General features: G+C 72.2%; 47 protein-coding genes and 2 pseudogenes (2 of these 49 only partly in view). 24 read left to right on the top strand and 25 right to left on the bottom strand.

What is annotated here, in order from left to right:
* The 5 genes and pseudogenes from E0L36_RS16820 to E0L36_RS27735 form a co-directional block, all read right to left on the bottom strand.
* Window positions 1-5,535: pseudogene (locus E0L36_RS16820) on the bottom strand (type I polyketide synthase) (its annotated part extends 3,468 nt beyond the left edge of the window); the annotation flags it as partial.
* Between the two features lie 80 nt (window positions 5,536-5,615).
* Window positions 5,616-18,479 carry a type I polyketide synthase gene (locus E0L36_RS27740; RefSeq protein WP_258016190.1) on the bottom strand — a complete coding sequence of 4,288 codons (12,864 nt, stop codon included), beginning with the start codon at window positions 18,477-18,479 and terminating at the stop codon, window positions 5,616-5,618.
* Window positions 18,480-18,532: 53 nt separating this feature from the next.
* A complete protein-coding gene (locus tag E0L36_RS16785; protein WP_180929799.1) occupies window positions 18,533-24,265 on the bottom strand; it encodes a type I polyketide synthase in 5,733 nt (1,910 codons plus the stop codon).
* A 70-nt stretch (window positions 24,266-24,335) separates the two neighbouring features.
* Window positions 24,336-29,339: a type I polyketide synthase gene (locus tag E0L36_RS16780; protein WP_180929798.1), complete on the bottom strand. Its 5,004-nt coding sequence runs from the start codon at window positions 29,337-29,339 to the stop codon at window positions 24,336-24,338.
* 69 nt (window positions 29,340-29,408) lie between these two features.
* Entirely contained in the window at window positions 29,409-65,243 is a 35,835-nt protein-coding gene (locus tag E0L36_RS27735; protein WP_308416782.1) for a type I polyketide synthase, read from the bottom strand.
* Between the two features lie 394 nt (window positions 65,244-65,637).
* Between E0L36_RS27735 and E0L36_RS16660 the strand changes: the two genes are divergently transcribed.
* Both E0L36_RS16660 and E0L36_RS16655 read left to right on the top strand, forming a co-directional pair.
* Window positions 65,638-66,075: a nuclear transport factor 2 family protein gene (locus tag E0L36_RS16660; protein WP_180929797.1), complete on the top strand. Its 438-nt coding sequence runs from the start codon at window positions 65,638-65,640 to the stop codon at window positions 66,073-66,075.
* A 40-nt stretch (window positions 66,076-66,115) separates the two neighbouring features.
* Window positions 66,116-66,508 carry a nuclear transport factor 2 family protein gene (locus E0L36_RS16655; RefSeq protein ID WP_180929796.1) on the top strand — a complete coding sequence of 131 codons (393 nt, stop codon included), beginning with the start codon at window positions 66,116-66,118 and terminating at the stop codon, window positions 66,506-66,508.
* 504 nt (window positions 66,509-67,012) lie between these two features.
* Here E0L36_RS16655 and E0L36_RS16650 read toward each other — a convergent pair.
* Entirely contained in the window at window positions 67,013-68,410 is a 1,398-nt protein-coding gene (locus E0L36_RS16650) for an FAD-dependent oxidoreductase (RefSeq protein ID WP_308416781.1), read from the bottom strand.
* Window positions 68,411-69,302: 892 nt separating this feature from the next.
* Between E0L36_RS16650 and E0L36_RS16645 the strand changes: the two genes are divergently transcribed.
* Window positions 69,303-72,167, top strand: coding sequence for a LuxR family transcriptional regulator (locus E0L36_RS16645; protein ID WP_180929795.1), 2,865 nt, complete (start codon window positions 69,303-69,305; stop codon window positions 72,165-72,167).
* Window positions 72,168-72,427: 260 nt separating this feature from the next.
* On the opposite strand, the gene E0L36_RS16640 is transcribed toward E0L36_RS16645, so the two are convergent.
* A complete protein-coding gene (locus tag E0L36_RS16640) occupies window positions 72,428-73,210 on the bottom strand; it encodes a thioesterase II family protein (RefSeq protein WP_180929794.1) in 783 nt (260 codons plus the stop codon).
* A 479-nt stretch (window positions 73,211-73,689) separates the two neighbouring features.
* Here E0L36_RS16640 and E0L36_RS16635 point away from each other — a divergent pair, with 479 nt between their 5' ends.
* Together E0L36_RS16635 and E0L36_RS16630 are read left to right on the top strand one after the other, a co-directional pair.
* Entirely contained in the window at window positions 73,690-74,199 is a 510-nt protein-coding gene (locus E0L36_RS16635; RefSeq protein WP_180929793.1) for a MarR family winged helix-turn-helix transcriptional regulator, read from the top strand.
* Between the two features lie 140 nt (window positions 74,200-74,339).
* Window positions 74,340-76,136 carry an acyl-CoA dehydrogenase gene (locus E0L36_RS16630; RefSeq protein ID WP_308416780.1) on the top strand — a complete coding sequence of 599 codons (1,797 nt, stop codon included), beginning with the start codon at window positions 74,340-74,342 and terminating at the stop codon, window positions 76,134-76,136.
* Between the two features lie 88 nt (window positions 76,137-76,224).
* Here E0L36_RS16630 and E0L36_RS16625 read toward each other — a convergent pair whose 3' ends face one another.
* A complete protein-coding gene (locus E0L36_RS16625; protein ID WP_180929792.1) occupies window positions 76,225-77,139 on the bottom strand; it encodes an aminoglycoside phosphotransferase family protein in 915 nt (304 codons plus the stop codon).
* A gap of 358 nt (window positions 77,140-77,497) precedes the next feature.
* Here E0L36_RS16625 and E0L36_RS16620 point away from each other — a divergent pair, with 358 nt between their 5' ends.
* From E0L36_RS16620 to E0L36_RS16610, 3 genes are all read left to right on the top strand, one after another.
* Window positions 77,498-78,910 (top strand): family 2B encapsulin nanocompartment shell protein, encoded by a 1,413-nt coding sequence (locus tag E0L36_RS16620; protein ID WP_180929791.1) that lies wholly within the window; start codon window positions 77,498-77,500, stop codon window positions 78,908-78,910.
* A gap of 113 nt (window positions 78,911-79,023) precedes the next feature.
* Entirely contained in the window at window positions 79,024-80,244 is a 1,221-nt protein-coding gene (locus E0L36_RS16615) for a family 2 encapsulin nanocompartment cargo protein terpene cyclase (RefSeq protein ID WP_374705551.1), read from the top strand.
* Window positions 80,245-80,247: 3 nt separating this feature from the next.
* Window positions 80,248-81,144 (top strand): geranyl diphosphate 2-C-methyltransferase, encoded by an 897-nt coding sequence (locus E0L36_RS16610; RefSeq protein ID WP_180929789.1) that lies wholly within the window; start codon window positions 80,248-80,250, stop codon window positions 81,142-81,144.
* Window positions 81,145-81,222: 78 nt separating this feature from the next.
* Here E0L36_RS16610 and E0L36_RS16605 read toward each other — a convergent pair whose 3' ends face one another.
* From E0L36_RS16605 to E0L36_RS16595, 3 genes are all read right to left on the bottom strand, one after another.
* The gene (locus E0L36_RS16605; RefSeq protein WP_180929788.1) at window positions 81,223-82,008 is read right to left on the bottom strand and encodes an SDR family NAD(P)-dependent oxidoreductase; all 786 of its coding nucleotides are present in this window, start codon (window positions 82,006-82,008) and stop codon (window positions 81,223-81,225) included.
* Window positions 82,009-82,347: 339 nt separating this feature from the next.
* Complete coding sequence (locus E0L36_RS16600; RefSeq protein ID WP_180929787.1) at window positions 82,348-82,881, bottom strand: DinB family protein; 534 nt, start codon at window positions 82,879-82,881, stop codon at window positions 82,348-82,350.
* Window positions 82,882-83,221: 340 nt separating this feature from the next.
* Window positions 83,222-84,106, bottom strand: a complete 885-nt coding sequence (locus tag E0L36_RS16595; protein ID WP_180929786.1) for a LysR family transcriptional regulator — start codon at window positions 84,104-84,106, stop codon at window positions 83,222-83,224.
* A gap of 96 nt (window positions 84,107-84,202) precedes the next feature.
* Here E0L36_RS16595 and E0L36_RS16590 point away from each other — a divergent pair, with 96 nt between their 5' ends.
* Window positions 84,203-84,361 (top strand): hypothetical protein, encoded by a 159-nt coding sequence (locus tag E0L36_RS16590; RefSeq protein ID WP_180929785.1) that lies wholly within the window; start codon window positions 84,203-84,205, stop codon window positions 84,359-84,361.
* 87 nt (window positions 84,362-84,448) lie between these two features.
* Window positions 84,449-85,720 carry an MFS transporter gene (locus tag E0L36_RS16585; RefSeq protein WP_180929784.1) on the top strand — a complete coding sequence of 424 codons (1,272 nt, stop codon included), beginning with the start codon at window positions 84,449-84,451 and terminating at the stop codon, window positions 85,718-85,720.
* A gap of 103 nt (window positions 85,721-85,823) precedes the next feature.
* On the opposite strand, the gene E0L36_RS27730 is transcribed toward E0L36_RS16585, so the two are convergent.
* From E0L36_RS27730 to aztA, 5 genes and pseudogenes are all read right to left on the bottom strand, one after another.
* Window positions 85,824-86,330: an ATP-binding cassette domain-containing protein gene (locus E0L36_RS27730; protein WP_308416779.1), complete on the bottom strand. Its 507-nt coding sequence runs from the start codon at window positions 86,328-86,330 to the stop codon at window positions 85,824-85,826.
* A gap of 107 nt (window positions 86,331-86,437) precedes the next feature.
* Window positions 86,438-87,433 (bottom strand): annotated as a pseudogene (locus E0L36_RS27725) (ATP-binding cassette domain-containing protein); the annotation flags it as partial.
* A gap of 14 nt (window positions 87,434-87,447) precedes the next feature.
* Complete coding sequence (locus tag E0L36_RS16575; protein ID WP_258016188.1) at window positions 87,448-87,951, bottom strand: ABC transporter permease subunit; 504 nt, start codon at window positions 87,949-87,951, stop codon at window positions 87,448-87,450.
* A 321-nt stretch (window positions 87,952-88,272) separates the two neighbouring features.
* The gene (locus E0L36_RS16570; RefSeq protein WP_258016187.1) at window positions 88,273-88,728 is read right to left on the bottom strand and encodes an ABC transporter permease subunit; all 456 of its coding nucleotides are present in this window, start codon (window positions 88,726-88,728) and stop codon (window positions 88,273-88,275) included.
* A gap of 518 nt (window positions 88,729-89,246) precedes the next feature.
* Window positions 89,247-90,008 (bottom strand): zinc ABC transporter ATP-binding protein AztA, encoded by a 762-nt coding sequence (aztA, locus tag E0L36_RS16565; RefSeq protein ID WP_180929783.1) that lies wholly within the window; start codon window positions 90,006-90,008, stop codon window positions 89,247-89,249.
* A 57-nt stretch (window positions 90,009-90,065) separates the two neighbouring features.
* Here aztA and aztB point away from each other — a divergent pair, with 57 nt between their 5' ends.
* From aztB to aztD, 4 genes are read left to right on the top strand one after another with little or no spacing between them, the layout of a single operon-like run.
* A complete protein-coding gene (gene aztB, locus E0L36_RS16560; protein ID WP_180930063.1) occupies window positions 90,066-90,956 on the top strand; it encodes a zinc ABC transporter permease AztB in 891 nt (296 codons plus the stop codon).
* Window positions 90,953-92,212, top strand: a complete 1,260-nt coding sequence (locus E0L36_RS16555) for a hypothetical protein (protein WP_258016186.1) — start codon at window positions 90,953-90,955, stop codon at window positions 92,210-92,212. Before aztB ends, E0L36_RS16555 begins: the two co-directional genes overlap by 4 nt.
* A complete protein-coding gene (gene aztC / locus E0L36_RS16550; protein ID WP_180929782.1) occupies window positions 92,209-93,225 on the top strand; it encodes a zinc ABC transporter substrate-binding protein AztC in 1,017 nt (338 codons plus the stop codon). The genes E0L36_RS16555 and aztC overlap by 4 nt, the downstream gene beginning before the upstream one ends.
* Window positions 93,226-93,281: 56 nt before the next feature.
* Window positions 93,282-94,508: a zinc metallochaperone AztD gene (gene aztD, locus E0L36_RS16545; RefSeq protein WP_258016185.1), complete on the top strand. Its 1,227-nt coding sequence runs from the start codon at window positions 93,282-93,284 to the stop codon at window positions 94,506-94,508.
* Window positions 94,509-94,559: 51 nt separating this feature from the next.
* Here the strand turns inward: aztD and E0L36_RS16540 are convergent, their stop codons facing one another.
* Window positions 94,560-94,982 (bottom strand): YjbQ family protein, encoded by a 423-nt coding sequence (locus E0L36_RS16540; RefSeq protein WP_180929781.1) that lies wholly within the window; start codon window positions 94,980-94,982, stop codon window positions 94,560-94,562.
* Window positions 94,983-95,220: 238 nt separating this feature from the next.
* Between E0L36_RS16540 and E0L36_RS16535 the strand changes: the two genes are divergently transcribed.
* From E0L36_RS16535 to E0L36_RS16520, 4 genes are all read left to right on the top strand, one after another.
* Entirely contained in the window at window positions 95,221-96,330 is a 1,110-nt protein-coding gene (locus tag E0L36_RS16535; RefSeq protein WP_180930061.1) for an FAD-dependent oxidoreductase, read from the top strand.
* A 216-nt stretch (window positions 96,331-96,546) separates the two neighbouring features.
* Window positions 96,547-97,320, top strand: coding sequence for a (Fe-S)-binding protein (locus E0L36_RS16530; RefSeq protein WP_180929780.1), 774 nt, complete (start codon window positions 96,547-96,549; stop codon window positions 97,318-97,320).
* Window positions 97,317-98,837: a lactate utilization protein B gene (locus E0L36_RS16525; protein WP_180929779.1), complete on the top strand. Its 1,521-nt coding sequence runs from the start codon at window positions 97,317-97,319 to the stop codon at window positions 98,835-98,837. The genes E0L36_RS16530 and E0L36_RS16525 overlap by 4 nt, the downstream gene beginning before the upstream one ends.
* Complete coding sequence (locus tag E0L36_RS16520; protein WP_180929778.1) at window positions 98,834-99,490, top strand: lactate utilization protein C; 657 nt, start codon at window positions 98,834-98,836, stop codon at window positions 99,488-99,490. The genes E0L36_RS16525 and E0L36_RS16520 overlap by 4 nt, the downstream gene beginning before the upstream one ends.
* An 83-nt stretch (window positions 99,491-99,573) precedes the next feature.
* Here the strand turns inward: E0L36_RS16520 and E0L36_RS16515 are convergent, their stop codons facing one another.
* A complete protein-coding gene (locus E0L36_RS16515) occupies window positions 99,574-100,731 on the bottom strand; it encodes a LysR family transcriptional regulator (RefSeq protein WP_258016184.1) in 1,158 nt (385 codons plus the stop codon).
* Between the two features lie 305 nt (window positions 100,732-101,036).
* On the opposite strand from E0L36_RS16515, the gene E0L36_RS16510 reads away from it, so the two are divergent.
* Window positions 101,037-101,609, top strand: a complete 573-nt coding sequence (locus tag E0L36_RS16510) for a hypothetical protein (protein ID WP_180929777.1) — start codon at window positions 101,037-101,039, stop codon at window positions 101,607-101,609.
* A gap of 367 nt (window positions 101,610-101,976) precedes the next feature.
* Here E0L36_RS16510 and E0L36_RS16505 read toward each other — a convergent pair whose 3' ends face one another.
* Window positions 101,977-102,138, bottom strand: coding sequence for a hypothetical protein (locus tag E0L36_RS16505; RefSeq protein WP_180929776.1), 162 nt, complete (start codon window positions 102,136-102,138; stop codon window positions 101,977-101,979).
* A gap of 149 nt (window positions 102,139-102,287) precedes the next feature.
* On the opposite strand from E0L36_RS16505, the gene E0L36_RS16500 reads away from it, so the two are divergent.
* The 3 genes from E0L36_RS16500 to E0L36_RS16490 all read left to right on the top strand — a co-directional run bounded on the left by E0L36_RS16500 (window position 102,288) and on the right by E0L36_RS16490 (window position 106,954).
* Window positions 102,288-103,268 carry an asparaginase gene (locus tag E0L36_RS16500; protein WP_180929775.1) on the top strand — a complete coding sequence of 327 codons (981 nt, stop codon included), beginning with the start codon at window positions 102,288-102,290 and terminating at the stop codon, window positions 103,266-103,268.
* 42 nt (window positions 103,269-103,310) lie between these two features.
* Window positions 103,311-104,189, top strand: coding sequence for a polysaccharide deacetylase (locus E0L36_RS16495; protein WP_180929774.1), 879 nt, complete (start codon window positions 103,311-103,313; stop codon window positions 104,187-104,189).
* A 125-nt stretch (window positions 104,190-104,314) separates the two neighbouring features.
* Window positions 104,315-106,954, top strand: coding sequence for an NACHT domain-containing NTPase (locus E0L36_RS16490; RefSeq protein ID WP_180929773.1), 2,640 nt, complete (start codon window positions 104,315-104,317; stop codon window positions 106,952-106,954).
* A gap of 47 nt (window positions 106,955-107,001) precedes the next feature.
* Here E0L36_RS16490 and E0L36_RS16485 read toward each other — a convergent pair whose 3' ends face one another.
* The gene (locus E0L36_RS16485; RefSeq protein WP_180929772.1) at window positions 107,002-107,526 is read right to left on the bottom strand and encodes an O-acetyl-ADP-ribose deacetylase; all 525 of its coding nucleotides are present in this window, start codon (window positions 107,524-107,526) and stop codon (window positions 107,002-107,004) included.
* A 204-nt stretch (window positions 107,527-107,730) separates the two neighbouring features.
* On the opposite strand from E0L36_RS16485, the gene E0L36_RS16480 reads away from it, so the two are divergent.
* The gene (locus tag E0L36_RS16480; RefSeq protein WP_180929771.1) at window positions 107,731-109,023 is read left to right on the top strand and encodes an exo-beta-N-acetylmuramidase NamZ domain-containing protein; all 1,293 of its coding nucleotides are present in this window, start codon (window positions 107,731-107,733) and stop codon (window positions 109,021-109,023) included.
* Window positions 109,024-109,153: 130 nt separating this feature from the next.
* On the opposite strand, the gene E0L36_RS16475 is transcribed toward E0L36_RS16480, so the two are convergent.
* Entirely contained in the window at window positions 109,154-110,479 is a 1,326-nt protein-coding gene (locus tag E0L36_RS16475; protein ID WP_308416778.1) for an amidohydrolase, read from the bottom strand.
* 177 nt (window positions 110,480-110,656) lie between these two features.
* On the opposite strand from E0L36_RS16475, the gene E0L36_RS16470 reads away from it, so the two are divergent.
* Window positions 110,657-110,833: a thiazolylpeptide-type bacteriocin gene (locus E0L36_RS16470; protein WP_046505532.1), complete on the top strand. Its 177-nt coding sequence runs from the start codon at window positions 110,657-110,659 to the stop codon at window positions 110,831-110,833.
* A 105-nt stretch (window positions 110,834-110,938) separates the two neighbouring features.
* On the opposite strand, the gene E0L36_RS16465 is transcribed toward E0L36_RS16470, so the two are convergent.
* The 4 genes from E0L36_RS16465 to E0L36_RS16450 form a co-directional block, all read right to left on the bottom strand.
* Window positions 110,939-112,891 carry a TOMM precursor leader peptide-binding protein gene (locus tag E0L36_RS16465; protein ID WP_180929769.1) on the bottom strand — a complete coding sequence of 651 codons (1,953 nt, stop codon included), beginning with the start codon at window positions 112,889-112,891 and terminating at the stop codon, window positions 110,939-110,941.
* A complete protein-coding gene (locus tag E0L36_RS16460) occupies window positions 112,888-113,643 on the bottom strand; it encodes an ABC transporter permease (protein WP_180929768.1) in 756 nt (251 codons plus the stop codon). Before E0L36_RS16460 ends, E0L36_RS16465 begins: the two co-directional genes overlap by 4 nt.
* Window positions 113,640-114,608, bottom strand: a complete 969-nt coding sequence (locus E0L36_RS16455) for an ABC transporter ATP-binding protein (protein ID WP_180929767.1) — start codon at window positions 114,606-114,608, stop codon at window positions 113,640-113,642. Before E0L36_RS16455 ends, E0L36_RS16460 begins: the two co-directional genes overlap by 4 nt.
* 97 nt (window positions 114,609-114,705) lie before the next feature.
* Window positions 114,706-115,343 carry the 3' portion of a M50 family metallopeptidase gene (locus E0L36_RS16450; protein WP_180929766.1) on the bottom strand. It continues 478 nt past the right edge of the window, so only the last 638 of its 1,116 coding nucleotides appear in the window; the start codon falls outside the window, past its right edge — the gene reads right to left on this strand; its stop codon occupies window positions 114,706-114,708.

Here is a 115,343-nt window from a genome sequence, read left to right as displayed (position 1 = left end):
CAGGACGCGGTGGCCGTTGCGCTGGGCGTCGGAGAGCCGTTCCAGGAGCAGCAGACCGACGCCCTCGGCGGGGCCGAAGCCGTTCGCGTCGGAGGAGAAGGCGCGGCACCGGCCGTCGGCGGAGAGCCCGCGCTGCCTGCTGAACTCCATGAAGATGCTGGGCGACGGCAGGACGGTGACGCCTCCGGCGAGAGCCATGGAGCACTCGCCGTTGCGCAGGGCGCGGGCGGCGAGGTGCAGCGCGACCAGGGAGGAGGAGCAGGCGGTGTCGATGGTGAGTGCCTGGCCCTCCAGGCCGAGCGCGTAGGCCACCCGCCCGGAGGCGACGCTGGCCGAGTTGCCGGTGCCGATGAACCCTTCCAGGTCCTCGTGTTCGGGTCCGGCGGAGCCCGCGTAGTCGAAGGAGCTGAGGCCGACGAAGACACCGGTGCGGCTGCCCCGCAGGGACTGCGGGTCGAGCCCGGCGCGTTCGATGACCTCCCAGGAGGTCTCCAGCAGCAGCCGCTGCTGCGGGTCCATCGCCAGCGCCTCACGCGGCGAGATGCCGAAGAAGGCGGCGTCGAAGGTGTCGGCGCCGGTCATGAACCCGCCCGCGCGGCCGTAGGTGCGGCCGGGCGCTTCCGGGTCGGGGTCGAAGTAGTCGTCGATGTCGTAGCCGCGGTCGTCCGGGCAGGGGGTGATGGCGTCCCGGCCGTCGGCCAGGAGCCGCCACAGGTCCTCGGGCGAGGACACGTCACCGGGGAGGCGGCAGCCCATGCTGACGATGACGACCGGGTCGTCGTCGGCCGGTGTGCCGGGGCCGCCGGGAATCCGCACCGCGGCGGCGGAGTCGGCGGGCAGCAGCTCGGTGAGAAGGTGCCGGGCGAGGGCCACGCACGTCGGGTAGTCGAAGACCAGGGTGGTGGGCAGGCTCAGCCCGGTGTTGGCCTTCAGCCGATTGCGGAGGTCGACGGCCGTGAGGGAGTCGAAGCCCTGGTCCTTGAAGGGACGGTCCGGGGCCACCGTCTGCGCGGAGGCGTGCCCCAGCGCCGAGGCGACGTGTCCGCGGACGACCTCGACCATGGTGCGCTCGCGCTCCTGGGCGTCCAACGGGACGAGCTGGGCGGCGAGTTCCGCCGCCGTGCCCACGGTGCCGCCGGTGTCCCCGCCACGCTGGGCGGTGGCTCGCCGGACCTCGGGGAGGTCGGCGAGGAGCGGGCTGGGGCGGCTCGCGGTGAACGCCGGGGCGAACCGCTCCCAGTCGACGTCCGCCAGGGCGAGGTGGGGGGCGGTGGGGCTGGTCAGGGTGTGGTGCAGCGCGGCGAGCGCCAGTTCGGACGACAGGGGGTTGAGGCCGACCCGGCGCGCGCCGGTCTCGACGGTCTGTTCGCCGCTGGTCTGACCGCCCGCCATGCCGCCCCCGGCCCAGGGGCCCCAGGCGACGGAGACGGCGTGCTGGCCCGTGGCGCGCCGCTGGGCGGCGAGGGCGTCGAGGTAGGCGTTGGCGGAGGCGTAGGCGGCCTGGCCGATGCTGCCGAGCGTGCCGGAGACGGAGGAGAAGAGTACGAAGGCCGCGAGGTCGAGGCCGCTGGTCAGCTCGTGCAGGTTGGTCGCGGCGGCGGCCTTGGGGCGCAGCACGGTCCGCAGTGACTCGGTGGTGAGCGAGGCGACGACGCCGTCGTCGACCACGCCCGCGGTGTGCAGGACGGCGGCGAGCGGCTGCTCCTCGGGTATCGCGGCCAGCACCTCGGCGAGCCGCTCCCGGTCGGCCGCGTCGCAGGCGGCGAACGTCACCTCGGCGCCCGCCGCGCGCAGTTCGGCGGCTAGGGCGTCGGCGCCGGGCGCCTCGGGGCCGCGGCGGCTCAGCAGCAGCAGGTGGTCTGCGCCCGCCTGCGCGAGGGACCGGGCCACGCTGGCGCCGAGGGCGCCGGTGCCGCCGGTGACGAGCACGGTGCCGCGGGGTGGCCACTGGCCGTCGCCGGTGGTGGCGGTCGCCGGTGCGGGGGACGTGGTGCGGCTGAGGCGGCGGGCGAGCAGTCCGGACGGGCGGATCGCCAGCTGGTCCTCGCCGTCGACACCGGCCAGCGTGGTGGTGAGCAGCCAGCCGGTGCGCTCGTCCAGGGACTCCGGGAGGTCGACGAGTCCGCCCCACAGGTCCGGCAGTTCGAGAGCGGCTACCCGGCCGAGGCCCCACAGCGCGGAGCCGCCCGCGTCCGGTGCCGGATCGCGGGGGGCCGCCGCGACGGCGCTCCGCGTGGCGCACCACACGGGCGTCTCGGCCCCGGCTTCGGTGAGCGCCTGGAGGAGGGCCACGGTGGCGGTCGTCGCGGCGGAGAGCCCGTCCTCGTCGGTCTCGGTGGCCGTCGGGTCGCAGCCCAGCAGGGAGAGCACTCCGGCGGGGGCGGTCTCGGGGGCGAGGAGTTCCGGGAGCCGGTCGGCGAGGAGCTTGCCGCTCGTCTCCGTGAGCGGCACCGGCAGGGTCAGCACGTCCGCACCGGCCGCTTCGAGCGCGGCACGGACGCCGTCCGCGAGGTCCGGGGTTGCCGGGTCCTCAGGGGTGACGAGGAGCCAGCGCCCGGCGAGGGACGCCCGGGACGCCTCCAGCGGCTTCCAGCTGACGCCGTAGTGCAGGGCTTCCACGGCGCTCTGCTCACGGTGCCGTCGGCGCCAGGAGGCCAGCGCGGGCAGGGCCTCCCGGAGCGCGGCGTCCTCGGACGCCTCCAGGGAGCCGCTCAGCGCGGAGAGGTCGCCGTTCTCGACGGCCGCCCAGAACTGGGCGTCCTCGGTTCCGGTGGCGTCCGTACTCGGGTCCGCCCCCTCCAGCCAGTAGTTCTGGTGCTGGAAGGCGTAGGTCGGCAGCTCCACCCGACGCGCCCCACGCCCCTCGAAGAACACCGACCAATCCACCGACAACCCACTCACCCACAACCGCGACACCGCCTCCATCACACAACCCACCTCACCCCGACCACGCCGCATCACCGGAACAAACAGCGTCCCGTCACCCTCAACACACTCCGCCCCCATACCCGACAACACCGCATCCGGACCCAACTCCACAAACCGCGACACCCCCGCCCCCACCAACCACTCCACACCCTCCGCGAACCGCACCGCCTCCCGCACATGCCGCACCCAATACGAAGCAGTACACAACTCCTCAGCACCCACCACCCCACCCGTCACATTCGAGACCACCGGAATACGCGGCACACCAAACTCCACCCCCTCCAACACCCGACCAAACTCCTCCAACATCGGCTCCATCAACACCGAATGGAACGCGTGCGAAACCCTCAAACGCCGCGCCTTCACCCCCACACCCTCACACCCAGCAACAACCTCCTCCAACACACCCAACTCACCCGAAACCACCACCGAAGCCGGACCATTAACCGCCGCCACCGACACACCCCCACCCACACCAGACAGCAACTCCTCAACCCACCCAACACCAGCAGCGATCGACACCATCCCACCACCCTCCGGCAACGCCTGCATCAACCCACCACGCGCCGCCACCACCCGACACGCATCCTCCAACGAGAACACACCCGACACATACGCCGCCGCCACCTCACCAATCGAATGACCCATCACAAAATCCGCCCGCACACCCCACGACTCCACCAACCGCCACAACGCCACCTCCACCGCGAACAACCCCGCCTGCGTAAACACCGTCTCCCCCAACAACCCCCCCACCTCAGAACCCTCCTCAGCCCACAACACCTCACCCAACGACCCCGGCAACAACCCCTCAAACCCCGAACACACCTCATCCAAAGCCGCCGCGAACACCGGGAACTCATCAGCGAGTTCCACACCCATACGAGCACGCTGCGCACCCTGACCCGTAAACATCACCGCCGTACGACCATCCACCACACCACCCACCACACACCCCACACCCGAACCCTCCACCACAGCACCACTCACACCACCACCAGCAACCAACCCACCCAACCCACCAACCAACCCACCCACATCCGAACCCCACACCACACCACGAGAACCCAACCCCGCACGCCCCGACACCAACGACCACCCCACATCCACCGCACCCACACCACCATCAGCCACCACACCCACCAAACGCTCCGCCTGACCCACCAACGCCGCCGACGACGCACCCGACAACACCCACGGCACCACAGACCCCACACCCGAACCCGACACCGAACCACCGTCCGGCTCCGTCTCGGGCTCACGCTCCGGGACCTGCTCCAGCACCACATGGGCGTTGGTGCCGCTGATTCCGAAGGCGGAGACCGCCGCGCGGCGCGGGCCCTCGCCCGGCTCCCAGGGCCGCGCCTCGGTCAGCACCTCCACCGCACCCGACTCCCAGTCGACGTGCGGGGAGGGCTCATCCACGTGCAGCGTGCGCGGCAGCACACCCGCACGCATCGCCATCACCATCTTGATGACACCGGCGACGCCCGCCGCGTACTGCGTGTGCCCGAAGTTGGACTTGATCGAGCCGAGGCGCAGCGGGCTGTCCCCGGGCCGCTTCTGGCCGTAGGTGGCCAGCAGCGCCTGCGCCTCGATCGGGTCACCCAGCGAGGTACCGGTGCCGTGCGCCTCGACGGCGTCCACGTCGGCGGCGGACAGCCCGGCGTTGGCGAGCGCCTGCCGGATCACGCGCTGCTGGGCGGGACCGCTCGGGGCGGAGAGGCCGTTGGAGGTGCCGTCCTGGTTGATCGCCGAACCCCGCACCACAGCAAGGACGTTGTGCCCGTTGCGCCGCGCGTCCGACAGCCGCTCCAGCAGCACGACGCCGACGCCCTCGCCCCAGCCGGTGCCGTCCGCCGAGGAGGAGAACGCCTTGCAGCGGCCGTCCGCCGCCAGCCCGCGCTGGCGGCTGAACTCCACGAACCCGACGGGGGTGACCAGGATGGCCGACCCACCGGCGACCGCGAGGTCACACTCGCCCTGCCGGAGTGACTGGACGGCCATGTGCAGCGCCACCAGCGAGGACGAACAGGCCGTGTCGACGGTGACGGCCGGGCCCTCGAAACCGAAGGTGTAGGCCACGCGTCCGGAGACGACGCTGGAGGTGTTGCCGGTCAGCATGTAGCCCTCGGCGCTGGCGGGAAGCTTCTCCCCGCTGGAGCCGTAGCCGGAGTGCCCGCTGCCGACGAAGGTTCCCACCGGCTTGCCGCGCAGCGTGTCCGGGTCGATCTCCGCCCGCTCCAGGAGTTCCCAGGAGGTCTCCAGCAGGAGCCGCTGCTGCGGGTCCATGACGAGTGCCTCGCGCGGGGAGATGCCGAACAGCTCCGCGTCGAAGTCACCGGCGTCGTAGACGAATCCGCCCTCCCGTACGTAGGAGGTGCCGGGCCGGTCCGGGTCGGGGTCGTACAGCGCGTCCAGGTCCCAGCCACGGTCGGTGGGGAAGGTGGACATGGCGTCGACGCCCTCGTCCACCAGTCGCCACAGGTCCTCCGGACCGCGGACGCCTCCGGGGTAGCGGCAGGCCATCGAGACGATGGCGATGGGTTCCCGGGCGGCGTCCAGGAGTTGCTGGTTCTGGCGGCGCAGGCGTTCCGTCTCGGTCAGCGAGGCACGCAACGCGGCGACGACCTTGTCGTTTCCGGTGGGGTTGCTCATGGTGCTCTCCGTATCTCGGGTCAGTCGTCTCAGGAGTCGACATCCCCGAGGGCCATGCGCACGAGGTCGTCGACCTCCATGTCCGCGATGGCGTCCGTGGGTCCGTCGTCGGTGGTGGTTTCGGTTTCCGCTTCGGCGCGCGCGAGGCGCATCAGCGTCTCGACGAGCCCGGCGTCACGCAGGCGTTGGGTGGGGATGCTGGCCAGGGCCCGGCTCAGCTCCGCGTCCGCGATGTCCTGGCCGGTCGCCTCCGGGTCGGCGGCGCTCTCCGCGTCGTCCGGGACGACCTGGCCGAGGATGTGGGTACTGAGGGCCCTCGGGGTGGGCTGGTCGAAGACGACCGTGGCGGCGAGCCGCAGTCCCGTCGCGGAGCCGAGCCGGTTCCGCAGCTCGACAGCGGTGAGGCTGTCGAACCCGAGGTCCTTGAACGGGCGGTTCGGCTCGACGGTCTGGCCCGCGGAGCGGCCCAGGACCGCCGCGACGTGGGTGCGCACCAACTCCAGTACCTGGTGCTCACGTTCGGCGGGGTCGAGGTTCGCGAGCCGGGCGGCGAAGCCCGCCCCGCCGTCCGTCGCGCCGCGTTCGGCCACCTGGCCACGGCCGGTGACCCGCACCAGTGCGCGGAACAGCGCCGGAACGGCACCCGGGGTCTGGGCTCCGGCGCGCAGGGCGGCGAGGTCCAGGTGGATCGGGACCGAGAGGGCGTCGTCGACACGGTGGGCCGCGTCGAACAGCGCGAGTCCGGTCTCCGAGGACAGCGGTGAGACGCCGTCCTGGCTGGCCCGTCCGAGGTCCCGCTCGTCGAGGTGGCCCGTCATGGCGCTGGCCTGCTCCCACAGGCCCCAGGCCAGCGAGGTGGCGGGCAGTCCCTGGGCGCGGCGGTGGTGGGCGAGGGCGTCCAGGAAGACGTTGGCCGCCGCGTAGTTGGCCTGCCCCGAGCCGCCGAAGACGCCGGCGGCCGAGGAGTAGAGCGCGAACAGGTCCAGGTCCAGGTCGCGGGTCAGCTCGTGCAGGTTCAGGGCGGCGTCCACCTTCGGCCGCCAGACGTGCTCCAGCGTCTCGACGGTCTGGGAACCGAGCATGCCGTCTGCGAGGACGCCCGCGGTGTGGACGACGCCCGTCAGCGGGCGCTCGGCCGGTATGGAGGCCAGCACCCCCGCCAGCTCGTCCCGGTCGGCCGCGTCACAGGCCACCACCTCGGCGACGGCACCCGCCTCCGCCAGCTCCGCCACCAACTCCCCGGCACCCGGCGCCTCAAGACCACTGCGACTGGTCAACACCAGGCTCCGCACCCCGTGTTCAGCCACCAGATGCCGCGCCAGCAACGACCCCAACGTCCCCGTACCACCGGTCACCAACACCGTCCCGCCCGCGTCCAGCACACGCGGCATCCGCAGCACCACCTTGCCCACATGCCGCGCCTGACTCATGAACCGGAACGCCTCCGGAGCCCGCCGCACATCCCAACCCCGCACCGGCAACGGCTCCAGCGCGCCCCGCGCGAAGAGGTCCACGACGGTGCGCAGCATCTCGCCGATGCGGTCCGAACCGGCTTCGCGGAGGTCGTACGCCTGGTACCGAACCTCGGGAAGCCGCTGGGCGATCTGCTCGGGGTCACGGATGTCGGTCTTGCCCAGCTCCAGGAACTGACCGCCGTGTGGCAGGAGTTCGAGGGAGGCGTCGACGTACTCCCGGGCCAGGGAGTTGAGTACCACGTCCACCCCGGCGCCGCCGGTCGCCTCCTTGAAGGCGTCCCGGAAGTCCAGGTCCCGCGACGAGGCGATCTCCTCATCCGACAGGCCCAGGCCCCGCAGCACATCCCACTTGCCGGGGCTGGCCGTCGCCAGCACCCGCGCGCCGAAGTGCCGCGCCAGCTGCACCGCGGCCATGCCCACACCACCGGCGCCCGCGTGCACCAGTACCGTCTGCCCCGCGCGCACTCCCGCCAGGTCCACCAGGCCGTAGTACGCGGTCAGGAACACCACCGGCACCGACGCCGCCTGGTCGAAGGACCAGCCCTCCGGTATCCGGGCGATCTCCCGGCGGTCCGCGACGGCCAGCGGGCCGAAGCAGCCACCCATGAGGCCGAAAACCCGGTCGCCCGGCGCGAAGTCCTCGACGTCCGGGCCGACTTCGAGCACCACACCGGCACCCTCACTACCCATGATCGTCTGGCCGGGGACCATGCCCAGCCCGATGAGGACGTCGCGGAAGTTCACGCCCGTCGCCCGCACCCCGATACGCACCGTGCCCGGCGCGAGGGGCTCGCTCGCCTGCGGTACCGGGAGAAGCGTCAGCCCGTCGAACGTGCCGCTGCCCTCGGTGTCCAGCCGCCAGACGTCCGTCCCGGCGGGCGGCACCAGCGCCCCCGTCGTACCGGCGCGCACCAGGCGGGGAGTCAGCACCTCGGCGCCGCGCAGGGCGAGTTGGGTCTCCCCGGAGTCCAACGCGGCCTGGATCGCGGCCGCGACCGGGACACCGTCGGCGGTAGGCGCGCTGTCCAGGTCGAGCAGCAGGAAGCGGTCGGGGTTCTCCGACTGCGCCGAGCGGATCAGACCCCACAGCGGTGCCCCGGCCAGGTCGGCCTCGGCCCCGTTGCCCGCCGGAACGGCACCCCGGGTGACGACGACGAGACGGCTGTCCGCCAGCCGCTCGTCCGCCAGCCAACTCCGCACCAGGTCAAGCAGTTCGGTGGTACGGCGCAGCGCCGAGTCCGCGAGACCGTCGGCCGGGGTCACCGCCGGCGGAGTGTGGAGCACCACCTCGGGTGCGGTGGCACCGCCGTCCAGCGCCTCGGTCAGGTTCGCCAACTCCGCGTAGCGCGGGGCCTCGACGACCTGGTCGTCATCGCCCAGCGCGGCCCAGCCGGTGCTGTCGCGCGTCGCCTCGGGAACGGCGAACGGCATCCACGCCACGGTGAACAGCGCGTCGTTGCCAGGTGCGTTGGCGGCCGCCAGCTGTTCGGCGGAGACAGCGCGCAGGACGAGCGAGCCGATCGTCCCGACGGGGGCTCCCCCGGCGTCCGCGACACGCACCGTCAGCGCGTCGTCTCCGGCACGCGTGATGTGCACCCGGAGCCGGTCCGCTCCCCCGGCGAAGAGGGACACCCCGGTCCAGGCGAACGGGAGTCGTACGGCGTCCGCCGGACCGCCGAAGTCACCGAAACCGATCGCGTGCAGCGCGGCGTCGAGCAGCGCGGGATGCAGACCGAACCCGGCCGCCTCCTTCTGCCCGCCCTCGGGCAGCGCGACCTCGGCGAACACCTCACCATCGCGCCGCCACACGGCCCGCAACCCCTGGAACGTGGGCCCGTAGCCATACCCCGCGGCCTCCGCCTGTGCGTAGAAACCGGAGACGTCGATCGCCTCGGCCGCCGGGGGCGGCCAGGCGGCGAGATCCGTCCCGGCCGTCTCGCCCGCCGGTTCCGGAGCGAGCAGCCCCTCGGCGTGCAGCGTCCAGGGCCGGTCCTGCTCCACGCCCTCCGGCCGCGCGTACACCAGCAGTTCACGCTGTCCGGCGGGGTCGGAGGCGCCCACCACGATCTGCAACTGGACGGCGCCCTGCTCCGGCAGGATCAGCGGCGCCTGCAACGTCAACTCCCGTACGTGGCCACAGCCGACCTCGTCGCCCGCCCGAACGGCCAACTCCACAAAGCCCGTTCCCGGCAGCAGGACCGTCCCGCCCACCGCGTGCTCGGCCAGCCACGGATGCGTACGCAACGACAGCCGGCCCGTCAGCATCACACCATCACCGGAGGCGAGGCTCACCGCCGCACCCAGCAGCGGGTGTTCGGCGGCGGTCAGTCCGGCGCCGCTCACGTCCCCGCTACCGGCCGACTCCTCCAGCCAGTACCGCTCGCGCTGGAAGGCGTAGGTGGGCAGCTCGACCCGGTTGGCCGCGCGGCCCGCGTACACCGCGGTCCAGTCGATCTCGACGCCGTGCACCCACAACTCGGCCGCGTTCGCGATCAGTCGGGCGTTCTCCTCCTCATCACGCCGCAACGTCCCAACCACGGTGGCCTCGATACCGGCCTCCTCGGCGATGGCCTCCACACCCATCGTCAGCACCGGGTGGGCACTCACCTCGATAGCGCGTGAACAGCCCATGCCCAGCGCCACGTTGACCGCCTCACTGAAGCGCACACGCTGACGCAGGTTCGTGTACCAGTACTCCCCATCCATCCCCGTGCCATCGATCACCTCACCGGTGACCGCCGACACCACCGGGACGCGCGCCTCACGCGGGGCAACCCCGGCCAGCACCTCCCGCAACCGCTCCTCAATCGCCTCCACCTGGATGCTGTGCGAGGCGTAGTCCACCGGCACCCAACGCGCCCGCACACCCTCACCCTCCGCCCGAGCCACCAACGCCTCCAGACCAGCCACCGTGCCCGCCACCACCGTCGCCGAAGGACCGTTCACGGCCGCCACCGAGACGCCCTCCACGCTCTCGACGGCAGCCTCGGCCCACTCCAAACCCTCCGCGACCGACACCATCCCGCCACCACCAGCCAGCACCTCACCGATCAACCGCGAACGCAACGCCACCACACGAGCGCCGTCCTCCACGCTCAACGCACCCGCCACCACAGCAGCCGCGATCTCACCCTGCGAATGACCCACCACAGCCGACGGAGTAACACCCAGCGACTCCCACACAGACGCCAGGGAGACCATCACACCCCACAGAACCGGCTGGACCACATCCACCCGCTCCATCCACCCCTCATCCACACCACACAACACCTCACGCAACGACCACCCCACATACGCCGCCAACGCCGCCTCACACTCAGCCAACCGCTCCGCGAACACCGGCGAGGACTCCAACAACCCACGACCCATCCCCACCCACTGCGAACCCTGACCCGGGAACACAAACACCACACCCGAACCCGCACCGGCGTCGACCGTGCCGGAAACCACGTTCCCGGCCACCCCGCCCGAGCCCAACGCGCCCAGACCAGCGCTCAGTTCAGCCGACTGCGCACCCCACACCACCGCACGGTGCTCCAGCACCGAACGCGAGGAGAGCAGACTCCAGCCCACATCCACCGGATCGCCCGCGCCCACAGCCGCCGACAGCCGAGCGGCCTGCGCCGCCAACGCATCCGCCGAACGCGCGGACACCAACCACGGCAACACCCGCGAACCCGACAGACCCTCGCCGCCGGACACCACCACCGCACCACGCTCAGTCTCCGCCGGAGCCGACTCCACGATCACGTGCGCGTTCGTGCCACTGATACCGAACGAGGACACACCCGCCCGACGCGGCTGGCCCTCCGGGCTGGCCCACTCGCGCTCTTCCGTCAGCAGTTCGATCCGGCCCGTGGCCCACTCGATGTGCGGGGACGGCTCGTCCACGTGCAGGGTGCGCGGAAGAACGCCCTCGCGCATGGCCATCACCATCTTGATGACGCCCGCCACACCCGCCGCCGCCTGCGTGTGCCCGATGTTGGACTTGATGGAGCCCAGCCACAGCGGACGGTCCTCGGGACGGTCCTTGCCGTAGGTGGCCAGCAGCGCCTGCGCCTCGATGGGGTCACCCAGGGTGGTGCCGGTGCCGTGCGCCTCGATGGCGTCCACGTCGCCCGCGGAGAGCCCGGCGTTGGCGAGCGCCTGCTTGATGACGCGCTGCTGCGACGGGCCGTTGGGCGCGGTCAGACCGTTGGACGCACCATCCTGGTTGATCGCCGAACCCCGCACCACAGCAAGGACGTTGTGCCCGTTCCGCACGGCGTCCGACAACCGCTCCACCACCAGGACACCCACGCCCTCCGCCGGACCGAAACCGTCGGCGGCACCCGAGAACGCCTTACACCGGCCGTCCCCGGCGAGGCCACGCTGCTGGCTCATCTCCACGAAACTGTCGGTGCTGCACATGAGGGTGACGCCACCCGTCAGGGCGAGGTCACACTCCCCGTTGCGCAGCGACTGGACGGCCATGTGCAGGGCCACCAGCGAGGAGGAACAGGCGGTGTCCACCGTCACCGCCGGGCCCTCCAGACCGAGCTGGTAGGCGACCCGGCCGGAGATGACACTGAGCATGTTGCCGGTGCCGACGAAGCCGGTCACCGTCTCGGGGACCGCGTTCAGGCGGGACATGTAGCCCGAGGTCAACGCGCCGACGAAGACGCCGGTCTGGCTGCGCCGCAGGGACGCGGGGACGATCCCGGCGTGCTCGACGGCCTCCCAGGAGGTCTCCAGCACGAGCCGGTGCTGGGGGTCCATCGCCAACGCCTCGCGCGGCGAGATGCCGAAGAAGTCCGCGTCGAACTCCGGGGCGTCGTGCAGGAATCCGCCCTCGACGACGTAGCTCTTGCCCGGCGCGTCCGGGTCCGCGTCGTACAGGTCCTCGTCCCAGCCGCGGTCGGTGGGGAACGGCGTGACACCGTCCTGACCCTCGGCCACCAGCCGCCACAGGTCCTCCGGGGAGGCCACTCCACCTGGCAGGCGGCAGGCCATCCCCACGACGGCGATGGGCTCGTCGTCGCCGGTAGCCGTGGTCGTGCCGGTGGGCCGCCGGACGGTGGACTCCGTCTCCACGCCGGACAGTTCACCCGCCACGTACGCGGCGACCGCGCCCGGGGACGGGTGGTCGAAGATGAGCGCGGCGGGCAGGCGCAGCCCGGTGGCCGCGTTTAGCCGGTTCCGCAGTTCGACCGCGGTGAGGGAGTCGAAACCCAGTTCCTTGAAGGGGCGTTCCGTGGGGATGGCCCCGGCGTCGGCGTGCCCCAGCACGGCGGCCACATGGGTGCGCACCAGGTCGAGGAGGAAGCGCTCCCGTTCGTCCGTGGTCATGCTCGCGAGCCGGTCGGCGAGGGTGCTCGACTGCTCGGTTCCGGCCTCGACCGCGCGGCGCGCCGTGCCACCCCGGACGATGCTCCGCAGCAACGGCGCCACGGTGTCGCCCAGCGCGGCGCGCAGGGCGGGCAGGTCGACGTCCAAGGCGACGAAGAGCGCCTCGTCCCGGAGGACCGCGGAGTCGAAGAACCGCATGCCCGCCTCGTTGGTGAGGGGGATGAAGCCGTTCTTGGCGACCCGGTCGATGTCCTCCTCCACCAGGTGGCCGGTCATGGCGCTGGCCTGCTCCCACAGTCCCCACGCCAGGGAGGCGGCGGGAAGGCCCTGGGCCCGGCGGTGGTGGGCCAGCGCGTCCAGGAAGACGTTGGCGGCGGTGTAGTTGCCCTGTCCCAGTCCGCCGAGAACACCGGCGGCGGAGGAGTAGAGCACGAACATACCGAGGTCGGCGTCGCGGGTCAGCTCGTGCAGGTTGACCGCGGCGTCCACCTTCGGCCGCCACACGTAGCTGAGTTGGTCGGATGTGAGGGAGGTGAGGACACCGTCGGCCAGCACCCCGGCCGCGTGCACCACTCCGGTCAGGGGACGGTCCTGGGGGATGGCGTCGAGGACGGCCGCCAGCGCCTCCCGGTCGGCGGCGTCACACGCCACGACCTCCGCCGTCGCGCCGTGTTCCGCCAGCTCCGCGACCAGTTCCCCGGCCCCGGGCGCCGACGTGCCCTGACGGCTGGTGAGCAGCAGGTGGCGCACTCCGTACTCGGTCACCAGGTGGCGTGCCAGCAGCGATCCGAGCGTGCCGGTGCCACCGGTGATGAGGACGGTGCCGCGCGGGTTCAGCGCGGGCGGGGTGGTGAGGACGACCTTGCCGACGTGCTTCGCCTGGCTCATGTGGCGGAACGCCTCGGGGCCCCGGCGCACGTCCCAGGTCGTGACGGGGAGGTGGGTGAGTTCCCCGCTTTCGAGGAGGGAGATGACCTCGTTCAGCATCTCCCCGATCCGGTCGGGACCGGCCTCGCCGAGGTCGTACGCGAGGTACCGGACGCCCTCGTGCTCGCGGGCCACGCGCTCCGCGTCACGCTTGTCGGTCTTGCCCATCTCCAGGAACTGGCCGCCACTCGGGAGGAGTTCGAGGGAGGCGTCGACGTACTCCCGGGCGAGGGAGTTGAGCACCACGTCGACACCGGCACCGCCGGTCACCTCGCGGAAGGCGTCCCGGAAGTCCAGGTCGCGGGACGAGGCGATCTCCTCATCCGACAGGCCCAGGCCCCGCAGCACATCCCACTTGCCGGGGCTGGCCGTCGCCAGCACCCGAGCACCCCAGTGGCGTGCCAGCTGGATCGCCGCCATCCCCACACCACCGGCGCCCGCGTGCACCAGCACCGTCTGCCCGGCGCCGACACCGGCGAGGTCCCGCAACCCGTAGTAGGCGGTGAGGAACACCACCGGCACCGAGGCGGCCCGCTCGAACGACCAGCCATCGGGTATGCGCGCCACCATGCGCGCGTCGGTGACCGCCAACGGGCCGAATCCGCCGTGGAACACACCGACGACCCGGTCTCCGGGAGCCAGCGAAGTGACGCCCGGACCGACCTCCAGCACCACGCCCGCGCACTCGCTGCCCATGACCGTCTGGTCCGGGACCATGCCGAGGCCGATGAGCACATCTCGGAAGTTCACACCGGTCGCCCGGACGGCGATACGCACCGTCCCCGGCGCCAGTTCGGCGGCGGCCTCCGGGGCGGGCAGCAGCCGCACCCCCTCCAGGGTGCCGGAGGCAGTGGTGTCCAGCCGCCAGGCGTCCACGCCGCGCGGGGGCACCAGCGCGCCACCGGTGTCGGCCCGGTTCAGCCGCGGTACCAGCAACTCGCCGCCGCGCACGGCGATCTGCGACTCGTCGGCCGCGAGCGCCGTGGCCACCGCGTCCGCGAGGTCGTCCGCCGCGTCCTCCACCGGGCAGAGGTCGACGAGCAGGAACCGCCCGGGGGCCTCCTGTTGCGCGGTGCGCACCAGGCCCCAGACGGCGGCGGCGGTCAGGTCCGTCACGTCCTCGCCGGTCCGCGTCGCCACCGCGCCCCGGGTGACGACGACGAGTCGGGAGTCGGCCAGCGCGTCGTCGGCCAGCCACTCCTGGACGAGGCCGAGCAGTTCACTCGCCGTTCGCTCGGCCGCCCGCGACAGACCGTCACCGGGGGCGAGTTGGCCCGGGGACGGAGTGGTGACGACGAGGGGCGGGGCCGGAACACCCGCGTCAACGGAGGCGCGCAGCGCGGTGAGTTCGGGGAACGAGCCGAGGGCGATCCCGACGCCACCGATGGCTCCGCCCACTCCCAGTACGTCGTCGCCCACGATCGCCCACGCGGGCTGGCTCTCGGAGGCCGCCACCCGCGACGAGGTGTCCCAGCGGAGCGCGAAGAGCCCCTCGTCGTCCCGCGTGGCCGCTTCGGTGAGCGTCAACTGTTCCGGGCGCACGGGCCGCAGCATGAGCGAGCCGACGTGCGCCACCGGACGGCCGCTGACGTCCGTCAGATCGATCGAGACGGCCTCCGACCCGGCGGGCGCGAGCCGAACCCGGGCCGCCCTGGCGCCGGAAGCCAGCAGCGTCACGTCCGACCAGCCGAACGGCAGCCGCATCGCGCCGTCTTCCGGCTCTCCGAACGAGCCGAGGCCGATGGCCTGGAGAGCGGCGTCGAGCAGCGCCGGGTGGAGCCCGAACCGCCCCGCCTCCGCCTGCTGTTCCTCGGCCAGCGCGAGTTCCGCGAAGACCTCGTCCTGCCGCGTCCACGCCGCCCGCAGCCCCTGGAACACGGGGCCGTAGCCGTACCCCGCCGCTCCAGCGTTCCCGTAGAACTCCGACACGTCCACGGCCTGGGCGCCCTGCGGCGGCCACACCGTCAGGTCGACCTCGGAAACCGACGGCACCGCGACGGAGAGCAGACCCTCGGCATGGCAGACCCAGGGCTGGTTCCCGTCCCCCTCAGGGCGGGAGTGGATGGTCAGCCCCCGGTCGCCCGTGGCGGCGTCCGGTGCCCCCACGGCGACCTGCAACTGCACGGCGCCCTGTTCGGGCAGCACCAGCGGGGCCTGGAGCGTCAGCTCACTCAGCTGACCGCAACCGACTTCGTCGCCGGCCCGAACGGCCAACTCCACAAAGCCCGTTCCCGGGAACAGGACGGTACCGGCGACCGCGTGATCCGCCAGCCACGGATGCGTACGCAACGACAACCGGCCCGTCAGCATCACACCATCACCCGAGGCAAGGCTCACCGCCGCACCCAGCAACGGGTGTTCGGCGGCGGTCAGTCCGGCGCCGCTCACGTCCCCGCTACCGGCCGACTCCTCCAGCCAGTACCGCTGGTGCTGGAAGGCGTAGGTGGGCAGCTCGACCCGGTTGGCCGCGCGGCCCGCGTACACCGCGGTCCAGTCGATCTCGGCGCCGCGTACCCACAACTCGGCCGCGTTCGCGATCAGTCGGGCGTTCTCGTCCTCCTGGCGGCGCAGCGTGCCGACCACGGTGGCCTCGATACCGGCCTCCTCGGCGATGGCCTCCACACCCATCGTCAGCACCGGATGCGCACTCACCTCGATAGCGCGTGAACAGCCCATGCCCAGCGCCACGTTGACCGCCTCACTGAAGCGCACACGCTGACGCAGGTTCGTGTACCAGTACTCCCCATCCATCCCCGTGCCATCGATCACCTCACCGGTGACCGCCGACACCACCGGGACGCGCGCCTCACGCGGGGCAACCCCGGCCAGCACCTCCCGCAACCGCTCCTCAATCGCCTCCACCTGGATGCTGTGCGAGGCGTAGTCCACCGGCACCCAACGCGCCCGCACACCCTCACCCTCCGCCCGGGCCACCAACGCCTCCAGACCAGAGACCGTGCCCGCCACCACCGTCGCCGAAGGACCGTTCACGGCGGCGACGGAGACGCCCTCCACGCTCTCGACGGCAGCCTCGGCCCACTCCAAACCCTCCGCGACCGACACCATCCCGCCACCACCAGCCAGCACCTCACCGATCAACCGCGAACGCAACGCCACCACACGAGCGCCGTCCTCCACGCTCAACGCACCCGCCACCACAGCAGCCGCGATCTCACCCTGCGAATGACCCACCACAGCCGACGGAGTAACACCCAGCGACTCCCACACAGACGCCAGGGAGACCATCACACCCCACAGAACCGGCTGGACCACATCCACCCGCTCCATCCACCCCTCATCCACACCACACAACACCTCACGCAACGACCACCCCACATACGCCGCCAACGCCGCCTCACACTCAGCCAACCGCTCCGCGAACACCGGCGAGGACTCCAACAACCCACGACCCATCCCCACCCACTGCGAACCCTGACCCGGGAACACAAACACCACACCCGAACCCGCACCAGAATCGACGGAGCCGGACACCACGTTGCCCGCCACCCCGTCCGAACCCAGCGCCGCCAGGCCGGAGTTCAGCTCCGTCGACTCCGCACCCCACACCACCGCACGGTGCTCCAGCACCGAACGCGAGGAGAGCAGACTCCAGCCCACGTCGACAGGGTCAACGTCGGCCACAGCCGACGAGAGCCGAGCGGCCTGCGCCGACAGCGCATCCGCCGAACGCGCGGACACCAGCCACGGCAACACCGGCGAACCCGACAGACCCTCGCCGCCGGACACCACCACGGCGTCCGGCTCCGCATCCGCCGGAGCCGACTCCAGGATCACGTGGGAGTTGGTGCCGGACATGCCGAAGGAGGAGACCGCGGCGCGTCGGAGGCCCGCGTCGCCCTGGGGCGTCCACTCCCGCTGTTCGGTGAGCAGTTCGAGTTCGCCCGCGGTCCAGTCGACGTGCGGGGTGGGCTCGTCGGCGTGCAGGGTGCGCGGGAGGACGCCCTCGCGCATGGCCATGATCATCTTGATGACGCCCGCCACACCCGCCGCCGCCTGGGTGTGGCCGATGTTGGACTTGACGGAGCCCAGCCACAGCGGACGGCCCTCGGGACGGTCCTGGCCGTAGGTGGCCAGCAGCGCCTGCGCCTCGATCGGGTCACCCAACGAGGTCCCCGTACCGTGCGCCTCCACCACGTCCACATCGCGCGGGGTGAGCCGGGCGCTCTCCAACGCGCGCTCGATGACCCGCTGTTGGGACGGACCGTTCGGCGCCGTCAGGCCGTTGGACGCACCGTCCTGGTTGACCGCCGAACCCCGCACCACAGCAAGGATCTTGTGCCCGTTCCGCCGCGCGTCCGACAGCCGCTCCACCACCAGCAGGCCGATGCCCTCCGCCCAGCCGGTGCCGTCCGCCCCGGCGCCGAACGCCTTGCAGCGGCCATCGGCTGCCAGGCCGCGCTGCTGGCTGAACTCGGCGAACACGCCCGGGCTGGGCATGATCGTCACGCCACCGGCCAGCGCCATGGCGCACTCGCCGTTCCGCAGCGACTGCACGGCCAGGTGCAGCGCCACCAGCGAGGAGGAACAGGCGGTGTCCACCGTCACCGCCGGGCCCTCCAGCCCGAGGGTGTAGGCGACCCGACCGGTCAGGACGCTGGTGGCGTTGCCCGTCAGGGAGAAGCCGCTCACGCTGTCGGGCGCGTTCAGCATGTCGGTGAGGTAGCCGAAGCTGGCCGCCCCGACGAACACGCCGGTGTTCTGCCCGCGCAGCGAGGTCGGGGCGATGCCCGCCTGCTCGAACGCCTCCCAGGTGGTCTCCAGCAGCAGCCGCTGCTGCGGGTCCATCGCCAGCGCCTCACGCGGCGAGATGCCGAAGAACTCGGCGTCGAACTCCGGGGCGTCGTGCAGGAATCCGCCCTCGACGACGTAGCTCTTGCCCTTCGCGTCCGGGTCCGGGTCGTACAGGTCCTCGTCCCACCCACGGTTGACGGGGAAGGGCGTGATGCCGTCCCCACCCCGCTCCACGAGCCGCCACAACTCCTCGGCGGAGCTGGCCCCACCGGGGTAGCGACAGGCCATACCCACAACGGCGATGGGCTCCCGGCTCTTGGCCTCGTTCCGCTGGAGACGCTGGCGCGTCTCTTGGAGGTCGGCCGTGACCAACTTGAGGTAGTCGCGGAGCTTCGCTTCGTTGTCAGACATCTACTTGTCTCCAGGCAAGGTGTGGTGCGAGGTGGGGCGAGTCGTGCGGCGGGTCAGCCGAGGCCGAGTTCCTTGTTGATGAGGGCGAACATCTCGTCGTCGGTCGCCGTGTCGAGCGACACCGGCCCGGAGTTCGGCTCCTCATTCCCGGCTCGCGCGCTGTCGCCCCCGGAGTCGTCGTTCTCCAGCCGCCAGACCAGCGACTGGAGACGCTTCAGCAGCCCGGAACGGTTCTCCCCGTCGATCGGCGCGGCGTCGAACGCGGCCTCCAGCTTCTCCAACTCGCCGAACACACCGGTGGGTTCGGCTGTCTCCTCGGGCTGGATCTGACCGTGCAGGTAGCCCGCGAGTGCGTCGGGGTTGGGGTAGTCGAAGACCAGGGTGGCGGGCAGCTGGAGTCCGGTCGCACCACTCAGCCGGTTCCGCAGCTCGACCGAGGTCAGCGAGTCGAAGCCCAGGTCGGAGAAGTCCCGGGTGGACTCGACCGCGTGGGCCCCGCCGCGTGCCAGCACCTCCGCCACGTTCTCGCGTACCAACTCCTGGAAGAACGCGAGTCGTTCGTTCGAGTCCAGCCCCGCGATCCGCTGCGTCAGTGAGGTACCGGCCTCCTCGGCCCGTGCCGACACCCTCCGCTCGGGCGTCGGCACGATGCCACGCAGGATGGCGGGCAGCGCCCCGGCCTGGGCGTTCTTCCGGAGGGTCGCCATGTTGACCTCGACGGCGACGAAGTGCGGCTCGCCCGAGGCGGTCGCCGTGTCCAGCAGCGTCAGCGCCGTCTCCGAGGACATCGGGGCGATACCGGTCCGGCTGATGCGCTCCCTGTCCGCCTCGCCCAACTCGGAGGTCATGCCGCTCGCTTCGGCCCACAGACCCCAGGCGACGGACGTGGCCGCCAGCCCCTGGCTGCGCCGGTGGTGGGCGAGCGCGTCCAGGAAGGCGTTGCCCGCCGCGTAGTTGCCCTGTCCGGGCCCCCCGAAGACACCGGCCGTCGACGAGAACAGCACGAAGGCGGAGAGGTCGGCGTCCCGGGTCAGTTCGTGAAGGTTCAGCGCGGCGTCCACCTTGGGCCGCAGGACTGTCGCGAGCTGCTGCGGAGTGAGGGCCGACAGCACCGCGTCGTCGACGACACCCGCGGTGTGGACGACCCCGGTGAGGGGGTGCTCCGTCGGTATCTTCCCCAGGAGTACGGCCAGTTCGTCGCGGTTGGTGAGATCGCAGGCCATCACCTCGGCCTCGGCCCCGAGTTGGGCCAGGTCGGCCACGAGCGCGTCGGCCCCGGGAGCGTCCGGTCCCCGGCGGCTGGTGAGGAGGAGCCTGCGCACCCCGTGCTGTCCGGCGAGCCGCCGGGCGACGAGCCTCCCGAGCGTGCCCGTGCCGCCGGTGACGAGAACGGTGCCGTCGCTCCGCCACGGCGACTCGCCCGGAACACCGGGCTCCGGGGTCCGCACGATCGACGGGGTGTACACCTCGTCCGCACGGATCGCCGCCTGCGGGGAACCCTCCGCCAGCGCCATGGAGACGCCCTCGACGAGGGTCTCGCCGTCCAGCATGTCGTCCGAGTCCACGTCGATGATCAGGAACCGTTCCGGGTTCTCCGTCTGCGCCGTGCGCACCAGGCCCCACACCGGAGCGTGCGCGAGGTCAGCGACGTCCTCCCCCTCGGTGACGGCCACGGCGTTGCGGGTGACGAAGACCAGCCGGGACGTGGACAGCCGCTCATCCGCCAGCCACGCCTGCGCCAAGGCGAGCGCGTCCCGTGTCGCGGCGTGGGCGGCCTCGGCGTCCGGCAGCGCCCCGCCGGAGGCGGGCCCCGGGCTGACGCAGGAGACCAGCACGACCTCCGGGGCCGGTACTCCCCCGTCCAGCACCGCCGTGAAGGCGGCCAGGTCGTCGTAGGTCGAGACGGCCATCCCGGCGTACTGGAGACCGGCCGCCAGCCCCATCGGGTCGGCGCCGAGCAGCGCCCACGCCTCAGCGAAGGTCTCGTCATCGACGTCGTCGGCCGTTCCCGAGCCGTCCGCCAGGGTCCAGGAGACCTGGAAGAGACGGTTGCCCTGCACCGGCGCGGCCGGGAGCTGATCGGTGTTCAGCGGGCGCAGCGTCAGGTTCTCCGCCGTGAGGACCGGCTGCCCGGCGACGTCCGCCACCGCGACGGACAGCCGCTCCGCACTCCCCTCGCGGAGCGTCAACGCGACGCGCAGTGTGGAGGCGCCGGTCGCGTGCAGGGTGACGCCACTCCAGGCGAAGGGCAGCTGGACCGTTTCCGAGTCCTCCCCCGTACGGACACCCAGCGGATGAATCGCGGCGTCCAGCAGGGCCGGGTGCATCCCGAACCGGGCTGCCTCCTCCTGCTGTTCCTCGGGCAGCGCCACCTCAGCGAAGATCTCGTCGCCGCGCCGCCACGCCGCCCGCAGCCCCTGGAACGCCGGGCCGTAGCCGTAGCCCTTGGCCTCGGCGTCGTCGTAGAACGAGGACACCTCAACCGCCTCCGCACCAGCCGGCGGCCACACCCCCGCCAACTCACCCACCTCAGACACCACACCCACCTGCGCCACCAACACACCCTCCGCGTGACACGTCCAGGGCAGGCTCTCACCATCGCTCTCGGGCTGGGAGTGCACGGCCACGGAACGACCGCCGTCCTCGTCCTCCGCGCCCACGGTCACCTGCACCCGCACCGCGCCGCTGTCCGGCACCGCCAGAGCCGACTGGAGCGTCAGCTCCCGCACCTGCCCACAGCCGACCTCATCACCCGCCCGAACGGCCAACTCCACAAAGCCCGTTCCCGGGAACAACACCGTCCCCGCCACCGCGTGATCCGCCAACCACCCATGCGTGCGCAGCGACAGCCGACCCGTCATCACCACCCCACCGTCCGACGCCAACCGCACCGCCGCGCCCAACAACGGATGCTCGGCCGCGTCCAACCCCGCACCACTCACATCCGACACACCAGCAGCCGACTCCAACCAGAAGTGCTCGCGCTGGAAGGCGTAGGTCGGCAGCTCCACCCGACGCGCCCCACGCCCCTCGAAGAACACCGACCAATCCACCGACAACCCACTCACCCACAACCGCGACACCGCCTCCATCACACAACCCACCTCACCCCGACCACGCCGCATCACCGGAACAAACAGCGTCCCGTCACCCTCAACACACTCCGCCCCCATACCCGACAACACCGCATCCGGACCCAACTCCACAAACCGCGACACCCCCGCCCCCACCAACCACTCCACACCCTCCGCGAACCGCACCGCCTCCCGCACATGCCGCACCCAATACGAAGCAGTACACAACTCCTCAGCACCCACCACCCCACCCGTCACATTCGAGACCACCGGAATACGCGGCACACCAAACTCCACCCCCTCCAACACCCGACCAAACTCCTCCAACATCGGCTCCATCAACACCGAATGGAACGCGTGCGAAACCCTCAAACGCCGCGCCTTCACCCCCACACCCTCACACCCAGCAACAACCTCCTCCAACACACCCAACTCACCCGAAACCACCACCGAAGCCGGACCATTAACCGCCGCCACCGACACACCCCCACCCACACCAGACAGCAACTCCTCAACCCACCCAACACCAGCAGCGATCGACACCATCCCACCACCCTCCGGCAACGCCTGCATCAACCCACCACGCGCCGCCACCACCCGACACGCATCCTCCAACGAGAACACACCCGACACATACGCCGCCGCCACCTCACCAATCGAATGACCCATCACAAAATCCGCCCGCACACCCCACGACTCCACCAACCGCCACAACGCCACCTCCACCGCGAACAACCCCGCCTGCGTAAACACCGTCTCCCCCAACAACCCCCCCACCTCAGAACCCTCCTCAGCCCACAACACCTCACCCAACGACCCCGGCAACAACCCCTCAAACCCCGAACACACCTCATCCAAAGCCGCCGCGAACACCGGGAACTCATCAGCGAGTTCCACACCCATACGAGCACGCTGCGCACCCTGACCCGTAAACATCACCGCCGTACGACCATCCACCACACCACCCACCACACACCCCACACCCGAACCCTCCACCACAGCACCACTCACACCACCACCAGCAACCAACCCACCCAACCCACCAACCAACCCACCCACATCCGAACCCCACACCACACCACGCGACCCCAACCCCGCACGCCCCGAGGACAGGGACCACCCCACATCCACCGCAGCGAAGTCACCCTCAGCCACCACACCCACCAAACGCTCCGCCTGACCCACCAACGCCGCCGACGACGCACCCGACAACACCCACGGCACCACAGACCCCACACCCGAACCCGAAACGGCGGCCGACTCCACGTCGGCGGACTCGCCCGGGACTATCCTCACCGACTCCTGGCCCGCCTTCGCGTCGTCCTCCGCGGGCTGCTCCAGCACGACGTGGACGTTGGTGCCGCTGATTCCGAAGGCGGAGACCGCCGCGCGGCGCGGGCCCTCGCTCGGCTCCCAGGGCCGCGCCTCGGTCAGCACCTCCACCGCGCCCGACTCCCAGTCGACGTGCGGGGAGGGCTCATCCACGTGCAGCGTGCGCGGCAGCACACCCGCACGCATCGCCATCACCATCTTGATGACACCGGCCATACCGGCGGCGGCCTGGGCGTGCCCGATGTTCGACTTCACCGAGCCCAGCCAGAGCGGACGCCCCTCCGGGCGGCCCTGGCCGTAGGTGGCCAGCAGCGCCTGCGCCTCGATCGGGTCACCCAGCGAGGTCCCCGTACCGTGCGCCTCCACCACGTCGATGTCGGCCGTGGTGAGGCGGCAGTTGACGAGGGCCTGCTTGATGACGCGCTGCTGGGCGGGGCCGCTCGGGGCCGTCAGGCCGTTGGAGGCACCGTCCTGGTTGAGGGCCGAGCCACGGATCAGCCCGAGCACCTGGTGTCCGTTGCGACGGGCGTCGGACAGGCGCTCCAGCAGCACCACTCCTACCCCCTCGGCAAGGCCCATGCCGTTGGCCGAGGAGGAGAACGCCTTGCACCGGCCATCCGCGGCCAGACCCCGCTGGCGGCTCCAGCCGGTGAACTCGTCCGAGGTCGACATGACCGCGACACCGGCCGCCACGGCCAGGCTGCACTCCTGGCGGCGCAGCGACTGGGAGGCGAGGTGCAGACCGGTAAGGGAGGAGGAGCAGGCGGTGTCGAAGGTGAGCGCGGGCCCCTCCAGACCGAAGGTGTAGGAGATGCGGCCGGAGACGACGCTGCTCGCGCTGCCGGTGAGGAGGTGCCCCTCGAAGCCCAGGGGGATGTCGTGGATACCGGAGCGGTAGTCGAGCGGGTTGCAGCCGACGAAGACGCCAGTAGCCGTGCCCCGCAAGGAGGTTGGGGGCATCCCCGCCCGCTCGAACGCCTCCCAGACCACCTCCAGCAGGATCCGCTGCTGCGGGTCCATCGCCAGCGCCTCTCGCGGGGAGATGCCGAACAGGTCCGCGTCGAACTCGTTCGCCTGGTGGAGGAAGCCGCCCTCGCGGACGTACGTCTTGCCGTGCTGGTCCGGGTCGGGGTCGTAGAGGTTCTCCAGGTCCCACCCGCGGTTGTCCGGGAAGGCCCCCACCCCGTCGCCACCCTCGTCGACCAGCCGCCACAGGTCCTCCGGCGAACGGACGTCGCCGGGGTAGCGGCAGGCCATGCTGACGATGGCGATGGGCTCGTGGTCCCGCTCCTCCGCCACCGCGAGACGGTTCTGGGTCTGGGTCAGGTCCGCGGTGACGCGCTTGAGGTACTCAAGGAGCTTTGCTTCGTTCTGGGCCATCGTCGACGTTCTCCACAAGGCTGGGGTGTGAAGGGCGGGGCACCGCCCGGTGCTGTCTGGGGGGCGCGGGTCAGGAGGTGCCAAACCTGCGGTCGATGAGGGCGAACATGTCGTCGGCGGAGGCCTCCGCGAAGTCCTCCTCACTCGTCGGCTGGTCGTCCGCCGTCGTGGAGCCGCCCGATCCGTCGCTGGCGAGCCGCACGAGCAGTGCCTCCAACTGCTGGGTGATCCTCATGCGCGTGTCACCGTCGGGTGTGGAGGCGGCCAACGCGGCGTCGAACCGCTGGAGTTCGTCCAGCGCCGATCCGATGGCGCCGGGCCCGTCGCTCTCCAGCGCCATCTCGGAGCGGAGCAGCGCGACCACGTCGGTGGCGGTCGGTTGGTCGAACACCAGCGTCGCGGGCAGCTTGAGGCCCGCGGCCCGTCCGATGCGGTTCCGCAGCTCGATGGCGGTGAGGGAGTCGAAGCCGATCTCGCGGAAGGCCCGATTCGGCTCGATCGTCTCCGGGCCACTGTGGCCCAGGACCGCCGCCGCCTGTGCGCGCACGAAGTCCATCAGCTCGTGGTCCCGTTCGCTCTCCGGCAGTTCACGCAACCGTCGGTGCAGCTCGGGCTCGCCGCCCTTGCTGTCCACCACCTGCTCGGCGGTGTTGGCCTCCAGGAAGTGGCGTGCCTTCGGTATCTCGTTGAGGAAGTTCGTCTCGCGGGCGGACGTGAACAGCTGGACGAAGCGCTCCCAGTCCACGTCGGCGACGGCGACACACACCTCGTCGTGGTCCAGCACCTGCTGGAACGCCTGGAACGCCAGATCCGGGTCGATCAACGGCAGCCCCTGACGCTGGGCGCGCTGGTTCATGATGGGGCGCTCCGCCGCGTCCCGGCTGTCGCGCTCGTTGACGGCGTCCCAGATGCCCCAGGCCACCGCGGTGACCGGAACCCCGGCCGCACGCTGTTGCAGGGCCCACGCGTCCAGGTGGGCGTTGGCCGCCGAGTACGCACCGTGATCGCCACTGCCCCACAGCGCGGCCACCGACGAGTAGACGACGAAGGCGTCCAGCTCCCGGTGCCCCAGGAACTCCGCGAGCGTCTGAGCGCCGACGATCTTGGCGTCGATGACGTTCGCGTACTGCTCCAGGCTCGTCTCACTCAGCAGACCCAGCTCGTAGAAGACCGCGGTGTGCATGACCGAGCGGATGTCCTCACCCGCCTCGTCCAACCGGCCCACCAGAGCGGCCAGTTCGTCCCGATCGGTCACATCACACGCCTCGATCGACACCCGAGCACCCAACGCGGCGAGTTCGTCGCGCAGTTGCTCGGCACCGGGGGCGTCCATCCCGCGACGGCTGGTCAGCACCAGGTGCTCGGCACCGTTCCGCGCCATCCAGTCGGCCAACCGGCCACCCAGCAGACCCGTACCACCCGTGATGATCGTCGTCCCTCGCGGCTTCCACTCCCGCGCCGGACGCTCCTCACCCAACGGCGCCGGAGCCATCCGCCGCGCGAACACCCCACCGGACCGCACCGCCACCTGATCCTCCAGCAACCCACCACGCTGGCCCAGCACCTCAGCGACCCGGCGCAGCGCCCGGTCATCCACCTCGACCGGAACATCCACCATCCCACCCCACTGCTGCGGCAACTCCAAAGCCGCGACCCGGCCCATACCCCACACCTCAGCCTGCACCGCGCTGGTCACCACATCGCCCAGACCCGTCGCGACCGCGCCACGCGTCACACACCACAGCCTGGTCGGCCAGGCCAGGTCCTCCACCGCCTGGACCAGGGCCAGCGTCCCCGCCACCCCCTGGGTTACGGGCAGCCCCGTCACCCAGGTGTCATCCGCGAAGGCCAACAGCGAGAGCACACCCGCCACCGGCGTCTCACCAGCCGCCTCGGTCAGCAGCCGCGCGACACACTCCCGGTCCACACCATCCAACGGCACCTCAACCGGAACCACATCACCACCGCACTCCGCCACCAGACCACTCAGCGCCTCGAACCAACCGCCCTCGAACCCCTCAGACACCACCATCAGCCAACGGCCCGAGAGCTTCGGTTCGCCCAGCTCCGAGAGACCGCGCCACACCGCCCGGTAGCGCCAGCTCTCGACGGTCGACAACTCCCGACCCCGCCGACGCCACGCCGCCAGACCCGGCAGCACCGACCGCCACGCCTCACGCTCCTCACCCACCAACTCCCCAGCCAGCGCCTCCACATCACCGCTCTCCACAGCACCCCAGAACTCCGCGTCCACCGGGTCCTCAACACCAGCGGAGCCGGAAACCCCACCGGACGCCGCCACCTCCAGCCAGTACCGCTCCCGCTGGAACGCGTACGTCGGCAGCTCAACTCGGTTGACCGCGCGTCCGGCGAAGACCGCCGACCAGTCCACCTCGGCGCCGCGCACCCACAACTCGGCCGCGTTAGCGATCAGTCGGGCGTTCTCCTCCTCATCACGCCGCAACGTCCCAACCACGGTGGCCTCGATGCCGGCCTCCTCGGCGATGGCCTCCACACCCATCGTCAGCACCGGGTGGGCGCTGACCTCGATAGCGCGTGAACAGCCCATGCCCAGCGCCACGTTGACCGCCTCACTGAAGCGCACACGCTGACGCAGGTTCGTGTACCAGTACTCCCCATCCATCCCCGTGCCATCGATCACCTCACCGGTGACCGCCGACACCACCGGGACGCGCGCCTCACGCGGGGCAACCCCGGCCAGCACCTCCCGCAACCGCTCCTCAATCGCCTCCACCTGGATGCTGTGCGAGGCGTAGTCCACCGGCACCCAACGCGCCCGCACACCCTCACCCTCCGCCCGAGCCACCAACGCCTCCAGACCAGAGACCGTGCCCGCGACGACGGTTGCCGAAGGACCGTTCACGGCGGCGACGGAGACGCCCTCCACGCTCTCGACGGCAGCCTCGGCCCACTCCAAACCCTCCGCGACCGACACCATCCCGCCACCACCAGCCAGCACCTCACCAATCAACCGCGAACGCAACGCCACCACACGAGCGCCGTCCTCCACGCTCAACGCACCCGCCACCACAGCAGCCGCGATCTCACCCTGCGAATGACCCACCACAGCCGACGGAGTAACACCCAGCGACTCCCACACCGCAGCAAGGGAGACCATCACACCCCACAGAACCGGCTGGACCACATCCACCCGCTCCATCCACCCCTCATCCACACCACACAACACCTCACGCAACGACCACTCCACATACGCCGCCAACGCCGCCTCACACTCAGCCAACCGCTGGGCGAACACCGGCGAGGACTCCAACAACCCACGACCCATCCCCACCCACTGCGAACCCTGACCCGGGAACACAAACACCACACCCGAACCCGAACCGGAACCGGCCGGGCCGCCGTCCACGGCGCCCGTCACCACGTTTCCGGCGACCCCGTCCGAACTCAGCGCCTCCAGGCCGGAGTTCAACTCATCGGCCTTGACCCCCCACGCCACCGCGCGGTGTTCCAGCATCGAACGCGAGGACAGCAGACTCCAGCCCACGTCCACGGGTTCCGCGCCCACACCGGCCACCTCGGCGAGCCGTCCCGCCTGTGCCTTCAGCCCCTCGGCAGAGCGCGCCGACACCAGCCAGGGCACCACCGGCGAACCGGTGAGGCCACCTTGGGTGCCGGGTACCACCTCGGGCCCCGGGACCTCGGCTGGAACCTCCTCGACGATCACGTGCGCGTTCGTGCCCGACATACCGAAGGCCGAGACACCGGCGCGACGCGGCTGGTCGGCCACCGGATCCCAGGCGATGGGCTCGGCCAGCAGCGAGACCGCGCCAGCCGACCAGTCCACGCGGCTGCTCGGCTCCTCCACGTGCAGGGTGCGCGGCAGTACGCCCGCACGCATCGCCATCACGGTCTTGATGACGCCCGCCATACCGGCGGCGGCCTGGGCGTGGCCGATGTTCGACTTCACCGAGCCGAGCCACAACGGACGGCCCTCGGGACGGTCCTGGCCGTAGGTGGCCAGCAGCGCCTGCGCCTCGATCGGGTCACCCAACGAGGTCCCCGTACCGTGCGCCTCCACCGCGTCCACATCGGCCGCCGACAGCCCGGCGTTGGCGAGCGCCTGCCGGACCACGCGCTGCTGGGCCGGGCCGCTCGGGGCCGTCAGGCCGTTCGACGCTCCGTCCTGGTTGATCGCGGAGCCACGCACCACGGCCAGCACCTGGTGGCCGTTGCGCCGCGCGTCCGACAGGCGCTCCAGCAGCAGGACGCCCGCGCCCTCGGCCAGGCCCATCCCGTCGGCGGACTCGGCGAACGCCTTGCAGCGGCCGTCTGCGGCCAGCGCGCGCTGGCGGCTCCAGCTGGTGAACTCGTCGGATGTCGACATGACCGCGAGTCCCGCGGCGATGGCCAGGGCGCTGTCGCCACGGGTCAGGGACTGGCAGGCGAGGTGGAGGGCGGTGAGGGAGGAGGAGCAGGCGGTGTCGAAGGTGAGCGCGGGCCCCTCCAGGCCGAAGGTGTAGGCCACCCGGCCGGAGACGACGCTGCTGGCGCTGCCCGTGAGGAGGTGCCCCTCGAAGCCCTCGGGTATCTCCGGGATGCCGGAGCGGTAGTCGAGCGGGTTGCAGCCGACGAAGACGCCGGTGGAGGTGCCACGCATCCCGGTCGGCGGCAAACCGGCGCGCTCGAACGCCTCCCAGACCAGTTCGAGCAGCACCCGCTGCTGCGGGTCCATCGCCAGCGCCTCACGCGGGGAGATGCCGAACAGCTCCGGGTCGAAGTCCGCGACGTCGTGGAGGAATCCGCCCTCCCGGACGTAGCTCTTGCCGTGCGCGTCCGGGTCGGGGTCGTAGAGGTTGTCCAGGTCCCAGCCACGGTTCGCGGGCAGCCCCGAGACGGCGTCACCGCCCTCCTCCACCAGCCGCCACAGGTCCTCCGGCGAGCTGACGTCGCCGGGGTAGCGGCAGGCCATGCTGACGATGGCGATGGGCTCGCTGTTCTTCTCCTCCGCCATCGCCAGCTGGTGCTTGGCCTGGCGCAGGTCGGCGGTGACGCGCTTGAGGTAATCGAGGAGCTTTGCTTCGTTCTGTTCCATCGTCGACGTTCTCCACGGGAGCGTAGGGCGTGCCGGGTGAGGGGCGGAGGATCGCCCGGGTGGTCTGGGTCAGGAAGTGCCGAACTCCCGGTCGATGAGGTCGAACATGTCGTCTGCGGAGGCCGTCTCCAGGTCCTCCTCCGGCTGGTCGCCGGCGTCGGAGCCCGTGGCCCCCTCACCCGTGAACTGGTCCAGGAGCGCCTGGAGTTGCTGGGTGATCTTCATGCGGGTGCCGCCGTCGGGCGTGGTGGCCGCCAGTGCCGTCTGGAGCCGTTCCAGCTCCTCCAGCGCCGTTCCGATACCACGGGTGGTGTCGCTCTCCAGCGCCATCTCGGAGCGGAGCAGCGCGACCACGTCGGTGGCGGTCGGGTGGTCGAACACCAGCGTCGCGGGCAGCTTGAGGCCCGCGGCCCGTCCGATGCGGTTCCGCAGCTCGACAGCGGTGAGGGAGTCGAAGCCGATCTCGCGGAAGGCCCGATTCGGCTCGATCGTCTCCGGGCCGCTGTAGCCCAGAACCGCCGCCGCCTGCGCCCGTACGAAGTCCATCAGCTCGTTGTCCCGGTCGGCGTCCGGCAGTTCGCGAAGCCGCCTGAGCAGCTCCGACTCGCCACTGTCCGCGTCCGCCGTCCTCTCCGGTTCGTTCGCTCCCTCCAGGAACTGGCGTGCCTGCGGTATCTCGTTGAGGAAGTGGGTCTCCCGGGCGGACGTGAAGAGCTGCGCGAAGCGCTCCCACTCCACGTCGGCGACGGCGACACACACCTCGTCATGGTCCAGCACCTGCTGGAACGCCTGGAACGCCAGATCCGGGTCGATCAACGGCAGCCCCTGACGCTGGGCGCGCTGGTTGATGATCGGCCGCTCCGCCGCGTCCTGGCTGTCGCGCTCGTTGACGGCGTCCCAGATGCCCCAGGCCACCGCCGTGACCGGAACCCCGGCCGCACGCTGTTGCAGGGCCCACGCGTCCAGGTGGGCGTTGGCCGCCGAGTACGCACCGTGGTCGCCACTGCCCCACAGCGCGGAGACCGACGAGTAGACGACGAAGGCGTCCAGCTCCCGGTGCCCCAGAAGCTCCGCGAGCCGCTGAGCGCCGACGATCTTGGCGTCGATGACGTTCGCGTACTGCTCCAGGCTCGTCTCACTCAGGGAGCCCAGCTCGTACAGGACCGCGGTGTGCATGACCGAGCGGATGTCCTCACCCGCCTCGTCCAACCGGCCCACCAGAGCGGCCAGTTCGTCCCGATCGGTCACATCACACGCCTCGATCGACACCCGAGCACCCAGCTCCGTCAGCTCGGAACGCAGTTGCTCGGCACCGGGGGCGTCCATCCCGCGACGGCTGGTCAGCACCAGGTGCTCGGCACCGTTCCGCGCCATCCAGTCGGCCAACCGGCCACCCAGCAGACCCGTACCACCCGTGATGATCGTCGTCCCTCGCGGCTTCCACTCCCGCGCCGGACGCTCCTCACCCAACGGCGCCGGAGCCATCCGCCGCGCGAACACCCCGCCGGACCGCACCGCCACCTGGTCCTCCAGTACGCCGTCACGCTGGCCCAGCACCTCAGCGATCCGGCGCAGCACCCGGTCATCCACCTCGACCGGAACATCCACCATCCCACCCCACTGCTGCGGCAACTCCAGCGCCGCGACCCGGCCCATGCCCCAGACCTCAGCCTGTGCGGGATGGCTCACCACGTCGCCCTGGCCGGTGGACACCGCGCCGCGCGTCACACACCACAGCCGGGTCGGCCAGGCCAGGTCCTCCATCGCCTGGACCAGGGCCAAGGTGCCGGAGACCCCCTGGGTTACGGGCAGCCCCGTCACCCAGGTGTCATCCGCGAAGGCCAACAGCGAGAGCACACCCGCCACCGGCGTCTCACCAGCCGCCTCGGTCAGCAGCCGCGCGACACACTCCCGGTCCACACCATCCAACGGCACCTCAACCGGAACCACATCACCACCGCACTCCGCCACCAGACCACTCAGCGCCTCGAACCAACCGCCCTCGAACCCCTCAGACACCACCATCAGCCAACGGCCCGAGAGCTTCGGCTCGCCCAGGTCGGACAGTCCGCGCCACACCACGCGGTAGCGCCAGCTCTCGACGGTCGACAACTCCCGACCCCGCCGACGCCACGCCGCCAGACCCGGCAGCACCGACCGCCACGCCTCACGCTCCTCACCCACCAACTCCCCAGCCAGCGCCTCCACATCACCGCTCTCCACAGCACCCCAGAACTCCGCGTCCACCGGGTCCTCAACACCAGCGGAGCCGGAAGCCCCACCGGACGCCGCCACCTCCAGCCAGTACCGCTCCCGCTGGAACGCGTAGGTGGGCAGGTCGACCTGGCGGACGGCGCGGCCCGCGTACACCGCGGTCCAGTCGATCTCGACGCCGCACACCCACAACTCGGCCGCGTTAGCGATCAGTCGGGCGTTCTCGTCCTCCTGGCGGCGCAGCGTGCCGACGACAGCTGCCTCGATACCGGCCTCTTCCGCGATGGCCTCGACGCCCATCGTCAGCACCGGGTGGGCGCTGACCTCGATGGCGCGTGAACAGCCCATGCCCAGCGCCACGTTGACCGCCTCACTGAAGCGCACACACTGACGCAGGTTCGTGTACCAGTACTCCCCATCCATCCCCGTGCCATCGATCACCTCACCGGTGACCGCCGACACCACCGGGACGCGCGCCTCACGCGGGGCAACCTCGGACAGCGCCTCGATCAACTGCTGCTCGATCGCCTCTACTTGGACGGAGTGCGAGGCGTAGTCCACCGGCACCCAACGCGCCCGCACACCCTCACCCTCCGCCCGGGCCACCAACGCCTCCAGACCAGCCACCGTGCCCGCCACCACCGTCGCCGAAGGACCGTTCACGGCGGCGACGGAGACGCCCTCCACGCTCTCGACGGCAGCCTCGGTCCACTCCAAACCCTCCGCGACCGACACCATCCCGCCACCACCAGCCAGCACCTCACCGATCAACCGCGAACGCAACGCCACCACACGAGCGCCGTCCTCCACGCTCAACGCACCCGCCACCACAGCAGCCGCGATCTCACCCTGCGAATGACCCACCACAGCCGACGGAGTAACACCCAGCGACTCCCACACAGACGCCAGGGAGACCATCACACCCCACAGAACCGGCTGAACCACATCCACCCGCTCCATCCACCCCTCATCCACACCACACAACACCTCACGCAACGACCACCCCACATACGCCGCCAACGCCGCCTCACACTCAGCCAACCGCTGAGCGAACACCGGCGAGGACTCCAACAACCCACGCCCCATCCCCACCCACTGCGAACCCTGACCCGGGAACACAAACACCACACCCGAACCCGCACCGGAACCCGAACTCACCGCGCCCGAGACCACGTTGGCCGCGACGCCGGCCGAGGCGAGGGCGTCCAGGCCGGTGCTGAGTTCGTCGGCCTTGACTCCCCAGGCCACCGCGCGGTGTTCCAGCACGGAGCGGGAGGAGAGCAGGCTCCAGCCCACGTCGGCCGGGTCGCCGTCGGCCACGGCGGCCGACAGCTGCCTTGCCTGCGCGGCCAGCGCGTCGGCCGAGCGGGCCGAGACCAGCCACGGCAGCACCGGCGAGCCGGAGAGGCCGTCGGGGCCGGACACCACGATCGGTCCGCGTTCGACGTCCTCGGGAGCGGACTCCACGATCACGTGCGCGTTCGTGCCCGACATGCCGAAGGCCGAGACACCGGCGCGACGCGGCCGTCCGGAGCCGCCCTCCCAGTCGACGGGCTCGGTGAGCAGGGCCACCGTGCCGTCCGACCAGTCGACGTGGCTGCTCGGCTCATCCACGTGCAGGGTGCGCGGCAGCACGCCCGCGCGCATCGCCATCACCATCTTCATAACACCCGCGACACCAGCCGCCGCCTGGGTGTGGCCGATGTTCGACTTCACCGAGCCCAGCCACAGCGGGTGTTGCGGGTCGCGGCCCTTGCCGTAGGTGGCCAGGAGGGCCTGCGCCTCGATCGGGTCACCCAGCGTCGTACCGGTGCCGTGCGCCTCGATGGCGTCCACGTCGCCGGTGGACAGCCCGGAGTTGGCCAGGGCCTGGGTGATGACACGCTGCTGCGACGGGCCGTTGGGCGCGGTCAGGCCGTTCGACGCGCCGTCTTGGTTGATCGCGGAGCCACGCACCACGGCCAGCACCTGGTGGCCGTTGCGCCGTGCGTCCGACAGCCGCTCGACGACGAGCACGCCGACGCCCTCGCCCCAGCCGGTGCCGTCGGCGGCCTCGGCGAACGCCTTGCAGCGGCCGTCGGCGGCGAGGCCGCGCTGCTGGCTGAACTCCACGAAGGCGCCCGGGGTGGACATGATCGTGACACCGGCGGCGAGGGCGAGTTCACACTCGCCGTTCCGCAGTGACTGGACCGCCATGTGCAGGGCGACCAGCGAAGAGGAGCACGCCGTGTCCACCGTCACCGCCGGGCCCTCCAGCCCGAGGGCGTAGGAGATCCGTCCGGAGACCACCGCGGCGGCGCTGCCGGTCGCGTGGTATCCGGCCACGGCCTCGGGGGCCTGGTGCAGCAGGGTGCCGTAGTCCTGGCCGTTCGATCCGACGAAGGTGCCGGTGGGCGTGCCGCGCAGCGAGGTGGGCGGCAGCCCGGCACGCTCCAGCGCCTGCCAGGAGGTCTCCAGCAGCAGCCGCTGCTGCGGGTCCATGGCCAGCGCCTCACGCGGCGAGATGCCGAAGAACTCGCCGTCGAACTCCGCCACGTCGTAGAGGAATCCGCCCTCCCGGACGTAGGAGGTGCCGGGGCGGCGCGAGGACGGGTCGTAGAGCGCCTCCACGTCCCAGCCGCGGTCGGCGGGGAAACCACCGAGGGCGTCGCCGCCCTCGACGACGAGGCGCCACAGGTCCTCCGGCGACTCGACACCGCCCGGGAAGCGGCAGGCCATCCCGACGATCGCGATGGGCTCGTCGCTGTGCGCCGCCGCGGAGCCGGTGTGGCCGGCGGCGGGTACGGAGCCGACGAGTTCCTCGCGCAGGTGGCTGGTGAGCGCCTCGGGCGTCGGGTAGTCGAAGACGAGCGTCGAGGACAGCCGCAGGCCGGTCGCCGCGTTCAGGCGGTTCCGCAGCTCGACGGCGGTCAGCGAGTCGAAGCCCAGGTCCTTGAAGGCGCGGCTCGCCTGGATCCCGGCCGTCCCGGAGTGCCCGAGCACGGCCGCGACCTCGGTGAGGACGATCTCGTTGAGGACCTGCTCCTGCTCCTCGACGCCGCTGCCCGCCAGGCGGCGCGCCAGGTCGGTGTCGGCGACGACGGGGGCCGCGCTGGGCGAGGTCTCCGTCAGGTGCGGGAGCGCGTCGGGCAGTTCGCCGATGAGTGGGCTGGGCGCCGCGGCCGTGAAGGCCGGGACGAAGCGCTCCCAGTCCACGTCGGCGACGGTGACCTGGGCGTCGTCCAGGTCCAGCGCGTGCTGGAGCGCGGAGATCGCCAGATCGGGCCGCATGGTGCGGATACCGCGGCGCGCCAGGTGCTCGGTCATCTCGCCGTCGGCCATGCCGCCGTCCGCCCAGGCGCCCCAGGCGACGGCGGTGGCGGTGAGGCCACGGGCCCGCCGGTCGAGCGCGAGGGCGTCCAGGTAGGCGTTGGCGGCGGCGTAGCCGCCCTGGTGGCCGCTGCCCCAGATCCCGGCGATGGAGGAGAACAGGACGAAGGCGTCCAGTTCCCGGTCGCCGAGGAGCGCGTCGAGGTGCGCGGCGCCGTCCGCCTTCGCGGAGAGCACGTCGGCGAGTTCCGCCTCGGTGGTGTCGAGTACGGAGGTGAAGTGGCCGATGCCCGCGGCGTGCACGACGGCGCGGAGCGGCTGGCGTCCGGGCAGGTCGTCGAGGAGTTCCGCGACGGCGTCCCGGTCGGCCACGTCGCAGGCCACGACGGAGACCCGCGCGCCGAGGGCGGTCAGTTCGGCCGCCAGCTCGTCCGCGCCGGGGGCGTCGGCGCCGCGCCGGCTGGTGAGGACGAGGTCCTCGGCTCCGGAGCGGGCCAGCCAGCGGGCCACGTGGGCGCCGAGGCCGCCGGTCCCGCCGGTCACCAGGACGGTGCCGGTGGGCTTCCACGGCGCGCGGCCCGCGTCGGCCGGGGAGGTGGCGCGGGAGAGGCGGCGCAGGAAGGTGCCCGAGGGGCGCACCGCGCACTCGTTCTCACCGTCGGTGTTGGCCAGGACGGCGGCGCAGCCCGCGGCCACCCGCTCGTCCAGCTCGGCGGGGAGGTCGACGAGACCGCCCCACAGCGGGGCGTGCTCCAGCCCGAAGACGCGGCCCAGGCCCCACACCTGTGCGAGGGCGGGATCGGTGATCCGCTCCTCGGGGGTGACGGCCACGGCGCCGCGGGTGGCGCACCACAGGGGTGCGTCCAGCCCGGCGGTCGCGTGCGCCCGCATCAGGGTGAGCGTGGCGGCGAGGTTGTGGGCTCCGGCGAGGAACGACAGCACCCCGGTGACGGTCCCGGCGCCGGCGGCGTCCCGCAGCAGACCGGTGACGTGCTCGGCTCCCCGCGCCAGGTCCCCCTCGGTCAGGGGGAGTTCGGTGACCTCGGCGCCCAGGTCGCGCAGGGCGTCGAGGACTCCGGTGAGGCCGTGCTCCGCCGCGTCGCCCGGCAGGACGGCGAGCCAGCCGCCGGTCAGCGAGCGGGTGGTGAGCGAGGTGACGGGCTTCCAGCCGGTGCGGTAGCGCCAGGCGTCCAGCGTCGAGCGGTCCCGCTGGCGTCGCCGCCAGGAGGCCAGGGCGGGCAGCAGGGCGTCCAGCCGCGCACCGCCGGAGGTGTCGTCCGCCGGGTCGGTGAGGTCCAGGGTCGAGGCGAGGGCGGCGATGTCGCCGTTCTCGACGAGGTCCCAGAACCGCTGCTCGACGGCGTCGGTCTCCGAACGGCCGGGGCGTCCGGCGGTGTTGGGCGACTCCAGCCAGAACCGCTCTCGCTGGAACGGGTAGGTCGGCAGGGCGACGCGTTCGGCGCCGGTGCCGTCGTACAGCGCCGTCCAGTCCACGGTGACCCCGGCGACGTGCAGGGTGGCGAGGCCCCGCAGGAGGGAGGCCACCTCGGGCTGGTCGCCGCGGAGGACGGGCACCAGCAGCGCCTCGCCGTCCGCCGCACCGGGCTCGGACGGAGCCAGGCAGTCGTCGGCCATGGCGGTCAGGACACCGTCCGGGCCCAGCTCCACGAAGGTCCGCACGCCCTGGGCGTGCAGCCAGCGGACGCTGTCCAGGAAGCGGACGGGCTCGCGCACGTGCCGCACCCAGTAGGCGGGGTCGCACAGGTCGGCGGTGGTGGCCACCGCGCCGGTGGCGTTGGAGACGACCGGGACGCGCGGCTCGGCGTAGGTCAGGCCGGACGCGAAGTCCCCGAACTCCTCCAGCATCCCGTCCATGTGCGGGGAGTGGAAGGCGTGGCTGACCCGCAGGAACCGGGTCTTGTGGCCGCGTTCCCGCCACAGCTCGGCGAGTTCGGCGACGGCGTCGCTGTCGCCCGCGACGACGACGGAGGTGGGGCCGTTGATCGCCGCGAGGCTGACAGCCTCCTCCCGTCCGGCGAGGTCCTCGCGGACCTCCTCCTCGGGCGCCTTCACCGACAGCATCGCCCCACCGGCCGGGAGGGCCTGCATCAGGCGTCCGCGGGCGGTGACGAGCGCCGCGGCGTCGGTGAGGGACAGCACCCCCGAGACGTGGGCGGCGGACAGCTCCCCGATGGAGTGCCCGGCGACGAAGTCGGGGCGCAGACCCCAGTGTTCGGCGAGGCGGAACAGGGCCACCTCGACGGCGAACAGCGCGGGCTGGGTGTAGGCGGTCTGGTCCAGCAACTCGGCGTCGGCGCTGCCGGGTTCGGCGAACATCACCGTGCGGACGGCACGGTCCAGGTGCTCGTCGAGGGCGTCGCACACCTCGTCCAGGGCGGAGGCGAACACCGGGTAGGCGGCGTACAGCTCGCGGCCCATGCCGACGCGCTGACTGCCCTGGCCGGTGAAGAGGAACGCCACGGCACCGTCGCTCTCGGCGAGTCCGCTGACGGCCTCGGCCGTGGACCGGCCCTCGGCCACCGCCGCCAGGCCCGCGCGCACACCGGACGGGTCGTCGGCGAGGACGACGGCGCGGTGTTCGAGGGTGGCCCGGGTCGCCGCGAGGGACAGGCCCACGTGCGGCAGCGGGAGAGCGGGGTGGTCGGCCGTGAACGCGGCGAGGCGTTCCGCCTGGGCGCGCAGCGCGGCGTCCGTCTTACCGGAGAGCACCCACGGGACGACGCCCGCCGGGGCCTTCACCGGCTCGCTCTCGCGGTGGGTCACCGACGGCTGTTCGAGGATGACGTGCGCGTTGGTGCCGCTGATCCCGAAGGACGAGACGGCCGCGCGGCGCGGCCCGTCGGTGTCCCAGGGCCGCTCCTCACGCAGCAGTTCGACGCCGCCCGCGGTCCAGTCGACGTGCGGGGTGGGCTCGTCGGCGTGCAGGGTGCGCGGGAGGACCCCCTCGCGCATCGCCATGACCATCTTGATGACGCCCGCCACACCGGCGGCGGCCTGCGTGTGGCCGATGTTCGACTTCACCGAGCCCAGCCACAGCGGACGGTCCTCGGGGCGGTCCTTGCCGTAGGTCGCCAGCAGCGCCTGCGCCTCGATGGGGTCACCGAGCGCGGTACCGGTGCCGTGCGCCTCCAGCGCGTCGACCTCGGTGGTGGCCAGCCCCGCCCCGGCGAGCGCCTGCTTGATGACGCGCTGCTGCGACGGGCCGTTCGGCGCGGTCAGGCCGTTCGACGCGCCGTCCTGGTTGATGGCGGTGCCGCGCACCACGGCCAGGACGTTGTGGCCCTGGCGCACGGCGTCCGACAGACGCTCCACGACCAGCACGCCGACGCCCTCGGACCACGCGGTGCCGTCCGCCTCGGCGGAGAACGCCTTGCAGCGGCCGTCGGCGGCCAGCCCACGCTGCCTGCTGAACTCGACGAACATGTACGGCGAGGGCATCACCGCCACGCCTCCGGCCAGCGCCAGGTCACACTCCCCCTGCCGCAGCGACTGGGCCGCCAGGTGCAGGGCCACCAGCGCAGAGGAGCACGCGGTGTCCACGGTGACGGCCGGGCCCTCCAGGCCGAAGGTGTAGGCCAGGCGCCCGGAGGCGACGCTGGAGGTGTTGCCGATGCCCAGGTATCCCTCGACATCGCCCGGGACCTCGTCCAGCCGGGCCGCGTAGTCGGTGGACACCACACCGGCGAACACACCGGTACGGCTTCCGCGCAGGGCGGTCGGAGCGACTCCGGCCTCCTCGAACGCCTCCCAGGTGGTCTCCAGCAGCAGCCGCTGCTGCGGGTCCATCGCCAGCGCCTCACGCGGCGAGATGCCGAACAGGTGCGGGTCGAAGTCGGCGGCGTCGTACAGGAACCCGCCCTGCCGGGTGTAGGTCGTTCCCTGGTGGGCCGGGTCCGGGTGGTAGACGCCGTCGAGGTCCCAGCCACGGTCGGTGGGGAAGGCGCCGATGGTGTCCACGCCGTCCCGCACCAGGTGCCACAGGTCCTCCGGCGACCGCACGCCACCGGGGAACCGGCAGGCCATGCCGACGATGGCGATGGGCTCGTCCGGCTCCGCGGGCGCGGTGCGCGCGGGGAGCGCGGCGTCGGCTGTCGCGTCCGTCTCCTGCCACAGCTCGCCGTACAGGTAGTCGGCGAGCGCGACCGGGGTCGGGTAGTCGAAGACGAGGGCGGCGGGCAGGCGCAGGCCGGTGGCGGAGCCGAGCCGGTTGCGCAGCTCGACGGCGGTCAGCGAGTCGAAGCCCTGCTCCTTGAAGGAGCGGTCGGCGTCCACCGTCGCCTCCGAGGCGTGCCCCAGCACCGCCGCGACATGCCCCCGCACGAGGTCGACCAGGTGCCGCTCACGTTCGCCCCGGCTGCTGAGCGCCGCCAGCGTGGCGCTCAGCGCGGAACCGGCGCTCCCCGCGACGGACGCCTGGGCCGTACGGCGGCTGGGCGCCTGCCGGACGAGGCCGCGCAGCACGGCCGGGATGGTCTCCTGACCGCGCAGGGCGGCCAGGTCGAGGCGGGCGGGGACCAGCGCCCCGTCCACCAACACACTGGCCCGGTCGAGGAGTTCGAGCCCCTCGGCGGACGGCAGCGGTGCCAGACCCATCCGGCTCATACGGCGGAGGTCGGCCGCGGCCAACTCTCCGGTCATGCCGCTGTTCTGCTCCCACAGGCCCCAGGCGAGCGAGGTCGCCACCAGACCCTGGGCCCGGCGGTGCTGCGCCAGCGCGTCCAGGAAGGTGTTCGCCGCCGCGTAGTTGGCCTGACCGGCACCACCCAGCACCCCCGAAACCGAGGAGTACAGCACGAACAACGCCAGATCAGCGTCCCGCGTCAACTCGTGCAGATTCACCGCGGCTCGGACCTTCGGCTCCCACACCCGGCGCAGCTGCTCCGGGGAGAGCGAACCGATCAGACCGTCGTCGACGACGCCGGCGGCGTGGACCACACCGATCAGCGGGTGCTCGGCCGGAATCGCCGCCAGCACCTCCGCCAGCCGCTCCCGATCCGAAGCGTCACAGGCCACCACATCAACCCGCGCGCCATACCCCGCCAACTCCTCCACCACAGCACCAGCACCCTCAGCCGCCAACCCCCGACGACTGGTCAACACCAGCCTCCGCACACCCCGTTCGACAACCAGGTGCCGGGCCAGCAGCACACCCAGCCCACCCGTACCACCAGTCACCAGCACCGTCCCACGCGCGTCCAGCCCACGCGGCACCGACAACGCCACCTTGCCCACATGACGCGCCTGACTCATAAACCGGAACGCCGCACGCGCCCGCCGCACATCCCACACCGACACCGGCAACGGCTCCAACGCCCCCGCCTCGAACAACCCCATCAACGCACCCAACATCTGACCAATACGCTCCGGCCCCGCGTCCAACATGTCGAACGCCCGATACACCGCACCATCGAACCGCTCAGCAACCCACCCCGCATCCCGCACATCCGTCTTGCCCATCTCCAGGAAACGCCCACCCGGCGAGAGCAGCCCAAGTGACGCGTCCACGAACTCCTGCGCCAGCGAGTTCAGCACCACATCCACACCCGCACCACCGGTCACCCCGGCAAAGGCCTCCCGGAAGTCCAGATCACGCGAGGACGCGATCTCCTCATCCGCCAGCCCCAGACCCCGCAGCACATCCCACTTGCCCTCACTCGCCGTCGACAGCACCCGCGCACCCAGATGACGCGCCAGCTGAATCGCGGCCATCCCCACACCACCGGCGCCCGCGTGCACCAGCACCGTCTCCCCCGCACGCACCTCACCCAGATCCACCAGGCCGTAGTACGCCGTCAGGAACACCACCGGCACCACAGCCGCCTGCTCGAAGGACCACCCCTCCGGCATCCGCGCCACCGTCCGAGCATCCGCCACCGCGAACGGACCAAAGCTCCTCGGTACCAGGCCGAACACCCGGTCACCCACCGCGAGCCAGGCCACGCCCGCACCCACCTCGGTGACCACACCGGCGACCTCGCTGCCGATGTACGCCTCACCCGGGTACATGCCGAGACCGATCAGGACGTCGCGGAAGTTGACGCCGGCGGCGCGCACCGCGATACGGACCTCACCGGCGCCCAACGGCGCCACCGTGTCGGGGGCGGGGACCAGGGACAGGCCCTCCAGGGTCCCCGAACCCGCGGTGTCCAGACGCCACGCGTCCTCACCCAGCGGCGGCGCCAGAGCCTCCCCGGAGACCGCACGCACCAGCCGCGGCAGCCACACCCGGCCCCCACGCACCGCCACCTGCGGTTCCCCGGTCGCCAGAGCCAACGCCAGTTCCTCGGCAGTGGCACCGGCGGAACCGGTGTCGAGCAGCACGAAGCGGTCCGGGGCCTCCGACTGAGCCGTACGGACCAGCCCCCACAGGGCGGAACCGGCCAGGTCGGAGACGTCCCCGCCATCGGTGGCGACGGCACCCCGGGTGACGACGACCAGACGGGACTGGGCGAGCCGTTCGTCGGCCAGCCAGCCCTGCACCAGCTCCAGGACCCCGGCCGTCACGCTCTCCGCCGCGTCCGCCAGGCCGCCCTCCTTCGCGCCCTCGGGCGCGCACAGGACGAGTGACGGCACCTCGGCACCGTCCTCCAGGGCGGCGCGCAACGCGGCGAGATCCGCGTACCGCGGGCCGGTGGCACCCAGCGCCTCATCCGACCCGAGCACCGTCCACTCGTGGGTGGTGGCGGCGTCGGTGGCCGGTGCCTCGGTCCACTCCAGCCGGTACAACGAGTCACCCTCACCACCACCAGCAGCGGTGGCAGCCACAGCCGAGGACAACTGCGCCGGGTCCACCGCACGCAACATCAACGACTCCGCCTCCACCACCAAACCACCCGACGCGTCAGCCACCCGCACCGCGACCGCGTCACCACCCACACCAGCGATCCGCACCCGCACAGCCGTCCCACCCACCGCGTGCAACGACACTCCCTCCCACATAAACGGCAACCTCAACCCCTCACCCGCATCCACCGCCAACACCGCATGCAACGCCGCATCCAGCAACGCCGGATGCACCCCAAACCGGGCTGCCTCACCCTGCTGTTCCTCGGACAGCGCCACCTCAGCGAAGACCTCGTCGCCGCGCCGCCACGCCGCCCGCAACCCCTGGAACGCCGGACCGTACTCATACCCCTTCACCCGAGCGTCCTCATAGAACGAGGACACCTCCACCGCCTCCGCGCCAACCGGCGGCCACACCCCCGCCAACTCACCCACCTCAGACACCACACCCACCTGCGCCACCAACACACCCTCCGCGTGACACGTCCACGCGGCGTCCGGCTCCGCGCCCTCCACACGCGAGTACACGTGGAAGGACCGGCAGTCCGCCTCGTCCAACGCACCCACGACCACCTGGAGTTGCACCGCGCCGGTCTCCGGCACCGCCAGAGCCGACTGGAGCGTCAGCTCCCGCACCTGCCCACAGCCGACCTCATCACCCGCCCGAACGGCCAACTCCACAAAGCCCGTTCCCGGGAACAACACCGTCCCCGCCACCGCGTGATCCGCCAACCACCCATGCGTGCGCAGCGACAGCCGACCCGTCATCACCACCCCACCGTCCGACGCCAACCGCACCGCCGCGCCCAACAGCGGATGCTCGGCCGCGTCCAACCCCGCACCACTCACATCCGACACACCAGCAGCCGACTCCAACCAGAAATGCTCCCGCTGGAAGGCGTAGGTCGGCAGCTCCACCCGACGCGCCCCACGCCCCTCGAAGAACACCGACCAATCCACCGACAACCCACTCACCCACAACCGCGACACCGCCTCCATCACACAACCCACCTCACCCCGACCACGCCGCATCACCGGAACAAACAGCGTCCCGTCACCCTCAACACACTCCGCCCCCATACCCGACAACACCGCATCCGGACCCAACTCCACAAACCGCGACACCCCCGCCCCCACCAACCACTCCACACCCTCCGCGAACCGCACCGCCTCCCGCACATGCCGCACCCAATACGAAGCAGTACACAACTCCTCAGCACCCACCACCCCACCCGTCACATTCGAGACCACCGGAATACGCGGCACACCAAACTCCACCCCCTCCAACACCCGACCAAACTCCTCCAACATCGGCTCCATCAACACCGAATGGAACGCGTGCGAAACCCTCAAACGCCGCGCCTTCACCCCCACACCCTCACACCCAGCAACAACCTCCTCCAACACACCCAACTCACCCGAAACCACCACCGAAGCCGGACCATTAACCGCCGCCACCGACACACCCCCACCCACACCAGACAGCAACTCCTCAACCCACCCAACACCAGCAGCGATCGACACCATCCCACCACCCTCCGGCAACGCCTGCATCAACCCACCACGCGCCGCCACCACCCGACACGCATCCTCCAACGAGAACACACCCGACACATACGCCGCCGCCACCTCACCAATCGAATGACCCATCACAAAATCCGCCCGCACACCCCACGACTCCACCAACCGCCACAACGCCACCTCCACCGCGAACAACCCCGCCTGCGTAAACACCGTCTCCCCCAACAACCCCCCCACCTCAGAACCCTCCTCAGCCCACAACACCTCACCCAACGACCCCGGCAACAACCCCTCAAACCCCGAACACACCTCATCCAAAGCCGCCGCGAACACCGGGAACTCATCAGCGAGTTCCACACCCATACGAGCACGCTGCGCACCCTGACCCGTAAACATCACCGCCGTACGACCATCCACCACACCACCCACCACACACCCCACACCCGAACCCTCCACCACAGCACCACTCACACCACCACCAGCAACCAACCCACCCAACCCACCAACCAACCCACCCACATCCGAACCCCACACCACACCACGAGAACCCAACCCCGCACGCCCCGAGGACAGGGACCACCCCACATCCACCGCACCCACACCACCATCAGCCACCACACCCACCAAACGCTCCGCCTGACCCACCAACGCCGCCGACGACGCACCCGACAACACCCACGGCACCACAGACCCCACACCCGAACCCGACACCGAATCGGCCTCGGAGTCGGCGGCGGAGACCGGCTCCACCACCTCACCCGGCAGCACATCCGCTGCGGCCTGCTCCAGAATCACGTGCGCGTTCGTCCCGCTCGCGCCGAAGGACGAGACGGCGGCACGGCGGAAGCCCTCGCGCGCCTCCCAGTCACGCGCCTCGGTGAGCAGGGCGACGTCTCCCGACGTCCAGTCGACGTGCGGGGAGGGCTCGTCCACGTGCAGCGTGCGCGGCAGCACACCCGCACGCATCGCCATGATCATCTTGATGACACCCGCCACGCCAGCGGCGGCCTGCGAGTGCCCGATGTTCGACTTGATCGACCCCAGCCACAACGGACCGCTCTCCGCACGCTCCTGGCCGTAAGTGGCCAGCAGCGCCTGCGCCTCGATCGGGTCACCCAACGTCGTACCGGTGCCGTGCGCCTCCACTGCATCCACGTCCGAGGCCGACAGGCCCGCGCTCGCCAGCGCCTGCCGGATCACCCGCTGCTGCGAGGGGCCGTTGGGCGCGGTCAAGCCGTTGGACGCACCATCCTGGTTGATCGCCGAACCCCGCACCACAGCAAGGACGTTGTGCCCCTTGCGCCGCGCGTCCGACAGCCGCTCCAGCAACATCACACCGGCACCCTCGGACCACCCCGTGCCATCGGCCGCCGCCGCGAACGGCTTACACCGCCCATCAGGCGCCAAGCCCCGCTGACGGCTGAAGTCGATGAAGGTGCCCGGCGTCGGCATAACGGTCACGCCTCCGGCGAGGGCGAGGTCGCACTCGCCGTTGCGCAGTGCCTGCGCCGCGAGGTGCAGGGCGACGAGTGAGGAGGAGCAGGCCGTGTCCACGGAGACCGCCGGGCCCTCCAACCCGAAGGTGTAGGCGAGACGGCCGGAGACAACACTGCCGGAGGTACCGGTGCCGAGGTAGCCCTCGACCTCCTCCGGAACGCTGTGCAGACGGCTCGCGTAGTCGTGGTACATCACACCCGCGAACACACCCGTACGGCTCCCCCGCACCGAGTCCACCGCGATACCGGCCCGCTCGAACACCTCCCAGGAGGTCTCCAGCAGGATTCGCTGCTGCGGGTCCATCGCCACCGCCTCACGCGGCGACACCCCGAACAGCCCGGCGTCGAACTCCGCCGCGTCATACAGGAAACCGCCCTCACGCGCGTACGACTTGCCATGCGCGCCCGGGTCCGGGTCGTACAGGTTCTCCAGGTCCCATCCACGGTCCACCGGGAACGGACCGACCGCGTCCCCGCCCTCAACGACCAGGTTCCACAGGTCCTCAGCCGAGACCACTCCGCCGGGGTAGCGGCACGCCACCGACACGATCGCCACCGGGTCATCCACCACACCCACCGACACCGGCGCCACCTCAGCGCCCACACCAGCCACCACACCCAGCAGCTCATCCAGCAACAACCCCGCCACCGCGACCGGCGTCGGGTAGTCGAACACCAGCGTCGCGGGCAGCCTCAAACCCGCCGCCTCACCCAGACGGTTCCGCAACTCGACGGCCAGCAGCGAGTCGAAGCCCAGCTCCTTGAACGTCCGGTCGGCGCTGACGAGCGCGGTTCCGGCGTGCCCCAGGACCGAGGCGACGTGGGTCCGGACGAAGTCGACGACGAACGGCGTCCGTTCAGTCTCGGGCAGGCTGGACAGCCTGGCCGTGAAGGCCGATCCGGTCGCCTCGGCGCTGGTCGCGCGAGCGCTCCTCCGGGAGCTGGTGGACACCAGGTCCCGCAGCATCGGTGGCAACGTGCCCTGGGCGGCCTGCTCACGCAGGACCGGCCAGTCGAACCGGACCGGTACGGCGTACGCCGCGTCGAACGCCGTGGTGACGGCACCGAAGACGGACAGGCCCTCGGTCGAGGTCAGCGGGATCACCGCCTGCCGGGCGACGCGGGCCTGGTCGGCCTCGCTCATCTGGCCCGTCATGGCGCTGGCGTCCGCCCAGAGCCCCCAGCCGAGGGACTGGGCTGCCAGACCCTCCGACCGCCGCCGCTGGGCGAGTGCGTCGAGGAAGGCGTTGGCCGCCGCGTAGTTGGCCTGGCCCGCCGTGCCGAAGACTCCGGCGGCGGAGGAGAAGAGCACGAAGGACGACAGGGTCTCCGTCTCCCGCGTCAGCTCGTGCAGGTTGACCGCCGCGTCCACCTTCGGCCGCAGCACATGGGCGAGTTGTTCGGGGGTCTGAGTGGTGACGGTGCCGTCCGCCAGCACACCGGCGGCGTGAACGACACCGGTGAGCGGGCGTTCGGCCGGTATGGAGGCCAGCACCCCTGCCAGTTCGTCCCGGTTGGCCGCGTCACAGGCCACCACCTCGGCGGTGGCACCGGCCTCCGCCAGCACGGCCACCAACTCCGCCGCGCCCGGGGCCTCAAGGCCACTGCGACTGGTCAACACCAGGTTCCGCACGCCGTGTTCAGCCACCAGATGCCACGCCACCAACGAGCCCAGCATCCCCGTGCCACCCGTGATGAGGACGGTTCCGGACGCGTCCCACCGGGACTCGGGGGTGGTGAGGGCACCGCGCCGCAGACGCGGAGCCAGCACCTCACCGTCGCGCAGCGCGACCTGCCACTCCCCGGTACCCACCAGGGACAGGGCGTGAGCCACCGCGTCGGCGCCGCCCGCCGGGTCGGCGTCGATGAGCGCGAACCGTCCGGGGTTCTCCGTCTCGGCGGAGCGGATCAGACCCCACACACCGGAGGCGGCGAGGTCGGCGACGGACGTCTCCCCCACGGCGACGGCTCCGCTCGTCACCAGCACCAGACGGGAGTTGACGGTCCGCTCGTCCGCCAGCCACCGCTGCACGGTACGCAGCACGTCACCGGCGGTCTCCTCGACCGCCGCGGCCAGGTCCGCGGCCCGCACGGCGGCGGGGACGCAGAGCACGTTCGCGGGGACGCCGCCCTCGGACCGGACCATCTCGTCCAGGTCGGCGTAGGCGGGCAGACCGAGTCCCAGCCGGTCCTCCGCGCCCCACAGCACCCCGGTGGCCGGGGTTTCCGCACCCGCGCCACCAACGGCGGTCCACTCCAGCTGGAACAGGGGGTCGCGCCGCGACGAACCGGTGGAACGCAGCTGCTCGGAGGAGACGGCACGCAGGACGAGCGACTCGACCCACGCGACGGGCGAACCCTCGGTGTCCGCCAGCAGCACGGACACCGCGTCGTCGCCAGCGGGGGCGAGCCGCACCCGCACCGCGGACGCGCCTTCGGCCAGCAGCGTCACATCCGTCCAGGCAAAGGGCAGCCGCGTCTCGTCGCCCTGCTGCCCGTCGCCCAACAGCGCGTGCAGGGAGGCGTCCAGCAGTGCCGGGTGAATCCCGAACCCGGCGGCCTCCTCGCGCAGCACGTCGTCCAAGGCGACCTCGGCGAACAGCTCGTCGCCACGCCGCCACATCGCCCGCAGCCCCCGGAAGGCCGGACCGTAGTCGTAGCCACGCTCCGCAGCCTCGGCGTAGAGGGTGGTGACGTCGACGGGCGCGGCCTCGGCCGGAGGCCACACCGCGAGGTCCGCCGCCGGTTCGGTGACGTCCGCGCGGGACAGTACGCCCTCCGCGTGCGTCGTCCAGACGGCGTCGGGGTCGTCGTCCGGTCGGGAGTGAACGGTCAGCGACCGCTGCTCGGTGCCGTCCGGCGCGCCCACCACGACCTGGAGCTGCACGGCTCCCCGCTCGGGCAGCACCAGCGGCGCCTGAATCATCAGTTCGTCCAGGTGTCCGCAGCCGACGCCGTCGCCCGCGCGAACTGCCAGCTCCACGAAGCCCGTTCCCGGGAACAGGACGGTTCCGCCCACCGCGTGGTCGGCCAGCCAGGAGTGCGTGCGCGTGGAGAGCCGACCGGTCAGCACCAGCCCACCGTCCGCCGCCAGGCTCACCGCAGCACCCAACAGCGGGTGCCCGGCGACCTCCAGGCCGAGGCCCGTCGCGTCTCCGACCGGAGCCGACTTCAGCCAGTACCGCTCGCGCTGGAAGGCGTAGGTGGGCAGGTCGACCTGGCGGACGGCGCGTCCCGAGTACACCGCGGTCCAGTCGATCTCGACGCCGCGCACCCACAACTCGGCCGCGTTGGCGATCAGTCGGGCGTTCTCGTCCTCCTGGCGGCGCAGCGTGCCGACCACGGTGGCCTCGATACCGGCCTCCTCGGCGATGGCCTCGACGCCCATCGTCAGGACCGGGTGGGCGCTGACCTCGATGGCGCGTGAACAGCCCATGCCCAGCGCCACGTTGACCGCCTCACTGAAGCGCACACGCTGACGCAGGTTCGTGTACCAGTACTCACCATCCATCCCGGTTCCGTCCATCACCTCGGCGGTGACGGACGAGACCACGGGAACACGTGCCTCGCGCGGGGCGACCCCGGCCAGCACCTCCCGCAACCGCTCCTCAATCGCCTCCACCTGGATGCTGTGCGAGGCGTAGTCCACCGGCACCCAACGCGCCCGCACACCCTCACCCTCCGCCCGGGCCACCAACGCCTCCAGACCAGCCACCGTGCCCGCGACGACGGTTGCCGAAGGACCGTTCACGGCGGCGACGGAGACGCCCTCCACGCTCTCGACGGCAGCCTCGGTCCACTCCAGACCCGCGGCGACCGACACCATCCCGCCACCACCAGCCAGCACCTCACCGATCAACCGCGAACGCAACGCCACCACACGAGCGCCGTCCTCCACACTCAGCGCACCCGCCACCACAGCGGCCGCGATCTCACCCTGCGAATGACCCACCACAGCCGACGGAGTAACACCCAGCGACTCCCACACAGACGCCAGGGAGACCATCACACCCCACAGAACCGGCTGGACCACATCCACCCGCTCCATCCACCCCTCATCCACACCACACAACACCTCACGCAACGACCACCCCACATACGCCGCCAACGCCGCCTCACACTCAGCCAACCGCTCCGCGAACACCGGCGAGGACTCCAGCAACCCACGACCCATCCCCACCCACTGCGAACCCTGACCCGGGAACACAAACACCACACCCGAACCCGCACCAGAATCGACGGAGCCGGACACCACGTTGCCCGCCACATCACCCGAACCCAGCGCCGCCAGGCCGGAGTTCAGCTCCGTCGACTCCGCACCCCACACCACCGCGCGGTGTTCCAGCACCGAGCGCGAGGACAGCAGACTCCACCCCACATCCACCGGATCACCATCGCCCACAGCCGACGAGAGCCGACCAGCCTGCGCCGACAACGCATCCGCCGAACGCGCCGACACCAGCCACGGCAACACCCGCGAACCCGACAGACCCTCCGGACCGGACACCACCACCGCACCACGCTCAGTCTCCGCCGGAGCCGACTCCAGGAGCACATGGGCGTTGGTGCCACTGATACCGAAGGCGGAGACACCCGCGCGCAACGGCCGCTCATCGTCGGCTCGCCACTCCCGGGGCTCGGTCAGCAGCTCGACCTCGCCAATGCTCCAGTCAACGTGCGGGGTGGGCTCATCCACGTGCAGAGTGCGCGGCAGCACACCCTCACGCATCGCCATCACCATCTTGATGACGCCCGCCACACCGGCGGCGGCCTGCGTGTGCCCGATGTTCGACTTCAGGGAGCCCAACAGCAGAGGACGGTCCTCGGGACGGTTCTGCCCATAGGTCTCCAGCAGTGCCTGCGCCTCGATCGGGTCGCCCAGCATCGTGCCGGTGCCGTGCGCCTCTACAGCGTCGATGTCACCGGCGGACAGCCCGGCGTTCGCCAGCGCCTGCCGGATCACCCGCTGCTGCGAGGGGCCGTTGGGAGCGGTCAGACCGTTGGACGCACCGTCCTGGTTGATCGCCGAACCCCGCACCACAGCAAGGACGTTGTGCCCGTTCCGCACCGCGTCCGACAACCCCTCCACCACCAGGACACCCACGCCCTCGGACCAGCCGGTGCCGTCGGCGGCCGCCGCGAACGGCTTGCAGCGACCATCGGCCGACAGGCCGCGCTGGCGGCTGAACTCCAGGAACATGCCCGGGCCGGGCATGATCGTGACACCACCGGCCAGCGCCAGGTCGCACTCCCCGTTCCGCAGGGACTGGACGGCCATGTGCAGGGCCACCAGCGAGGAGGAACAGGCGGTGTCCACCGTCACCGCCGGGCCCTCGAACCCGAAGGTGTAGGACAGGCGGCCCGACACCACGCTCGCGGCGTTACCGGTGAGCGAGAAGCCCTCCACCGTCTCCGGGACGCGCTCCAGGTCGACCATGTAGCTCGGGTAGCCCGCGCCGACGAACACACCGCTGTTGCTGCCCTTCAGCGAAGCGGACGCGATACCGGCCCGCTCGATGGCCTCCCAGGCCGTCTGGAGCAGCATCCGCTGCTGCGGGTCCATCGCCAGCGCCTCACGCGGGGCGATGCCGAACAGGTGCGGGTCGAACTCGGCGGCGTCGTACAGGAATCCGCCCTGACGGGTGTAGGCGGTGCCCTGGTTGGCCGGGTCCGGGTGGTAGAGCGCGTCCAGATCCCAGCCACGGTCGGTGGGGAAGTCACCAATGGCGTCCGTGCCCTGGTTCACCAGCTGCCACATGTCCTCCGGCGAGGACACCCCACCCGGGTAGTGGCAGGCCATTCCCACGATGGCGATGGGTTCGTCGGTACGGGCCGTCGAAACACCGGCGGGCAGCGCCGCGAACGTCTCGGTGGAATCCTCCTCCGGCAAGAGTTCCGTGTGCAGGTAGCCAGCGATCCGCGTCGGAGTCGGATAGTCGAAGATCAGCGCGGCGGGCAGGCGCAGGCCGGTGGCGGAGCCGAGCCGGTTGCGCAGCTCGACGGCGGTCAGCGAGTCGAAGCCCTGCTCCTTGAAGGAGCGGTCGGCGTCCACCGTCGCCTCCGAGGCGTGCCCCAGCACCGCCGCGACATGCCCCCGCACCAACTCGACGAGCCTGCGCTCGCGTTCGGTCCGTCCGAGCCCGGCGAGCTGCTCGGCGAGAGAGTTCGCCCCATCGGCTCCCGCGACGGCCTGCGCACGGGTGGCACGCCGCACGGTGCTCCGGACGAGGCCGCGCAGCACGGTCGGGATGGTCTCCCGGCCGCGCAGAGCGGCCAGATCGAGGGGAGTAGGAACCAGCGTCCCGTCCACCAACGAGGTTGCACGGTCGAGGAGTTCGAGCCCCTCGGCGGACGGCAGCGGCTGGAGACCCATCCGGCTCAGTCGTTGAAGGTCCGCAGTGGCGAGTTCGCCGGTCATGCCGCTGGTCTGCTCCCACAGGCCCCAGGCGAGCGAGGTCGCCACCAGGCCCTGGGCCCGGCGGTGCTGCGCCAACGCGTCCAGGAAGGTGTTCGCCGCCGCGTAGTTGGCCTGACCGGCACCACCCAGCACCCCCGAGACCGAGGAGTACAGCACGAACAACGCCAGATCAGCGTCCCGCGTCAACTCGTGCAGATTCAGGGCAGCCCGAACCTTCGGCTCCCACACCCGCGCGAACTGCTCGTCGGTCATCGCGCCGACCACACCGTCGTCCAAGACGCCGGCGGCGTGGACCACACCGATCAACGGGTGCTCGGCGGGAATCGCCGCCAGCACCTCCGCCAGCCGCTCCCGATCTGAGGCGTCACAGGCCACCACATCAACCCGCGCGCCATACCCCGCCAACTCCTCCACCACAGCACCAGCACCCTCAGCCGCCAACCCCCGACGACTGGTCAACACCAGCCTCCGCACACCCCGTTCGACAACCAGGTGCCGGGCCAGCAGCACACCCAGCCCACCCGTACCACCAGTCACCAGCACCGTCCCACGCGCGTCCAGCCCACGCGGCACCGACAACGCCACCTTGCCCACATGACGCGCCTGACTCATAAACCGGAACGCCGCACGCGCCCGCCGCACATCCCACACCGACACCGGCAACGGCTCCAACGCCCCCGCCTCGAACAACCCCATCAACACATCCAGCATCTCGCCGATGCGGTCCTGTCCGGCGTCCAGCAGGTCGAACGCCCGATACACCGCACCATCGAACCGCTCAGCAACCCACCCCGCATCCCGCACATCCGTCTTGCCCATCTCCACGAAACGCCCACCCGGCGAGAGCAGCCCAAGTGACGCGTCCACGAACTCCTGCGCCAGCGAGTTCAGCACCACATCCACACCCGCACCACCGGTCACCCCGGCAAAGGCCTCCCGGAAGTCCAGATCACGCGAGGACGCGATCTCCTCATCCGCAAGCCCCAGACCCCGCAGCACATCCCACTTGCCCTCACTCGCCGTCGACAGCACCCGCGCACCCAGATGACGCGCCAGCTGAATCGCCGCCATCCCCACACCACCGGCGCCCGCGTGCACCAGCACCGTCTGTCCCGCACGCAGTCCGCCGAGATCGACCAGGCCGTAGTACGCCGTCAGGAAGACCACCGGCACCACGGCCGCCTGCTCGAAGGACCACCCCTCCGGCATCCGCGCCACCCCACGCGCGTCCGCCACCGCGAACGGGCCGAAGCTCCGCAGCACCAGGCCGAACACCCGGTCACCCACCGCGAGCCCGGTTACACCCGCACCCACCTCGGTGACGATGCCCGCGGCCTCGCTGCCCAGGATGACCTCGTCCGGATACATCCCCAGACTCATCAGGACGTCGCGGAAGTTGACGCCAGCGGCGCGCACCGCGATACGGACCTCACCGGCACCCAACGGCGCCACCGCCTCGGGGGCGGGGACCAGGGACAGGCCCTCCAAAGTCCCCGAACCCGCGGTGTCCAGACGCCACGCCTCCTCACCCAGCGGCGGCGCCAGAGCCTCCCCGGAGACCGCACGCACCAGCCGCGGCAGCCACACCCGACCCTCACGCACCGCCACCTGCGACTCACCCACCGCCAGAGCCAACGCCAACGCGTCCTCGCGGTCGGTGTCCTGGCCGTTCAGGGCCGGGTCCAGGTCGACCAGCAGGAAGCGGTCGGGGTTCTCCGACTGCGCGGAGCGCACCAGGCCCCACACCGCGGAGGACGTCAGGTCCGCCACGTCCCCGCCATCGGTGCTGACGGCTCCCTGTGTGACGACGACGAGACGGGTGTCGGCCAGCCGGTCCTCAGCCAGCCAGCGGCGCAGCAGGTCCAGGACCCCGATCGTCACGCTCCCCGCGGCGGCCGACAGGTCCCCCTCCTTCGCGCCCTCGGGCGAGGCGACCAGAACGGTCCCCGGGACGGGACCCTCTCCGTCGAGCGCGCCGAGCAGTTCGCCGAGGTCCGCGTAGTACCGCGCCTCCGTACCGGCGTTGAGCGCGCCAAGCACGGTCCACTCGTGGGTGGTGGCGGCGTCGGTGGCCGGTGCCTCGGTCCACTCCAGCCGGTACAACGAGTCACCCTCACCACCACCAGCAGCGGTGGCAGCCACGGCCGAGGACAGCTGCGCCGCGTCCGCCGCACGCAACATCAACGACTCCGCCTCCACCACCAAACCACCGGACGCGTCAGCCACCCGCACCGCGACCGCGTCACCACCCACACCAGCGATCCGCACCCGCACAGCCGTCCCACCCACCGCGTGCAACGACACCCCCTCCCACATAAACGGCAACCTCAACCCCTCACCCGCATCCACCGCCAACACCGCATGCAACGCCGCATCCAGCAACGCCGGATGCACCCCAAACCGCCCCGCCTCACCCTGCTGCTCCTCCGGCAACACCACCTCAGCGAACACCTCATCACCACGCCGCCACACCGCCCGCAACCCCTGGAACGCCGGACCATACTCATAGCCCCGCACCCGGGCCTCCTCATAGAACGAGGACACCTCCACCGCCTCCGCGCCAACCGGCGGCCACACCCCCGCCAACTCACCCACCTCAGACACCACACCCACCTGCGCCACCAACACACCCTCCGCGTGACACGTCCAGGGCAGGCTCTCACCATTGCTCTCGGGCTGGGAGTGCACGGCCACGGAACGCGCGCCGCTCTCGTCCTCCTCGCTCACGGTCACCTGCACCCGCACCGCGCCGCTGTCCGGCACCGCCAGCGGGGCGTGGAACGTCAACTCCCTGACGTGTCCGCAGCCGACCTCGTCACCCGCCCGAACTGCCAGCTCCACAAAGCCCGTTCCCGGGAACAACACCGTCCCCGCCACCGCGTGATCCGCCAGCCACCCATGCGAACCCAACGACAAGCGGCCAGTCATCACCACACCGCCCTCGGACGCCAGGCTCACTGCGGCGCCCAGCAGCGGATGTTCAGCGGCGTCCAGCCCCGCGCCACTCACATCCGACGCACCAACCGACGGGTTGAGCCAGAAGTGCTCGCGCTGGAAGGCGTAGGTCGGCAGCTCCACCCGACGCGCCCCACGCCCCTCGAAGAACACCGACCAATCCACCGACAACCCACTCACCCACAACCGCGACACCGCCTCCATCACACAACCCACCTCACCCCGACCACGCCGCATCACCGGAACAAACAGCGTCCCGTCACCCTCAACACACTCCGCCCCCATACCCGACAACACCGCATCCGGACCCAACTCCACAAACCGCGACACCCCCGCCCCCACCAACCACTCCACACCCTCCGCGAACCGCACCGCCTCCCGCACATGCCGCACCCAATACGAAGCAGTACACAACTCCTCAGCACCCACCACCCCACCCGTCACATTCGAGACCACCGGAATACGCGGCACACCAAACTCCACCCCCTCCAACACCCGACCAAACTCCTCCAACATCGGCTCCATCAACACCGAATGGAACGCGTGCGAAACCCTCAAACGCCGCGCCTTCACCCCCACACCCTCACACCCAGCAACAACCTCCTCCAACACACCCAACTCACCCGAAACCACCACCGAAGCCGGACCATTAACCGCCGCCACCGACACACCCCCACCCACACCAGACAGCAACTCCTCAACCCACCCAACACCAGCAGCGATCGACACCATCCCACCACCCTCCGGCAACGCCTGCATCAACCCACCACGCGCCGCCACCACCCGACACGCATCCTCCAACGAGAACACACCCGACACATACGCCGCCGCCACCTCACCAATCGAATGACCCATCACAAAATCCGCCCGCACACCCCACGACTCCACCAACCGCCACAACGCCACCTCCACCGCGAACAACCCCGCCTGCGTAAACACCGTCTCCCCCAACAACCCCCCCACCTCAGAACCCTCCTCAGCCCACAACACCTCACCCAACGACCCCGGCAACAACCCCTCAAACCCCGAACACACCTCATCCAAAGCCGCCGCGAACACCGGGAACTCATCAGCGAGTTCCACACCCATACGAGCACGCTGCGCACCCTGACCCGTGAACATCACCGCCGTACGACCATCCACCACACCACCCACCACACACCCCACACCCGAACCCTCCACCACAGCACCACTCACACCACCACCAGCAACCAACCCACCCAACCCACCAACCAACCCACCCACATCCGAACCCCACACCACACCACGAGAACCCAACCCCGCACGCCCCGACACCAACGACCACCCCACATCCACCGCACCCACACCACCATCAGCCACCACACCCACCAAACGCTCCGCCTGACCCACCAACGCCGCCGACGACGCACCCGACAACACCCACGGCACCACAGACCCCACACCCGAACCCGACACCGAACCACCGTCCGGCTCCAACTCCGGCTCACGCTCCGGAACCTGCTCCAGCACCACATGCGCGTTCGTGCCACTGATACCGAACGAGGAGACGGCGGCCCGGCGCGGGCGCTCGCCCGGCTCCCAGGGCTGTGCCTCGGTCAGCAGCTTCACCGCGCCCGACTCCCAGTCGACGTGCGGGGAGGGCTCATCCACGTGCAGCGTGCGCGGCAGCACACCCGCACGCATCGCCATGATCATCTTGATGACACCCGCCACGCCAGCGGCGGCCTGCGAGTGCCCGATGTTCGACTTGATCGACCCCAGCCACAACGGACCGCTCTCCGCACGCTCCTGGCCGTAGGTGGCCAGCAGCGCCTGCGCCTCGATCGGGTCACCCAGCGAGGTCCCCGTCCCGTGCGCCTCCACCACGTCCACGTCCGAGGCCGACAGGCCCGCGCTCGCCAGCGCCTGCCGGATCACCCGCTGCTGCGAGGGGCCGTTGGGCGCGGTCAGCCCGTTGGACGCACCGTCCTGGTTGATCGCCGAACCCCGCACCACAGCAAGGACGTTGTGCCCCTTGCGCCGCGCGTCCGACAGCCGCTCCAGCAACATCACACCGGCACCCTCGGACCACCCCGTGCCATCGGCCGCCGCCGCGAACGACTTGCACCGGCCATCAGGCGCCAGCCCGCGCTGGCGGCTGAACTCCAGGAAGGTCGCGGGGGTCGGCATGACGGTGACACCACCGGCCAGCGCCATGTCGCACTCGCCGCTACGCAGCGCCTGCGCGGCCATGTGCAGGGCGACGAGTGAGGAGGAGCAGGCCGTGTCCACGGAGACCGCCGGGCCCTCCAACCCGAAGGTGTAGGCGAGACGGCCGGTCAGCACACTGGCCCAGCTGCCGGTGCCGAGGTAGCCCTCGACCTCCTCCGGAACGCTGTGCAGACGGCTCGCGTAGTCGTGGTACATCACACCCGCGAACACACCCGTACGGCTCCCCCGCACCGAGTCCACCGCGATACCGGCCCGCTCGAACACCTCCCAGGAGGTCTCCAGCAGGATTCGCTGCTGCGGGTCCATCGCCAGCGCCTCACGCGGCGACACCCCGAACAGCCCGGCGTCGAACTCCGCCGCGTCATACAGGAAGCCACCATCCCGCGCGTACGACTTGCCGGGCGCGCCCGGGTCCGGGTCGTACAGGTTCTCCAGGTCCCATCCACGGTCCACCGGGAACGGACCGACCGCGTCCCCGCCCTCAACGACCAGGTTCCACAGGTCCTCAGCCGAGACCACTCCGCCGGGGTAGCGGCACGCCACCGACACGATCGCCACCGGGTCATCCGCCACAGCCACCGACACGGGCGCCACCTCAGCGCCCACATCACCCACGGCGCCCAGCAGCTCGTCCCGCAGCAGTCCCGCAGCCGCGACCGGCGTCGGGTAGTCGAACACCAGCGTCGCGGGCAGCCTCAAACCCGCCGCCTCACCCAGACGGTTCCGCAACTCGACGGCCAGCAGCGAGTCGAAGCCCAGCTCCTTGAACGTCCGGTCAGTGTCGACCACCCGGTCCGTGGTGTATCCGAGGACCAGGGCCACGGTCGTCCGGACCACGTCCAGCAGCTCGTCCTCCTGGCTCTCCCGGGGCAGGCCGATCAGGCGGCGGGTGAGGGAGTCGGCGACCGCGTCGCCCGAGGGGGCGGTGACCGCCCGCCGCCCGGTGCCCTGCACAAGGCCACGCAGCAGGGGCGACAGAGTGCCGCTGGCCAGCTGAGCGCGGAACGCGGCGCTGTCGAGCTTCGCGGTCACCAGAAGCGCGTCAGCCGCGCCGCTGCCGAAGTCGAACAGATCGAGTCCCTGCGAGGAGGGCAGCCCCACGATCCCGTTGCGGGCCATCCGGGTCACCGCGATCTGGTCCATTTGGCCGGTGATGCCACTGGCTTCGGCCCACAGACCCCAGGCCAGCGAGGTGGCGGGCAGGCCCTGGGCACGGCGGTGCTGTGCGAGGGCGTCCAGGAAGACGTTGGCGGACGCGTAGTTGGCCTGGCCGGGCCCGCCCAGGACGCCGACGACGGAGGAGAAGAGCACGAAGGACGACAGGGTCTCCGTCTCCCGCGTCAGCTCGTGCAGGTTGACCGCCGCGTCCACCTTGGGCCGCAGCACCCGCGCGAACCGCTCCGGGCTGAGCCCGGTGACGATCGCGTCGTCCAGCACACCCGCGGTGTGCACAACGCCGGTGAGGGGGTGCTCGGCTGGTACGGACGCCAGTACCCGCGCCAGTTCCTCGCGGTCCGCCGCGTCACAGGCCACGACCTCGGCGGTGGCGCCCGCCTCCGCCAGCTCGGCCACCAACTCCGCCGCGCCCGCGGCCTCCAGGCCACTGCGGCTGGTCAACACCAGGCGCCGTACGCCCTGTTCCGCGACCAGGTGCCGCGCCACCAGCGCGCCCAGCACGCCCGTGCCACCCGTGATGAGGACCGTGCCCTCGGGCGACCACTCCAGGCGTCCGGGGGACGCCGCGCCACGAGTCAACCGCGGGGCCAGGACCTCGTCGCCACGGACGGCCAGCTGCCACTCCCCCGCCCCGAGGGAGGCCGCCAGCTGGGCCGCCGGAGCGTCGGACCGCGGGTCCGAGTCGATGAGCGCGAACCGGCCGGGGTTCTCCACCTCGGCGGAACGGATGAGGCCCCACACACCGGCGGCGGCGAGGTCCGTCACGTCCTCGTCGCCGACGGCGATGGCGCCCTCCGTGGCGATCACCAGACGGGACTCGGCGAGCCGCTCCTCGGCCAGCCACTCCTGGACGGTCCGCCAGGTGCTGATCACGGTCTCGTGGGCGGACTCGGCTGCCCCGTCGGCCAGTTCGGCGCCACGGACGGGCAGCAGTACGGCGGCGGGCGGTTCCGGCGCCGCGGCCAGCTCGGCGATGCTCGCGTAGCGCGGAAGCCCGAGTCCGTGGGGGTCCGCGTCTCCCAGCAGGGCCCAGTGCGCGGACGCCCCGGCGAGGTCAGCGGAGGCAGGCGTCCACTCCACCCGGTACACCGCGTCGTGCTGGGCGCTGGAGGAGGCCAACTGCCCGGACGTGACGGGGAGCAGGGCCAGCGACTCGGCCCAGACGACAGGCGCACCCGTGCCGTCCGCCACCAGGACCGACAGGACGTCGCCGCCGGTGCGGGCCAGCCGCACCCGGACGGTGGCGGCGCCCACCGCCGCGAGGGACACGCCGGACCAGGTGAACGGCAGCAGTGTGTCGCCGCCGTCCGCGGGCAGGGCCGCGTGCAACGCGGCGTCCAGGACGGCGGGGTGAATCCCGAAGTGGGCCGCCTCGGCCTGCTGGTCCTCGGGCAGCCCGACCTCGGCGAAGAGTTCGTCGCCACGTCGCCACATCGCCCGCATGCCGCGGAACACCGGGCCGTACATGTAGGCGGCGTCACGCAGCCGCTCGTACCAGTCACGAACGTCGACGGGTTCGGCGCCCGTGGGCGGCCAGACGGTCATGTCGGCCGTGGGAGCGGCCAGTTGGGGGACGTCCAGCACGCCCTGCGCGTGACGCGTCCAGCTGCCGTCGGCCGCGTCGCCGTCGGGCCGGGAGTAGATGCCGAGAGACCGCTGTCCGGTGTCGTCGGGCGCGCCCACCACGACCTGGAGCCGCACGGCGCCCTGTTCGGGCAGCACCAGCGGGGTCTCCAGCGTCAGTTCGCTCAGCTGGCGGCAGCCCACCTCGTCGCCGGCGCGAACTGCCAGCTCCACGAAGCCCGTTCCCGGGAACAGCACCGTCCCCGCCACCTCGTGATCCGCCAGCCAGGGGTGCGTACGCAGCGACAGCCTTCCCGTCAGCACGGCGCTGTCGTCTCCGGCGAGGCTCATCGCGGCGCCCAGCAGGGGGTGTTCGGCGGACGTCAGCCCGGCGCCGCCCACATCCCCGCCACCAGCCCGCGCCTCCAGCCAGTACCGCTCCCGCTGGAACGCGTACGTCGGCAGCTCCACCCGGCGCACCGCCCGCCCGGTGAACACCCCCGACCAGTCCACCTCCACTCCGCGCACCCACAGGGTCGCCGCGTTGGCGATCAGCCGCGCGTTCTCCTCCTCCCGGCGACGGAGCGTGCCCACCACGACGGCCTCGACGCCCGCGTCCTCAGCGATGGCCTCCACGCCCATCGTCAGTACCGGATGCGCGCTCACCTCAACCACCCGGGAGCAGCCTGACTCCAGTGCCCTGCTGACCGCGTCGCTGAAGCGCACCGGCTGGCGGAGGTTGGTGTACCAGTAGTCCGGGTCCATCGTCGCGGAGTCCAGCGCCTCGCCGGTGACCGTCGAGATCACCGGAACCCGCGAGGTGCGGGCCTCGATACCGGACAGCGCCTCCAGCATCCGCTCCCGCACCCGCTCCACCACCGCCGAGTGCGAGGCGTACTCGATCGGCACGCGCCGCGCGCGCACCCCTTCTCCCTCAGCGAGCGCGGCGATCCGCTCCAGATCCGCCACCTCACCCGAAACCACCGTCGCCGACGGGCCGTTGTACGCCGCCACCGTCAAGCGCCCGCCGCACTCCGCGATCCAGTCCAGCACCCGCTCCGTGCTCGCGGCGAGCGACATCAGACCCCCGTGGCCCGCCACATGCTCCTGGATCACCAGCGCCCGCAGCGCCACCACCCGCGCGCCGTCCGCCACACTCAACGCACCCGCCGCGACAGCCGCGGCGATCTCACCCTGCGAATGACCCACCACGGCCGAAGGAGTGACCCCCAGCGACTCCCACACGGCGGCCAGAGACACCATCACCGCCCAGGAGGCGGGCTGGACCACGTCCTCCCGCTCCAGCCAGCTCTCGTCCTCCCCCAACAGCACCTCACGCAGCGACCATCCGAGCAACGGCTTCAGAGCCGCCTCACACTCCGCCATCCGCTCCGCGAACACCGGCGAGGACTCCAGCAGCCCACGGCCCATCCCCGCCCACTGCGCGCCCTGGCCCGGGAAGACGAACAACACACCCGAACCCGCGGCCGAGCCCGAACCCACCGCGCCCGACACCAGATTCGCGGCCACCGCACCCGAACTCAGCGCCGCCAGACCGGAGTTCAACTCAGCCGACTGCGCACCCCACACCACCGCACGGTGCTCCAGCACCGAGCGCGAGGACAGCAGACTCCACCCCACATCCACTGGATCGCCATCGCCCACAGCCGCCGACAGCCGACCGGCCTGCGCCGAGAGCGCATCCGCCGAACGCGCCGACACCAGCCACGGCAGCACCGGCGAACCCGACAGGGCGCCCGCGCCCGAGACCACCGTCGTAGCCGAACCGGTCCCGGAGCCCGACTCCGACTCGGCGGCCGACGGGGCGGATTCCACGATCACGTGGGCGTTGGTGCCCGAGACACCGAAGGAGGAGACCGCGCCACGCAGTGGCCGGTCACCGTCCCGCTCCCAGGCGCGTGCCTCCGTCAGCAGACGCACCTCACCCGCGGACCAGTCGACGTGCGGGGTGGGCTCGTCCACGTGCAGCGTGCGCGGCAGCACACCCTCACGCATCGCCATCACCATCTTGATGACGCCCGCCACACCGGCGGCGGCCTGCGTGTGCCCGAAGTTGGACTTGATGGAGCCAAGCCACAGCGGCTGGTCCTCGGGGCGGTCCTGGCCGTAGGTGGCCAGCAGCGCCTGCGCCTCGATCGGGTCACCCAACGAGGTACCGGTGCCGTGCGCCTCCATGGCGTCGACGTCGGCGGCTCCGAGTCCGGCGTTGGCGAGTGCCTGACGGATGACGCGCTGCTGCGAGGGGCCGTTGGGAGCGGTCAGCCCGTTGGACGCACCGTCCTGGTTGATCGCCGAACCCCGCACCACAGCAAGGACGTTGTGCCCGTTCCGCACCGCGTCCGACAACCGCTCCACCACCAGGACACCCACGCCCTCGGCCCAGCCGGTGCCGTCGGCGGCCGCCGCGAACGGCTTGCACCGGCCGTCCGCCGACAGGCCACGCTGGCGGCTGAACGCCACGAACATGCCGGGGGTGGGCATGACGGTGGCGCCACCAGCCAGGGCGAGGTCGCACTCGCCGTTGCGCAGGGACTGGACGGCCATGTGCAGGGCCACCAGCGAGGAGGAACAGGCGGTGTCCACCGTCACCGCCGGGCCCTCGAACCCGAAGGTGTAGGAGAGACGGCCGGAGACGACGCTGGTGGCGTTACCGGTGAGCGAGAAGCCCTCCACCGGCTCCCCCGCCTCGTGCAGCCGGTCGCCGTAGTCCTGGGCCATGGCACCGGCGAACACGCCGGTCTGGGAGCCACGCAGGGTGGCGGGGGCGATGCCCGCGCGCTCGAACGCCTCCCAGGTGGTCTCCAGCAGCAGCCGCTGCTGCGGGTCCATCGCCAGCGCCTCACGCGGCGAGATGCCGAAGAACCCGGCGTCGAAGTCGGCGGCGTCGTGCAGGAATCCACCGTCGCGGGCGTAGCTGGTGCCGTGGTGCTGCGGGTCCGGGTGGTACAGCCCCTCCAGGTCCCAGCCACGGTCCGTGGGGAACGGGGTGACGACGTCCAGCTCTTCGCTGACGACCCGCCACAGATCCTCCGGCGACTCGATGCCGCCGGGGTAGCGGCAGGCCATGCCGACGATGGCGATGGGCTCCTGGGAGGCGAGGCCGGTGAGCCGGGGGCCGTCGTTCTCGGGGGTGAGGCCCAGCAGTTCGGCACGCAGGTGCTCGGCGAGCACCTCGGGTGAGGGGTAGTCGAACAGGAGGCTGGAGGGGAGCTTGAGGCCGGTGGCGGTGGTGAGGCGGTCACGCAGCTCGACGGAGGTGAGCGAGTCGAAGCCGAGGTCCTTGAAGGACCAGGTGAAGTCCAGCTCCTCGGACTCGGTCATCGAGTGGCCGAGGACCATCGCGATGTCGAGCCGCACCTGTTCCCGTATGGCGCGGGTCTGTTCGGCGGCAGGCAGGGTGGCGAGCCGGTCGTGCCAGGCACGGTGCGGGGTGGACGCCGCGTCGTCGGCGTCCACCGTCTCGGCCGGTGCTCCGGGCCGTTCGGCGGGGGCGGCGGGCAGCGCGGGGGCCACCGGGGCGGAGTCGAGACTGATCCAGTACCGCTTGCGCTGGAAGGCGTAGGTGGGCAGGGGGATCCGGCGACCGGTGACGCCGCCGGTGAGGGCGGGATGGGCCGGGGCGGCGCCGCGGACGTGGAGTCCGGCCAGGGCGGCGAGGAGGGTCCGCGGTTCGGGGCGGTCCCGGCGCAGCGCGGTGTGGAAGGCGACGTCGCCGGGCCGGGCGTCGTCGGCGCGGTCCGCGAGGCACTCGCGTCCCATGGCGGACAGGGCGCCGTCCGGGCCGAGTTCGAGGAAGGTGGTGACGTCCTGGTCCAGCAGCCAGTTCAGGCCGTCGGCGAAGCGGACCGCCTGGCGGACGTGGCGCACCCAGTAGTCGGGGGTCTGGATCTCCTCGGAGTCGGCGGGGGCGCCGGTGAGGTTGGAGATGATCGGCACCGTGGGCGCGTGAAAGTCGAGTTCCCCGGCGACGCGGCGGAACTCCTCCAGCATGGCGTCCATGTGACCGGAGTGGAAGGCGTGGCTGACGGGCAGCGCGCGGGTCTTCCGGCCGCGTTCGGCCCAACGGGCGGCGAACGCGGTGACCGCGTCCGCGTCGCCGGAGACGACGCAGGAGCCGGGGCCGTTGACGGCCGCGATACCCAACCGGCCGTCGCCGCCATCGAGTTCGGCGGTCAGTTCCCGCTCGGTGGCCTGGATGGCGGCCATGGCGCCGCCCTCGGGCAGCGCCTGCATCAGCCTGCCGCGGGCGGTGACGAGCGCGCAGGCGTCGGCGAGGGAGAGCACGCCGGAGACGTGGGCGGCGGCGAGTTCACCGATGGAGTGGCCGAGGAGGTAGTCGGGCGTGACACCGAACGACTCGACGAGTCGGTAGAGGGCGACCTCGACGGCGAAGAGGGCGGTCTGGGTGAAGGCGGTCTGGGCGAGCCGTTCGGTGGTCTCCGGGGTCGGCTCGGCGAAGAGCAGGGTGCGTACCTCGGGGTCGAGGTGGGCGCAGACCTCGTCCAGGGCGCGGGCGAACGCGGGCTGCGCGGCGTGGAGTTGGCGTCCCATGCCGACGCGCTGGCTGCCCTGGCCGGAGAAGAGGAACGCGGTGCGGCCCTCGCTGACGGCGCCCCGCACGATCTCCGGCGCGGGCTGTCCCGCCGCCAGCGCGTCGAGTGCCTGGGCGTACCCCTCGCGGTCGGTGGCGAGGACGACCGCGCGCCGCGCGAAGGGAGTTCGGGTGGTGGCGAGCGCGTGGGCGAGGTCCGGGACGGACTGCTCGGGGTGCGCGTCGAGGTGCTCGCGCAGCCGCTGGGCCTGGGCCCGCAGGGCGGTGTCGGTGCGGGCGGAGAGCGCCCAGCCCTGGCCGCAGTCCGTGGTGGGGGCGGTGGGCTCGGCCGGTGCGGTGGCGGGGGCCGCGCCGAGGACGACGTGGCAGTTGGTGCCGCCCATACCGAACGAGCTGACGCCAGCGAGGGGGTGCTGCCCGGACACGGGCCAGTCGGTCAGCTCGGTCTGGACGCGGAGGCCCAGCTCGTCGAGCGGGATGTCGGGGTGGGCCTGCTGGAAGTTGAGGCTGGGCGGCAGCTGCCCGTGACGGAGGGCGAGGGCGGTCTTGAGGAACCCCGCGATGCCCGCGGCGCCTTCCAGGTGGCCGATGTTGGTTTTGACGGAGCCGACGGCGAGTTGACCGCCGGGTTCGCGTCCCGCGCCGAGGACGCTGCCGAGGGCGGTCGCCTCGACGGGGTCACCGCGCCGGGTGCCGGTGCCGTGCAGTTCGACGTACTGGACGTGGGACGGGTCGACGCCCGCGCGCCGGTAGGCGTGGGTGAGGACGCGCTGCTGTCCCTCGGGGGTGGGGACGGTGAGTCCCTCGCCACCACCGTCGTTGTTGGTAGCGCTGCCGACGATGACGCAGTAGACGTCGTCGCCGTCGGCGAGGGCACGGGCGAGGGGCTTGAGGACGACGAGTCCGGCGCCCTCACCGCGCACGTAGCCGTTGGCGCGGGAGTCGAAGGTGTAGCAGCGCCCGTCGGGTGAGAGAGCTCCGAACTTGGCGGCGCTGATGGTGCTTTCAGGAATGAGGTTGAGGTTGACACCACCCGCCAGGGCGATCTCGCTCTCCCCGGTGCGCAGGCTCTCGCACGCCAGGTGGATGGCGACGAGCGAGGAGGACTGACCGGTGTCGACAGTCATGCTGGGCCCGTTGAGGCGCAGCGCGTAGGAGATGCGGTTGGCGATGATGCTGCGGTGCAGGCCGGTGACGCTGTGCGAGCCGATGGCCTCGGCGCCATGCCGGTGCAGCAGGGTGGCGTAGTCATCCCAGATGGCGCCGACGAAGATGCCGGTGCTGTGCTCGGTGAGGGAGCCGGGGACGATTCCGGCGTCCTCCAGGCTCTCCCAGCTCAGTTCGAGCATCAGTCGCTGCTGGGGGTCCATGGCGGTGGCTTCGCGGGGGGAGATACCGAAGAAGCCGGGGTCGAAGGTGTCGACGTGGTCGAGAAACCCGCCACGACGGGTGTTGATCTTTCCTCGGGAGGTGGTGTCCTCGTCGAAGTAGTCCTCGGCATCCCACCGTTCGGCGGGTGTCGTGGTGACGGCCTCGCGGCCCTCACGCAGCAGCTCCCAGAACGCGTCCGGGTTGCTGGCGCCGGGGAGCCGGCAGGAGAGTCCGACGACGGCTATGTCTTCGGGTCGCATCGCCTGCGCGCCCACGAGGTTCGCGTTGTCAGAGCTTCCTGCATTCGCCACGAGGTCTCCCCTTGACACTCAGCCCGTGAGGGCGGAGCCGAGTAACAGCGTTCGGCCTTGGGTAAGGAGTGACACGGCACCGCCCGTCGGGCCCGGCGCGGGGGTATCGCACAGTGGAAATTCACGTCAGATCCCGCATCGTCGCCAAATCGGACAGGCGTCGCCTCATCTTTCCCCAAGGAGATCAACCAGAGTAGGAAGGTGACGCGCGACTACCAACCCCTGTCTTCCACGTCGAGACCCGAGTCACGAAATGGTCAAAATAAGGGTTCCAACGACCCCTAAATTAGGGGTCACTCGCACCCCTGACATAGGGGTTCCGCCACGCCGTACCGCCGGGGAGAATCCCAGGAACCAGCATGCAACCCGCCGGACGGACGAGAGAGACGGAAGCGTGCCCGACGAAACGACGTGCAAGGCCCTGGCCGTGGCGCACTGCGAGCGCATCAACGCGGGGGATGTCGAGGGCTTGCTGAAGCTCTACTCTCCGGCTGTGCGCTTTGAGGACCCGGTCGGCGGCGGGGAGCGCATCGGCCACGGGGCCCTGCGTTCCCATATCGCGGGGGCGGTGACCGGCGGAGTGCACGACGCGTACGGCGAGCCGGTCGCGGCGCCGGACGGACGGCACGCGGCGGTGCCGGTGACGTCCACGGTGAATTTCCTCCCGAACGGTCCGCTGATGGTGCGGTACGGAATGCTCGACACCCCGGAGGACCCCGAGAACGCGCGCATGGAGTACTCCTGCACTCTGGTGATCCAGGTCGGTGAGTCGGAACTGATCGAGGATATGCGGGTGTACTGGGGCCGTTCCGACGTACGTTTCGTCGACTGAGCACGCGGTTTCGGTCCGGAGATTCTGAGAGGTAACCGTCGTGGTCGACGAGGAGAAGCGCAAAGCCATCGCGCTCGAATACTGCCGGTTGATGAATTCCGGTGACCTAGAAGGCGTCCTGGCACTCTTCACCCCCGATGTCCGCTTTCAGGACCCGGTGGGCACACCGGCGTTGCTGGGCAGGGACGCCCTGCGAACACATCTGTCCCAGGCCATCGCGGGACGTATCCAGGAAACCCCCGGCACTCCGACGGCGTCACTGGACGGGGAGAGCGTGGCGCTGCCCCTCTCCGGAACGATGGACGTGCCGGGCAGCTCCGACGGCACCCGCTTCGCGTTCAACATGATCAGTCTGCTGCGGGTGAACTCGGCTGGCCTGATCTACGAGACTCGCGTGATCGCCGGCCAGACGGATTTCACCGTGCTCTCCTGAGCACCCCACGCACCGGCCATCCCACCCACGCGGGGAGTGGCCGGGATGGAGCCGCGTCACCGTCGGATGCCAGGTGGCGCGGCTTCTACCTGTCCGGCGGCTGACGGCGGCGGGTTCTGATGGCGACGCGGCGGGTTCTGATGGCGACAGGGCCGAGCGGTCACTCCGGTCATCACCCATCGCCCCCGCGTGGTCACGTCCTGCCCCGGAGGTACATGGGGGTGATGGGGGCCTCGGGAGTGGGGAAGCGCATCCCCTCCCGGAGGGTTGGCACTTCCGGACACTCCTCCGTCTCCCCTACCGGCCGCTACCGGCTGAGGGTGTCCCGACTCCGCGTTCTCCCGGCACGCAGATGCTCCGGCCACCGTTCCGGACGGAACCGGGTGGCCGGACCACAGCGTGGGCGGGTGTGGGCCCCAGGGGCCCCAACGGGTCCGCGATACGGGGACGTTGACCAGCGTGCGGTAGTTCACCGCGGTGGCAGTCCCCGGGTCGCTCCGCCGGTCAACGCAGCAGGGCCCACTCCTCATCCGTGATGGGGGGCTCGGTCAGCTGCGGGTACGCGGCCCCCTTCCGGAGGGCGTTGACCACCGAGGGCGCCTGGAGGCTGTCCGCGGGCGCGGCCAGGGTGGCGACCCCAGCGGAGGCGGCGCCGATGACCGGGTCGGCGAGCGCGGCGGTGCCGACGACCTCCGCGAAGTCCTGGCGCCGGTGCAGGTCCTCGGACAGCCGGGGGTCCTTCGCGTCGACCCGGCACTCTGGGTAGAACACGTCCTGGGAGGCGGCCAGAATCCACGGGTCGTCAACGGCCTTCGCGATGCCCTTCATCGCGGTGGCGGCCATGTCCGGCTTGCCGAGACGGCGGCGGAGGGTGCGGTCCAGGGTCGCCGCGCCGCGGGCGGCTGAACTCATCCCGTGGCCGTAGATGGGGTTGAACGCGGCGAAGGCGTCCCCGATGACGACGAGGTTGTCCGGCCAACGGTCGAGCCGGTCGTAGTGCGTACGGCGGTTGGCGGTGCTGCGCGAGCCGCGCACCGGGCCTATGGGCTCGGCGGTCGCCAGGACCTGCGCGACGAGCGGGTGCCGCAGGCCCTCCGCGAAGGCGGTGAACCCGGCGTCGTCCGTGGGGGGTTCGCCGCCCCGCGTCCCGGAGAGGGTGACGATCCACTGGCCGTTCTCGACGGGCAGGATGAGACCGCTCTGCCCTGGGACGTCGACCCGGTAGTCGGAGTAGACGCTGACCACGGGGAACTTGGCGGCGGCCCGTTCGGGGGCGCGGTAGACCCGGGTGGAGTAGGTGATGCCGGAGTCGACGACCTCCTCCTCCGGCTCCGCGACGCCGAGGGGGCTGATCCAGTGCCGCAGCCGGGACCCACGGCCGGTCGCGTCGACGACCACGTCGGCGGCGTGGGTGGTGGAGGTGTCCCCGCCCCGGGGCCGGACGGTGACGGCGTCGACGTGCGCGTCGGAACCCTGGAACCCGGCGACCTCGGTCTCGGCGAGCACGGTGACGCCCTCGTCAGCGAGCACCTGGTCCCGGATGACCCAGTCCAGGAGAGGGCGGCTGGCCGCGAGCATGAACTGGGTCTCGGGGAAGCGCCGCTGCCACCCGTAGGCCGACATGCTGACCATGTCGGCCTGGACGCCGACCCGGTGGGCGCCAGCCGAGAGCAGGCGCTCGGTGGTGCCGGGGAGGAGGGACTCGATGAGACGGGCGCCACCGGACCACATCAGGTGCGCGTGGCGGGCCTGCGGAACTCCCTTGCGCAGTTCGGGTCCTGGAGGGAGTTCGTCGCGGTCGATAACGGTGACCCGGTCGAGATGCCGGCGGAGCACTCGGGCTGCCAGCATTCCAGCGAGGCCGCCACCGAGCACCACGCCGTGGGTGGGCTTCGTCGACACAGGGGGGTTCCTTCCCGTTTTTCATGGCATGCCCGACGTCTGGAGTGGATCTTCCAGACTGGTCTCCCGAATCTATTGAGGGACCTCCGGGCCACCAACCCCTAACCTCCGCCCATCTCCCGTCCCCCTACGCGCGCGTTGGGGCGCGTCCGGCCGCGAGTGGCCTGGCCCGGAAGGGGAGTTAAGCGGCGCGCGCTCCTCGGCCATCGGCCGGAGTGACGTGGAGGTGCCGCCCTGGCCAGGGTGTTTGGTCAGCCATCTCCCTCCGCGACAGGGGGGTTGGGCGACCGGTGGAGAGGTGGTGGCATGCCGGCAGAGGAGTACCCCGCATTATGTCAACCCCTAAGTTGGGTATTCCGGGGTTGGGAATGCACCACTCCGTTTATGCCACCACCGCGTTGTTGCCCATGGGTAACGCTTCGGTAAGCCGATGGAAAAGTCGGGGCTGTAGGCTGTGTCTGACGAAGGGGATCCAACGAACGGCTACCGGTGTGCGCCCCCGTGCCAATGGCCCGACCAAAATGGTCTATTGGCGGACAACCGGTGGGCGCGGAGGTGAGCGTCGGCAGTGTGACGGATGGCGGCGACGGATGTTCTACCCACTGTGACACCCGGAACACACGGTTCAACTGTCAAGTATCGGTGTCGTGTTCATCCGGTCCCGTCGCGCCGGATGGCCCACCACCGTGGAGTTGACCGTCCGGGAGAACGCCGGTCGAGGAGAAGAAGAAGGACGCGCCGGCTGACCCCGGTACTCCGCCGTCGGCCGCTCGTGCCACGCCGTACACCTATCTGATCCGGAGCGTTGGACCGGTGCCACCTGACGAGTGGCGGCAACAGGGAATGGCCCGGCGCGTCGTGGCGCGCCGTGTTACGCAAGGGGGAACGACGAGTGGTACTGACTCAGCGGGGAGCACAACTCGCACATCTTCGTGCGGCGTTCGACGACTGCGCCGGTCAGCAGGAGGGCAAGGTCATCGTGGTCAGCGGGGCGGTCGGCAGCGGTAAGACCGCGCTGCTGGAGACCTTCGCCTCGCAGGTGGCCGCCCACCCCGTCCACGTGCTGAGTGCCACGGGGTCACAGGCCGAACGCACGCTGCCGTTCGGGGTGATGGACCAGCTCATCGACAGCTCCGGGCTCACCCGGATCGCGATCCAGGAGATCGCCACGGCCGTCCGCCACCTCCCCCTCACCCCTCATGACGAGTCGGCCAGCACCCCTCCACCCCGGGACGCCCCCTCCCGGCGAACCCCCACCACCGTGCAGGAACTGCTCGGTTCCCTGGCGCGCCTGGCCGGTCCCGCACCGCTCGTCCTCATGGTCGACGACGTCCAGCACGCGGACTCCGAGTCCCTGCGCTGCCTGCTGTACCTGATACGCCGGACCCGGCACAAGCAGGTTCTGACCGTCCTCACCGAGTCCCCGATGCTGCGGTGCTCCTACCCGCACTTCCAGGCCGAGTTGCTGAGTCAGCCCCATGTCTCCCGGCTGCGCCTCGGCCCGCTGTCCGACGAGGCCCTCACCGAGCTGGCCCACACGCACCCCTCCCCCCTGAGCCGGCTGCGGATCGCGCGGGAGGCGCTCACGCTGACCGGCGGCAGTCCGCTGCTGATGCGCTCCCTCCTCGACGACGACGCCCCCGAGCCGCCCACCGGGCCGGGCGAGGCGCCGTCCAGGAGCGGCTGGGAGGTCGGTGTCCCGGCGGATGCGACCGGGGTCCACAGCACCTTCGACCAGGCGGTACTGCGCTGCCTCTACCGGCACGAGCCGGAGGTGCGCGACACCGCGCAGGCACTGGCGGTCTTCGGGCGGCCGGTCACCCACGAGGTACTGGTGCGGTTCCTGAGGGTCGCCCCGGAGTACGTCGTCCAGTCGATGCAACTCCTCCGTCGTTCCGGGCTGGTGAAGGGCACGGAGCTGCGGCACCCCCGCGTGGCGCGGGCGATACTGGCCGATCTCTCCTCCGAGGTGCGGTGCCAACTGCACCGGCGCGCGGCCGAGTTGCTGCACGACCACGGAGCCGAGCCGGGGGTGACGGCGCAGCACCTCGTCGCCGCGGACTGGGCCGAACCGGCCTGGGCCCAGGTGGCGTTGCGGGACGCCGCGGCCCAGGCGCTGGCCGCGGGACGCCCGGACGTCGCCGGTACCTGTCTTCGGCTCATCCACCGCCCGGAGGCGAACCGTGGCCGGTGGTCGGCGACGGACTCGATGCTGGTGCGCGCCCGCTGGCAGATCAACCCGCTGTCCCTCGCCGCCGACCTGGAGGCGCTGACCACACCGGGCGCCGACGCGGCCACGTACGACCCGGCGGCGCTGAACGCGGTTCCGGCGCTGCTGTGGCACGGCCGGACGGACACGGCCTGCGCCATCGAGCGGTCGGTGGCCGGGCGGGAGGAACGGGATCCGGAGGTGCGTGCCCAGCTCGCCGCCGCCCGGCTGCGGATCTCCCTCGCCTTCCCCGACCGCTATCCGCGGGAGCGGGCGGCCGCCGGGAAGGTCGCGGACGGCGATGTGGCGACCTCGGAGACCGGACGCCAGCTGGACACCATGACCCTGCTCGCCGACGCGCTCATCCCCGAGCGGGCCCGCCCCGACACGGCTCCCAACGCGGAGCTGATGATCCGGCGCTACATGGCCGACGACGGCGCGCTGGGGCTGATGGCCGCGCCGCTGCTGGCGCTGCTCTACTCGGGGCGGCCCGACCTGGCGGCGGACTGGACACGGGCGCTGCTGAAGCGTCCCGCGCTGGGGCACGCCCCCACCTGGAAGGCGATCGTGCACGCCATCCGCGGTGAGGCGGCGCTGCGGCTGGGACTCCTCGGGGAGGCGGACGAACAGGCCAGGGCGGCCCTGTCGGTGATCACCCCGCAGGCGTGGGGCATCGCGGTGGCCGCGCCGCTGAGCACCCTGGTCGGCACGGCGACGGAGACCAACCGCTTCGAGGACGCGGTGCGGTGGCTGGCGAAGCCCGTACCCGCCGAGGCGTTCCGCACCCCGGTCGGCCTGCACTACCTGTCGGCCCGCGCCCGCTTCCACCTGGCGGCGGGGCGGCGGCGCGCGGCCCTCGACGATCTGCACTGGTGTGGTCAGGAGGCCACCACCTGGCGGATGGACACGGCCGCCCTCGTCCCGTGGCGGCTGGACCTGGCCCGGGTGCGGCTGACCTACGGGGAGCACGGTGAGGCGACGCGGCTGCTGGAGGAGCAGCTGAGCGAGGAGCGGGTGGTCGACGACCGGACCAGGGGTACCGCGCTGCGGCTGCTCGCCGGGCTCCGCCCGCCCGAACACGGTGCTCCGCTGCTGCGACAGGCGATAGAGCTGCTGGAAGGCTGCGGTGACCGGGTCGAGTTGGCCCGCGCGCTGGCGGGCGGCGGGACGAGTTCGGCCCGGGCGGCCACCTCCGCCGAGTCGCGTCCCCTTCCGCCACGGGAGGAGCGGCTGGCCCAGGTCACCGGTGCTCCGCAGACGGCGCAGCGCACCGGCCGGACGACGGCCGAGGTCAGTCTACGGGCCGCCGCCACCCCGTCGGCTCAGCGGCAGCACCCCGGTGGGCTCAGTCAGGCGGAGCGGCGGGTGGCGACCCTCGCGGCGCAGGGGCACACCAACCGGCAGATCTCCGGCAAGCTGTTCATCACGGTGAGCACCGTCGAGCAGCATCTCACCCGGGTCTACCGGAAGTTGGACGTCAAGCACCGGACCGAGCTGGCGAAGCGGCTGGCCGCGGTGCGGGCGGGCGTCCCGCACGCCGACGGCTGAGGCCGTCGCCCCGGTGGGCGCCGTCTCTCCCGTGGGTTCCGTCCGGTGGGTGCTGACAGCCGAACTCCCGGGTGTCCAGGCGGTGTTACCGCGTACGGCGGAGGAGGGTTGGGCCGGGGACCGGCGTCGGTGCGCTGGTCCCCGGCCCTCCTCGTCCGGGCCCACAGGGGGAATGGGCCCGGAGGGACGAGGCCGGGCGTCGTGGGGTGGCGCGGCTTCCGGCCTCACGGCTGGTGACCAGGCCCCGCCCGGGCGGGGCCTCAGGGCTGGGCCGGGGCCGTGGTCTCCTGGAAGGCCGTGACGCTGTCCCGGATCGCCTGGGTGACGGCGGCCTGCTGGCCGTTGAGGTAGAAGTGGCCGCCGGGGAAGGACTGGAACCGGAAGGCGCCGCTGGTCAGCTCCTCCCAGGCGCGGGCCTCCTCTAGCGACACCCGGGCGTCGCTCTCCCCGGTCAGGGTGGTGATGGGCGAGCGCAGCGGGTCGCCCGGCTGGTGCTGGTAGGTCTCGATGGCGCGGTAGTCGGCGCGCAGTGCGGGCAGCACCATGCGCAGCAGTTCCTCGTCGTCCAGCACGCCCGGGTCGGTACCGCTCAGTTCGCGGATCTCGGCGATGAGTCCGTCGTCGTCCCGCTGGTGCACGGTCTCCTCGCGATACCGGGACGGAGAGCGCCGTCCGGAGGCGATGACGCCCAACAGCTCACCGCCGCCGTCCCGTTCGAGGCGCCGGGCCATCTCGTAGGCGAGGACCGCGCCCATACTGTGCCCGAAGAGGACCAACCGACGGGACGGTTCGGTGATCAGCGCCTCGTACAGCTGGTCCGCGAGGGCGTCGACGGTGTCGACGAGCGGTTCCCGGTGGCGGTCCTGGCGGCCGGGGTACTGCGCGCAGACCACGTCCAGCTCGGGGGTCAACACCCGGGCGAGCGGCATGAAATAAGGCGCTGATCCTCCAGCGTGCGGCAGCGCGACGAGCTTCACGGCGTCGGGCGACGCCTGCCCGAACCTGCGGAACCAGGTGTCGTGCTGACCGGGTGCGACGGACATGACGGTGCCCTACCTCCTGCGACGACGGGCGCGTTGAGCTTCGATGATCGCCACAGTACGGGCTGCCACCCGCCGGACAGAACCCCTATTCCCCCTACCCGGGCCCGTTCGGTACCCCACTTCTCGCTCCGCCCGCGGACCGGGGGCGCTAGCGGGCGCGCGGCGATCGCGCGGGGTACCGGTGGCGCGCCCGGTGCGCGCCCGCCGCCCACGCGCGGGGCGCGCGGGTGGGCAACAGCCGTGGTCGCGGGCGGTGTTCACACCGTGCGGGACGGTTGGGCGGGACCGGGATCGGAAACGGCTCACCCGCGGCGCCGCGCGGGGTATCCTCCGCGTGCCTGGCCGACCGTCCGCGGTGGGCGCCGCGCCCCGGCCCACGGCCGCGGGTCCGGCGGCCCCGTCCCGGCAGGGGTGGCCGGAGGCGTGGACGACGCGCGGACGCCGGTGAACGGCCCGCTGGCCGCGAGGAGAGGTGGGATATGAGCGCGGAGTGCCCCGAGGACAGCCGCCCGGCCGGTTCCGTACCCGTGGGACGGCTCAGTTTCGAGATCTTCGCGCTGGCGCGCACCCATCGCGCCTTCGCCGGTGAACTCCTCCGGGGGCTGGGCCTGCATCCCGGTCAGGAACTGCTGCTGATGCGGCTGCTGGAGCGGGACGGCCAGACCCAGTCCGAGCTGCTGTCGGCCGTGGGGCTCGACCACTCCACCGTCTCCAAGGCGCTGCGGCGGATGCAGGAGGCCGGGTTGTTGCGCCGGGAGCCCGCCGAGCACGACCGCCGGGCGGTACGCGTGTGGCTGACCGAGAAGGGCCGGGCGATGCGCGGGCCGATCGAGGAGATGTGGGCCGCGCTGGAGCGGGCGTCCGCCCGCGATCTCGACGAGCGGAGCGTGGACGCCTTCGTCACCGCCAGCGAGCGCATCCGGCGGGCGATCGGCGAACAGCACCGGGGTGCCCGGCGTCCGGGCCCCTCCCCCGCCCCTCTCACCTGACCTCTCCTGACCCCGCGCCCCGGGGGCGTGCTGATCGTGGTGTGTCCGCCCGGTGCGGGGTCCGTGCCGGGCTCCGGGCGGGCGCGTGGGATGGCTGGGAAGGGAGGTTCCCGCCCCACGTCCTCGTACGTTGGCCCACCGTGCTCATCACCCCCGCCCACATGCCCTCTCACACCTGCCCGGACCGCGCCGAACTGACCCGGCTGCTCTTCCTCGACGGAACGCGGGGTCCGGACGTCCACGGTCACTGGCGACGCGCCGTCTCGGCCGAGCTGTTCCGGTACCGCTCCGGCATGGGGCACGAGGAGCGGTGGGACCTCTCATACCGGCGGCTGCGCGCCCTCAACGAGGGCCTGCCGTCGGCCGAGCGGCTGGCGCGGGACCCGCGCGAGCTGGCCGCGCTGCACGAGTGGGCCTCGGCGGTCGACGGCGCCACCGCGACCGTGGCCGGGATCCACTTCAACCTGTTCCTCGGCAGCCTGCTCGACGGCACCCTCTCGCCCGCGCGGGACCTGGGCGCGTTCCTCTCGCTGGAACGCGTCGGGACGTTCCTGTGTACCGAGTACGCGCACGGGAACGACGCGGCGGCCCTGGAGACCGTGGCCCGCTACGACCGGGAACGGGACGAGTTCGACCTGCACACCCCGCACCCCGGCGCGCGCAAGTACATGCCCAACACCAGCCCGGCGGGCGGCCCGAAGTCCGCCGTGGTGGCCGCCCGGCTGGAACTGGACGGCCGGGACCAGGGCGTCTTCCTGTTCCTCACCCCGCTGAGCGACCACACCGGCGCCCTCCCCGGGGTGACGGTGACCGCCCTGCCGGAGCGGATCGGCAGCCCGGTGGACCACTGCGTCACCAGCTTCGAGCACGTCCGGCTGCCGCGCTCCGCGCTCCTCCAGGGGCCGCACGGCCACCTCACGCCGGACGGCACGCTGAACAGTCAACTGGGCAACCCACGCAAGCGGTTCCTGCACGCCATCCGTCGCGTGACGGTCGGGAAGCTCTGCATGAGCACGAGCACCCTCGGCGGCAGCCGGGCCGCGCTGGCCACCGCCGTCCGGTACGCGCACACCCGGCACATCTCCGGTCCGCGCTCGGGCACGCGGGTTCCGCTGGCCGCGCACCGCAGCCACCACTCCCGCCTCCTCGACCAGGTGGCCACCGCCTACGCCATGACCTTCTGGCACCGCCGCGTCACGGAGCGGTGGGTCTCCCACCCGCCCGAGGACCGGGCCCGGGCGGAGCGCCTCGTGGCCGTCGCCAAGGGGTGGATCACCTGGCGGGCCCGGGAGATCGTCACCGAGTGCCGGGAACGCTGCGGCGCCCAGGGGCTGTTACCCGTCAACGGGCTCGCCGAGTTCGCCGCCAACGCCGACGGGGCCATCACCGCCGAGGGCGACAACCTCGCCGTGTGGTGCAAGGCCGGAGCCGAGATGATCTTCGATCATCCGGCCGCGCCCCCGCCCACGCCCGCCACCGGCGAGGAGTCGCTGACGGACCCCGCGTTCCTCCGCGAGGCGCTGCGCGCCACCGAGCGCCACCGGCACCTGGCCGCCCGTCACGACCTGCGGAACAGCCACGAACGGGACGCCCTCGGCCGCTGGAACCACGCGTCGGCCGCCGCCCTGTCGCTCGTCGACGCCCACGCCCTCGGCCAGGCCGCCGACGCCTTCGCCGAGGCCAGCGCGCGCTGCGCGGCCCCGGCCACCCGGCCGGTCCTGGAGAACCTGTGCGGCCTGTTCCTCCTGGCCCACGTCAGTCGGGACAGCGGAACGCTCCTGGCCGAGGGGGTGCTCACGCCCGGCCACGTGCGCGGCCTGCCCGGAGCCGTCCAGCGCGTCACCGCGCGGCTGGCGCCCCACCTCAGCACCCTCACCGAGGCGTTCGACGTCCCCGAGGAGCACCTCGCCTCCCTGCCGATGCTCAGCGGCGCCTGACCGGCCCTCGGCCGCACCCGGACCTGACCGGCGGCCGCCGGCCGGAGTCGCCCCGGAGGAGGTGAACCGTGGGGCGGCAGCCGGTCGTTCAGCGGGGCGTGGCGAGGAGGCGGCGCAGCGCGGCGTGCCCGGGCGGGCCCCATGTGGGTTTGCCGCCGGGGCGCCCGTGGTCACCGGCGTCCCCGACGAGGATGCCGACGAGGGCGCGGGCCAGCGCCCAGCCGCGGGCGCGGCGCAGGGTCGCGGCGTCCACGGCGGGCCGGTAGGCGTCGTGGAACCGGACGAGGACACCGTCCGGCAGCAGGTTCCAGACGGCGGAGAGGTCGCTGGCGGGATCGCCCGCGCAGAGGTCGCCGAAGTCGACCACGCCGTGGAGGGCGCCGCCGGTGGTGAGCACGTTGGCCGGGTGCAGGTCGGCGTGGAGCCACAGCGCGGGCCCCGTCCACTCGGGTGCGGTGACCGCGTCCTCCCAGACGGCGCGGACGGCGTCCGGCTCGTCGATCAGCCCCAACTCGGTCGCCTTGGCGAGCTGTTCGGCGAACGGCCCGGCGACGTCCGCCAACGGTCCGCCCCGGCCACGGCCCACGGGCGCCCCCTCGGGAGCGGGCTGGTGCAGCGCCGTGAGGAAGGCGGCCAGTGTGTCGGCGGACTCGGCGCCACGGGTGACGGGGGCGCGGTCGGCGGGCGTGCCCGGCACCCAGGTGGTGACGATCCAGGGCCGTGGGAACCGCTCGGACGGCTCCCCGAGACGGCACGGAACCGGCACCGGCAGCGGAAGCCGCGGAGCGAGGGAGGGCAGCCAGGCGAACTCCGTGCGCACCAGCAGGTCGGCGGAGTCCGTCGCCCAGGGCAGCCGGACGGCGAGATCGTCGCCGAGCCGCCACAGCTGGTTGTCCCAGCCCCGCGCGCCCAGCTCCAACGGGCGGTCGGCCAGGTCCGGATGCTGGTCGCGCAGCAGGTCCCGGACCAGCTCCGCGGTGATCTCCGTGTCGGTGACGCTCATACGCGCCAACGCTAGCCGCCCCCGCCACGCCTGCCGCCACCACCCGTCGCCGCGCCGTGTGTGACAGCGAAGGCCTGGGGTCGGAACAGCGGGGCGGAGCAGCGCTGTCGGGGCGGGCGGCGTCGGAACATCCCACATTCCAAAAGTCATCGTGATGGGTCAGTTGCGGGCCGTGCGCGCTGGATCGGCGTAGCCGCGACGAACACGCCCGGCATCAGAGACGTGACGGCGGCGCCGGTTGCTACGGTCCTCCGCGGATCGGCGCGAATTGTCCATCCATATCTGTGAGTTCCCCTTTTTTCGCGCCCTGGTCCGCGCCTCGCGTACGCCCTCGTCACCCCACGAAAGCGAGTCTCCGATGACCACCGAAACCAGTCAGGAAGCACAACTGGACCCACCCCAGCCCTCCAGCCTGGGTACCGCCGCCGCCCGCAACCTCGCCACCACGACCAAGACCGTCCCGCAGATGCAGGGCATCACCTCCCGGTGGCTGCTGCGGGCGCTCCCCTGGGTCGAGGTGAAGGGCGGCACCTACCGGGTGAACCGCCGGCTGAGCTACACCGTCGGCGACGGGCGGATCGAGTTCCTCCAGGACGGCGCCACCGTCCGGGTGCTCCCCCGCGAACTCGGCGAACTGGCCCTGCTCCGCGGCTTCGACGACGTGGACGTGCTGACCACGATCGCCGACCGGTGCGTGCAGCGCGACTTCCGCGCCGGTGAGGTGCTGGTGGAGCGCGGTGCCCCCGCCGAGCAGATCCACCTGATCGCCCACGGCCGGATCCACCGCACCTGCCCCGGCAAGTACGACGACGAGGTCCGTGTCGCGGTCCTCGCCGACGGTGACCGGTTCGGGGAGAGCGCCCTGCTGGACGACGGCGCGGTGTGGGACTGCACGGCCACCGCGGCGACCTCGGGAACCCTGCTGACCCTGTCCCGGGGCGACTTCGCCAGTGTGCTGTCCCAGGCGCCGAACCTCCGGGAACACGTCGAGAGGTTCAGCAGGCTGCCCCGTCAGCCGCAGAACCGGCGAGGCGAGGCGGACATCGCGATGTCCTCGGGGCACACCGGCGAGAAGGAGCTGCCCGGCACCTTCGTCGACTACGAACTCAACCCGCGGGAGTACGAACTCTCCGTCGCGCAGACCGTTCTGCGGGTGCACACCCGGGTCGCCGATCTCTACAACGACCCGATGAACCAGACCGAGGAACAGCTCCGGCTCACCGTCGAGGCCCTGCGCGAGCGCCAGGAGTACGAGATGGTGAACAACCGGGAGTTCGGGCTGCTCCACAACGCCGACTTCAAGCAGCGCATCCAGCCCCACTCCGGTCCGCCCACCCCGGACGACCTCGACGAACTGCTCTCCCGCCGCCGCGGTACCAGGATCTTCCTCGCGCACCCCCGGACGATCGCGGCGATCGGGCGCGGGTTCAACGCCTGCGGGCTGTATCCCGCCCACGTCGACCTCGGGGGGCAGCAGGTCCCGGCCTGGCGTGGCGTGCCGATCCTCCCCTGCAACAAGATCCCCATCAGCGAGGAGGGCACCAGCTCGATCCTGGCCATGCGGACGGGCGAGGACGACCAGGGCGTCATCGGCCTGCACCGGACCGGCCTGCCGGACGAGTGCGAGCCGGGCCTGTCGGTGCGCTTCATGGGCATCAGTGAGCAGGCGATCATCTCGTACCTGGTCAGCACCTACTACTCGGCCGCCGTCCTGGTGCCTGACGCGCTCGGCGTACTGGAGAACGTGCAGATCGCCCGCGCCCGCGGCTAGCTGACGGTATGACGGCCCACGACGACCCGGTCCCCGGGGCCGGGCGAACCCGCCCGGGGGACCCGGGACAGTCCATCCACCCCAACGAGGAGCCGCGGATGCCCCCTTCCGGAATGTCCCTTCCGCCGTCCGCCCGGCTCTCCCTGCCGGGCCCGCCCTCCCCTCCCTTCCCCGCTCCGGCTCCCGCTCCCGTAGGCGGCGGTGACGGCGCGGCGCACGCCCCGCGTTCCGCCCTGGAGCGGGTGCTCGGCGGCCCGACCGGTCTGGGCACGACCGGTCTGCGGCTGGCCCCGGACGCGGAGTGCGCGGACACGGACGCGGCCCCGGACGTGTCGCCGGAGCGCGAGCCGGCGGCCGGTCAGCCGGTACCGGGCCTCTACCACCACCCGGTTCCGGAGCCGGACCCGGCGCGGGTCGAGGAGGTCAGCCGGCGGGTCAGGTCCTGGGCCGTGGACGAGGTTCAGGCGGTCCCACCGGAGTGGGAGGACCAGTTCGACGGCTTCTCCGTCGGCCGGTACATGGTCGCCTGCCATCCGGACGCCCCCACCATCGACCACCTGATGGTCGCCACCCGGCTGATGGTCGCCGAGAACGCGGTCGACGACTGCTACTGCGAGGACCACGGCGGCTCACCCGTCGGCCTCGGCGGCCGTCTCCTGCTGGCACACACCGCCCTCGACCCGCTGCACACCACGAAGGAGTACGAACCGGCGTGGGTGGAGTCGCTCCGGTCGGACGCTCCCCGCCGCGCCTACCACTCCGCCATGGACTACTTCCTCCGGCAGTCCACCGCCTCCCAGGCCGACCGGTACCGGCACGACATGGCCCGTCTGCACCTGGGATACCTGGCGGAGGCCGCCTGGGCCCAGACGGAGTACATGCCCGAGGTGTGGGAGTACCTGGCGATGCGCCAGTTCAACAACTTCCGCCCCTGCCCCACCATCACCGACACCGTGGGCGGCTACGAACTCCCGGCCGACCTGCACGCCCAGCCGGCCATGCAACGGGTCATCGCGCTCGCCGGCAACGCGACCACCATCGTCAACGACCTGTACTCGTACACCAAGGAGCTCAAGAGCCCCGGCACGCACCTGAACCTGCCCGTGGTGATCGCACAGCGCGAGGACCTGTCCGAGCGCGACGCCTACCTGAAGGCCGTCGAGGTCCACAACGACCTCATGCGCGCCTTCGAGGCCGAGGCCGCCAGCCTGGCCACCGCCTGCCCGGTACCGACCGTGCCGCGCTTCCTGCGGGGGGTGGCCGCCTGGGTCGACGGCAACCACTACTGGCACCAGACCAACACCTACCGCTACAGCCTGCCCGACTTCTGGTAAGAAATGGATACACGCGTGACCAGCATCGAGCACACGACCATCGAGAGCACCGCCGGGTTCCTGCTCACTCCCGCGTCGCCCTACCAGGGCGACATCGCCCGCTACTGGGACCAGGAGGCCAGGCCCGTGAACCTGCGCCTCGGCGACGTCGACGGGCTCTACCACCACCACTACGGGATCGGTGAGGTCGACCACACCGCCCTCGGGAACCCCGACGACAGCGCGTACGAGAAGAGGCTGATCGCCGAGCTCCACCGGCTGGAGTCCGCGCAGGCCGACGTGCTCATGGACCACCTCGGCGAGGTCCGGAGCGACGCCACGCTCGTGGACGCCGGCTGCGGTCGGGGCGGTTCGATGGTGATGGCCCACCAGCGGTTCGGCTGCCGTGTCGAGGGCGTCACCCTGTCGGCCAAGCAGGCCGACTTCGCCAACCGGCGAGCCCGCGAACTCGGCATCGAGAACCACGTGCACGCCCGCGCCTGCAACATGCTCGACATGCCCTTCGGCACGGGGCAGGTCCGTGGCTCGTGGAACAACGAGTCGACGATGTACGTCGACCTGCACGACCTGTTCGCCGAGCACTCCCGCGTACTGGAAATCGGCGGGCGCTACGTGACCATCACGGGCTGCTGGAACCCGCGTTACGGCCAGCCCTCCAAGTGGGTCTCCCAGATCAACGCGCACTTCGAGTGCAACATCCACTCCCGCCGCGAGTACCTGCGTGCGATGGCGGACAACCGGCTCGTACCCCAGGCCGTCGTCGACCTGACGCCCGCGACCCTCCCCTACTGGGAGCTGCGGGCAACGTCCTCGCTGGTCACCGGAATCGAGGAGGCGTTCATCAACTCCTACAAGGACGGTTCCTTCCAGTACCTGCTGATCGCGGCCGACCGCGTCTGATCCCGCCACCACCCGCCAGTGCCGGGTCCGTCGGGTGACGGACCCGGCACTGGCGCGTCAGGCCAGGATGACGGCCGGTCAGTTGCGGCCGGCCATCACACCGCCGTCGACGTCCCAGACGGCGCCGGTGACCCAGTCGGTCCGGTTCGACAGCAGGAAGGCGACGGTGGCCGCCACGTCATCGGCGGTGCCGGTCCGGCCGAGGGGGTGGAAGGCGTCGAAGCCGTCGAGGACGGAGTCGAGGTCGGACGCGGGGATGAACTCCTCGTAGATGGGTGTGCGCACGACCGCGGGGGCGACGGCGTTGACGCGGATGCCGTACGGGCCGAGTTCCAGCGCGAGGTTCCGGGTGAGGGAGTGCAGGGCCGCCTTGGCCATCGAGTAGGCCGAGGAGGGCGTCGCGGCGACGGCCTGGTGGGCCCACATGGAGCCGATGGTGACGACGGAGCCCCGCGCGGCGCGGGCGATCATGTTGGTGGCCACGGTCTGGGTGAGGAAGAAGAAGGCCCGGTTGAGGTCCTGGTAGCGGTCGTAGTCGCGGGCATCGTGTTCCAGGAAGGGCTTGGGGGCGAACACCCCGGCGGCGTTGACGAGGAGGGTGGCGTCGGCGTGGTCCTCGGTGAGACGGAGGCGCAGAGCGTCGACGGCCGCGCGGTCGGTGAGGTCGGCCGTCAGGCCGACGGCGTCGCCGTGCGCGGACAGGGCGGCCGCCGCCCTGTCGACCCGGGCCCGGGCGCGGCCGGTGATGACGGCGCTGCCACCGGCGTCGAGGACATGGCGGGCGACGGCGTGCCCTATGCCGCTGCTGCCGCCGATGACGACGACCTTCTGGCCGGTGAGGTCGGGGGTGGTGACGCTGGGCATGTGATGCTCCTGTTTCCGGTGGTTTCTTCCGGTGGGCTCGGGGACGTCGAGGTGCCCCGGGGGCGGGACGAGGGGCGCGGGCGAGCGGCCGTCGGCTCGGGGGCGGCACGGTCGGGGGACCCGCGCGAGGCGCACGCGGTGGGCCGACCCGCGCCCGCTGCCCGTCGCCCCGGTTCGGCCCGGTCCACTCGCGGGGAGCCGGGGGCCGTCCGGGCAGGAGGGGTCAGCCGGGCGAACCGGCCGGTGGACAGCGGGAGTCGGGTGGGGGGGCGGACCGCGGGCGGACCGCCCGGGCAGGGGTCACGATGGGGCGCCTGACACCGCGTACGCGGTGGGGTGTCAGGCGAAGGGGTCGCAGACCAGGTAGCCGTCGACGCGGCTGAGCCGGTCCGAGACGGGGTCGGGCGGGAGGGCGTGGCCGAGGTCGTCGGCGCGGACCTCGCTGATCCACTGGTCGTGCTGGTACTCGTGGTTGATGAGCGCGACCAGGAGGTGGTGGGCGACCACGGTGAGCTGGGCCGGGGCGCCGACCGCACCGGCGGCGACGTCGCCGACGCGGGCGTGCACGCGGTCGGCGACGGTGTCGCGGAACGCGGTGAGCCGTTCGACGGTGGGCAGCGCGCCGCGGAACCTCTCGGGGGTGGCCGAGTCCATGAGCGCGTCCAGTTCCGGGTCGGGGCTGGGCTCGGCGGCGGTGAGGTTGCGGATCATGAAGTGGGCGACGTGGGCCTGGTGGCCGAGGTGCCAGCCGATGGCGCTGGAGTCCTCGTGCGGGCGCCAGGTCACCTCGTCCGGGGTGAGGTCCTTCCACAGCTCGTCGGTGTAGGCGCGGGCCCGGTCGTACTCGCGGAGCAGGTCCTGGGTCTCGTACATGACGCCGCCGGGTTCAGTGGGTGGCGTGGGGGCGCACGTCGGGGTGCGCCTCCGGCCGTGCGGACGGTTCGCCGAGCGCGCCACGGAGCGGGAGTCCCTTCGCCGGGTGCGCCGTGGCGCCGGAGGCGGGGGCGGGCCGCTGGTGCGTCCCGTGCCCGGCCGGGGGCGGAGCGCTCCTGGGGGTCGGCCGCGCGGGGACTTCCCGGTACGCCATGGTGCTGCCTCTCGTTCGGCGGGTGGTGCGGTGCCGCGGACTCCGCGACGTGCCCGCCACGTTAGGCACGGCGGGCGGGCGCCGGTAGGGGCCGCCGCTGAATCGGGCGATAGGCGCCGCGCATGGCTAGCGGCGGACCGACGCGAGACGGTCGGCGAGGTGCGTCAGGTCCGCGGCGAGCGGGGAGTCGGCGCTCCAGGCCGCCTCGAAGGAGATCCGCACCTCGCGGCCCTCGTCCAGCAGCGGCCGGTGGGGGACGCCGGGCGAGGTGAGCTTGGAGCGGGGGACCATGGCCGAGCCCAGGCCCAGCTTCGTCCAGTCCTCCAGGACCTGGTAGCTGGCGGCCTCACCGGGATATGTACGCAGGGGCAGCTCGTGCGCCCGGAAGAGCTGGGTGGTGAACGTGGTCAGGCCACAGGCGTCCGGTACGAGGATGAAGCGCTCCTTACCGGCCTCCTCCAGTTCGAGCGGTGCCGTCTCCACGGTGTCGGGGCTGACGACGACGATCGGCTCGACGTCGATGACGCGGTGCTCGAAGCGCGGCATCGCGGTCACGGCCGGGATCAGGATGACGTCCAGCTCGCCCGCGCTCAGGCCGTCGCGCAGCTCCCGCATGTTGGCCTCGCGCAGCACGAGATCGCGCGGCGTGGGAAGGTCCTGCACCATGCTGAAGGCGCGGGCGACCAGATGGGAGCCGATCAGCGGGGAGAGGCCCATGCGGATCTTCCGCCCGCCCACGTCCGTGAGCCGCCCGGCCTCCGCCGTGACGGCGTCGAGGGCGTCGAGGGCCCGCTCGATCAGGGGCAGGACACGGGCCCCGAACGCCGTCCGGGTCACGCCGCGCGGGGAGCGGTCGAACAGCTTCTCGCCCAGGCGCTCCTCCAGCTTGGCGATGCCGTTCGACAGCGCGGGCTGGGTCACGCCGTAGGCGCGGGCGGCGGCGCTGAACGACTTCGTCTCCGCGACCGCCCGCGCGTACCGCAGCCCTTCGGGGTTCAGCCGATCGGCCATAGCCACTGTGTATCGCTCCATTCACGGCCGTCCCCTACCTGGCGAATTCGCCCAGGCCTAGGGTGGATCTCCGTCGAGTCAGCATAACGAGAACTTATGAGCAGCGATCCGCTCGCGGAGGAGGCGCCCATGCCGGACGGTGCCGCGGCCCCGGCCGTGACCGCGCCGGATCCGTCCCGGAACCCCGTGTGGGCGGCCCGGGAGAGGACCGGCGGCCCGGCCGCCGACTCCGCCCGCACCACCGACGCCACCTGACGCGCCCCTCGCGCGCCCACCCGCACCGAACCCCGCGCCGTCCGGGCCGCCGTCCCCCGTGCCCGTGGCCCCGCTCCGGAAGAGAACATGACCCGCACCGAACCCGCCAGCACGACGGCCCCGATACCCGATCCCGCGCGGGCGCAGCGCGAGGTCCTGCGCGTCCTGGTCGCCTCCCAGATCCTCAGCGGAGCCGGACTCGCCGCGGGCATCACCGTCGGCGCCCTCCTCGCCCAGGACATGCTCGGCGGCACCCATCTCGCCGGGCTGCCCAGCGCCCTGTTCACCGCGGGCTCCGCGCTGGCCGCGGTCGTCGTCGGCCGGGTCTCCCAGGCCCGAGGGCGCCGCCCCGGCCTCGCGGCCGGATACCTCGCCGGCGCCCTCGGCTCCGCGGGCGTCATCCTCGCCGCCGTGCTGGACAGTCCGGTTCTGCTGTTCGTCTCGCTGTTCGTCTACGGTGCCGGGACCGCCACCAACCTCCAGGCCCGCTACGCGGGCGCCGATCTGGCCGCCCCCGGCCGCCGCGGCCGGGCCGTGTCCACCGTGCTGGTCGCCACCACGCTCGGCGGCGTCGTCGGGCCCAACCTCGCCGCGCCCACCGGCACCTTCGCCGAGACCCTCGGGATCCCCCACCTCGCCGGGCCCTTCATCCTCTCGGGCGTCGCCTACGCGCTGGCCGCGCTCGTCCTCGCCCTCCGCCTCAAGCCCGACCCGCTGCTCCTGGCCCGCGCCCTCGCCGAGCGCGAGGCCCGGGCCGCCGACGCCCCGTCCGCCACCGGCGGCGCCGAGGCGGACCGGGGTCGCGGCGGGGTGGCCCTCGGCGCGCTGGTCATGGTCCTCACCCAGCTCGTCATGGTCGCGATCATGACGATGACGCCGGTCCACATGCACGACCACGGCCACGGTACCGGCGCCTCCGGCCTCGTCATCGCCCTGCACGTCGGCGCCATGTACCTGCCCTCCCCGCTCACCGGCTGGCTCGTCGACCGCTACGGCCGCACGCGGATCGCCGCCGCCTCCGGCGTCACCCTGCTGGCCGCCGGTCTCGTCGGCGCCGCGGCCCCCGGCGACTCCGTCGCCCTCCTCGCCCTCGCGCTCGTCCTGCTGGGCCTGGGCTGGAACTTCGGCCTCGTCTCCGGCACCGCGATCATCACCGACACCGTGCCCCTGGCCACCCGCGCCAGGACCCAGGGCCTGGTCGACGTCGCCATCGCCATCGCCGGAGCCACCGGCGGCATGGCCTCCGGCCTCATGGTCGCCGCCACCAGCTACCCCGCCCTCGCCCTCACCGGCGGCGCCCTCGCCCTCACCCTCCTTCCCCTGCTCGCCGTCCCACCCCGCGGCGGCCGGAGGCCGTGACCCCCGCAGAACCCTCCCCCGCACCGGTGTTGGCCAGGGACGATCCAGCCCTCGCTGGTGGTCCGGGCCGAGGGCGGGACACGGGACCGCTGACGCTGCCCGTTCACCCGCCGCGGGTGACGGTGCCGGATGCGAACCGGCCGCCCGAGCGGGTGCGCCCGGCGTCGGGCAGCACCACGCCGGTGGGTCCGTACCGCACGCGGCGGCCCGCCTCGAACAGCGCGGCCCGCTCGGTCAGCGCGCGCACGGCGGGCAGGTCGTGGCTGACGAGGAGCAGGGCGGTCCCGGCGGGGGCGAGCAGGTCGGGCAGCGCGTCCAGGAGCCGCTCCCGCGAGACGGTGTCCAGCGCGGAGGTCACCTCGTCGCACACCAGCAGCGCCGGACGCGCCGTCAGCGCCCGGACCAGCGCGCAGCGCTGGAGCCGTCCGCCCGAGAGGCGGCCCGGTCCACGGCGCAGCAGCGTCTCGTCGAGGCCCAGCGCACCGGCGGCCTCCACCGCCCCGGCAGTCGCCTCCTCGTCCCCCAGGCCGCGCAACAGCCAAGCGGTGTCCGCGAGTTGGGCGAGGACGGGACGGTGCTTCTGGAAGGTGTCCGCACTGCTCTGGTGCACGTACTGGACGGCGCGGCGCTGGGGGGGGCGGTGCGCCGGTCGACGCGGCCGGGGAGCGGACGGCCGTCGAGCCGGACCTCGCCCCGGGTGGGCGCGGACAGTCCGGCGAGCGCGCGGGCGAAGGTCGTCTTGCCCGAGCCCGAGGGGCCGATGAGCGCGGTCCGGCTGCCCGGCGGGAAGTCCAGGGACACCGGCCCGGTGGGCGGCGCGCCGGACCGGCGACGGACGGCGATGCCCACGGCGGACACCGTGCCGCCGGGCGTCGATCGCCGCGGGGCGGGGTCCCGGACGGTGACGCTGGTGCGGTGCTCGGCGGCGAGCAGGTCCCGGGTCGCCCGGTGGCGGAGGCGGGGGTCCCCGTGGCCGGATCCGCTGGCGGATCCGGGCGGATCGGCGCCGAGGACCGCGGCCGCCGGGCCCTCGTCCACGGCACGGCCGTGTTCCAGGACGACGACACGGTCGGCCGTCGCCCGCACCAGGGGCAGGTCGTGGCTGAACAGCAGCGCTCCGGTGCCGTCGTCCGCGAGCGCCCGCACCGTACGGCCCAGGGCGTGGGCGAGCGCGGGGTCCAGACCGCTCGTCGGCTCGTCGAGCACCAGCAGGCTGGCCCCGGTCACCAGGGCCGAGGCGAGTGCCAGCCGCTGTTGCTGACCGCCGGAGAGCTGGTGCGGGAAGCGGCGGCGTACGGCGTCCCAGTCCAGTCCGGCGCGGTTCAGCGCCCGGCGTGCCGGGGGTTTCCGCGCGGCCCGTTCCGGATGGCCGAGCGCCGCCGTCTCGGTCAGCACCCCGCCGACGCGGCGGATCGGGTCCAGCTCGGTCTCCGGGTGCTGCGGCAGGTGCGCGGCTCGCCCGGCACGGGCGGCCGGGCGCCGCTCCGGCGGCAGAAGGAGCAGGTCGGTGCCGGCGAGCAGGATGCTTCCGGTCAGCTGGACCCCGGGGCGGGCGGCCCCGAGCGCCGCCAGCCCGAGCGTCGTCTTGCCGCTGCCGGGGCCTACGACGGCGGTGACCGTGTGCGCCGCGACGGTCAGCCCGACCCGGTCCAGCAACGGGTGTTCCGCGCCCTCGGCGTGCGCGGAGATCTCCGGAACACGCAGCGGCGGCACGCGGGTCGATCCGGTCACGCGCGGCCCCGGTGGCGTGCGAGGACGTGGTCCACGAGCAGGTTGCCGCCGACGCACAGCGCCGTCAGCAGGCCGGCTGGCGCCAGTACGGCGGCGGGCTGGGTGAACAGCGCGTCGCTGTTGCGCTCGATGAGCACCGCCCAGTCCGGTGAGGAGACGGGCAGCCCGAGGCCGAGGAAGTTGGCGGAGGCCAGCAGGTACAGCACCGTGGAGAACCGACCCGCCGCGTCGGTGGCCAGCGGGGCGGCCAGTTTCCGGGGCAGCTGCCGCAGGTGGACGTACGCCCAGCCGCGCCCCTGCATCCGCAGGGCCTCGATGACCGTGCGGGTGCCGGGTTCCAGCGCGGCTCCCCGGACCAGGCGGGCCACGGCCGGGACCTGGAGCAGTCCGGCGACGGTCACCAGCCAGTACCCCTCGCGGTGGCCGAGGGCGGCGAGCGTCATCAGCACGAGGAGGCCGGGAAGGGCGAGCAGCAGGTCCAGTCCGCGCCACCGTCTCATCGAGTCCGCGGCGCGGACCGGAGGCCAGCAGCCCCAGCGGAACCCCGACCGCCAGGCCGAGGAGGAGCGCCCCCAGGGCGCTGGCCAGCACCGAGCTGCCGCCACACAGGACGAGCCAGAGCACGTCGCGGCCCAGGACGTCGGTGCCGAGCGGGTTTCCCGTGCTCGGCGGCCGCGAGGGCAGCGCCTCCCGCGTCGACGGCGGATCTCCGGCCAGCGACGGCCCCAGTACGACCACGAGGACCGGCACGGCGAGCAGCGTCAGAGCGATCCACGGACGGCGGCGGCCGACGCGTGGGACCCCGTTCTCCTCGCGTCCCCTCACGCCGTCACCTCCCGGCGCGGCGCCAGCCGGTGGGCGGCCAGGTCACCGAGGAGGTTCACCGCGACGGCCGTTCCGGCGAACAGCAGGGCGTACGCCTGTACCTGGGGCAGGTCCCGGTTCTGCACGGCCTCGACGAAACCGCCGCCCAGCCCCCGGAAGCCGAGCACGGCCTCCACCAGCACGGCACCGCCCAGGAGTCCCTCCACGCACCGTGCGAACTGCTGCGCGGCGGGCCCCAGGGCGCCGGGGAGCACATGGCGCGGGATCACGGTCCGCTCCCGTGTGCCCAGCAGTCGCAGGTGCGCGGCGACGGGGCCGTGCCGCCCCGCGGCCACTCCGGCGCGGATCTGCCGGGCGAGATCGCACAGGTGCCGGGCGGCGAACACGGCGACCAGCACCACCAGGGACTGGAGGAACGCCAGGAGGGAGCGTCGGAGGACGTAGCCGCGCATCTCCGCCGAGTCGGACCCGGTCGAACCGGGCCCAGTCGTGCGAGTTGGGCGGTGCGGCGCGCAGGCCGTGGACGGAGGTGGCGACGGCGTCGGTGGCGTCCGGTGAACCACCAGCACGAGCACCGTACATGTAGGTGGCACAGCGCGAAAGCGGACCAGATGTTGTGCCAGGGGAAGGTACCGGGTCCCGCCCACCCCGACCGCCCGGCTCTCGCCCCCACCGTCCCGGAAGCGGTTCGAGGTCCCGGGGACGGTTCGGGGGTGGCCCGGGGAGGCGGTTCGGGGGCCTCTCGGAGCGACTCGGATAGCCGGGCAAGGGGCTCCGCCATCCGCGGCTCCAGCTCGTTGACAGCCACAGACACCGCCCGCCCCCACACTCGAACGGGAACGACGGCGGGCCCGCGCCGGGTTGCCCCGCACGACGACGAACGCGCCACGGCCCGTTCCTCGCGGCAACCTCCGGGAGTCGGCGAACGTCCGCGCGCGGAGATTCACGACCTCCACCGCCGGCGGAGACCTCAGCACCGCCCGTCCCCGCGCCCCGCGGACAGCCTCGGCACCTGCCAGACGTCCTCCACCACCTCCCGCGTCAGCACGGCCGACGGCGGTCCCTCGGCGACCAGTTGACCGTCGGCGAGCAGGAGGCAGTGATCGGCGCCCAGCGCTTCGGGGAGGTCGTGCGTGGCGTGCGCGACGGTCACGCGCTCCGTGCCGCCGCCGTCGAGTACGCGCGCGATGTGGCGGCGCGCGGTGGCGTCCAGTCCGGTGGTCGGCTCGTCCAGGAGCAGCAGCGGGGCGCGCTGGGCGAGTCCCTGGGCGACGAGGGCGCGCTGCCGCTGCCCGCCGGAAAGGCCGCCGAGTTGGCGTCCGGCGAGGTCGCCAACACCCATGCGCTCCATGCTGTCCGCGACGATCTCGCGGTCCCGGCGGGTGAGCCGGCCGAACAGCCGTCGGTGCGTCCACCGGCCCATGGCGACGGCGTCCCGCACGGTCAGCGGCAGGTTGTCGCTGACGGCGCTGCGCTGCATCACGAACGCGGGGCGCTCCCCGTCGCGGCGAAGGACCTCGCCCCGGGTGGGGTGGATCACACCGGCGAGCACGCCGAGCAGCGTCGACTTGCCGGAGCCGTTCGGCCCGACGATCGCCGTAGTGGCGAACTGCGGTATGTGCGCGGTGAGTTGGTGAAGCGCCTGATGCCGTCCGTAACCGGCGCAGAGATCGCTTACACGGACGGCTGAGGCGGACGAGGCGGCCGTGAAGGCCTTTTCGCTGACTGACATGACGAACCCCTGTTTGATCTGAAAATGATTTTCATTATAGGCTCCGTGTCCATGTCCATCGAGTGGTTGCTGAGTCCCTTCGAGGTCGCGTTCGTCCAACGCGCCCTGTGGGCGGGTGTGCTGGTGTCCTGCGTCTGCGCGCTCGCCGGCACGTGGATGGTGCTGCGCGGGATGGCGTTCCTCGGCGACGCCATGTCGCACGGGATGCTGCCGGGTGTCGCCACCGCGTCCCTGCTCGGGGCGAACTCGCTGGTCGGCGCCGCCGTCAGCGCGGGCGTGATGGCGCTCGGCGTCACCGCGCTCAGCCGCGCACCCCGGCTCTCACAGGACACCGGCATCGGGCTGCTGTTCGTGGGGATGCTCTCACTCGGCGTGATCATCGTGTCCCGTTCACAGTCGTTCGCCGTCGATCTGACGGGCTACCTCTTCGGCGACGTCCTCGCCGTACGCCAAGACGAGCTGGTCCAGCTCTCGTTGGCGCTGGCGGCGGCGGCCGTCGTGGCGCTGCTGGGGCACCGGGCGTTCGTCGCGCTCGCCTTCGACCCCCGCAAGGCGCGGACGCTCGGGCTGCGCCCCGGACTCGCCCAGGCCACGCTGATCGGACTGGTGACGCTGGCGATCGTCGCCTCGTTCCGGGTCGTCGGCGCCCTGCTCGTCTTCGGGCTGCTCATCGCGCCGCCCGCCGCCGCGCTCCCCTGGGCCCGAAGGATCGCCTCGATCATGCTCGGCGCCGCGCTCGTCGGCAGCTCCGCGACCGTGCTCGGGCTGCTCCTGTCCTGGCATCTGCGCATCGCCGCGGGGGCGACCATCGCTGCCGTGGCGGTGGCCCTCTTCCTCCTCTCCACGGCGACCGCCGCGGTACGCGACCGCAGGACCGCGACCGCCGAGGAACGCGCCTCGCGCACCTCCCCACCCACCACTCACCGAACCGAGGTCGAAGCCGCATGAACCGCCTCACGCACCGCGGTTGGCGTGCCCGCCGCACGGCCGCCGCCTCCGTACTGCTGCCCCTCGTCCTGCTCGCCGGCACCGGCTGCTCGGCCGAGGACGACGAGCGGGGGAACGACTCCGGGGAGGCGGGGAAATCCACCCCGCACGGCTACGTCGAGGGCGCGGAGGAGGCCGCCGAGCACCAGCCGCGGCTGGTCACCCTGGACGCCGCCACCGGCCGGGTCCAGCTGGTGGATCTGATCACCGAGAAGGTCACCGGCCTCGGCCGCGTCGCGGGAGCGCGCGACCTCACCGGCGACGGCCGCTTCGCGTACGTCGGCACCGCGAACGAGAGCCGCGTGTACGACAGCGGCGTGTGGATGGTCGACCACGGCGACCACGTGCACTACTACCGCGCCGAGCCCGCGTCCGTCGGAACCGTGCCAGGCGGACGCCCGCACGGCGCGTACAGCGACGCCGTCACCACCGCGCTCACCGGCCGCGACGGCCACGTCAGCCTGCTCGACCGCGCGCGGCTGGAGGACGGCGACGCCCGGCGTACGCATCGGCTGGACGGCTCGGCGTCGCAGGGCGCGGTCGTGCCGTACGAGAAGCAACTCCTCGTCCCCGAACGGGAATCGAAGGGCGCGCCCGACCGCGTACGGCTGCACGGCAGGGACGGCGAGCCGCGCCGGCTGCTCGACGGCGAGTGCCCCGAGCTGCGGGGGCAGGCCGTCACACCGCAGGGCGTCGTCTTCGGCTGCGCGGACGGGGCGCTGCTCGTCTCGCACGACGAGGGGAAGTTCACCACTTCGAAGATCCCGTACCCGGAGAAGGTCGAGGAGAAGGACCGGGCGCGCGAGTTCCGGCACCGCCCGGGCAGCGCCACGCTCGCCGCGCGGGCGGGTGAACGGGGTGTGTGGACCCTGGACGTCGCCGGCCGCGGCTGGAAGCGGACCGACACCGGCCGCACGGTACTCGCGGTGAACTCCGTGGGCCAGGACGAGCCGACTCTCGCGCTGACGGCGGACGGAGTGCTCCGCGCGTACGACCCGGGCTCCGGTGCGGAGACCGCCCGACAGCGGCTGCTGGCCAAGCCGGTCGCGGCGGAGGACGGCGGCGGGCCGGTGATCGAGCTCGACAACAGCCGCGCGTACGTGAACGACGCCGCGGCCCGGAAGGTCCACGAGGTGGACTACCAGGACGAGTTGAGGCTCGCCCGCAGCCTCAGGCTGCCCTCGGCCCCGACGCACATGGTGGAGACGGGACGATGACGCACGGCCGACGCGCCCGCACCGCGAGCCCGGCACGCACCGCGGCCCGGACACCCGCCGCGGACCAGGCCCGCTCCGCGCGGCGTACCGCGCGGACACGCCGACTGGTGACCGCCCTCGTCCTCGCCGCCCTCCTCCCGCCACTGCTCGGCGGCTGCGGGACCGCCGAGGACCGGCCGCCGACGGTCGTCGTGACCACCAACATCCTCGGCGACCTCACCCGCAACGTCGTCGGCGACCAGGCCGAGGTCACGGTGCTGATGAAGCCGAACGCCGACCCGCACTCCTTCGGCGTCTCCGCCCATCAGGCGGCCGAGCTGGAGCAGGCCGACCTCGTCGTGCACAACGGGCTCGGGCTGGAGGAGAACGTTCTGCGGCACGTCGACGCGGCGAAGGAGGCGGGCGTCCCCACTGTCGCCGTCGGCGAGCGGGTGGACCCGCTGACGTACCTCTCCGACGAGAGCGAGGGCGAGCCCGACCCGCACTTCTGGACCGACCCCGCCCGCGTGGCGAAGGCCGTACGGCTGCTGACGGCCAAGATCGCCGAACACGTCGACGGCGTCGACGAGCAGCGGATCGAGGCCGCCGGGGCGGCGTACGGCAAGCGGATCCAGGCCCTCGACGACTGGATGACCGGGCAGTTCGCGAAGATCCCGCGCCAGCGGCGCAGCCTGGTCACCAACCACCACGTCTTCGGCTACCTCGCCGACCGCTACGGCTTCCGCGTCGTCGGCGCGGTCGTCCCGAGCGGTACGACGCTCGCCTCACCGAGCGCCGCCGACCTCGCGTCGCTGGCCGACGCGATCGAGACGGCGGACGTACCGACCATCTTCGTGGACTCCAGCAGACCCGACCGGCTCGCCCAAGTCCTCAAGGACGAGGCGCGGTTGGACGTCGACGTCGTCCCGCTCTTCACCGAGTCCCTGACGAACAGGGGTGACGGCGCCGCGACGTACCTCCAGATGAGCCGCGCGAACGCGAAAGCCATCGTCGAAGGGCTGCGCCCCGCCTAGCCGCGGCGGCGACCACGCGCTTCCCACACCCACCCATCGAACGAAGGAATCCAGCCATGTCACCCACCCCTGCCCACACGCCCGCGGGTACGGGCCGTACGGCGCGCGCCCTCACCACGCTCAGCGCGACGTTCGCCGCCGCCCTGATCCTGACCGCCTGCGGCGAGAGCGGCGACGACGGGAAGGGCGCCGGCTCCACCGAGGACAAGAAGCCCGCCAAGGCCACCGAACCGCTCGTCGCCACGTACGACGGCGGCCTCCACGTACTGGACGGCAAGTCACTGAAGGTCGTCGAGGACATCCCGCTCAAGGGCTTCAACCGCGTCAACCCGGCCGGGGACGACCGGCACGTCGTGGTCTCCACCTCAAAGGGCTTCCAGCTCTTGGACGCGGGCGCGGCCGAGCTGACCGACGTCGAGTTCCCCGGCGCCGAACCCGGACACGTGGTACGGCACGCGGGCAAGACCGTCCTCTTCACCGACGGCACCGGCGAGATCACGATCTTCGATCCCGAGGACCTCGGCGACGGCAAGCCCGAGACCACCTCCCACACCTCGAAGTCCCCCCACCACGGCGTGGCCGTGGAGCTCGCGAACGGCGAACTCGTCACCACCCTCGGCGACAAGGACGGCGGCACGGGCATCACCGTGCTCAACAAGGACCGCGAGGAAGTCACCCGCAGCGAGGACTGCCCCGGTGTCCACGGCGAGGCGACCGCGAAGGGCGAGGCCGTGGTGATCGGCTGCCAGGACGGCGTACTCCTCTACCGCGACGGCAAGATCAAGAAGATCGACAGCCCCGACGAGTACGGCCGCATCGGCAACCAGGCCGGCTCCGACGACTCCCCCGTCGTCCTCGGCGACTACAAGACCGACGAGGACGCCGAGCTCGAACGCCCCGAGCGCGTCGCCCTCATCAACACCGAGACCGGCAAGCTGAAGCTCGTGGACCTCGGCACGAGCTACAGCTTCCGCTCGCTCGCCCGCGGCCCGCACGGCGAGGGCCTCGTCCTCGGCACCGACGGCAAGCTCCACACCATCGACCCGGACAGCGGCGAGGTCACCAAGTCCCTTACGGTCACCGATGAGTGGCGCGAACCGCTGGACTGGCAGCAGGCCCGTCCCACCCTCTTCGTACGGGACCACACGGCGTACGTCACCGAGCCGGAGAAGAAGAAGCTGCACACGGTCGACCTGGAGTCCGGCGAGAAGACGCGCACGGCCTCGCTGCCCTCGGCCCCGAACGAGATCAGCGGCGTCGACCTCCCCGGCTCCGCCCACTGACCCGGGGCCGAGGCCCGGGGCGGCAACTCCCCCGTCCCAGGACGATCTCGTTCACCCCAGGAAGCTCAGCCGGACCTTCCGGTCGGGGTTGTCGACGTTCGTGTCGACGAGGCAGACGGACTGCCAGGTGCCGAGTTCGAGGCTGCCGCCGAGGACGGGGAGGGTGGCGTGTGGGGGGACGATCGCGGGGAGGACGTGGTCGCGGCCGTGGCCGGGGCTGCCGTGCCGGTGGCGCCAGCGGTCGTCGGCGGGGAGCAGGTCGTGGAGGGCGGCGAGCAGGTCGTGGTCGCTGCCCGCGCCGGTCTCCAGGACGGCTACCCCGGCGGTGGCGTGGGGGACGAAGACGTTCAGCAGCCCGTCCCGGCCGTCGGCGACCCGGGTCAGGAAGTCCGCGCAGTCCCGGGTGAGGTCGGTGACGGTCTCGGCGGAGCCGGTGGTGATGTTCAGGACGGTGGTGCGCAGGGCGTCGCTCATGGGGCCATCCTGCCCGTCCGGCGGGGTCGAGCGGGAGCCTCGGGGCACCGGTGGGGGGGTGCCCGACCGGGTCGGCCCGGGTGAGCCCGGGTCGGCCCCGCCGAGCCACGCCACGGGGGTGTCTGCTCCCGGTGGGCCCGTCCGGTCCGGTCCCGGGCGGGACCGGACCGGACGGGCCGGGGCGCGGGATGGATCGGGGGTGGGGAAGGTTCGGGGGTGGTGGGTGGTTGTCGTCGTCATGGAGAGCGTGGAGGCCGGGAGCGCGCCGGTGGTCGTGATCGGGGCGGGGCAGGCGGGGCTGTCGACCGCCTATCACCTGCGCCGGGGCGGGCCGCTGCCGGAGGGGGAGCCCGTGGTGCTGGACGCCTCGCCCGCGCCGGGTGGGGCGTGGCAGTACCGCTGGCCGACGCTGACGTACGGCAGGGCGCACGGGGTGCACGCCCTGCCCGGAATGGCGCTGACCGGCGCCGATCCGGACCGGCCCGCTTCGGAGGTGGTGGGCGGCTACTTCGCGGCGTACGAGGCGGCGCACGGTCTCGGGGTGCGGCGGCCGGTGCGGGTGCGGGCGGTCCGGGAGGATCCGGCGCGGGCGGGCGGGCTGCTCGTGGAGAGTTCGGCGGGAGTGTGGCGGACGCGCGCCGTGGTCAACGCGACGGGTACTTGGGAGCGGCCGTTCTGGCCGCGTTTCCCCGGTCAGGAGAGCTTCGCCGGACGGCAGCTGCACACCGCGGACTACCGGGGGCCGGACACCGAACCGTTCCGGGGCAGGCGGGTACTGGTGGTGGGCGGCGGCACCTCCGCCGTGCAGCACCTGCTGGAGCTGGCGGGCACCGCGGCCCGCACGTACTGGGTGACGCGGAGGCCGCCCGCGTTCCGTTCGGGCCCGTTCGACGAGGACCAGGGGCGGGCGGCGGTCGCGAGCGTGGAGGACCGGGTGCGCCGGGGGCTGCCGCCGCGCAGCGTCGTCAGTGTGACGGGACTTCCCCTGTCCGAGGAGGTACGGAGGGGGCTGGAGAGCGGGCTGCTGGAGCGGCTGCCGCTGTTCGAGCGGTTCACGCCAGGCGGGGTGCACTGGGCGGACGGGACCGGGCTCCGGGTCGACACGGTGCTGTGGGCGACGGGGTTCCGCCCGGTGGTGGACCATCTGGCGCCGCTGCGGCTGCGGGAGCCGGGCGGCGGGATCCGGCTGGAGGGGACCCGGGCGGTCCGTGATCCGCGGGTGTGGCTGGTGGGGTACGGGCCGTCGGCGAGCACGGTCGGGGCGACGCGCGCCGGCCGGGCGGCGGCCCGTGAGGTGCGCGCGCTGCTCCGTACTCCGGACGGCGCCGCCCTGGCCGCGGCCTCCTAGGCGGGAGGCGGTCTCGTACCGTGGTGGCGCCCGGAGCGAGGCGGGAGGCACGGGCGGACGGGACGGTCGGGAGACACGGGCGGGGCGGGAGGTGCGGACGGGGCGCTGCGCGATCGGCCGTGCTGGGGCAGTATGGCGGGGCGGGCACGTACCTGCCGGGACGGTGCTCCGGCGTGTGCCCGGACGTCTCCCTGCGGTGTGCGGAAGGAGGGCGGTGTGCGGGTAGCGCTGTTCGTCACCTGCGTCAACGACACCCTGTATCCCGGCACCGGACGTGCCGTGGTGACGCTGCTGGAGCGGCTCGGGGTGGGGGTGGACTTCCCGGAGGGGCAGACCTGCTGCGGCCAGCCGCAGTACAACACGGGCTACCGGCGGGTGGCGGAGCCACTGGCGCGGCGGTGCGCGCGGGTCTTCGCGGGGTACGACCACGTCGTCGTGCCGTCGGGCTCCTGCGCCGCGATGGTGCGGGAGGGCTACCGGCGGCTGGGCGAGAAGGCGGAGGCCGACGGCCGGGGTGGTGAACTCGCCGAGATGGCGATGGAGTTGGCGTCCCGTACATACGAGCTGACGGAGTTCCTGGTCGATGTGCTGGGGGTGGTGGACGTCGGCGCGTACTACCCGCATCCGGTGACCTACCACCCGGCCTGTCACGGGCTGCGGTCGCTGGGGCTGGGTGACCGCCCTCGTCAACTGCTCGGCGCGGTGCGGGGATTGGAGCTGCGTGAGTTGCGGGGCGCGGAGGAGTGCTGCGGCTTCGGCGGCACCTTCGCGCTGAAGAACCCCGCGGTGTCGGCGGCGATGGGCGCCGACAAGGCGCGGAACGTCGAGGAGAGCGGGGCGTACGCGGTGTGCGCGGTGGACAGCTCCTGCCTGCTGCACATCGGTGGGGTGCTGTCCCGGCGGGGTTCGGCGCCGCGTCCGGTGCACCTCGCGGAGATCCTGGCGAGCACCGAGGAGAACGTGCGGACGGCGAGGGAGGCCCCACGGTGAACACCCCCGATCCGGACCAGCCGAGCTTTCCCCGGGCGGCCCAAACCAGCGTCCGGGACGCGCGGTTGCGGCGTAACCTCACGCACGCCACGCACACGATCCGCGCGAAACGGGCCGCCGCCGTCGCCGAACTGCCGGACTGGCGGCGGCTGCGGGCGGCGGGTGCCGCCATCAAGGACCGTACGCTGCGCCATCTCGACCACTATCTGGAGGAGTTGGAAGCGTCCGTCACCGCGGCGGGCGGCCAGGTCCACTGGGCGGTGGACGCCGCGGAGGCCAACCGGATCGTCACCCGGCTGGTGCGGGAGACGGGCGAGCGGGAGGTCGTCAAGGTCAAGTCGATGGCCACCCAGGAGATCGGGCTCAACGCGGCGCTGGAGCGCGCCGGGATCCACGCCTACGAGACGGATCTGGCCGAGCTGATCGTGCAGTTGGGCGACGACCTGCCGTCCCATCTGCTGGTGCCCGCCATCCACCGGGACCGGTCCCAGATCCGGGACATCTTCCGTGCTCACATGGGCGAGTGGGGCCGTCCGGCTCCGGAGGGGCTCTCGGACGATCCGGCGGAACTGGCGGAGGCGGCCCGGCTGCACCTGCGGGAGAAGTTCCTGCGCGCGAAGGTGGGTATCTCGGGGGCCAACTTCATGGTCGCGGAGACCGGCACCCTGGTGGTCGTGGAGTCGGAGGGCAACGGCCGGATGTGCCTGACCCTTCCCGAGACGCTGATCTCCGTCGTCGGCATCGAGAAGACCGTTCCGAGCTGGCGCGACCTGGAGGTCTTCCTCCAGCTGCTGCCCCGTTCGTCGACGGCCGAGCGGATGAACCCGTACACCTCCACCTGGACGGGCACCACGGGGGACGACGGTCCCCGCGCCTTCCACCTGGTGCTGCTGGACAACGGCCGCACCGACACGCTGGCGGACCGGGTGGGGCGGCAGGCGCTGCGCTGTATCCGCTGCTCGGCCTGTCTCAACGTCTGCCCGGTCTACGAGCGGGCGGGCGGCCACGCCTACGGTTCGGCCTACCCGGGACCGATCGGCGCGATCCTCACCCCGCAGACCCGGGGGACGGACTCCGCGCTGGACGCCTCGCTCCCCTACGCCTCCACGCTCTGCGGCGCCTGCTACGAGGTCTGCCCGGTCGCCATCGACATCCCGGACGTCCTGGTGCACCTGCGCGAACGCGTCGCGGAGGGCGGCGAGTTCACCCGTGCCGGGCAGCGGGTGCGCGTCCGCCCGGCCCGGGGGCACGCGGCGGAGCGGGCGGCGCTGCGCGCCGCGGGCTGGGTGCTGGACCGCCCGTACGCGGTGCGGGCGGGTCAGCGGCTGGCGGCCCGGGTGCGCGCGGTGCGCCCGCGGCGGCTGCCCGGACCAGGGGCGGCGTGGACGGACTCCCGGGAGCTTCCCGAGCTGCCGCCGGAGTCCTTCCGGGACTGGTGGCGGCGGACGCGGGGCGCCGAGCCCGCCGGGGACGGCGGTGAGCGCCCCGGGGACGGCGGGCGGGGAGGTGCCGGATGAGCGGCCGGGCGACCGTGCTCTCCCGGATCCGCCGGGCCCTCGCGGACGTGCCCCCGGACGAGCGGCCGGAGGACACCCCGGTCCTCCGGGACTACGGGAGGACGCCGCCCGCCACCGAACCGGCGGGCCTGGCGCGGCTGCTGGCGACGAACCTCGCCGACTACCGTGCGCGGGTGCACCGTTCGGCTCCGGCGGAACTCCCGGGGCTGATCGGTGAGTTGCTGCGTGCCCGGGAGGCCAGCCGGGTCGTCGTGCCTCCGGGGGTGCCCGCCGGGTGGCTGCCGCCGGGAACGGCGCGGTGGGTCAGGGAGCCGGACGAGCTGTCGCTCCGCCAACTCGACGCGGTGGACGCGGTGGTGACCGGTTGCGCGGTGGCCGTGGCGGACACCGGCACGCTGGTGCTGGACGGTGGGCCGGGCCAGGGGCGTCGTCGGGACACCCTGGTGCCGGACCACCACATCTGCGTGGTGCGGGTGCCCGAGCAGCTGGTCGCCTCGGTCGCGGAGGCGCTGCCCCGGCTGGACCCGCGCCGTCCGCTGACGTGGATCTCCGGCCCCTCGGCCACCAGCGACATCGAACTCGACCGCGTCGAGGGCGTGCACGGGCCGCGGCTGCTGGAGGTGGTGCTCGTGGAGCGGGACGACACGGGCTGAACCGCCGTCAACTCCGGTGCGGCAACCCCTCTTTCACCAACTCACGGGTGGCTAACGGGCGTTCGGGCTGATCCGTCCGGGGGCTACCGTTCGCTCGTCCCACCGGGGCGGGCGTCGCCGCCCGCGTCCAGTGTGTCGGCGGCGGGCACGCCCGCCGGACGGTGCGGGCCAGCGGAGGCCCGTACCACCGCGGAGGCGGCGCCGAGCGCGGCGGGTTCGAGCGCCGAGGCCCGCCAGCGGACGTCCTCCCGGATCAGGGCGGACCAGAGCTGGTTGAGCGGGTGCGCGGAGCCCAGGTCGGCCCGTGCGCCACGACGGGTGAACGCGCCGACCAGCACCCGCTGTCGCGGGCCGACGTCCTCGACCAGACGCAGGGTGCGCAGGCCGTGCGCCTCGGTCATCCAGCCCTCCGAGACGGCCTCCCCGATGCCCTCGGTGACCAGCATGCTGGCCCGCAGCACGCCGGAGCGGAGCAGTTCGAAGCCGTAGGGCACGGAGTCGATCTCGGCGGCTATCTCCATCCGTTCGCGGTAGCCGTCGCCGAACCAGCCCCGGAGGAAGTCGGAGATCAGCCCGTCGGCGGAGACGACCAACGGCGAGGTGGCCAGGGCGCGTACGGTCATCGGCCGGGCGGGAAGCTCGGTTTCGTCCAGGTTGGTCACCAGGGCGAGTCCGCTGCGCCGCCACTCCATGACCTCGATGCCGTCCAGCGGGTCGTCCTCCGCGGCGTCCCGGGTCACCACGCTGCCGCAGACCAGGTCGAGTTCGCCGGAGCGGAGCTTGGCCAGCAGACTTCCGGTGCGGACGTGGGCCATGCGCAGCTCGACGCCGCCCCGGGTGAACTGGTCGCTGACCCGCTCGACCGCGTTGAGCAGGTAGCCGAGGGTGTAGCGGGTCGACCCGACCGCGAGGGTGCGCCCCTGACCGGCGCGGGCGTTGCGCAGGCCCTCCAGCCACTCGCCCAGGGTGCCGCGCGCGACGTCGGCGAGGGCCTCTCCGGCCACCGTGAACTGCACGCGCTCACCCCGGCCGCGTTTGCGTACCAGCGGTTCCCCGCACAACTCCCCCAGGTTGCGGTTCATGGTGTCCAACTGCTTCTGGATGCTGGACTGTTCGCGCCCCAGGAGGCGCGCTGCCCCCAGCGCGGTTCCCTCCTCGTGTACGGCCAGGAGAGTCCGCAACTGATCCATGGTCGTGTCCAGCAGCCCGGTGGGGATCTGCGTCGTGCCAGGCAGGGGCATGAGGCCCTCTCGTCGTCTGTCTCCATCTGTCCGCCGCCACACGGGAGTTCGGTGGCGTGCGGGCCCAGCATCCTAAACGGGCGAAGCAACGGGAAACCGAGTCGCCATCAACGACGGGTCACCATTCGGGGCCAACCGGCCCGTACCACCCCGAGGATTGCAATTCACTTTCACAAATCTTTCTGTGGTTCAGTACACATGAACCGTAGATTTATTTCTCTGAGTAGCTGGTTCCAGAGACGCTTCCCATGCAAGGGTCATGGCAACCGCGAATTTTCAAGCGATTCCCCCGAGGAGCACCGCACGTGAGCTACCCCCAAACCGCCCCCAGGCAGGATGGAGCCGTCCCCCACCCCGGCGCCGCCCCCGCGAAGAAGCCGGGTGCCGTCGTCGCCATGCTGGTCCTCACGGCGCTGGCCGCGCTCTCCGGAGCGCTGGGCGCGCTGCTGGTCTACGCCGGAGGCAAGGACCTGGCGGACGAGAACATCCGGAACGCGGTGGACAACAACCCGGAGACCGTGGGCCTCCCCGCCGGGACCACGGCGGCGGACATCAAGGCCATGAGCGGCCCCATGTGGGACGAGGTGATCAGCGACTGGCAGAGCACGATGTCGTCCCGGGCGCACATCGCCATGTTCTTCGCCGTGGTCCTGCTGCTGGCGCTCGCCGCCCGGCGCTGCGCGATATGGCCCCGGGTGCTGATCACCCTGACGGTGCTGATCTGGTTCATGTTCCCGCACGCGCTGGTGCTGCGCGACGACCCGCCGAACTCCCTCTTCCTGGCCAGCATGGCCGCCGTGCTGGTGGGGTTCGCCGCGCTGGTGGCCTGCTGGCTGCCGGGGGTCAACCGGTACCGCAAGGAGCTGCGCGCGCACTGACGTGGCCGCTCCCCCGCACCACGGCCGCCGTCCCTCTCCGGGCGGCGGCCGTGGTGCGTCCGGCGCGCCCTCACCCGTCCGCCGCGGCGGCACCGCCCCGGCACCACGACACGCGGACCCGCCCCGCCCCGGCCAGATGGCCAGATGGCCAGGCGGGCAGGCGGGCAGGTACAGCCGAGACCGGACCGGGTTCATCCGCCCGGCCCCGTACGGGAGTTGGGGCCCGCACGGACGGGAGGCGGCACCGAGCTGGCCCGAGCTGGCCCCGCGCGGACGGGGCGGCACGGGTCCGAGTGGGGCCGCGGCCGGTCGGCGCCGGGACCAGCGCCGGGACCGACCAGGACCGGGACCGGCCGAACGTGAGGGGTCACTCCTCGCGTTCGAAGTCGGCCTCCAGCGCCTCCTCGTCCAGATCGCTCCGGGCCGCGTCGTACACCTGCCGCACAAAGCCGTGCGCCGTCGGCTCGTCCAGTTCGGGAGCCAGCGCGCGCAACCGGGCCGTCCACAGCTCAATGGCTTCGTCGCTCATGGGTCCAGTGGAATACGGCGGCCCGGCTCCCGCCACTCGACGGTGACGCGCCGGAGCCCCGCCGGGCTCCGGGTGGCGGGAGGGCGGGCCGCGTGGTCGCATCGAGGGAGGCGCGTACGAGGCCGTGCGGCCCGGGAGGTGGGTGGGTCATGTCGCGCGTGGAACTGCTCGCGACCGGCGGAACGATCTCCTGCCGGTGGGTGGACGGCAGCCTCCGGGCGACCGCCACCGGAGCCGACATCCTCGCCACGGCGCCGGTACCGTCCGGCCGCGAGGTGACCGTCACCGACGTCGCGACCCGGCCCGGCTTCGCCTGGGAGTGGCCGGAGCTGGTGGGCCTGGTGCGCCAGGTGCGGCGGGCGCTGTCCTCCGGGGACGTGGCGGGGGTGGTGGTCACCCACGGCACCGACACCATGGAGGAGACCAGCTTCCTCACGGCGCTGGCCCACGACGACCCCCGTCCCGTCGTGTTCACCGGGGCGCAGCGCCCCTTCGACCATCCGGCGGCCGACGGCCCGGCCAACCTCGCGCAGGCCCTGCTGATCGCCGGGCATCCGGCCGCCCGCGACCGTGGCGTGCTGCTGGCCTTCGACGGCCTGGCCTACGCGGCACGCGGGGTGGCCAAGGCGGACACCCTCAGCACCCGGGGCTTCGCGGCCCCGGGGCGGGGCCCGGTGCTGCGGGTCGCCGGGGAGCGGGTCCTGCCGCTCGCGCCCCCGCGCCGGCCGCCGAGCATCACGCTCGACCCGTCCACGTCCGCCCTGCCCCGGGTGGACGTGATCCCGCTCTACGCGGGCGCCGACACGACTCTGCTGGACGCGGCCGTGGCGGCCGGGGCGCGCGGACTGGTCCTCGCCGCCTTCGGCGCGGGCAACGCCAACCCCCCGCTGGTCAAGGCGGTGCGCGGCTGCGGGTTGCCGGTGCTGGTCTGCTCCCGGGTCCCGGCGGGACCGGTGCTCCCGCTGTACGGCGGGGGTGGCGGCGCCGATCTGGCCGAGGCGGGAGCCGTCGGGGGCGAGGACCTGAGCCCCTGGCAGGGGCGGATGCTGCTCGCGGCCGCGCTGGCCGCCGCCCCGGATTCACCGGAACACCTGCTGCGCCACTGGCTCAGCTCGTCAGCGGCCCCGTGACGCGCCCCGCGCGGCCGGAGCCGAGCGAACGTGGGAGGCACCATGCCCAAGGAGATCCTGGTCAGCTACGGGGTGGACATCGACGCGGTCGGCGGATGGCTCGGCTCCTACGGCGGGCAGGACTCGCCGGGGGACATCTCACGCGGCCTGTTCGCGGGGGAGGTCGGGGTGCCGCGCCTCCTCGACCTCTTCCGGCGGAACGGTCTGACCCAGACCTTCTTCTGGCCGGGACACTCGGTGGAGACCTTCCCCGAGCAGTTCGACGCCTGTGTGACGGCGGGGCACGAGATCGGTGTGCACGGCTACAGCCACGAGAACCCGATCGCGATGAGCCGCCGCCAGGAGAGCGACGTGCTCGACCACTGCGTCGAGCTGATCACCCGCCGCTCCGGCCGCCGGCCCACCGGATACGTGGCGCCCTGGTGGGAGTTCAGCCCGGTCACCGCCGAACTGCTGCTGGAGCGCGGGCTCACCTACGACCACTCGCTGATGCACCACGACGTGCTGCCGTACTACGTGCGGACCGGCGACAGCTGGACGAGCATCGACTACGGGAAGCCCGCGGCGGAGTGGATGCGGCCCCTCGTACGGGGCGAGGAGACCGACCTCATCGAGATCCCCGCGAACTGGTACCTCGACGACCTGCCCCCGATGCTCTTCATCAAGGGAAGTCCCAACAGCCACGGCTTCGTCGACCCCCACACCATCGAGCGGATGTGGCGCGACCAGTTCGACTGGGTCTACCGGGAGCACGACTACGCGGTCCTGACCATGACGATCCACCCGGACGTGTCCGGCCGTCCGCAGGTACTCCTCATGCACGAGCGGCTGATCGCCCACATCAACCAGCACGAGGGCGTCCGCTGGGCGACGTTCGACGAGATCGCCACCGACTTCGCCCGGCGCGCGCCCCGCCGTTGAGGCGGTACCCCGGCCAAGTGGCGCCGGTGTGACGGTGGTTCAGCGGCCGGTTGAAGTCGCCCGAATCCGCGGGGGCTTGCCGTAGCATGCGGTTCCGGGGACCGCCCAGGACGTAGCGGGGAGAGATGGACATTCCAACCGTCGGCGCGCGCCTGGCGTCGAGTGCCGTCGTGCCGCTGGTCAGGAAGCTGCTCGTGCAGGAGTCGCCCGGAGCGGGGCTGGTCGACGCGCCGATCCGGCTCTCGCGGCTGGTGTCCTTCAGGGGAGAGAAACGGACCCTGTCCGACCGGGACTTCCGCCGGATCTCCGAGGAACTGGTCCGGCGGGCGGCGGAGTCCACGGGGATGAGCGAGCGGCTGCCCTCCTACGAGTTACAGGCGGTCGCCAACGCGCTCACACACTCCCTGCGCACCCTCGGCGACCTGGAGATGGACGACGTGCAGGCGGTCCAGCTCGGGCCCCAGGGGCTGTCCCGCCGCATCAGGATCGAGAGCAGCGCGGCCACCTCCGGTCTCTCCCAGGGAGCGCGGGAACTCCACCAGAAACTCCTCGACACCGCCTGCCTGCACATCCTGAACTTCTTCACACAGCGCGCCCACTTCACGGGCCGGACCCTGGTGGAGCAAAGCCAGAGACTGGCCGAACTCTCCGCCCGCGTCGACGAGTTGATCTCCCGTACGCCCTCCCCCGCGGACGTGCCGTTCGAGAAGCGGTACGCGGAGTACGTCACCAGCAGGCACAGCCAGTTGACGATCTTCGGGCTGGATCTGCCCGTCGGGGCGGACAGCTGGCCGCTCAACGTCGCCTACCTGAGTCTGGAGGCGACGGACGGGCCGACGCACATCCCCGCGGAGCAGTCGCTGTCGCACAACAAACGGGTCCTGCTCCGCGGGGTGGCGGGGTCGGGCAAGTCCACGCTGGTGCAGTGGCTCGCGGTGTCCACCGCCAGGTCCAACCAGGAGAACCTGCTCTACCTGTACGGACTGGTGCCGTTCATCCTGCCGCTGCGGACGCTGACCCGGGACGGTGGCCCGCTGCCGCCGCCGGAGGACTTCCTGCGGGCCGTCGACTGCCCCATCTCGGGTGCGCAGCCCACCGGTTGGATCGACCGCGTGCTCACCGAGGGCCGGGGCATCCTGCTCGTCGACGGTATCGACGAGGTACCCGAGGGGGAGCGGCAGCAGGCCCGGGACTGGCTGCGGAACCTCGTCTCGGCGTTCCCGGACAACCGGTGGCTGGTGACCACCCGGCCCTCGGCGATCCGGGAGAACTGGCTCACGCCCGAGGGGTTCGTCGAACTCGACCTGGCGCCGATGAGCCGGGACGACGTGGCCGCGTTCATCCACCGCTGGCACCACGCCGCCGGGGCCGGGGACTTCTCGGCCCGCTCGCTGCTCCAGGCGGTCCGCACCAAGCAGGACCTGGGCCGTCTGGCGACCAACCCGCTGATGTGCGCGCTGATCTGCGCGCTGTACCGGGACCGTCGCGGCTACCTCCCGGACGGCAGGAAGGCGCTGTACGACGCGGCGCTCTCGATGCTGCTCTCCCGCCGCGACCGCGAGCGCGGGCTCCAGCAACCGGGCGCGATCCGGATCAGCGAGGCGCACCAGATCCAGCTGCTCCAGAAGCTGGCGTACTGGATGATCCGCAACGGGCGCTCCGAGGTGTCCCGTTCGGACGCCGTCGATCTGCTGGGCCAGTCCCTTCCGGCGATGCCGTCCGTCGGTGAGCAGGGCACGCCGGAGGAGATCTACCGTCATCTCCTCATCCGGAGCGGCCTGTTGCGCGAACCGGCCGTCGGCGCCGTGGACTTCATCCACCGTTCGTTCCAGGACTACCTGGGGGCGAAGGCCGCGGTGGAGGACCTCGACTTCGGGCTGCTGGCCCAGCACGCCCATCTCGACCAGTGGGAGGACGTCATCCGCATGGCGGTCGCCCACGCCCGTCCCCGGGAGCGGGTCACCTTCCTCGACACGATCCTGGAGCTGGCCGACGCCGCCACCTCGACGAGCTACGGGCACCGCCTCTACCTGCTGGCGGCCGCCTGCCTGGAGCACGCCACGGAGCTGGACCCCCTGGTGCGCACGGCGGTCCAGGAGCGGGCGGCGATGCTGATCCCCCCGGCCTCCGCCGAACAGGCCCGGGCGCTGGCGGACGTCGGGCTGTTCGTCCTGGAGCTGCTGCCCGGCCCGGAGGACGGCTCGGGCACCGACCACCACCTGACGGTGCTCACCGCGACGCGGATCGGGACGAGCAGCGCGATTCCCGTGCTGGCCCGGTACCGCGCGACCCGGGACCCCCGCGTTCAGCGGCAACTCGTCGACGCCTGGCACGCGTTCGAGCCCCACGAGTACGCCCAGGAGATCATCGCGCACCTGCCGGACGACGGCGGTCTCTACTTCCCGGTCACCAACCTGGACGAGGTGCGGGCGCTCCAGAGCGTCGGCGGCCGGTCCCACGTCCACCTGGCCGGGCGGATCGACGGGGAGGAGTTCTGCGCGGCCTACCGCACCTCCCGCATCACCCACCTGCGCGTCAGCGCGGACTGCGAGGACGGCTGGGACTGGCTGCCTCGGCTCTACAAGCTGCGCACCCTCTTCGTCGACGTGCCGCACTTCAGCCTGCGTCCGCTGCGGCGCAACCCCTACCTGCGGCAGGTGCGGTTCCTGGAGGGGACGCCGGTCGCCGACCAGTCCTCGCTGCCCGACCACGTCTCCGTGGAGGTCCTCGGCAGGGACCCGCAGCCCGGGCTCCTCCAGGACTGACGGCGGACGGACGGCTGACAGACGACGGACGGGTGACCGCGTCCGGATCAGGGCAGCTGGGCGGCGAAGGCGGCGTACGCCTCCGGGCTGAACAGCACGAAGCGGATCTCCGCGAAGCCCCCGCCCTCCCGCCGGACGGTGTCCACCGCGAGACGGGCCGCGTCCTCCGTCGGCCAGCGGTAGACCCCGGTGGAGACCGCCGGGAACGCGACCGTGGCGGCGCCCAGCTCGCGGGCCACCCGCAGCGACTCACGGTGGCAGGAGATCAGCAGCTCCGAGCGGTCCTCCTCGGCCGACCAGACGGGGCCAACCGTGTGGATCACCCACCGGGCGGGGAGCCGCCCCGCGGTGGTGGCCACCGCCTGACCGGTCGGCAGACCGCCGCCGTACCGGCTGTCCCGGAGCTGGCGGCAGGCGTCGAGGATCTCCGCCCCGCCCCGCCGGTGGATCGCGCCGTCCACTCCTCCGCCGCCCAGCAGCGAGGAGTTGGCGGCGTTCACCACCGCGTCCACCTCCTGCTCGGTGAGGTCGCCGCGGACGGCCGTGATGTTCGGGGTACCTGACGTCGCCATACGACAATCCTCGCACCGGCGCCGAGCGCCCACGCCCACGCCCACGCTCACCGGGGGCGGCGGGGCCCGACACGGCGGTGCGGACGGTACGCGGCCGGGTCCGTGTCACGGGTGTCCCTTCCGTCCCTCGCGTGCACCCTTGTCAGCGCGGATCTTTCGTACGAGCATTCGCCTCCAACTCCCGCACCTGGAAGGAAGTCCGTCATGCCACGCACTCCCTCGCGCCGTTCCCTCCTCGCCGGGTCGGCGGGCGCCGCCCTCGCGGCCCCGCTGCTGGGCGCCGCCCCGGCCCACGCCGCCGGTCCCGGTGGCGGAAAGCGGCGCCTGGTCCCGGGCGCCGACGTCGCCGCCGGGCAGGACTGGCGGATGCTGCGGGGCCGGAAGGTCGGGGTGGTCAGCAACCCGACCGGGATCCTGCTCGACGCCCGGCACATCGTGGACTCGATGGCCGAGACGAAGGGGCTGAACATCGTCGGCGTCTTCGGTCCGGAACACGGCTTCCGGGGCAGCGCGCAGGCGGGCGAGTCGGAGCCCGAGTTCGAGGACCCGCGCACCGGGCTGACGGTGTACGACGCCTACGGCGCCGACGCGAAGAAGCTCGCGGACCTGTTCACCAAGGCCGGTGCGGACACCATCGTGTTCGACATCCAGGACGTCGGCGTCCGCTTCTACACGTACATCTGGATGATGTTCAACTCCATGGTGGCGGCCCGGTCGATCGGCGCCCGCTTCGTGGTGCTGGACCGCCCCAACCCGATCGGGCGAAGAGCGGACGGGCCGCTGCTGACCCCGAAGTTCTCCTCCGGCGTCGGACTGCGGCCGATCATCCAGCAGCACGGCATGTCCGTCGGCGAGCTGGCCCGCTACTTCAACGGCGAACTGCTCCCCGAGGAGGGCAAGGGCGGCACCGTCGAGCTGGAGGTCGTGGAGGTGCGCGGCTGGCGGCCGGACGCGCTCGCCCAGGAGACCGGGCTGCCCTGGGTGCCGCCCTCCCCCAACATGCCGACGCCGGACACGGCGACCGTCTACGCGGGCACCGGCTACTTCGAGGGCACCAACCTCTCCGAGGGGCGCGGCACCACCCAGCCGTTCCAGTTCATCGGCGCCCCCTACCTGGACCACCACTACAGCGACCGGCTCAACGCCCGGAAGCTGCCCGGGGTCCTCTTCCGCGAGGGGTACTTCGTGCCGACGTTCAACCTGTACGAGGGGGAGACCTGCGCGGGGGTGCAGCTGATGGTCACCGACCCGCGCCGCTGCGAGCCGATCCGCACGGCCGTCGCGATGCTGGTGGAGGCCGCGAAGTACGACGGTTTCGCCTGGCGCGAGGACGACTGGGACGAGGAGCGCCCGTTCTGGATCGACAAGCTCTCCGGCTCGACGCGGCTCCGGAAAATGATCGACGCGGGTGAGGACGTGGACGCGCTCACCGCCGCGTGGCGCGGCGAGGTGCGGGAGTTCGAGCGGGCGCGCCGCCCGTACCTGCTCTACCGCTGATCCGGCGGGAACCCGCCCCTCCGGTCGCCGCGCGCCGTCCGTGGCCCGGGCCGTTCCCCCGCGGCCCGGGCCACGGGCGAGTCAGGGGCGGGAGCGTGGTCCGTCCCACCCCCGCTGACGGTCCGTCGCGTCAGCCGGGGAGCGGGTCGGGGTCGTCCGTGGGGGGCGTGGGGCCGGTCGGCGGCTGGGGGCGGAGCCAGGTGAGGGCGGCACTGGTCATGGCGGTGATGCCGGTGGGCAGCGCGGCGCGGACGTCCGGGGCGAAGCGCGGGGAGTGGTTCGGCGGCAGGGCGGCGAGCTTCCGCTCGGCGTCCCCGGGGGTGGCGGCCCAGGTCTTCGGCCCGACGGTGCCCAGCATCCAGTAGACGAGCGGGATGCCGGGCTGACCGTGCAGGGCGGCGCCCGCGTCCCCGTACAGGCCGACGTCCTCGGTCGCGGTCGACGGGGGCCAGCCGGTGACGCGTTCGGCGCCGTAGAGGTCGCGGTGGACGGCGCGTACGGCGGCGGTGGCCGTGGCGTCGGGGTGGGTGACCGGGGAGCGGGAGACGACGGTGATGTCCGGGTCGCGGGGGCAGTCGGAGGCGGCGCACTCCGCGCGCACGATCCGCTCCACCGCCGCGCTCAGGCGCTCCAGCGTCTCGGTGGACAGGGCGCGGGCGGTGACGCCGAGCGTCGCCCGGTCCGGTACGAGGTTGCTGCCCGCGCCGGAGTGCAGGGAGCCGACGTGCAGCACCGCGGGTTCGGAGGCGGCGGCCTCGCGGGCGGCCACGTGCTGGAGCCGCAGCACCGTGGCCGCGGCGGTCAGCAGGGGGTCGACGGCCAGCCCCGGGGTCGCCGCGTGGCCGCCCCGGCCGTGGATGACGGCCTCGACTCCCCGGCTTCCGGCGAGCATCGGCCCGTGTCCGTGGGCGACCATGCCCGCCGGGAGGGGCGCGGCGTGCTGGGCGAGGACCACCTCGGGTCGGCCGAAGCGCTCGTAGAGCCCGTCCCTCAGCATGGCCTCGGCGCCGGTCAGGGTCTCCTCCGCGGGCTGGCCGACGATCACGACGGTGCCCCGCCAGTGGTCCCTGGCCCGGGCCAGCAGCGCGGCGGCACCCGCCACGGCGGCCATGTGCAGGTCGTGTCCGCAGGCGTGCATCACGGGGCCCTCGGCGGCGTAGGGCAGTCCGGTCGCCTCGGTCACGGGCAGCGCGTCGAGTTCGGCGCGGATCAGGACGCGCGGCCCGTCCCCGTTGCGCAGTTCCGCGACGACGCCGTGGCCGCCGACGCCCTCCGTCACCCGGTAGCCCTCGGTGCGCAGCCACTCCCCCAGCCGGGCGGCGGTCCGCCGCTCCGCGCCGGAGAGTTCGGGGTCGCTGTGCAGCGTCAGGTAGAGGGTGACGGCCGGGCGGAGGACGTCCGGCAGGCCGTCCAGGACGGGCGTGTTCTCCCCGGAACTCGCGGTGGCGGCACTCACCGCTCCAGGGTGCGGCATCCCCGCGGCCCCCCGCATACAGACCGCTGACGGGAGCGGTCAGTGAGGGACCTGCCGATCTGGCAGTGGCGTCGGCTCCAATGGCGGTGCACGGTACGGGTCGCCGACATCCCCTCGGTGGCCACCGTCCTGACCTCTACCTGACCCCTAGGAGTCACCATGGCTGACAAGAGCACCCTCGCCTCCCTGGCCGACGAGATCATGGAGCTGGAGTCGGAGACCTTCGAGATCTCGGACTACTCGGACGCCAGCGAGGTCGTGCTCGCCGGTTCCACGAGCTGCAGCTCGACCTCGACCTGCTCCTCGACCACGAGCACCACCTCGTGTAGCGCCTGATCCACCGGCGCGCACCGGCGGGCGGCATCCGCGGACTTCCGCGCGGTGCCGCCCGTTTCGGTACGCCCCGGCCCGCCCGGCCCGGTGGCCGGGCGGCGGGGGCGCTCAGGGGAAGGGGTGGGGGACGCGGTGGATCTCCGCCTCCGTCAGGGCGCTGGCGCGCAGCCCCGCCCGGTGGGCCGCGGTCCGCAGCCGGGGCATGAGCGGTGCCCGCTGCCGGGACCAGCCGAAGTCGATGGGCAGCAGTCCGGGGGCGAGCGTGGCGACGGTGCGCAGCCCGATCCGCCGCTGTTCGGGGGTGGTCTGGTCGACGACCACCACGTCGTGCCCCGCGCGGACGAGCGCGTCGCGCACGTGGGTCACGTCGTCCCGCAGGTCGCGGGTGCGGGGGCGGGCGCCCTCCTCCCAGGAGCGGTAGATCTCGTCGGCGGGGCGGTGGGCGGCGGGTTCCAGGTAGGAGCGCACGTACCGGGCCATCCGGGGCAGGCCGTAGAGCTGGGCGTGGTCCTTGAGATGCAGCACCTTCCCGAAGTCGTCGGCCATGGCCTCCAGTTCGGCCCGGCGTTCGGCGACCTGCCGGGGCAGGTGCGGGATGTAGGTGAGCACCTCGGAGAGGGCGTCCTCCAGGGCCGCCGCCGGGTCGAGGCTGGCGCCCGCGCCGAAGGAGAAGGTGCCGGGGCCGCCGTCGCGCCGTACGGCCAGGCCGGTGACCACGGGGACGTCCAGGTCGATCCGGTTGTCGTAGGCGCGCACGGCGTATCCGTGCAGCGCGGCCCGGTCGATCATGGTGCGGACGGTGCGGTCCCCGACCGTGCCGAGGTCGATCTCGGTGAGCGGCGTGGCCCCGTACCAGGCCACCAGGAAGGCGTCGCGCTCGACGAGTTCGAGGAGGCCGCCGAGGACCGCCTCCTCCAGGGAGCCGCCGGTCGCGCAGCCGTTGGAGCACTCGAAGACGAAGTTGTCGGCGGCGAGGCCCGCGCTGTAGTGCACGAGGCGGGTGGGGACCAGGATCGGCCGCTCGTCCCGCAGCGAGTAGCCCCACACCCAGGGGATCGGCCGGTCCGGGTCGAAGGGGCTGACCAGCGGGTCGTCCCGGTAGGTCGCGGGGGCGTAGAAGCCGCAGTCGGCGGGGTTCAGCGCCTCGTCCCTGACCTGGTGGTAGGGGGCGGTCACCGGGGCGGCGCCGGTCCGCCGGTGGGTTCCGGCGTACCGCTCCAGCCCCTCCAGGTAGGCCAGTTGGCGGCTGGCGCTGAAGCTGTTGGCCTGCCCGCTCCAGGTGACGTCGGTGAGACCGGCGTAGCCGCGCATGAAGACGGTGCCGGCGACCGGGGCGGTGGTGGGCGAGGTGACGTTGAGCCAGGTGCCCGCGCCGAGCGCCCCGGTGACGGGGTTGGCGAGCGCCTGGGTCGGCATCGGGTAGGCGGAGGCGGGCCGGGTGCGGTACACGCCGGGGTCGGGTTTCGTCCGGCTCTCCAGGGTGAGCGGCGCGCCCGGGCCGGGGTCCGCGCCGGGTGGCGGAGCGCCGTGGGGGCAGAGCGGTTCGGGTAGCAGCGGGTGGGTGCGCACCGTCAGGGTGGCGAGGTCGAGTTGGGAGACCTGGGGCAGCGCCCGGTCCGCCGCGCCGGGGGCGGGCGGGCGAGGGGTGCCCGAGCGGACGGCGGTGTACAGGGCGTGGACCGCGTCGAGGACGTGCGGGGTGAGGAGCGGCCAGGGTCCGGCGGCGGTGGTGCGGGACCCGGTCTCCAGGGCGTCCCGCTCGGTGCGGCTGCGCAGCCGCTGCCAGCGCATGCCCAGGCAGCGGCCGCAGGCCGGGCTGGTGCCGTCGCCGCCCCAGGGGCCGAACAGCACGGCCCGCGCGGTGAGATGGACGGTGGCGGCGGGCCGGGTCGCGGCGTACGGGTCGCGGTCGCCGGAGCGGAGGGTGTCGCCCGCGCCGAGCGGGACCACCGTGGGGGCGGGGGCGGGGGCGAGCCGCCGGGCGAGGTCCCGCTGGAGCTGCTCGCGCGCGGCTTCCAGGGGCGCGCCGTCCGGCGGCGCGCCGGTCGCGGTGGTCGTCATGTCGAGTTGCTCCAGCGGAACGTCCGCAGCGCGATGGCACCGAACACGGCGGTGAACACGAGGAGTCCGCCGCAGCCGAGGGCGATGTCGCCGAAGTCGCCGCGGCCGGTGAGGGCGGCGGACATGGCGTCGTTGAGGTAGCGCAGCGGCAGGACCCGGGAGAGGGTCTGGAGCCAGGACGGCATCATGTCGAGCGGCAGGAACGAGCCGGAGAGGAACGCCATCGGCACCATGAGGAAGTTGGCGATGGCGGCTACCGCCTCGGGCGTGTTCGCGTGGGAGCCGATGACGACGCCGATGGTGAGGAACGCGGTGATGCCGAGCACCAGCAGGGGCAGCGCCAGCGGCCACCGGGCGTCCAGCCGCAGGCCGAACAGCGGGAGCATCGCCACCGCGACGAACATCACCGACTGGGCCACACCGACGGCGAGGGCGAGGACGTAGCGGGAGCCGAGCACGGAGGGCAGCCGGGTGGGCGTCATCCGGATCAGCCGCAGCAGGTCGTCGCGGCGCCACTGCATGAGGGTGAAGGCGACGCCGAAGACGGCGGCGTTGGCCACGCCCCAGGACAGCACGCCGGGGGCGATGTAGGAGATGTAGGGCCGCCCGGTCTCCTCGACGTCCTGGCCGCGGAAGATAAGCCCGAAGACGACGAGGAAGAGCAGCGGGAAGGCGAAGGTGAAGAAGAGGGTCGCCTTGTCCCGGACCTGCGCCCGGTATCCGGCGCCGGTCAGTGCCGTGTACGCGCTCATGGGTGGTGCTCCGTGGTGTCGCCGGGGTGGGGGGTGTCGGTGAGTTGGAGGTAGACGTCCTCCAGGGTGGCGGTGCGGGTGCGTACCCCGTCGAGGCCGATGAGCCCGTCGACGGTCTGGAGCACCTGCCCGGAGACCGCCGTCTCCAGGACGAGGGAGCCGCCCTGCTCGGTGACCCGGTCGACGCCGGGGAGCGCCGCCGCCTCCTCCCGGCCGAGGCGGTCGGCGGGGACGAGCAGCCGGGTCGGTACCCCGGCGGCGCTCACCAGCTGGTGCGGGGAGTCGAGGGCGGCGACCTCCCCCTCGACGAGGATCGCGACCCGGTCGCAGAGCGCCTCGGCCTCGTCGAGGTGGTGGGTGGTGTAGACGATGGTGCGACCCTGGCCCTTGAGGTCGCGCAGCAGCTTCCACAGGTCGCGGCGGGCCTGCGGGTCGAGCGCGGCGGTCGGCTCGTCCAGGAAGATCAGTTCGGGGCCGTGGACGAGGGCGGAGGAGATGGCGAGGCGCTGGCGCTGGCCCCCGGAGAGGTTCTCGACGAGGACGTCGCGCTGCTCGGTGAGCCCGACGGTCTCCAGGACGCGGTCGGCGTCCCGCCGGGTGGCGCCGTAGAGGGCGGCGACCGTGCGCAGGTGCTCGCGCGCGGTCTGGCGGACGAAGAAGGCGGAGGACTGGGTCTGTACGCCGAGCCGTGGCAGCAGCGCCACGTTCCGGGGCCACGGGGACTGGCCGAGGACCGAGACGGTCCCCGAGTCCGCCTGGCGCAGCCCCTCCATGATCTCGACGAGGGTGGTCTTCCCGGCGCCGTTGGGCCCGAGGAGCCCGAAGAACTCCCCGCGTTGGACCCGGAACGACACTCCGTTGACCGCGTGGCGGTCGCCGTATCGCTTGCGTACGTCCTCGACGGCCACGGCCGTGCCGGTGGCCGCCTCGTTCGGGGCGGACGCCATGGTGCTGGCCTCGCTCATGGGGTGGGGTGCCTCTTCCGCTCTCGGGGGTGGGTGGGCTGGCGGGTCACGGGGTCGGTGGACGGTGGCGGGGGCCGGGTGGGTACGGGGCGGGTCGTCAGGTGCGCAGGCCCAGGACGAGCCCGACGGTCAGGGCGGTCAGCAGGACCACGACGAGCAGCACCGACCCGAGGGCGTAGCCGAGGTAGACGGCGCGCGCCCGCCGGGGGTAGGCGGCGGCCGCGGCGCGGTCGGTGAACCGCAGACGCAGGTAGCGCCCGCTCTCCGGACCGAGGTGGAGGACACGGAGGGCGTGGCCCAGCATCGTGTAGCCGTCCAGCGGGGGCAACGGCACCAGGTTGACGAGTGCCTGCGCGCTGCCGAGCAGCAGCAGCGCGGAGAGCGCGCGGCGGGTCGGGTCGCCGTCGGGCAGCGCCGCCCACCAGGCCAGGAACGGCAGCAGGAAGAGGAGGTTGGCGTAGGCCCCGGCACCCGCGACCGCCAGCTGCCGCCAGCGTCCGCGCAGGTAGGGGTAGTTGCCGACGGTGCAGTACATGACGGCGACCGGCAGCCGCCAGCGCAGCCCGATCTCGGTGACGGTCCCGCCGTGGTGCCGGGCGGTCACGCCGTGCGCCAGCTCGTGCAGCGCGGTACTGAGCCAGAGCAGTGTGCAGACGGCCAGCAGCACGACGGGCTGCTGGAAGGCCCACCAGGTGTCCCGGGCGAGTTCGGGCAGCCGGGTGGCGAGCCACCCCT

Source organism: Streptomyces sp. AJS327 (assembly GCF_013450295.1).
Classification (GTDB): domain Bacteria; phylum Actinomycetota; class Actinomycetes; order Streptomycetales; family Streptomycetaceae; genus Streptomyces.
The sequence above is the reverse complement of the archived record's forward strand: the minus strand, read 5'-3'. Positions and strand labels throughout refer to the sequence as shown.

Excerpts from the sequence above, each read along its gene's own strand:
- E0L36_RS16485 (WP_180929772.1), bottom strand. The coding sequence starts at position 107,526 with ATGGCGACGTCAGGTACCCCGAACATCACGGCCGTCCGCGGCGACCTC.
- E0L36_RS16500 (WP_180929775.1), top strand. The coding sequence starts at position 102,288 with ATGTCGCGCGTGGAACTGCTCGCGACCGGCGGAACGATCTCCTGCCGG.
- E0L36_RS16785 (WP_180929799.1), bottom strand. The coding sequence starts at position 24,265 with ATGGCCCAGAACGAAGCAAAGCTCCTTGAGTACCTCAAGCGCGTCACC.
- E0L36_RS16555 (WP_258016186.1), top strand. The coding sequence starts at position 90,953 with ATGAACCGCCTCACGCACCGCGGTTGGCGTGCCCGCCGCACGGCCGCC.
- aztC (WP_180929782.1), top strand. The coding sequence starts at position 92,209 with ATGACGCACGGCCGACGCGCCCGCACCGCGAGCCCGGCACGCACCGCG.
- aztD (WP_258016185.1), top strand. The coding sequence starts at position 93,282 with ATGTCACCCACCCCTGCCCACACGCCCGCGGGTACGGGCCGTACGGCG.
- E0L36_RS16780 (WP_180929798.1), bottom strand. The coding sequence starts at position 29,339 with ATGGAACAGAACGAAGCAAAGCTCCTCGATTACCTCAAGCGCGTCACC.
- E0L36_RS16490 (WP_180929773.1), top strand. The coding sequence starts at position 104,315 with ATGGACATTCCAACCGTCGGCGCGCGCCTGGCGTCGAGTGCCGTCGTG.
- E0L36_RS16570 (WP_258016187.1), bottom strand. The coding sequence starts at position 88,728 with ATGCGCGGCTACGTCCTCCGACGCTCCCTCCTGGCGTTCCTCCAGTCC.
- E0L36_RS16460 (WP_180929768.1), bottom strand. The coding sequence starts at position 113,643 with ATGAGCGCGTACACGGCACTGACCGGCGCCGGATACCGGGCGCAGGTC.
- E0L36_RS16625 (WP_180929792.1), bottom strand. The coding sequence starts at position 77,139 with ATGAGCGTCACCGACACGGAGATCACCGCGGAGCTGGTCCGGGACCTG.
- E0L36_RS16585 (WP_180929784.1), top strand. The coding sequence starts at position 84,449 with ATGACCCGCACCGAACCCGCCAGCACGACGGCCCCGATACCCGATCCC.
- E0L36_RS16540 (WP_180929781.1), bottom strand. The coding sequence starts at position 94,982 with ATGAGCGACGCCCTGCGCACCACCGTCCTGAACATCACCACCGGCTCC.
- E0L36_RS16615 (WP_374705551.1), top strand. The coding sequence starts at position 79,024 with ATGTCCCTTCCGCCGTCCGCCCGGCTCTCCCTGCCGGGCCCGCCCTCC.
- E0L36_RS16575 (WP_258016188.1), bottom strand. The coding sequence starts at position 87,951 with ATGAGACGGTGGCGCGGACTGGACCTGCTGCTCGCCCTTCCCGGCCTC.
- E0L36_RS16495 (WP_180929774.1), top strand. The coding sequence starts at position 103,311 with ATGCCCAAGGAGATCCTGGTCAGCTACGGGGTGGACATCGACGCGGTC.
- aztA (WP_180929783.1), bottom strand. The coding sequence starts at position 90,008 with ATGTCAGTCAGCGAAAAGGCCTTCACGGCCGCCTCGTCCGCCTCAGCC.
- E0L36_RS16480 (WP_180929771.1), top strand. The coding sequence starts at position 107,731 with ATGCCACGCACTCCCTCGCGCCGTTCCCTCCTCGCCGGGTCGGCGGGC.
- E0L36_RS16620 (WP_180929791.1), top strand. The coding sequence starts at position 77,498 with ATGACCACCGAAACCAGTCAGGAAGCACAACTGGACCCACCCCAGCCC.
- E0L36_RS16590 (WP_180929785.1), top strand. The coding sequence starts at position 84,203 with ATGAGCAGCGATCCGCTCGCGGAGGAGGCGCCCATGCCGGACGGTGCC.
- E0L36_RS27740 (WP_258016190.1), bottom strand. The coding sequence starts at position 18,479 with ATGTCTGACAACGAAGCGAAGCTCCGCGACTACCTCAAGTTGGTCACG.
- E0L36_RS16610 (WP_180929789.1), top strand. The coding sequence starts at position 80,248 with ATGGATACACGCGTGACCAGCATCGAGCACACGACCATCGAGAGCACC.
- E0L36_RS16600 (WP_180929787.1), bottom strand. The coding sequence starts at position 82,881 with ATGTACGAGACCCAGGACCTGCTCCGCGAGTACGACCGGGCCCGCGCC.
- E0L36_RS16505 (WP_180929776.1), bottom strand. The coding sequence starts at position 102,138 with ATGAGCGACGAAGCCATTGAGCTGTGGACGGCCCGGTTGCGCGCGCTG.
- E0L36_RS16635 (WP_180929793.1), top strand. The coding sequence starts at position 73,690 with ATGAGCGCGGAGTGCCCCGAGGACAGCCGCCCGGCCGGTTCCGTACCC.
- E0L36_RS16465 (WP_180929769.1), bottom strand. The coding sequence starts at position 112,891 with ATGACGACCACCGCGACCGGCGCGCCGCCGGACGGCGCGCCCCTGGAA.
- E0L36_RS16640 (WP_180929794.1), bottom strand. The coding sequence starts at position 73,210 with ATGTCCGTCGCACCCGGTCAGCACGACACCTGGTTCCGCAGGTTCGGG.
- E0L36_RS16520 (WP_180929778.1), top strand. The coding sequence starts at position 98,834 with ATGAGCGGCCGGGCGACCGTGCTCTCCCGGATCCGCCGGGCCCTCGCG.
- E0L36_RS16605 (WP_180929788.1), bottom strand. The coding sequence starts at position 82,008 with ATGCCCAGCGTCACCACCCCCGACCTCACCGGCCAGAAGGTCGTCGTC.
- E0L36_RS16470 (WP_046505532.1), top strand. The coding sequence starts at position 110,657 with ATGGCTGACAAGAGCACCCTCGCCTCCCTGGCCGACGAGATCATGGAG.
- E0L36_RS16535 (WP_180930061.1), top strand. The coding sequence starts at position 95,221 with ATGGAGAGCGTGGAGGCCGGGAGCGCGCCGGTGGTCGTGATCGGGGCG.
- E0L36_RS16515 (WP_258016184.1), bottom strand. The coding sequence starts at position 100,731 with ATGCCCCTGCCTGGCACGACGCAGATCCCCACCGGGCTGCTGGACACG.
- E0L36_RS16595 (WP_180929786.1), bottom strand. The coding sequence starts at position 84,106 with ATGGCCGATCGGCTGAACCCCGAAGGGCTGCGGTACGCGCGGGCGGTC.
- E0L36_RS16455 (WP_180929767.1), bottom strand. The coding sequence starts at position 114,608 with ATGAGCGAGGCCAGCACCATGGCGTCCGCCCCGAACGAGGCGGCCACC.